99 protein-coding genes, 4 pseudogenes and 1 riboswitch (1 of these 104 running past the window's edge) are annotated in these 114,170 nt (G+C 71.2%); of the genes and pseudogenes, 37 read left to right on the forward strand and 66 right to left on the reverse strand.

Features of this window, described 5'->3' with window-relative positions; all coding sequences use genetic code 11:
• Together ADL01_RS20300 and ADL01_RS20305 are read right to left on the reverse strand one after the other, a co-directional pair.
• Positions 1-2,552, reverse strand: a 2,552-nt coding sequence (locus tag ADL01_RS20300) for a polynucleotide kinase-phosphatase (RefSeq protein ID WP_053743438.1), incomplete at its 3' end; no start/stop codon positions are given.
• Positions 2,549-4,057: a 3' terminal RNA ribose 2'-O-methyltransferase Hen1 gene (locus ADL01_RS20305; protein ID WP_053743439.1), complete on the reverse strand. Its 1,509-nt coding sequence runs from the start codon at positions 4,055-4,057 to the stop codon at positions 2,549-2,551. The genes ADL01_RS20305 and ADL01_RS20300, both read right to left, overlap by 4 nt.
• A gap of 192 nt (positions 4,058-4,249) precedes the next feature.
• Here ADL01_RS20305 and ADL01_RS20310 point away from each other — a divergent pair, with 192 nt between their 5' ends.
• A complete protein-coding gene (locus tag ADL01_RS20310) occupies positions 4,250-5,650 on the forward strand; it encodes a M1 family metallopeptidase (RefSeq protein WP_053743440.1) in 1,401 nt (466 codons plus the stop codon).
• 9 nt (positions 5,651-5,659) lie between these two features.
• Here the strand turns inward: ADL01_RS20310 and ADL01_RS20315 are convergent, their stop codons facing one another.
• Both ADL01_RS20315 and ADL01_RS20320 read right to left on the reverse strand, forming a co-directional pair.
• The gene (locus ADL01_RS20315) at positions 5,660-6,682 is read right to left on the reverse strand and encodes a Vps62-related protein (RefSeq protein ID WP_053743441.1); all 1,023 of its coding nucleotides are present in this window, start codon (positions 6,680-6,682) and stop codon (positions 5,660-5,662) included.
• A 390-nt stretch (positions 6,683-7,072) separates the two neighbouring features.
• Positions 7,073-7,996, reverse strand: a complete 924-nt coding sequence (locus tag ADL01_RS20320; protein ID WP_053743442.1) for an LLM class F420-dependent oxidoreductase — start codon at positions 7,994-7,996, stop codon at positions 7,073-7,075.
• A gap of 271 nt (positions 7,997-8,267) precedes the next feature.
• On the opposite strand from ADL01_RS20320, the gene ADL01_RS45435 reads away from it, so the two are divergent.
• Positions 8,268-8,438, forward strand: a complete 171-nt coding sequence (locus tag ADL01_RS45435) for a hypothetical protein (protein ID WP_199834877.1) — start codon at positions 8,268-8,270, stop codon at positions 8,436-8,438.
• Between the two features lie 194 nt (positions 8,439-8,632).
• On the opposite strand, the gene ADL01_RS20325 is transcribed toward ADL01_RS45435, so the two are convergent.
• The 4 genes from ADL01_RS20325 to ADL01_RS20340 form a co-directional block, all read right to left on the reverse strand.
• On the reverse strand, positions 8,633-9,106 hold the full coding sequence (locus tag ADL01_RS20325; protein ID WP_053743443.1) for a DUF6099 family protein: 474 nt from the start codon (positions 9,104-9,106) through the stop codon (positions 8,633-8,635).
• Positions 9,107-9,264: 158 nt separating this feature from the next.
• Positions 9,265-9,618 carry a nucleotide pyrophosphohydrolase gene (locus ADL01_RS20330; RefSeq protein ID WP_199834878.1) on the reverse strand — a complete coding sequence of 118 codons (354 nt, stop codon included), beginning with the start codon at positions 9,616-9,618 and terminating at the stop codon, positions 9,265-9,267.
• Entirely contained in the window at positions 9,615-10,787 is a 1,173-nt protein-coding gene (locus ADL01_RS20335) for an AAA family ATPase (RefSeq protein ID WP_053743444.1), read from the reverse strand. Before ADL01_RS20335 ends, ADL01_RS20330 begins: the two co-directional genes overlap by 4 nt.
• A 95-nt stretch (positions 10,788-10,882) precedes the next feature.
• Positions 10,883-11,272, reverse strand: a complete 390-nt coding sequence (locus ADL01_RS20340) for a cell division protein SepF (protein WP_053743445.1) — start codon at positions 11,270-11,272, stop codon at positions 10,883-10,885.
• A 286-nt stretch (positions 11,273-11,558) separates the two neighbouring features.
• On the opposite strand from ADL01_RS20340, the gene ADL01_RS20345 reads away from it, so the two are divergent.
• Together ADL01_RS20345 and ADL01_RS20350 are read left to right on the forward strand one after the other, a co-directional pair.
• Entirely contained in the window at positions 11,559-15,656 is a 4,098-nt protein-coding gene (locus tag ADL01_RS20345; protein ID WP_053743446.1) for a bifunctional nitrate reductase/sulfite reductase flavoprotein subunit alpha, read from the forward strand.
• 183 nt (positions 15,657-15,839) lie between these two features.
• The gene (locus tag ADL01_RS20350; RefSeq protein ID WP_199834881.1) at positions 15,840-17,573 is read left to right on the forward strand and encodes a hypothetical protein; all 1,734 of its coding nucleotides are present in this window, start codon (positions 15,840-15,842) and stop codon (positions 17,571-17,573) included.
• Positions 17,574-17,667: 94 nt separating this feature from the next.
• Here ADL01_RS20350 and ADL01_RS20355 read toward each other — a convergent pair whose 3' ends face one another.
• Positions 17,668-18,342, reverse strand: coding sequence for a sigma-70 family RNA polymerase sigma factor (locus tag ADL01_RS20355; RefSeq protein ID WP_078960646.1), 675 nt, complete (start codon positions 18,340-18,342; stop codon positions 17,668-17,670).
• Between the two features lie 213 nt (positions 18,343-18,555).
• Positions 18,556-19,221, reverse strand: a complete 666-nt coding sequence (locus ADL01_RS20360) for a hypothetical protein (protein WP_053743449.1) — start codon at positions 19,219-19,221, stop codon at positions 18,556-18,558.
• A gap of 42 nt (positions 19,222-19,263) precedes the next feature.
• On the opposite strand from ADL01_RS20360, the gene ADL01_RS20365 reads away from it, so the two are divergent.
• The 7 genes and pseudogenes from ADL01_RS20365 to ADL01_RS20390 all read left to right on the forward strand — a co-directional run bounded on the left by ADL01_RS20365 (position 19,264) and on the right by ADL01_RS20390 (position 25,994).
• Complete coding sequence (locus ADL01_RS20365) at positions 19,264-19,629, forward strand: hypothetical protein (protein WP_053743450.1); 366 nt, start codon at positions 19,264-19,266, stop codon at positions 19,627-19,629.
• A complete protein-coding gene (locus tag ADL01_RS46375; protein ID WP_053743451.1) occupies positions 19,620-19,823 on the forward strand; it encodes a hypothetical protein in 204 nt (67 codons plus the stop codon). The genes ADL01_RS20365 and ADL01_RS46375 overlap by 10 nt, the downstream gene beginning before the upstream one ends.
• Positions 19,824-19,910: 87 nt before the next feature.
• Entirely contained in the window at positions 19,911-20,903 is a 993-nt protein-coding gene (locus tag ADL01_RS20375; RefSeq protein ID WP_053743452.1) for a TIGR01777 family oxidoreductase, read from the forward strand.
• Positions 20,904-20,966: 63 nt separating this feature from the next.
• Positions 20,967-21,077, forward strand: a pseudogene (locus ADL01_RS42310) (four-helix bundle copper-binding protein); the annotation flags it as partial.
• Between the two features lie 146 nt (positions 21,078-21,223).
• Complete coding sequence (locus tag ADL01_RS20380) at positions 21,224-23,068, forward strand: thiamine pyrophosphate-requiring protein (RefSeq protein WP_053743453.1); 1,845 nt, start codon at positions 21,224-21,226, stop codon at positions 23,066-23,068.
• The gene (locus tag ADL01_RS20385; RefSeq protein ID WP_053743454.1) at positions 23,065-24,201 is read left to right on the forward strand and encodes an enolase C-terminal domain-like protein; all 1,137 of its coding nucleotides are present in this window, start codon (positions 23,065-23,067) and stop codon (positions 24,199-24,201) included. The genes ADL01_RS20380 and ADL01_RS20385 overlap by 4 nt, the downstream gene beginning before the upstream one ends.
• Positions 24,198-25,994 (forward strand): glycoside hydrolase family 15 protein, encoded by a 1,797-nt coding sequence (locus ADL01_RS20390; protein ID WP_053743455.1) that lies wholly within the window; start codon positions 24,198-24,200, stop codon positions 25,992-25,994. Before ADL01_RS20385 ends, ADL01_RS20390 begins: the two co-directional genes overlap by 4 nt.
• Positions 25,995-26,262: 268 nt before the next feature.
• On the opposite strand, the gene ADL01_RS20395 is transcribed toward ADL01_RS20390, so the two are convergent.
• Positions 26,263-29,313, reverse strand: a complete 3,051-nt coding sequence (locus ADL01_RS20395; RefSeq protein WP_053743456.1) for an FAD-binding and (Fe-S)-binding domain-containing protein — start codon at positions 29,311-29,313, stop codon at positions 26,263-26,265.
• A gap of 64 nt (positions 29,314-29,377) precedes the next feature.
• The gene (locus tag ADL01_RS20400; RefSeq protein WP_053743457.1) at positions 29,378-29,938 is read right to left on the reverse strand and encodes a hemerythrin domain-containing protein; all 561 of its coding nucleotides are present in this window, start codon (positions 29,936-29,938) and stop codon (positions 29,378-29,380) included.
• Between the two features lie 190 nt (positions 29,939-30,128).
• On the opposite strand from ADL01_RS20400, the gene ADL01_RS20405 reads away from it, so the two are divergent.
• A complete protein-coding gene (locus ADL01_RS20405) occupies positions 30,129-31,775 on the forward strand; it encodes a cytochrome b (RefSeq protein ID WP_053743458.1) in 1,647 nt (548 codons plus the stop codon).
• Between the two features lie 12 nt (positions 31,776-31,787).
• On the opposite strand, the gene ADL01_RS20410 is transcribed toward ADL01_RS20405, so the two are convergent.
• The 4 genes from ADL01_RS20410 to ADL01_RS20425 form a co-directional block, all read right to left on the reverse strand.
• Positions 31,788-32,801 (reverse strand): SDR family oxidoreductase, encoded by a 1,014-nt coding sequence (locus tag ADL01_RS20410; RefSeq protein ID WP_078960647.1) that lies wholly within the window; start codon positions 32,799-32,801, stop codon positions 31,788-31,790.
• Complete coding sequence (locus ADL01_RS20415) at positions 32,801-33,226, reverse strand: cytochrome c oxidase subunit 4 (RefSeq protein ID WP_053743459.1); 426 nt, start codon at positions 33,224-33,226, stop codon at positions 32,801-32,803. The genes ADL01_RS20410 and ADL01_RS20415 overlap by 1 nt, the downstream gene beginning before the upstream one ends.
• Positions 33,223-34,962 (reverse strand): cytochrome c oxidase subunit I, encoded by a 1,740-nt coding sequence (ctaD, locus tag ADL01_RS20420; RefSeq protein WP_053743460.1) that lies wholly within the window; start codon positions 34,960-34,962, stop codon positions 33,223-33,225. Before ctaD ends, ADL01_RS20415 begins: the two co-directional genes overlap by 4 nt.
• Before the next feature lie 363 nt (positions 34,963-35,325).
• Positions 35,326-35,520, reverse strand: coding sequence for a hypothetical protein (locus ADL01_RS20425; RefSeq protein WP_053743461.1), 195 nt, complete (start codon positions 35,518-35,520; stop codon positions 35,326-35,328).
• A gap of 675 nt (positions 35,521-36,195) precedes the next feature.
• Here ADL01_RS20425 and ADL01_RS20430 point away from each other — a divergent pair.
• From ADL01_RS20430 to ADL01_RS20445, 4 genes are all read left to right on the forward strand, one after another.
• A complete protein-coding gene (locus ADL01_RS20430) occupies positions 36,196-36,540 on the forward strand; it encodes an ANTAR domain-containing protein (protein WP_053743575.1) in 345 nt (114 codons plus the stop codon).
• Between the two features lie 372 nt (positions 36,541-36,912).
• Positions 36,913-37,677 (forward strand): GAF and ANTAR domain-containing protein, encoded by a 765-nt coding sequence (locus ADL01_RS20435; RefSeq protein WP_053743462.1) that lies wholly within the window; start codon positions 36,913-36,915, stop codon positions 37,675-37,677.
• 51 nt (positions 37,678-37,728) lie between these two features.
• On the forward strand, positions 37,729-38,466 hold the full coding sequence (locus ADL01_RS20440) for a GAF domain-containing protein (RefSeq protein WP_053743463.1): 738 nt from the start codon (positions 37,729-37,731) through the stop codon (positions 38,464-38,466).
• Between the two features lie 209 nt (positions 38,467-38,675).
• Complete coding sequence (locus ADL01_RS20445; RefSeq protein ID WP_053743464.1) at positions 38,676-39,947, forward strand: cytochrome P450; 1,272 nt, start codon at positions 38,676-38,678, stop codon at positions 39,945-39,947.
• Positions 39,948-40,040: 93 nt separating this feature from the next.
• On the opposite strand, the gene ADL01_RS20450 is transcribed toward ADL01_RS20445, so the two are convergent.
• The 11 genes and pseudogenes from ADL01_RS20450 to ADL01_RS20485 all read right to left on the reverse strand — a co-directional run bounded on the left by ADL01_RS20450 (position 40,041) and on the right by ADL01_RS20485 (position 50,323).
• Complete coding sequence (locus ADL01_RS20450; protein WP_053743465.1) at positions 40,041-41,111, reverse strand: DNA topoisomerase IB; 1,071 nt, start codon at positions 41,109-41,111, stop codon at positions 40,041-40,043.
• 71 nt (positions 41,112-41,182) lie between these two features.
• Positions 41,183-41,326 (reverse strand): annotated as a pseudogene (locus ADL01_RS44805) (DUF6766 family protein); the annotation flags it as partial.
• Positions 41,327-41,832: 506 nt separating this feature from the next.
• The gene (locus tag ADL01_RS20455) at positions 41,833-42,711 is read right to left on the reverse strand and encodes a glycosyltransferase family 2 protein (RefSeq protein ID WP_053743466.1); all 879 of its coding nucleotides are present in this window, start codon (positions 42,709-42,711) and stop codon (positions 41,833-41,835) included.
• Positions 42,708-43,661 carry a glycosyltransferase family 9 protein gene (locus tag ADL01_RS20460; protein ID WP_053743467.1) on the reverse strand — a complete coding sequence of 318 codons (954 nt, stop codon included), beginning with the start codon at positions 43,659-43,661 and terminating at the stop codon, positions 42,708-42,710. The genes ADL01_RS20455 and ADL01_RS20460 overlap by 4 nt, the downstream gene beginning before the upstream one ends.
• Positions 43,658-44,341, reverse strand: coding sequence for an adenylyltransferase/cytidyltransferase family protein (locus tag ADL01_RS46380; protein WP_420719732.1), 684 nt, complete (start codon positions 44,339-44,341; stop codon positions 43,658-43,660). Before ADL01_RS46380 ends, ADL01_RS20460 begins: the two co-directional genes overlap by 4 nt.
• A 1-nt stretch (position 44,342) precedes the next feature.
• Positions 44,343-44,507 carry a hypothetical protein gene (locus ADL01_RS46385; RefSeq protein WP_234354735.1) on the reverse strand — a complete coding sequence of 55 codons (165 nt, stop codon included), beginning with the start codon at positions 44,505-44,507 and terminating at the stop codon, positions 44,343-44,345.
• 2 nt (positions 44,508-44,509) lie between these two features.
• Positions 44,510-44,797, reverse strand: a pseudogene (locus tag ADL01_RS47830) (glycosyltransferase family 1 protein); the annotation flags it as partial.
• Positions 44,686-45,675 (reverse strand): glycosyltransferase family 9 protein, encoded by a 990-nt coding sequence (locus ADL01_RS20470; RefSeq protein ID WP_053743468.1) that lies wholly within the window; start codon positions 45,673-45,675, stop codon positions 44,686-44,688. The pseudogene ADL01_RS47830 and the gene ADL01_RS20470, both read right to left, overlap by 112 nt.
• Positions 45,672-46,142, reverse strand: coding sequence for an HAD-IIIA family hydrolase (locus tag ADL01_RS20475; protein WP_078960649.1), 471 nt, complete (start codon positions 46,140-46,142; stop codon positions 45,672-45,674). Before ADL01_RS20475 ends, ADL01_RS20470 begins: the two co-directional genes overlap by 4 nt.
• A gap of 685 nt (positions 46,143-46,827) precedes the next feature.
• Entirely contained in the window at positions 46,828-48,156 is a 1,329-nt protein-coding gene (locus ADL01_RS20480; RefSeq protein WP_053743469.1) for a class I SAM-dependent RNA methyltransferase, read from the reverse strand.
• A 118-nt stretch (positions 48,157-48,274) separates the two neighbouring features.
• Positions 48,275-50,323, reverse strand: a complete 2,049-nt coding sequence (locus tag ADL01_RS20485; RefSeq protein ID WP_053743470.1) for an APC family permease — start codon at positions 50,321-50,323, stop codon at positions 48,275-48,277.
• Between the two features lie 183 nt (positions 50,324-50,506).
• Between ADL01_RS20485 and ADL01_RS44810 the strand changes: the two genes are divergently transcribed.
• The 3 genes from ADL01_RS44810 to ADL01_RS20495 are packed head-to-tail and all read left to right on the forward strand — an operon-like array spanning position 50,507 to position 52,072.
• Positions 50,507-50,683 carry a hypothetical protein gene (locus ADL01_RS44810; RefSeq protein ID WP_159049587.1) on the forward strand — a complete coding sequence of 59 codons (177 nt, stop codon included), beginning with the start codon at positions 50,507-50,509 and terminating at the stop codon, positions 50,681-50,683.
• Between the two features lie 40 nt (positions 50,684-50,723).
• Positions 50,724-51,395, forward strand: a complete 672-nt coding sequence (locus ADL01_RS20490) for a potassium channel family protein (RefSeq protein WP_053743471.1) — start codon at positions 50,724-50,726, stop codon at positions 51,393-51,395.
• Positions 51,395-52,072 carry a potassium channel family protein gene (locus ADL01_RS20495; RefSeq protein WP_053743472.1) on the forward strand — a complete coding sequence of 226 codons (678 nt, stop codon included), beginning with the start codon at positions 51,395-51,397 and terminating at the stop codon, positions 52,070-52,072. The genes ADL01_RS20490 and ADL01_RS20495 overlap by 1 nt, the downstream gene beginning before the upstream one ends.
• Positions 52,073-52,222: 150 nt before the next feature.
• Here ADL01_RS20495 and ADL01_RS20500 read toward each other — a convergent pair whose 3' ends face one another.
• The 7 genes from ADL01_RS20500 to ADL01_RS20530 form a co-directional block, all read right to left on the reverse strand.
• Positions 52,223-52,939: a DUF3159 domain-containing protein gene (locus ADL01_RS20500; protein ID WP_053743473.1), complete on the reverse strand. Its 717-nt coding sequence runs from the start codon at positions 52,937-52,939 to the stop codon at positions 52,223-52,225.
• A 3-nt stretch (positions 52,940-52,942) separates the two neighbouring features.
• Positions 52,943-53,341 carry an OB-fold nucleic acid binding domain-containing protein gene (locus tag ADL01_RS20505; RefSeq protein WP_053743474.1) on the reverse strand — a complete coding sequence of 133 codons (399 nt, stop codon included), beginning with the start codon at positions 53,339-53,341 and terminating at the stop codon, positions 52,943-52,945.
• A gap of 69 nt (positions 53,342-53,410) precedes the next feature.
• Positions 53,411-54,094, reverse strand: coding sequence for a response regulator (locus tag ADL01_RS20510; RefSeq protein WP_053743475.1), 684 nt, complete (start codon positions 54,092-54,094; stop codon positions 53,411-53,413).
• Complete coding sequence (locus ADL01_RS20515; RefSeq protein ID WP_053743476.1) at positions 54,091-56,676, reverse strand: sensor histidine kinase; 2,586 nt, start codon at positions 56,674-56,676, stop codon at positions 54,091-54,093. Before ADL01_RS20515 ends, ADL01_RS20510 begins: the two co-directional genes overlap by 4 nt.
• Before the next feature lie 176 nt (positions 56,677-56,852).
• Complete coding sequence (locus ADL01_RS20520; RefSeq protein ID WP_053743477.1) at positions 56,853-57,617, reverse strand: DUF3710 domain-containing protein; 765 nt, start codon at positions 57,615-57,617, stop codon at positions 56,853-56,855.
• A 1-nt stretch (position 57,618) separates the two neighbouring features.
• Positions 57,619-58,170: a dUTP diphosphatase gene (gene dut / locus ADL01_RS20525; RefSeq protein ID WP_053743478.1), complete on the reverse strand. Its 552-nt coding sequence runs from the start codon at positions 58,168-58,170 to the stop codon at positions 57,619-57,621.
• Positions 58,171-58,181: 11 nt separating this feature from the next.
• Positions 58,182-58,766, reverse strand: coding sequence for a PaaI family thioesterase (locus tag ADL01_RS20530; RefSeq protein ID WP_053743479.1), 585 nt, complete (start codon positions 58,764-58,766; stop codon positions 58,182-58,184).
• A gap of 58 nt (positions 58,767-58,824) precedes the next feature.
• Here ADL01_RS20530 and ADL01_RS20535 point away from each other — a divergent pair, with 58 nt between their 5' ends.
• A complete protein-coding gene (locus ADL01_RS20535) occupies positions 58,825-59,301 on the forward strand; it encodes a DUF3093 domain-containing protein (protein ID WP_053743576.1) in 477 nt (158 codons plus the stop codon).
• 108 nt (positions 59,302-59,409) lie between these two features.
• On the opposite strand, the gene ADL01_RS20540 is transcribed toward ADL01_RS20535, so the two are convergent.
• The 4 genes from ADL01_RS20540 to ADL01_RS20555 all read right to left on the reverse strand — a co-directional run bounded on the left by ADL01_RS20540 (position 59,410) and on the right by ADL01_RS20555 (position 62,929).
• Positions 59,410-60,333: a hypothetical protein gene (locus ADL01_RS20540; protein ID WP_078960650.1), complete on the reverse strand. Its 924-nt coding sequence runs from the start codon at positions 60,331-60,333 to the stop codon at positions 59,410-59,412.
• A gap of 13 nt (positions 60,334-60,346) precedes the next feature.
• Positions 60,347-60,643 carry a DUF4193 domain-containing protein gene (locus ADL01_RS20545; protein WP_006380512.1) on the reverse strand — a complete coding sequence of 99 codons (297 nt, stop codon included), beginning with the start codon at positions 60,641-60,643 and terminating at the stop codon, positions 60,347-60,349.
• A gap of 393 nt (positions 60,644-61,036) precedes the next feature.
• A complete protein-coding gene (locus tag ADL01_RS20550) occupies positions 61,037-62,269 on the reverse strand; it encodes a sensor histidine kinase (RefSeq protein WP_053743480.1) in 1,233 nt (410 codons plus the stop codon).
• 6 nt (positions 62,270-62,275) lie between these two features.
• Positions 62,276-62,929, reverse strand: a complete 654-nt coding sequence (locus ADL01_RS20555) for a response regulator transcription factor (RefSeq protein ID WP_006380516.1) — start codon at positions 62,927-62,929, stop codon at positions 62,276-62,278.
• Positions 62,930-63,337: 408 nt separating this feature from the next.
• On the opposite strand from ADL01_RS20555, the gene ADL01_RS45440 reads away from it, so the two are divergent.
• Positions 63,338-63,511: a hypothetical protein gene (locus ADL01_RS45440; RefSeq protein ID WP_199834879.1), complete on the forward strand. Its 174-nt coding sequence runs from the start codon at positions 63,338-63,340 to the stop codon at positions 63,509-63,511.
• Positions 63,512-63,614: 103 nt separating this feature from the next.
• Here the strand turns inward: ADL01_RS45440 and ADL01_RS20560 are convergent, their stop codons facing one another.
• Positions 63,615-64,430, reverse strand: coding sequence for an inositol monophosphatase family protein (locus tag ADL01_RS20560; protein WP_053743481.1), 816 nt, complete (start codon positions 64,428-64,430; stop codon positions 63,615-63,617).
• An 8-nt stretch (positions 64,431-64,438) separates the two neighbouring features.
• On the reverse strand, positions 64,439-65,566 hold the full coding sequence (locus tag ADL01_RS20565; RefSeq protein WP_053743482.1) for a ferrochelatase: 1,128 nt from the start codon (positions 65,564-65,566) through the stop codon (positions 64,439-64,441).
• 149 nt (positions 65,567-65,715) lie between these two features.
• On the opposite strand from ADL01_RS20565, the gene ADL01_RS20570 reads away from it, so the two are divergent.
• The 3 genes from ADL01_RS20570 to sepH all read left to right on the forward strand — a co-directional run bounded on the left by ADL01_RS20570 (position 65,716) and on the right by sepH (position 69,659).
• Entirely contained in the window at positions 65,716-66,954 is a 1,239-nt protein-coding gene (locus ADL01_RS20570) for an MFS transporter (RefSeq protein WP_053743483.1), read from the forward strand.
• Positions 66,914-68,233: a D-arabinono-1,4-lactone oxidase gene (locus tag ADL01_RS20575; RefSeq protein WP_053743484.1), complete on the forward strand. Its 1,320-nt coding sequence runs from the start codon at positions 66,914-66,916 to the stop codon at positions 68,231-68,233. Before ADL01_RS20570 ends, ADL01_RS20575 begins: the two co-directional genes overlap by 41 nt.
• Positions 68,234-68,639: 406 nt before the next feature.
• The gene (gene sepH, locus ADL01_RS20580; protein WP_053743485.1) at positions 68,640-69,659 is read left to right on the forward strand and encodes a septation protein SepH; all 1,020 of its coding nucleotides are present in this window, start codon (positions 68,640-68,642) and stop codon (positions 69,657-69,659) included.
• 126 nt (positions 69,660-69,785) lie between these two features.
• Here sepH and ADL01_RS20585 read toward each other — a convergent pair whose 3' ends face one another.
• Complete coding sequence (locus ADL01_RS20585) at positions 69,786-70,637, reverse strand: sulfurtransferase (RefSeq protein WP_053743486.1); 852 nt, start codon at positions 70,635-70,637, stop codon at positions 69,786-69,788.
• A gap of 383 nt (positions 70,638-71,020) precedes the next feature.
• On the opposite strand from ADL01_RS20585, the gene ADL01_RS20590 reads away from it, so the two are divergent.
• Positions 71,021-71,824: a VOC family protein gene (locus ADL01_RS20590; RefSeq protein ID WP_053743487.1), complete on the forward strand. Its 804-nt coding sequence runs from the start codon at positions 71,021-71,023 to the stop codon at positions 71,822-71,824.
• Positions 71,825-71,843: 19 nt separating this feature from the next.
• Here the strand turns inward: ADL01_RS20590 and ADL01_RS46400 are convergent, their stop codons facing one another.
• The 3 genes from ADL01_RS46400 to ADL01_RS20605 form a co-directional block, all read right to left on the reverse strand.
• Positions 71,844-73,199 carry a C40 family peptidase gene (locus ADL01_RS46400; protein ID WP_053743488.1) on the reverse strand — a complete coding sequence of 452 codons (1,356 nt, stop codon included), beginning with the start codon at positions 73,197-73,199 and terminating at the stop codon, positions 71,844-71,846.
• A 237-nt stretch (positions 73,200-73,436) separates the two neighbouring features.
• Complete coding sequence (locus ADL01_RS20600) at positions 73,437-73,664, reverse strand: DUF6480 family protein (protein ID WP_053743489.1); 228 nt, start codon at positions 73,662-73,664, stop codon at positions 73,437-73,439.
• 142 nt (positions 73,665-73,806) lie between these two features.
• Positions 73,807-74,229 (reverse strand): CBS domain-containing protein, encoded by a 423-nt coding sequence (locus ADL01_RS20605; RefSeq protein ID WP_053743490.1) that lies wholly within the window; start codon positions 74,227-74,229, stop codon positions 73,807-73,809.
• Between the two features lie 367 nt (positions 74,230-74,596).
• Here ADL01_RS20605 and ADL01_RS44815 point away from each other — a divergent pair, with 367 nt between their 5' ends.
• Positions 74,597-75,046, forward strand: a complete 450-nt coding sequence (locus ADL01_RS44815; protein ID WP_053743491.1) for a hypothetical protein — start codon at positions 74,597-74,599, stop codon at positions 75,044-75,046.
• Positions 75,047-75,425: 379 nt separating this feature from the next.
• On the opposite strand, the gene ADL01_RS20615 is transcribed toward ADL01_RS44815, so the two are convergent.
• Positions 75,426-76,172, reverse strand: a complete 747-nt coding sequence (locus tag ADL01_RS20615; RefSeq protein WP_053743492.1) for an SDR family oxidoreductase — start codon at positions 76,170-76,172, stop codon at positions 75,426-75,428.
• 493 nt (positions 76,173-76,665) lie between these two features.
• Between ADL01_RS20615 and ADL01_RS20620 the strand changes: the two genes are divergently transcribed.
• A complete protein-coding gene (locus ADL01_RS20620) occupies positions 76,666-77,928 on the forward strand; it encodes an MFS transporter (protein WP_053743493.1) in 1,263 nt (420 codons plus the stop codon).
• Positions 77,929-77,952: 24 nt separating this feature from the next.
• Here ADL01_RS20620 and rfaE2 read toward each other — a convergent pair whose 3' ends face one another.
• The 9 genes and pseudogenes from rfaE2 to ADL01_RS20665 form a co-directional block, all read right to left on the reverse strand.
• Positions 77,953-79,350, reverse strand: a complete 1,398-nt coding sequence (gene rfaE2 / locus ADL01_RS20625) for a D-glycero-beta-D-manno-heptose 1-phosphate adenylyltransferase (RefSeq protein ID WP_053743494.1) — start codon at positions 79,348-79,350, stop codon at positions 77,953-77,955.
• The gene (locus tag ADL01_RS20630; RefSeq protein WP_053743495.1) at positions 79,347-80,021 is read right to left on the reverse strand and encodes a D-sedoheptulose-7-phosphate isomerase; all 675 of its coding nucleotides are present in this window, start codon (positions 80,019-80,021) and stop codon (positions 79,347-79,349) included. Before ADL01_RS20630 ends, rfaE2 begins: the two co-directional genes overlap by 4 nt.
• Positions 80,022-80,163: 142 nt before the next feature.
• A complete protein-coding gene (locus ADL01_RS20635; RefSeq protein ID WP_053743496.1) occupies positions 80,164-81,435 on the reverse strand; it encodes a glycosyltransferase in 1,272 nt (423 codons plus the stop codon).
• Positions 81,432-82,394: a glycosyltransferase gene (locus ADL01_RS20640; protein ID WP_053743497.1), complete on the reverse strand. Its 963-nt coding sequence runs from the start codon at positions 82,392-82,394 to the stop codon at positions 81,432-81,434. The genes ADL01_RS20635 and ADL01_RS20640 overlap by 4 nt, the downstream gene beginning before the upstream one ends.
• On the reverse strand, positions 82,391-82,933 hold the full coding sequence (locus tag ADL01_RS20645; protein ID WP_053743498.1) for a glycosyltransferase family 9 protein: 543 nt from the start codon (positions 82,931-82,933) through the stop codon (positions 82,391-82,393). Before ADL01_RS20645 ends, ADL01_RS20640 begins: the two co-directional genes overlap by 4 nt.
• A complete protein-coding gene (locus tag ADL01_RS20650; RefSeq protein WP_053743499.1) occupies positions 82,930-83,589 on the reverse strand; it encodes a D-glycero-alpha-D-manno-heptose-1,7-bisphosphate 7-phosphatase in 660 nt (219 codons plus the stop codon). Before ADL01_RS20650 ends, ADL01_RS20645 begins: the two co-directional genes overlap by 4 nt.
• A complete protein-coding gene (locus ADL01_RS46410; protein WP_053743500.1) occupies positions 83,586-84,668 on the reverse strand; it encodes a glycosyltransferase family 2 protein in 1,083 nt (360 codons plus the stop codon). The genes ADL01_RS20650 and ADL01_RS46410 overlap by 4 nt, the downstream gene beginning before the upstream one ends.
• A pseudogene (locus ADL01_RS43880) lies at positions 84,665-86,295 on the reverse strand (carbamoyltransferase). Before ADL01_RS43880 ends, ADL01_RS46410 begins: the two are co-directional and overlap by 4 nt.
• An 81-nt stretch (positions 86,296-86,376) precedes the next feature.
• Complete coding sequence (locus tag ADL01_RS20665) at positions 86,377-87,339, reverse strand: NAD-dependent epimerase/dehydratase family protein (RefSeq protein WP_053743501.1); 963 nt, start codon at positions 87,337-87,339, stop codon at positions 86,377-86,379.
• A 333-nt stretch (positions 87,340-87,672) separates the two neighbouring features.
• On the opposite strand from ADL01_RS20665, the gene ADL01_RS20670 reads away from it, so the two are divergent.
• From ADL01_RS20670 to ADL01_RS20680, 3 genes are all read left to right on the forward strand, one after another.
• Positions 87,673-88,479: a GAF and ANTAR domain-containing protein gene (locus ADL01_RS20670; RefSeq protein ID WP_063783559.1), complete on the forward strand. Its 807-nt coding sequence runs from the start codon at positions 87,673-87,675 to the stop codon at positions 88,477-88,479.
• A 67-nt stretch (positions 88,480-88,546) separates the two neighbouring features.
• On the forward strand, positions 88,547-89,371 hold the full coding sequence (locus tag ADL01_RS20675) for a GAF domain-containing protein (RefSeq protein WP_053743503.1): 825 nt from the start codon (positions 88,547-88,549) through the stop codon (positions 89,369-89,371).
• Positions 89,372-89,458: 87 nt separating this feature from the next.
• Positions 89,459-90,274, forward strand: a complete 816-nt coding sequence (locus ADL01_RS20680; protein ID WP_053743504.1) for an SDR family oxidoreductase — start codon at positions 89,459-89,461, stop codon at positions 90,272-90,274.
• Positions 90,275-90,327: 53 nt separating this feature from the next.
• On the opposite strand, the gene ADL01_RS20685 is transcribed toward ADL01_RS20680, so the two are convergent.
• From ADL01_RS20685 to ADL01_RS20700, 4 genes are all read right to left on the reverse strand, one after another.
• The gene (locus ADL01_RS20685; RefSeq protein ID WP_053743505.1) at positions 90,328-90,978 is read right to left on the reverse strand and encodes a thymidine kinase; all 651 of its coding nucleotides are present in this window, start codon (positions 90,976-90,978) and stop codon (positions 90,328-90,330) included.
• A gap of 94 nt (positions 90,979-91,072) precedes the next feature.
• Positions 91,073-92,263 (reverse strand): alkaline phosphatase family protein, encoded by a 1,191-nt coding sequence (locus ADL01_RS20690; RefSeq protein ID WP_053743506.1) that lies wholly within the window; start codon positions 92,261-92,263, stop codon positions 91,073-91,075.
• Positions 92,263-92,850: a DUF5998 family protein gene (locus ADL01_RS20695; RefSeq protein ID WP_053743507.1), complete on the reverse strand. Its 588-nt coding sequence runs from the start codon at positions 92,848-92,850 to the stop codon at positions 92,263-92,265. The genes ADL01_RS20690 and ADL01_RS20695 overlap by 1 nt, the downstream gene beginning before the upstream one ends.
• 40 nt (positions 92,851-92,890) lie before the next feature.
• A complete protein-coding gene (locus ADL01_RS20700; RefSeq protein ID WP_053743508.1) occupies positions 92,891-95,773 on the reverse strand; it encodes a bifunctional GNAT family N-acetyltransferase/acetate--CoA ligase family protein in 2,883 nt (960 codons plus the stop codon).
• A gap of 177 nt (positions 95,774-95,950) precedes the next feature.
• On the opposite strand from ADL01_RS20700, the gene ADL01_RS20705 reads away from it, so the two are divergent.
• Positions 95,951-96,232 carry an HPr family phosphocarrier protein gene (locus tag ADL01_RS20705; RefSeq protein WP_006379745.1) on the forward strand — a complete coding sequence of 94 codons (282 nt, stop codon included), beginning with the start codon at positions 95,951-95,953 and terminating at the stop codon, positions 96,230-96,232.
• Positions 96,233-96,404: 172 nt separating this feature from the next.
• On the opposite strand, the gene ADL01_RS20710 is transcribed toward ADL01_RS20705, so the two are convergent.
• The 4 genes from ADL01_RS20710 to ADL01_RS20725 form a co-directional block, all read right to left on the reverse strand.
• Entirely contained in the window at positions 96,405-97,100 is a 696-nt protein-coding gene (locus ADL01_RS20710; protein WP_053743509.1) for a GntR family transcriptional regulator, read from the reverse strand.
• Positions 97,101-97,289: 189 nt separating this feature from the next.
• Positions 97,290-98,063 carry a M23 family metallopeptidase gene (locus tag ADL01_RS20715; RefSeq protein WP_053743510.1) on the reverse strand — a complete coding sequence of 258 codons (774 nt, stop codon included), beginning with the start codon at positions 98,061-98,063 and terminating at the stop codon, positions 97,290-97,292.
• A gap of 13 nt (positions 98,064-98,076) precedes the next feature.
• Positions 98,077-98,244: riboswitch (cyclic di-AMP (ydaO/yuaA leader) on the reverse strand.
• 215 nt (positions 98,245-98,459) lie between these two features.
• Positions 98,460-99,848 carry a M16 family metallopeptidase gene (locus ADL01_RS20720; protein ID WP_053743511.1) on the reverse strand — a complete coding sequence of 463 codons (1,389 nt, stop codon included), beginning with the start codon at positions 99,846-99,848 and terminating at the stop codon, positions 98,460-98,462.
• Positions 99,845-101,239: a M16 family metallopeptidase gene (locus tag ADL01_RS20725; RefSeq protein ID WP_053743512.1), complete on the reverse strand. Its 1,395-nt coding sequence runs from the start codon at positions 101,237-101,239 to the stop codon at positions 99,845-99,847. The genes ADL01_RS20720 and ADL01_RS20725 overlap by 4 nt, the downstream gene beginning before the upstream one ends.
• A 304-nt stretch (positions 101,240-101,543) precedes the next feature.
• On the opposite strand from ADL01_RS20725, the gene ADL01_RS20730 reads away from it, so the two are divergent.
• Positions 101,544-104,000, forward strand: a complete 2,457-nt coding sequence (locus ADL01_RS20730) for a DNA gyrase/topoisomerase IV subunit A (RefSeq protein ID WP_053743513.1) — start codon at positions 101,544-101,546, stop codon at positions 103,998-104,000.
• 1 nt (position 104,001) lies between these two features.
• On the opposite strand, the gene ADL01_RS20735 is transcribed toward ADL01_RS20730, so the two are convergent.
• A complete protein-coding gene (locus ADL01_RS20735; protein ID WP_053743514.1) occupies positions 104,002-105,114 on the reverse strand; it encodes a CobW family GTP-binding protein in 1,113 nt (370 codons plus the stop codon).
• 256 nt (positions 105,115-105,370) lie between these two features.
• Positions 105,371-106,546, reverse strand: coding sequence for a citrate synthase/methylcitrate synthase (locus ADL01_RS20740; protein ID WP_053743515.1), 1,176 nt, complete (start codon positions 106,544-106,546; stop codon positions 105,371-105,373).
• A gap of 99 nt (positions 106,547-106,645) precedes the next feature.
• Here ADL01_RS20740 and ADL01_RS20745 point away from each other — a divergent pair, with 99 nt between their 5' ends.
• The 5 genes from ADL01_RS20745 to ADL01_RS20765 all read left to right on the forward strand — a co-directional run bounded on the left by ADL01_RS20745 (position 106,646) and on the right by ADL01_RS20765 (position 112,350).
• Complete coding sequence (locus ADL01_RS20745) at positions 106,646-107,902, forward strand: citrate/2-methylcitrate synthase (RefSeq protein WP_053743516.1); 1,257 nt, start codon at positions 106,646-106,648, stop codon at positions 107,900-107,902.
• A gap of 74 nt (positions 107,903-107,976) precedes the next feature.
• Positions 107,977-108,915: a sucrase ferredoxin gene (locus tag ADL01_RS20750; RefSeq protein ID WP_053743517.1), complete on the forward strand. Its 939-nt coding sequence runs from the start codon at positions 107,977-107,979 to the stop codon at positions 108,913-108,915.
• A 154-nt stretch (positions 108,916-109,069) separates the two neighbouring features.
• The gene (locus tag ADL01_RS20755; protein ID WP_234354732.1) at positions 109,070-110,821 is read left to right on the forward strand and encodes an ATP-binding protein; all 1,752 of its coding nucleotides are present in this window, start codon (positions 109,070-109,072) and stop codon (positions 110,819-110,821) included.
• On the forward strand, positions 110,818-111,498 hold the full coding sequence (locus tag ADL01_RS20760; RefSeq protein WP_053743519.1) for a response regulator: 681 nt from the start codon (positions 110,818-110,820) through the stop codon (positions 111,496-111,498). The genes ADL01_RS20755 and ADL01_RS20760 overlap by 4 nt, the downstream gene beginning before the upstream one ends.
• Before the next feature lie 159 nt (positions 111,499-111,657).
• On the forward strand, positions 111,658-112,350 hold the full coding sequence (locus ADL01_RS20765; RefSeq protein WP_053743520.1) for a response regulator: 693 nt from the start codon (positions 111,658-111,660) through the stop codon (positions 112,348-112,350).
• 49 nt (positions 112,351-112,399) lie between these two features.
• Here ADL01_RS20765 and ADL01_RS20770 read toward each other — a convergent pair whose 3' ends face one another.
• Positions 112,400-113,992: a cation acetate symporter gene (locus tag ADL01_RS20770; RefSeq protein ID WP_053743521.1), complete on the reverse strand. Its 1,593-nt coding sequence runs from the start codon at positions 113,990-113,992 to the stop codon at positions 112,400-112,402.
• Positions 113,989-114,170, reverse strand: partial view of a DUF485 domain-containing protein gene (locus ADL01_RS20775; protein ID WP_053743522.1) — the end only. 385 nt of this gene lie beyond the right edge of the window; only the last 182 of its 567 coding nucleotides appear in the window; the start codon falls outside the window, past its right edge; the stop codon is at positions 113,989-113,991. Before ADL01_RS20775 ends, ADL01_RS20770 begins: the two co-directional genes overlap by 4 nt.

Consider the following 114,170-nt stretch of genomic DNA (forward strand, 5'->3'; position numbering starts at 1 on the left):
GCAGCCACCGCCCCCAACACCAGCGAAAGCCCCCCGAACTCGGCCCCATGCCCACGCCACAACGGCTCCCCCTCCGCCACCCGATCCAACGCCTCCAACCCCAGCGCGTACTCCCTGATCGCAAGCGACCGCTTGTGGTTCAGGAACCGCGCCCGCAGCCGCGCGAGATTCTCCGGCCGCGTGTACTCCGGCCCGTAGATGATCCGCAGGTACTCACGCCCCCGGCACTTGATACCGGGCTGCACCAGCCGCCCCTTCGCATCGCGGACAACTCCACCCAGCGGCTTGACGACCATGCCCTCACCGCCCCGCCCGGTCATCTCCAGCCACCAGTCCACCCCCGCCCGCACCGACTCCGCGTCCCCGGTGTCGACGTACAGCCGACGCGTCGTCTGCAGCAGACCCGTACCGTCGTGCTCCACCAGCCGGTCCAGCAGCGCCAGTTGCTCGTCGTGCGGCAGAGCGGCCAGACTGCGTCCTTGCGTCGCGAGGATCTGGAAGGGCGCCAGTCGCACCCCGTCCAGCCCCTCCGTCGGCCAGCAGTAACGCCGGTAGGCCGCCGTGAACGCCGAGGCGTCCGACGCCCGTCCACGCTGGCGCGTCAGCAGGTCCCCCACGTCGATGCCCCGCGCCGCCGCACCCTCCAGCGCGGCGAGCACCCCCGGGAACACCGCCCGGGAGGCGGCGCCGACCGCCGCGTACTGCGACCGCAGCAGCCCGGACGCCTTGAGCGACCACGGCATCAACTCGGCGTCCAGCAGCAGCCAGTCGGTGTTGAGCTCGTCCCACAGGCCGGCCGTGTCCGCCGCCACCCGGACCCGGCCGAGGATCTCCTCGGTCACCGTCGGGTCGTCGACGAAGGGCCGCCCGGTACGGGTGTACAGCGCCCCTGTCGGACCGTCCCCGACACCACCACCGGCCACACCGAACCGCTTTAGGGCCACCTCCGCGTCGCGGCACACCAACGCCACCGCGCGCGAACCCATGTGCTTCTCCTCGCACACGACCCGCTCGACCCCGTCCGCCCGGTACTGCTCGAACGCCTCCGCCGGGTGCTCCAGATAGCCTTCCACGTGGGACGTCGCCGTCGGAGCCATCGTCGGCGGCAGGTACGGCAGCAGCCGCGGGTCGACCGCGAAACGGCTGATGACCTCAAGCGCCGCCGCCGCGTTCTCCTCCCGGACAGTGATCCGGCCCGCGTGACGTGTCTCCACCACCCGGCGGCCGTGCACGTCCGCCAGGTCCAGCGGCCGGCCGTCGTGCCCGCCCGGTGCCTCGGACCGCAGCGGCCTGACCGGCTCGTACCAGACCTGCTGGGCCGGTACGTCGACCAGTTCCCGTTCCGGCCAGCGCAGCGCGGTCAGCTTGCCGCCGAAGACGGCACCCGTGTCGAGGCAGATGGTGTTGTTCAGCCAACTGGCCTCCGGGACGGGCGTGTGGCCGTACACCACGGCCGCCCGACCCCGGTAGTCCTCCGCCCACGGGTAGCGCACCGGCAGGCCGAACTCGTCGGTCTCACCGGTCGTTTCGCCGTACAGCGCGTGCGAGCGGACCCGGCCCGAGTTACGGCCGTGGTACTTCTCGGGCAGACCCGCGTGGCAGACCACCAGCCGTCCGCCGTCCAGAACGTAGTGACTGACGAGGCCGTCTATGAACTCCCGTACCTGGGCCCGGAATTCGTCGGACTCGTTCGTCATCTGCTCGATGGTCTCGGCGAGCCCGTGGGTGTGCTGGACCTTGCGGCCCTTGAGGTGGCGGCCGTACTTGTTCTCGTGGTTGCCGGGCACGCACAGCGCGTTGCCCGAGCCGACCATGGACATCACCCGGCGCAGCACGCCCGGACTGTCCGGGCCGCGGTCGACGAGGTCGCCCACGAAGACGGCGGTACGGCCGGCCGGGTGCACCCCGTCCTCGTAGCCCAACGTGCCGAGCAAGGACTCCAGTTCGGCCGCGCAGCCGTGGATGTCGCCGATGATGTCGAAGGGGCCGGTGAGGTGGGTCAGGTCGTTGAAGCGCTTCTCGGTGCGGACCTCGGCGCCGTCGATCTCCTCGACGCCGCGCAGGACGTGCACCTTCCGGAACCCCTCGCGCTCCAAGTGGCGCAGTGAGCGGCGGAGTTCGCGGATGTGTCGGTGGATGACCCGGCGCGGCATGTCGGCCCGGTCGGTGCGGGAGGCGTTGCGCTCGGCGCACACGTCGTCGGGCACGTCGAGGACGATGGCGATGGGCAGCACGTCGTACTGCCGCGCCAGCTGGATCAGTTGCGTGCGGCCGCTCTCCTGGACGTTGGTCGCGTCGACGACCGTACGGCGGCCCGCGGCGAGTCGCTTGCCTGCGATGTAGTGCAGGACGTCGAAGGCGTCCCCGGAGGCGCTCTGGTCGTTCTCGTCGTCGGCGACCAGGCCACGGCAGAAGTCCGAGGAGATGACCTCGGTCGGCTTGAAGTGCCGACGGGCGAAAGTGGACTTGCCCGATCCGGACGCCCCGATCAGAACGACGAGGGAGAGGTCGGTGACGGGCAGCACGCGGCCCTTGTTCTCGACACTGCTCATGCTGCCTTCGCCTCCTTCTTCTCGTTCGCGGTCTTGTTCGCGGTCTCGTCGGCGGTCTCGGTCTTCATCGTGAACACGGCCATCTGCGTGGGCGGTCCCACCTCCGGGTCGTCCGGGCCGACGGCGACGAACTCCGCCTCGTACCCGTGCCGTTCGGCCACCGTGCCCGCCCAGGTGCGGAACTCCTCCCGCGTCCACTCGAAGCGGTGGTCGCTGTGGCGGCTGTGGCCGGCCGGGAGGGCCTCCCAGCGGACGTTGTACTCGACGTTCGGCGTCGTCACGAGGACCGTGCGCGGGCGGGCCGCACCGAACACCGCGTACTCCAGCGCCGGCAGCCGAGGCAGGTCGAGGTGTTCGACGACCTCGCACAGCACGGCGGCGTCGTACCCCTTGAGCCGCTTGTCGGTGTAGGCGAGCGACCCCTGGAGCAGCGTGACGCGCGACGCCTGCCGCTCCCCCAGCCGGTCCAGCTTCAGCCGCCGTGAGGCGATGGTGAGCGCGCGCATCGACACGTCCACACCGACGATCTCGGTGAACGCCGGGTCCTTGAGCAGCGCCTGCACCAACTGGCCCTGCCCGCACCCGAGATCGAGCACCCGGGCGGCCCCGGACGACTTCAGCGCGGCGGTGATCGCGTCGCGGCGCCGCACAGCGAGCGAAGTCGGCTTCTCCTCCGGCTCCGCCTCCGTGTCGGCCTCGACGGCGTTGTCGATCTCCTCGACGTCACTGTCGTCGGCCTCGGCAAGCCGGACCAGTTCCAGCCGTTCCATCGCCTCGCGGGTCAGCGACCAGCGGCGGGACAGATAGCGGCTGGTGATCAGTTTCTGCTCCGGGTGGGCGGGCAGCCAGCCCTCACCGGCCCGGAGCAGTTTGTCGACCTCGTCGGGTGCGACCCAGTAGTGCTTGGCGTCGTCCAGGACCGGCAGCAGGACGTACAGATGGCGCAGCGCCTCGGCGAGGGTCAGCGTGTCCGACGCGAGGTGGAGACGCACGTACCGGGAGTCGCCCCAGTCGGGGAACTCCGGGTCCAGCGCGACCGGTTCGGCCGTCACCGTCCAGCCGAGCGGCTCGAAGAGGTTCCGTACGAGGTCGGCGCCGCCCCGGGCGGGCAGTGCGGGCACCTCGATGCTCAACGGGCGTACCTGGCCCGGGAGTTCGGGCTTCGCCCGGCACTGGCCCTTCATCGCGCTGCTGAACACGGCGCTGAGCGCGACCGCGAGCAGCGAAGAGGCCGCGTACGGGCGGTCGTTGACGTACTGCGCGAGTGCCGCGTCGGGTGCGCCGCCGCGCCCCTTGCCCTTGCCTCGCCGGACCAGTGCCACCGCGTCGACCTCCAGCAGCAGCGCGGCCGTGCAGCGCTCGGCGGACGCCTCTGGGTAGAGGACGTGTGCGGTGCCGTAGGAGGTGGAGAACGTCTGCGCGTTGTCGGGATGCTTGTGCAGCAGGTAGCCGAGGTCGGTCGCGGGACGTTCGGGGGTGCCGGTGGTGCTGATCGTCAGGAACACGGTGGCCAGGCCTCAGAGAAGGGTGTGGAACGCGGATGCTTTCCGTGCGTCAACGTACAGCGAACAGACCCGGCACACTCAGGCATTTTCCCTCCGCGGCGGCGGGCCTCCGCACCGCCCAAACGGAGTCGCTCCCCTCTCTTCTCGCAGGCGGGCGCCAGGTGCAGCGACGGTGTGACAAGATCCGCTGCCATGTCAAAGTTGCCCGCGTGGTCGTCAAGCACCGTTCGCCGTCTGCTGGTTGTCCCGCTCGCGCTGCTCGCGGCAGCGGGCAGCACCGTGGCCGAGGCCGGCACGGCGACCAGCGCCAGGGCGCGGCCCGCCGCCCAGGCTCCGACGCCCGACCGCCTCCGCTACGACGTGAATCTGCGCGGCGACGCCGACGGCTCCCACTGGACGGGCCGGCAACGGGTGTCGTTCCGCAACGCCTCCGACGGCCCGCTGCGTGAGGTGTACATACGGCTGTGGGGCAACGGCGAGGACGGGTGCGGCCCGCCCGGCAGGCCGGCCCCCGTCAGGGTGTCGAAGATGCGCGGTGGCACTCCGGGCCGGCTCACCGTCAAGTGCACGGCGCTGCGTATCGGCCTGCCGAGGCCGCTCGCGCACGGCGCGCGAACGACCGTCTCCTTCGACGTGTCCATCGCCGTGCCCGGACGCAACAACCGCTTCGGCCGCGAGGGCGCGTTCCGTTTCCTGGGCAACGCGCTGCCGGTCATGGCCGTGCACGACGCGTCGGGCCGGCACCTCGATCCGTATGTGTCGACCGGCGAGAGCTTCTACACGCTGGCAAGCGACTTCCGGGTACGCCTCGACCATCCCTCGGCCCTCAAGGTCCCGGCGACCGGCCGCACTTGGACCAGCGCCGGCAAGCCCGGGCGTACGGTCACCCACAGTGTCGCCCTGCGGGTGAGGGACTTCGCGTGGGCGGCGGGCCCGTTCCGCACCGCCACCGACACTTCGCCCGGAGGCGTGCGCGTCACGTCGTACTGGGCGCCGAACACACCCGCCGCGGGTGTCCGCCTCACCCGCAAGGACGGCCTGGCCGCCGTCGACCGGTTCGGCAAGGAGTTCGGCCGCTATCCGTACGGCGAGATCGACTTCGTGATGACACCCGGGTTCGGCGGCGGCATGGAGTACCCCGGTCTGCTCCTCCTCGGCACCACCGAGGAAGGCGGCGCCGTCGTACATGAGGTGGCCCACCAGTGGTGGTACGGCATCGTGGGCAACGACGAGTACAACTCGCCCTGGCTGGACGAGAGTTTCGCCCAGTACGCCAACGCGCGCTTCTACGGCTGGGACACCGTCGGCTGCTGGTCACAGGACGACTGGCCGGACGACCGGGCCGCCCTCACCAACTCGATGGCCTACTGGTCCACGCACCGCGGTTGGTACCACCTCGTGTACACGGCCGGTTCCTGCGCGCTCGCGGATCTGGAGCGCACGCTCGGTTCCGGCACCATGGCCCGGCTCCTCGAGCGGTACGCCCACGACCACTGGTACGGCGTCTCCACCACCGCCGCGTTCAAGAAGGCCGCCCAGTCGATGACACACAAGGACCTGACCCTCTTCTGGAAGCAGCACCGCATCCGGTGAGGGGACCGCTCAGCCGACGAGACCGGGCTCCCCGTCCAAAGGCTGGATGCGCGGGTCGAACAGGGACTTCCTGGGCGGGCCCTCGGGACCGTTGTCCAGCACGCATTCCCCACTGATGGCCTCGGAGAAGAAGCACCCTGACTTCGGGTTGCCCCACCGGCCGGTGTAGTTCAGCCAGGCCCATTCGCCGGTGAAGCTGCCCACCGGCTGCCAGGCGAACACCTTGAGCGCCTGCCGGGTGTCCCAGAGCGTGCCGGCGCTGGTGTCGTCGTTGAGGCTGTCGCCGTTGGGCAGATTCCGGTAGGTGTGGCGTCGCGCGTCGGGGTACACGGCGTGGGATCCCTGCGCCGCGTAGACCACCGGTTGGTCACCGGCCAGGGCGACCCCACCACTGCCGTAGCGGAAGGTCTGTCCACCGTCGTGCTGGCCCATGGAGATCTGGTTCGGCATGTCGTCCACGAAGCGGACGGTGACGTGCTCCCAGTCGCCGACGTGGTTGCCGAACGTGGAGTAGCCCCCGACGCATCCCCAGCGGGAGAACCATCCGACGCAGACCCGTTTGCCGTTGTTGTAGGGGAAGAACGTCCAGTAGTTGATGTCGGTGATGTTGGTCGGGAGTCCGTTGTCGGTGCGGTGGACGACTTCGGCGTAGGCCGGCACCGCGCTCGGATCGGGTCGCTGTCCGGCCAGGAACGGCGGATTGGTGCAGGAGTCGCAGCCAAGCGACTGGTTGGTCACGAGGAACTGCTGGTTGGGGTTGCCGTTGTCCGGATGGGCCTCGACGTGGGTGTTGGCCAGGAACGGCTCGACGGCGGCCGGGAAATAGAACTCGTCCTGCTGGAGCCAGATCCGGGGGGCGTAGCGGCGCGCCAGCGCGTCATCCGTCGACGAGACCGAGTCGGCGGAGGCGGAGGCGGTGGAGGCGGAGGCTGAGCGGGTGCCCTCTGCCGCCAGAGCGGGCTGAGGAGACAGCACCGACAACAAGGCAACGGTGGAGACCGTCGCGAACAGACCGGCCCCCCAACGCCGCAAGGTCGAACGGTCTCTCGGTGAAGCAGCCATCAGTGTCCCCTCATAAGAAGCGCGGGCGAACAGATAGACATGCCCATGCCAATCCAGGCAGGCTCAAGTTCGTACGTGCCCACGTGGGCCCCTCCCTCTGCCGCTGTCCGTCACGTCCGGTCGCGACGCGTCCGAACAGAATGACCGCAGCAGCCCGGGTGCGGAAAGAAGCGTTAGGGCAGCAACCAGGGCAGTCTCCCTCGCGGCCTGTTCCCGCACCCCTCCTCGACGGCGGCGGAACCCGCCGGTCGGCAGCCCGCACAAGGGCGCACCCCGCCGCACCGCGACCGCGACCGCGACCGCGAGAGAGACGCTACGACGGGGTACGCACCGTTCACACACCACCCACGCGCAACAGGGTTACGACAGCTGCGACTGCACCTGCGAGGAGATCAGCTCCAGGTGATCCAGGTCGTCGAGGTCGAGAATCTGGAGGTAGAGCCGCTGGCAGCCGATCTCCACGTACTGGCCGATCCTCTCCACGACCTCAGCCGGGGAACCCGCCAGTCCGTTGGCCTTCAGTTCGTCGACCTCGCGGCCGATCGCGGCGGCCCGCCGGGCCACTTCCTGGTCGTCCTTGCCGACGCAGACCACCATCGCGTTCGAGTACGTCAGCTCATCGGCCCGGCGACCCGCCTGCTCGACCGCCGCGCGCACCCGGCCGAACTGGCGCTCGGTGTCCTCGATCGACCCGAACGGCATGTTGAACTCGTCGGCGTACCGCGCGGTCAGCATCGGGGTACGGACCGCGCCGTGGCCGCCGATGAGTACGGGGATCTTCGCCTGCGCCGGCTTGGGGAGGGCCGGCGAGTCGGTGAGGTCGTAGTGCGTGCCATGGTGACTGAACGTTTCGCCGGTCTTCGTCTCCCAGAGGCCGGTGACGATGGCCAGCTGCTCTTCGAGACGGGCGAACTTCTCCTGCGGGAACGGGATGCCGTAGGCCTTGTGCTCCTCCTCGAACCAGCCCGCACCCAGACCGAGTTCGACCCTGCCGCCGGACATCTGGTCGACCTGCGCGACCTGGATCGCGAGGACGCCGGGGAGACGGAAGGTGGCGGCGGTCATCAGCGTGCCGAGGCGGATGCGCTTGGTCTCGCGGGCGAGTCCGGCGAGGGTGATCCAGGCGTCCGTGGGGCCGGGCAGGCCGTCCCCGTCGCCCATGCGGAGATAGTGATCGGAGCGGAAAAAGGCATCGAACCCAAGGTCCTCGGTGGCCTTCGCCACGGCGAGCAGGGTGTCGTAGGTCGCGCCTTGCTGGGGTTCGGTGAAGATACGAAGATCCATGCCCCCATCCTGCATGGTCGAACAGCGGTCAACCCCACCGGCGCCCCCTGCCCCACACTTCCCCGGGCGAGTGAAAAACCGTCAACCGCGCACGAGGTGCGGCTCCGCACCAGTGACCCCCCACGGCGTTGATCGTTGGCTCGGTCGGTGCCGGCCCGACCGGCGCCCGCGCCGGCACCGACCGGCCGGCCAGTTCGATTGCCGGCCCGCTCGTTTCCGGCGCGCACCCGTGTCGGCTCCGCTGGGAGCCAGGGGCCGAGGAGGCCGTCCGTTGTCCGAAGAAGTCGTGCCGCAGCAGGCGGGGCCCGTACAGCCGAAGGGGCTGCTGCAGCAGATGGAGGAGCTGATGGCCGCGCTGAACGCGGATCTGTCCGCGCTCGACGCGGATTTTCAGTCGGCGGGGGTGTCGTCGACGTCCATGGAGGAGACCGAGGCGGGTTGAGACCGGCCCCTGCCGGGGGCTCCACCTCCAGGCCCGGTTCGACCTGAACGGCCTCGTCGTCAGACTCCTCCAGAGGGGGAAGCCCCAGACGGACTGGCAGTCCCCGGGCCGGGCTGAATAGCTCGGCCCTCTGCCTCGGCCTGTGCCTCTACTCTCTGCCCGCAGCCCGGAGGCCGGAGGCCGCAGCCGACCTCCTACCCCGCCACCCGCTCCGCTCCCCCCGCCGCCTCCCTGGCCGCCAGTTTGCGGAGCATCTCCAGGACTCGGTCGCGGGACTCGTCCGCCGCGTCGATCGATTCCATGCACTGCCAGTACGTCGTCTCGTCCTCCGCCGCGCTGGCGATGCCGACCAGCGCTATGCCGGCCTCGCCGAGGAGGTTGCCGAGGCAGAGGAGGGCCTGGCGGGCGTCGCCCAACTCGGTGAGCCGGGCCGCGCGTAAGTCGCCGTCGGCGAGGCGCGGTTGGTCCAGGACGCCACAGCCCCGGCCCGCCAACTCTGTCAACCCCAGTGCCTCGCCCCGCAGTTCGGGTGGTCCCGTGACTGCGAGGCGGCTGCCTATCGCCTGTGCGAGGGCCTGCGCCTGCCACACCTCCGCCAGGGTCTGGGACACACCTTCGCTGATCGCTAGGGCATGTCTGCTCGCCAGGATGAGCCGCACCGCGTCCATGCGCTGCCCCCGTCTGTCCCGACGCGCTTTTCGCACGTCCGCCCGAAGTCCACCGTCCACTACCCAGAGTGAAGGGCAATGGGACGAAAAGCCAGAGGAAGACGGAAATCTGCGGACACGAAATGGCTAACAGTTCGCATCTTGACTCCGGAGAGTAACTATTCCGGTGTGGGGAACCTCCGTTCGTTGCGGTCGATCTTCGCGTCGAGGGCGGTCAGCGCGTCGATCCCGAGTACCTCGCAGAGCTGGAGCAGATACGCGAGCACGTCAGCGACCTCGTCCGTCACCCGGTGGGCGGTGTCCGGGTCGTCCATCACCCGCGTCGACTCCTCGGGCGTCAACCACTGGAAGATCTCGACCAGTTCGGACGCCTCCACACTGAGCGCGGTGGCGAGGTTCTTCGGCGTGTGGAACGGCTGCCAGTTCCGTGCCGCCGCGAAGTCGGCCAGCCTGCGCTGGAGTTTCGCCACATCCAACTGGTGGGGGTCTTCGGCGTGTTCCTGGTCTGTCACGGCTCCAGGTGTACCACCGTCACACCCGCCACCCCCTCCGCCCAGGACGCGTCGCTCACCGTCCCGAGGAGCCGGATGTGCCCGCGGTCGCACATCCGGGCCGCCAGGCGCAGGAGTTCCGCGCGCTGCCGCGGGTCGAGGGTCCGGTCGAAACCGTCGGCCAGGACCGTGAGCGCCTGGAAGGCCTCGGGCACCTCGCCTGACTGGTCGACCGTCAGGACGCCGGGGCCGGTCAGCAGGACCAGCGCCAGGCCCGCGTACCTCAACTCGCCGTCGCCCAGCCTGCCGAAGTCGGTGAGGGGACCGTCGCCCCGGTCGAGTACGGCCCGCACGCGACCGTCTCCAGTCCGGTCGGCCCGTACGTCCGTGACGGGGCCCGCGCAGCCCTCGCGGACGGCGGCGACCAACAGCCCGTGCCGGATGGAGCATTCGGACCGGGTGCGCCAGAGGACCTCGGCGAGGTTGTCGCAGCCCGGCAGCAGGCGTCCGCTGCTCACCCGGACCGCCGCGCGCATCCGGTCGGGCCGTGGGTCGCAGGCGAAGACGGACCGCAGGGCGAGGACCATCTGCTCGGCGGCGGCGATGACCTGTCGCTGTCCGTCCGTCTTCCCGGCGACCCGCAGCGGCAACAGGGCCGTGCCGAGCCGGTCGTCGGGCATCGGGGCGCGCGTGACCGACGCCGAACCGGCGGTGTGCCAGGCGGCCTGGACGGTGCGCCTGCCGGGATCGCGCAGCGCCGTCTCCAGCAGGACCACCCCGCCGGCGCTCAACCGCTCGCCCACGATGCGCAGTTCGGGCTCGGCCTGTACGGCGACATCGAGCCGTACGGGACCCTCGGGACCGTCCGCCGTACAGCCGATGCGGAAGCCGCGCCGGCGTTGGGCGTCGGGGCGGGCGCGTTCCGGTACGCAGGCGGCGGGGTCCGGGAACGCCTCCCCGACGGTGGCGCCGGAGCCGAGGCGGGCCAGCGACTCGTACGCCCTCAGGGCCGTCGACTTGCCGCTGCCGCTCGGCCCGGCGAAGAGGGTGAGCCGGCCGAGCGGGAACGCGGCCCGACGGTGCCCCGCGTACGCGGACAGTCTCAGCTCGGTGAGGCTCGGCCGGTCGGGACGCGCCGCCCGCTGCGCTGCGGCGGCCGGGGAGGGCGGTAAGTCCAGTGACAGGGTCATAACCGGACCGTAGGTCTCCGCCGCGAGGCGAACCGTTCCGCCCGCCGCACCTTCCTACGAACGGGGGATCACCGGATCTTGCGGTGATCCCGCTCTCAGCTCCCGGGCATCCCGGCTCCGCCCATGAGTCCCCCGACCTCCGTACCGGGCGGGGTGAGAAGGAACACGTTCCGGTCGACCCGGTGCATACCGCTCGCGAGGCCGAAGACGACACCCGTACTGAAATCGAGGACCCGTTTGGCGGTGTCCGTCTCGGCGCCGGTGAGGTCGAGCAGTACCGGGATGCCCGCCATCAGCGTCTCGGCGACTTCGCGGGCGTCCGCGAACACGTTGACGCGCAGGACGACGAACCGTCGCCTCGCCTCGGTTTCCGCCTCGGGTATCGACCGGTGGCCCACCGCGGAGGGCCAGGCATCCCGGCCTCTCAGCGGTACGACCTGGGCGAGCCCCTCCCATTGTTCGTCGGTGACATCGTGCCTGTTCATCGGCGCACTCCGCCCTGGCTCGCACTGACAGTCTGCATCAGCCAATTCTTACTCATGGTCACCCGATCGGCCCAATACGACACGCTCAGCGACCCCCTGTGTGAGAAATACCCGAACACCTATCCGAACATCTATACGTACCTCACAGCACTGACACTCTGGCTGTGCAGCAGGTGTAACCGCTCATCATCGGATCACGTGACATCGGCGTAACGGGCAATTCATACGCTCGGCGGGAGCAGGCCCGGTGTGGAGCAGGGACAGCGGAAGACGAGAAGGGCAGCACGTGACCACGACCCCCACGACAACGCAGGTACGGACCGTGTGCTCGTACTGCGGGGTGGGCTGCGGAATCGTGCTGGACGTCGGGCTCGGACCCGACGGACGGCGTACGGTCTTCAAGGCGTCCGGGGACAAGGCGCACCCGGCGAACGCCGGGCGACTGTGCACCAAGGGCGCGACCACCGCGGACATGCTCAGCGCGCCCGGCCGGCTGACCACCGCGCTGGTCCGGGACGGTCTGGACGACCGGGGTGAGGAACTCGTCCCCGCGCCCGTCGCCGACGCGATCGCCGAGACCGCGCGGCGGCTGCGCGGAGTCGTCGACGAGCACGGGCCGGACGCCGTCGCCTTCTATGTCTCCGGGCAGATGGGCCTGGAGGCCCAGTATCTGGCGAACAAGCTGGCGAAGGGGTTCGTGGGCACGAACCAGATCGAGTCGAACTCCCGGCTGTGCATGGCGAGCGCGGGCACCGGATACAAGCTCTCGCTGGGCGCCGACGGGCCGCCCGGCTCGTACGACGACTTCGACCACGCCGACGCCTTCCTCGTCATCGGTTCGAACATGGCCGACTGCCATCCGATCCTGTATCTGCGGATGATGGAGCGGGTCAAGGCGGGGGCCAGGCTCATCGTCGTCGACCCACGGCGTACCGCCACCGCCGCGAAGGCCGATCTGTTCCTGCAGATCCGGCCCGGGACGGACCTTGCGCTCCTCAACGGACTCCTCCATCTCCTGCACGTCGGCGGGTACACGGACCAGGAGTTCGTCGCCGCCCACACCGAGGGCTGGGAGGAGATGCCGGCCTTCCTCGCCGACTATCCGCCGGACGCCGTCTCCGCGATCACCGGCATCCCCGAGGACGACATCCGGGAAGCGGCCCGGATCATCGGCGAGGCCAGCGCTTCCGGTGAGTGGATGAGCTGCTGGACGATGGGGCTCAACCAGTCCACGCACGGCACCTGGAACACGAACGCCCTGGTCAACCTGCATCTCGCCACCGGCGCGATCTGTCGCCCCGGCAGCGGCCCGTTCTCCCTCACCGGGCAGCCCAACGCCATGGGCGGCCGGGAGATGGGGTACATGGGGCCGGGGCTTCCCGGGCAGCGGTCCGTGCTCGTCGACGAGGAGCGGGCGTTCGTCGAGGACCTGTGGGAGCTGCCCGCGGGCACTCTGCGCAAGGACGGCGCCGGGCTCGGCACGATCGAGATGTTCCGACGGATGGCCGAGGGGCACATCAAGGCCTGCTGGATCATCTGCACCAACCCGGTCGCCTCGGTCGCCAACCGCCGTACGGTCATCGAGGGCCTGGAGGCCGCCGAGTTCGTCGTCACCCAGGACGTCTTCGCCGAGACCGAGACCAACGCGTACGCCGATGTCGTGCTGCCCGGTGCGATGTGGACCGAGGCCGAGGGCGTCCTCGTCAACAGCGAGCGCGGCCTCACCCTCGCCCGGGCCGCCGTCGACCCGCCCGGCGACGCCATGGCCGACTGGCGGATCATCGCCGCTGTCGCCCGCGCGATGGGGTTCGAGGGATTCGCGTACGAGAGTGCCGAGGACGTCTTCGAGGAGCTCAAGCGGGCGTGGAACCCGAAGACCGGGTGGGATCTGCGGGGCGTCACCTACGAGCGGCTGCGGGAGACTCCCGTGCAGTGGCCGGCCTCCTCGGTGGAGGGGCCCGCGCGCAATCCCATTCGCTACCGGGAGGAAGGGGCGGGGCTGCGGTTTCCCACGGCCAGTGGGCGTGGCGTTTTCCACCCCCGGCCGTATCTGCCCGCCGCCGAACTGCCCGACGACGACTTCCCGTTCGTCCTCAACACCGGGCGCGTACAGCACCAGTGGCACACCCTGACGAAGACGGGGAAGGTCGCCAAGCTCAACAAGCTGAACTCCGGGCCGTTCGTGGAGGTGCATCCCGAGGACGCGCGGGAGTTGGGAGTCGTGGACGGCGACTCGGTCGAGGTGGCGTCGCGGCGCGGGCGGGCCGTGCTGCCAGCGGTCGTCACCGACCGGGTGCGGCCGGGGTGCGTCTTCGCGCCCTTCCACTGGAACGACCTTTTCGGGGAGTACCTCAGCATCAACGCGGTGACGAGCGACGCGGTCGATCCGCTGTCCCTGCAACCGGAGTTCAAGGTGTGCGCGGTGTCCCTGGCGAGGGTGCACCGCCCCGAACCGCAGGCGCGGCCCCCGCTGACTCCTCCGTCCACTCTCCCACAAGTGCCGGTCACGGTAACGGAGTTGGCGTTCACGCCGGTTCCCCCACCCGTTCTCAGCGCGCAGGAACGCCAGTACCTCTCGGGATTCCTCGCCGGGCTGCCCACCGGCGCCGCGGGGATTCCCGTGCTGCCCGCCGCCGCTCCCTTCAGCGCCGAGCACGCCGACTGGGTGAACGGGATGCTCGCCGGCATGTACTCCAGGGCTGTGGACGCCCCGCCGCAGGAACGGGTCGGTGTCGGGGTCGAGGTCGACGGGCGTGAGGTCGTCGTGCTGTGGGCCTCGCAGACCGGCAACGCAGAGGAACTCGCCGGTGCGGCCGCCGAGCGGCTGACCGCCGGGGGTCACCGGGCGAGGCTCGTCGGCATGGACGAGGCCGATGTGACCGCCCTCGCGCGCAGCGCCGATCTCCTCTTCATCACCAGTACGTTCGGCGACGGCGACGCCCCCGACAACGGCTCCGGCTTCTGGGACACGCTCTCCGGGGAGCAGGCGCCGCGGCTGGACGGCGTGCGGTACGCCGTACTCGCGCTGGGCGACTCCTCGTACGACGACTTCTGTGGGCACGGGCGCCGACTGGACGCGCGGCTGGACGAGTTGGGGGCGGTGCGGATCGCGCCGCGCACCGACTGCGAGCCCGACTTCGAACCGTCGGCGGGCGCGTGGCTCGACCAGGTGCTCGACGTACTGGACACGAAGGACGACGAGAAGGACCGAGCCTCCGCTCCCGCCCCCTTTCCAACTCCCCCTCCTCCTCCCACCGTCCGGTCCGCGAAGGCCGCCCCCTCCCCCGCACGGCTCGTCGGCAACCGGCTGCTCAGCCTGTCCGGCGCGACGAAGGAGGTGCGCCGGTTCACCTTCGACGTCAGCGGTACGGAGCTGACGTACGAAGCGGGTGACGCGCTCGGGGTGCGGCCCCTCAACTCCACGTCCCTGGTGGAGGAATGGCTGGCAGTGGCCGGACTGGACGCGTCAACCGGCGTGGAAGTGGACGGAGTTGGCGAGTTCCCGTTCTCCGAGGCGCTGCACCGGCAGCTCGACATCACCCGGATCACACCCGACCTGCTGCGCTTCGTCTCCGAACGGGCGCGGGACAACCGTGAGTTGAAGAAGCTGATGCGGTCCGACAACAAGGACGGGCTGGCCCGCTGGTCGTGGGGTCGGCAGGCCGTCGACGTGGTCGCCGAGTACGGGGTGCGGGCGTCCGCGCAGGAGTGGGCGAAGGTGCTGCGGCGGCTTCAGCCCCGTCTGTACTCCATATCGTCGAGCCCGCTCGTCGACCCGTCGCGGGTGTCGCTGACGGTGTCCGTGGTGCGGTACGAGAACCTGCGCGGCCGGCCGCGCGGCGGTGTCTGCTCGCCCTTCCTCGCCGACGCCGGGCCGGACACGGCGGTGCCCGTCTTCGTCCAGCGTTCGCCGCACTTCAGGCCTCCCTCGGACGCCTCGACACCGATGGTGATGGTCGGGCCGGGGACCGGGGTGGCGCCGTTCGTGGGGTTCCTGGAGGAACGGCGGGCGCTCGGGCACGCGGCGCCGAACTGGCTGTTCTTCGGCGAGCAGCACCGCGCCACCGACTTCTACTACGAGGACGAGCTGGCCGCGCTGGTGGCCGAGGGCACGCTGACCCGCCTGGACACCGCGTTCTCCCGCGACCAGCGCAACAAGGTCTACGTCCAGGACCGGATGCGCGAGCACGGGCCGGAGCTGTGGCACTGGCTGCAGGAGGGCGCCCACTTCTACGTGTGCGGTGACGCCTCGCGCATGGCCAAGGACGTGGACCGGGCGCTGCGGGACATCGCGGTGGCGCACGGCGGTCTGAGCGAGGACGAGGCGGGTGTGTACGTGAAGCAGCTCACGGCGGCGAAGCGCTACGTACGCGATGTCTACTGAAATCCCATAAATACCAGAAATGCCATAAAATCCGATAAATACTACTGACGGATATTCTTACCGGCCTCACACCGGCCGTTTCACCTCCTATGGCACGCGGCATACCGGGCCCGATTACCGTCCGATGTCGTGCACTTGGCAGAAATAGCGCCGGACGCCACGGCGAAGACGAACCCCCTCCGGATCCGGCCCCAGTCCCGGACCCGGACCCCGGTGGGGACGCCGGAGGCCGACGCCCCCGTGCAGTGGCATCGCGTGCTGACCCTGCTCGCGACCGTCAGCCTGTTCATCGGTACGCGCTCGCTGTGGACGCAGGCCGCCAGTCACCAGCTCGTCATCGCCGCCGTCGTCTCGCTCTGCTATCTGTCGATCATGGTCACCGGAGCGCTGGCGCTGACCGTACGCCGGCCCCGGACGCTCGCCCGCCTTGACCTGTGCGTCCTGATCACGGCCGTGACGCTGACCGTGTGCACGCTCGCCCTGAACCACGCCGGCGGCGACGAGGGCGTCCTCACCACGCAGGCCGCCCGCGAACTGGCCGCCGGACACCCCGTGTACGGGCAGCCCTGGCCGTGGCTGTTCCAGCACAACTCCGGCGTCACCCTGACTCCGACGATGAACGGCGGCTACGACTTCACCTACGGCTACCCGCCCCTCGTCCCGCTCCTGACCGCGCCACTGCTGTGGCTCGGGCACGGCGCGCTCGCCGCGACCGTGGTGACGACCGGGGCGCTCCTCGTCGCCGCGGTGACGCTGTGGCTGCTGCTGCCGGTGCCGTGGCGGTCGGCGGCGACCATGGTGTGCCTGGGCTTCGGCTTCCTGCCGAGCTACGCGCGGCTCGGATACCCGGCGATCGTCGGGCTCGCGCTGCTCGTCCCTGTAGTGGTGCGCTGGCCGCGGATCGGGGCGGGCGGACGGCTGGGCCGGGGCGGCCTCGCGCGCGCCGCCTGTCTGGGCGCGGCCTGCGCGGCGCAGCAACTGCCGTGGTTCCTCGTGCCGTTCCTGCTGGCCGGGATCTACGCCGTGCGCCGGGGCGAGCTGGGCGCCCGTCCCGCCGCCTGGGTGGTGCTGCGGATCACCGGTGCGGCGGCCACCGTATGGCTGCTGATCAACACGTACTTCATCGTCAGCGAGCCGCGCACCTGGGCGACCGGTGTCGCGCTGCCGCTGACGCAGGACGCGACGATCCACGGGCAGGGCCTGGTGGGCGTCGCGCTCTACTTCACCGACGGCAGCGACCGGCTGGCCTGGTACTCGCACGCGAGCATGCTGCTGACGGGGGCGCTGCTGGCGCTGCTCGTCGTGTTCGTGCGGCGGCTGGGTCCGGCGACGGTGGTGCTGCCGTGGTGCGCCTTCTTCCTGGCGACGCGTTCGCAGGACGGCTACTACCTGATGATGACCCCGCTGTGGCTGGCGGCCGCGGTGACCACACCGGCCGCGTCCTTCGCCAGGGCGTGGCAGCCCCGGCCGCGTTTCCTGGCGGGCCCGCGCCGACGCCCCGCGCTGGTCGCGACCGGCGCGCTGCTCCTCGTACCGGCGCTGGTGTGTACCGCCGTGGCGGCGACGGGTTCACCGCCGCTGCGGCTGCGGGTGACGAGGACGCTCACGAGCGGTCCGGCCGGCGTGTCGGAACTGTCCGTCCGGGTGACGAACGGGGACGACAGCGCCCTCACCCCCCACTTCACGCTCACCACCGGCCAGGGCATGACCCGCTGGTGGACGGTGGTCCAGGGACCGGCCACGCTGCCCGCGCACACGAGCGCCCTCTACCGGATCCAGCCGCCCGAACGGGTGTTCCCGGTACCCGAGCGCCCAGATACGCGTATCCGGCTGCGTGTCTTCACGGCGTCACCGGACACCTTGTCGAGCGTGGACCTCCGGCTGCCGGGCGGGTCGGCCGTGAAGCGGGTGCCGTAGAGCTGCGCGGGCTGCTGCCGGAGGAGGGCGGGCGGGGAGAAACGGTGCCCCTTCTGTCGCGCCCGCCGGTTCCGCCCGCCGACCCGTCTGGTGCTCAGGCGACCAGAACGGCCGACCGCGACTCCGCCTCCGTCTCGGCCTCTGCTGCCGCCAGCAGGTCGACGAGGGTCGCGCGGGCCCGGGCCACCCGTGACCGCACCGTCCCCACGGGGCAGTCGCTGACCTCGGCCGCCTCCGCGTAGGGCAGCCCCATCAGTTGCGTGAGGACGAACGCCTCGCGCCGTTCGTCGGGCAGCGCGGCCAGCAGGTCGAGCAGCGCCACCCCGTCGTCGAAGCCGGGCAGCCCGCGCGGCTGGGCCAGTTCGACGGTCAGCCGCCAGTCCTCGGTGTCGTACAGCCGGGGCCGGGCGGCGGTGTGCCGGAAGCTGTCGATCACCGCGCGCCGTGCGATGGCCATCAGCCAGGAGCGCGCCGAGGACCGCCCCTCGAACCGGTGCAGGCTGCCGAGCGCCCGCAGGAACGTGTCCTGGGCGAGGTCGTCGGCGGCCTGCGGATCCGCACAGAGATGGGCGACGTACCGCACCACATCGCGGTGCAGCGCGCCGACGAAACGTTCGACGGCAGCCGGGTCGCCGGCCCGGGCGGCGAGCGCCCAGGCGGTTATGGACTCGTCCACCGGCTGCGCCGAGGAGATCGGCGAGGTCGCGGAGGCCGGGAGGGTCGGCACGGGCAGGAAAGGAGTGATCACCTGGTGTCCTTCTCGGATCATCCGGAATCCGGCAGGGCGGCGACCCACGAGGCTGTCGCGACGCGCGGGACGTGTCTACGCCCGGGCGAGACGTGGGTGCGCGCCGCTGCCGGCAGAGGGAGGAACGGCCGTACGCACGTGCGACGGGTACGACCGGGGCCCGAGACACCTGCGGAGGCCGGCCGACATGGATGTGCGTCGGCGTGACCTGGAGGGCCCGGGGAACCAGCTGTCTCAGACGACAGCGATCCCCGTCGGCGGGCCCCGAGAAGTGATCGTGTGGACGAGCTCGAGCCGCCGCGGCGCCCGGTCCGAGCGCCCGCGTCGCGGGCGGAGCCGGGGCCGGTCAGGCAGCGCGGGCAGCGCGAGTGCGAGCCGCAGCGGAGCGGCCAGCCGGCCGGCCACCGCCCGCAGGATGCGGAACGCGGCCCGCTCGCCGTACGCCAGCCACAGCCCGCACAGCAGCGCGGCGAGCGTGTGGGCGGCGAGCATGCCGTACGAGGACGACAGGACGTCCGGACCGAGGTGGCCGTGGGCCGCATGACCCGCACCCGTCCCCATGCCCATGCCCATGCCCATGTCGGCGCCGACGCCGGCGTGGGCCATGTCCATGGAGTCCATCGCCATGCCGGCGGACCCCGTCTCCATGCCCCGTGCGAACGAGAAGGCAGAGTGCAGCGCGCCCTGGGCGACCACCACCACGCCCACGACCAGCGGGAGTCCGCGCTCACGGCCGGTGAGGCACCAGCCCGCGCCGCCCGTGACCAGAGCCCCCGCGGCCAACGTCCACCAGGCGACGGCCGAGCCGGACATGAGCACGTGACCGAGGGCGGCGAGCACGACGCAGACGGCCGCGAACACCGCGGCCCGCAGCGCGCGTGAACCCCACCCGGCAGTCATGACGGCCCTCATCCTTCCATCCGTAACCCGAACGTCGTTGGTATGTACGCAAATTACCGATCAGCCGTTCGGCGGGACGCCCCCGGCCGGTCGGCGGGGGTCCGCCGGAGCGCCTGCACCCTGGCCGCCCTCGCCGCCGGTACGGCGCTCGTCCTGCCCCAAGTCCTGTACGTCATCCAGCAGTCCACGTACAACAGCACCTGGGCGGAGACCTTCACACGCGACGACCCGCTCGCCCGGGTCAGCGGCACCGGCGGCTTCGTCGAGCTGCTGTTCACCGGTAGCCACCCGGCCCTGACCTGGATCCCGTTCGTCTTCGCGGGCATGGCGGTGGCCCGTCTCGACCTCGCGTCCACCGCCGTACGCGTCCGCCTCGCCGTCTCGTCGCGGTCGGCACGATGTCCCTGACCGCGTACGTCTTCCACGTGGCCGGCATCCGGATCCTCGGCATCGAGGAGCTCCCCGGCTCCCCGCTGTACGTGCTGGTCGGCTTCGTCGTGGCCGTGACCGTCTTCGCCACCGTCTGGTCCCGCTTCTTCGGCCGCGGGCCGCTGGAACGCCTCTTGGGGAACGCCACGAAGATCGCCCGGTTCGTGAAATAGGCACCCTCTTTTGAACGTGCTTTTGAACGTGTTCAATTTTCTGCGCTACGCTGCTCGCAGGACACGTTCCAAGCCCCAGGGGGAGTCATGAAGGTAGTCATACCCGGAGGTACCGGTCAGGTGGGCGCGATCCTCCACCGCGCGCTCACCGCCGCCGGACACGACGTCACCGTCCTGACCCGCCGGCCCACGCGCGAGCACGAGATCGGCTGGGACGGCGAGACCCTGGGCGCCTGGGCCGGGGCGGTCGACGGCAGCGACGTCGTGATCAACCTGGCGGGCCGCAGCGTCAGTTGCCGCTACACCCCGGCCAACCTGCGGGCCATGATGGACTCACGTGTGCACTCCGCCCAGGTCGTCGGCGAGGCGATCGCGGGCGCCGCCCGGCCACCTCGCCTCTGGCTCCAGATGAGCACGGCCACCGTCTACGCCCACCGCTTCGACGCCCCCAACGACGAGGCGACCGGCCTCATCGGCGGCACCGAACCCGGCGTACCGGACTACTGGGCCTACAGCGTCGACATCGCCAGGGCCTGGGAGGCGGCCCAGGAGCAGGCGGCGACCCCGGACACCCGAAAGGTCGCCCTGCGGACGGCCATGGTGATGAGCCCGGATCGCGGCGGTGTCCTCGACGTCCTGCTGCGGCTGGCCCGGCTCGGCCTCGGCGGCCCGGTCGCGGGCGGCGCGCAGTACGTGTCCTGGATCCACGACCACGACTTCGTACGCGCCGTCGAGTTCCTGGCCGAGCGGGACGACCTCACCGGACCGGTGAACCTCGCCGCTCCCCATCCCGTCCCGCAACGCGCGTTCATGCACGCGCTGCGCACCGCGTGGGGCGTCCCGGTGGGCCTGCCCGCGACGCGGTGGATGGCGGAACTGGGCGCGTTCGCGCTCCGCTCGGACACCGAACTCCTGCTGAAGAGCCGCCGTGTCGTCCCGGGCCGCCTGCTCGACGCGGGCTTCACCTTCGAACACCCCGAGTGGCCGGGGGCGGCGACCGACCTCGTACGAAGGGTGCGCGACCGGGCCGGGACGCGCACCGGCGCCCGGGCACGACGGGCGGCCACAGCGCATCGGTAACCGGCCGAGAAAGGTGCGCGAGTGCCCTCCGGTGCGCGAGTTCCGGGACCCCGCAGGCGGCACGGTGACGAGTGCGCGAGCCACGCCGAACAGCACGATCACTGCCGCGTCTGCGCCGAAGCCTGCCGCCGCTGTGAGCAGGCATGCAACGACCTGCTCGCCGCCCTGGGCTGACGTCCGGGCGACGGGGCGGGCTCCGCCGGGGCGACGTTTCGCCCGTGGTCGCAGGGTTACCCGTGAAGCGTCTCACCCGCGGCCCCCTTCACACAGCCGGAACGCGGGGTCGGTCGTTCGTCGACGGGATCGGAAACGGAGTTTGCATGGCCAGCACCAAGGTGTCCGACTACATCCTCCAGCGGCTGAGCGAGTGGGATGTCGACCATGTGTTCGCCTATGCGGGCGACGGCATCAACGGTCTGCTGGCGGCCTGGGGACGGGCGGACAACCAGCCGAAGTTCGTCCAGGCCCGCCACGAGGAGATGGCCGCGTTCCAGGCCGTCGGTTACGCGAAGTTCTCCGGCAAGGTCGGGGTCTGCGCGGCCACCTCGGGACCCGGCGCCATCCACCTGCTGAACGGGCTCTACGACGCCAAGCTGGACCATGTTCCCGTGGTGGCGCTGGTGGGGCAGACCAACCGCAGCGCCATGGGCGGCTCCTACCAGCAGGAAGTGGATCTCGCCAGCCTCTACAAGGACGTCGCCTCCGACTTCTGCGAGACGGCGATGGTGCCCGAGCAGCTGCCCAACCTGATCGACCGGGCGTTCCGCACCGCCTACGCCAAGCGCACCGTCACCGCGATCATCCTGCCCGCCGATGTGCAGGAACTCGACTACAGCCCGCCCACGCACGCCTTCAAGATGGTGCCCTCCAGCCTGGGCCTCGGACGCTACGCGCCGGTCCCGGCCGACGAGGACGTCCAGCGGGCCGCCGACGTGCTGAACGCCGGCGAGAAGGTCGCCGTGCTGATCGGGCAGGGTGCCCGCGGCGCGCGCGAGGAGGTCGAGCGGCTGGCGGACGTGTTGGGCGCCGGGGTGGCCAAGGCGCTGCTGGGCAAGGACGTCCTGCCGGACGATCTGCCCTACGTGACCGGCTCCATCGGGCTGCTGGGCACCCGCCCCTCGTACGAGCTGATGCAGGAGTGCGACACCTTGCTGATGATCGGCTCCAGCTTCCCGTACACGCAGTTCATGCCGGAACTGGACCAGGCGCGGGCCGTGCAGATCGACATCGACCCGCACATGATCGGTCTGCGCTACCCGAACGAAGTGAACCTCGTCGGCGACGCCCGTGAGACGTTGCAGCGATTGCTGCCCCGCCTGCACCGCAAGCAGGACCGGGCCTGGCGGGAGAAGGTCGAGAAGAACGTCGCCCGCTGGTGGGAGGTCATGCAGCGCCGCGCCGCCGTCAGCGCGGACCCCATCAACCCGGAGTACGTCGTCCACGCCCTGGACGGCAAGCTGCCCGACGACGCGATCCTGAGTGCCGACTCCGGCTCGGCCGCCAACTGGTACGCCCGTCACCTGCGGCTGCGCGGCCGTATGCGCGGGTCGTTGTCCGGCACCCTGGCCACCATGGGCCCCGGTGTGCCCTACGCCATCGGGGCGAAGTTCGCCCACCCCGACCGGCCCGCCATCGCCCTGGTCGGGGACGGCGCCATGCAGATGAACGGCATGATGGAGATGGTCACCGCCGCGAAGTACTACCGCGAGTGGTCCGACCCGCGGCTGATCGTGGCCGTGCTGAACAACGGCGACCTCAACCAGGTCACGTGGGAGATGCGCGCCATGTCCGGCGCCCCCCAGTTCGAGGAGTCGCAGGCCATCCCCGACCTGCCCTACGCCGACATCGCCCAGCGCATGGGCTTGGACGGGGTTCGGGTGGAGAAGCCCAGGCAGGTTGAGGCCGCCTGGGACCGGGCCCTCGCCGCCGACCGCCCGTTCGTCATCGACTTCCGCACCGATCCGGCCGTGCCGCCGATCCCGCCGCACGCCTCGCTGGACCAGATCGAGGCCGCGGCCACCGCCGTCCTCAAGGGCGACAGCGACCGCGGCTCCATGGTGAAGCAGGGGTTCAAGGCCAAGGTGCAGGAAATGCTCCCCGGCAGCCGCCACCGCGACGACCGCCCCGGCGCCGGCCAGCACGACAGCACCGAAGAGAACAAGTGACCCGGAAGGCGCCGCAGGACCGGACACTCCATGACGGGCCCGTCGTGGAGCGTCTGGCCGTCTCCGTGTACCGGATCCCCACCGATCTGCCCGGCGGCGACGCGACCCTCACCTGGGACGCGACGACGTCGGTACTGGTCGAGGTCACCGCGGCGGACCGGACGGGCCTCGGCTTCACCTACGGCTCGCCCGCCACCGCCCCTGTCGTCGAGCACGAACTGGCGGACCTCGTCGTCGGGCACGACGCCTTCGACGTGCCCGCCGCCAACGACCGGATGAGCCGGGCTCTGCGCAACGCGGGCAGGCCCGGCATCGCCGCCGGGGCCCTCTCCGCCGTCGACACCGCCCTGTGGGACCTCAAGGCACGACTGCTGGACCTGCCCCTGGTACGGCTGCTCGGCGCGGCCCGCAACGAGGTCGCGGTGTACGGCAGCGGCGGCCTCACCACCTACGACGACACCCAGCTCGAGCAGCAGCTGCGGGGCTGGACCGATCAGGGCATCGACCGCGTGAAGATCAAGATCGCCGAGTCCTGGGGGCGCCGCGAGGCCCGTGACCTGCACCGCACAGGGCTGGCCCGCCGTACCGTCGGTGACGGTGCCGAGCTGTACGTGGACGCCAACGGCGGCTACACCCGAAAACAGGCCGTACGCATGGCAGCCGCCATGGCCGACCTCGGCATCACCTGGCTGGAGGAGCCGGTGTCCTCCGACGACCTGAGCGGGCTGCGCGAAGTACGCGACGCCGTCACCGCCGACGTCGCAGCCGGCGAGTACGGCTACGACCTGCCGTACTTCACCCGGATGGCGGCCTCGGGAGCCGTCGACTGCCTCCAGGCCGACGTCACCCGCTGCGGCGGCATCACCGTGTGGCTCCGCGCCGCAGCCGTGGCCGAGGGACTTGGGCTGCACATCTCGGGCCACTGCGCTCCGCACCTGCACGCCCATGTCGCCGCAGCCGTACCCAACACCCGCCATCTGGAGTGGTTCCACGACCACGTACGCGTCGAGAACATGCTCTTCCACGGCACGCTCGACCCGCAGGGCGGCACTGTCACCCCCGGCGCTTCCGGCGAGCCGGGCCACGGCCTCACTCTGGACCGGGCGGCCGCCGACCGCTACCGCACCGCATGACCCGGCCCGGCACGACCGACGGTGCGACCGCAGCCACCGGGGCGGACAGCCCCTGGACACTGCGCGACTACGCCCTGATCGCCGACGGAGAGCGCGGGGCCCTCATCGATCCACGCGGGGAGATCGCCTGGCTGTGCGCGCCCGCCTGGCACGACGGCGCCGTCTTCAACGGCCTGCTCGGCGGCCCCGGCCGGTACCGCATCCGTCCTACCGACCGGTGGAACGTGTGGGGCGGCTACTACGAGGACGGCACGCTCATCCGCGTCAGCCGGTGGGTCACCGCCGACGGGATCATCTCCTGCCGGGAGGCCCTGGCGGTCCCGGCCGACACCCGACGCGTCGTGCTGCTCCGCCGGATCCGTGCCGTTCGCGGCAGCGCGGTCGTCGACGTCGACCTCGACGTGCGCGCCGACTACGGGCAGCACCCCATGACACGGACGCGGCAGGAGGGCGCCACCTGGCGGGCACGCTCCGGTGCCCTGTGTGTGAGGCTCACCGGAGCCGAGGAAGCCCGTCCGGGGCCGGACGGTGGGTTGCACGCCCGATTGCGCCTGCCGGAGGGCGGCACCCACGACCTGGTCCTGGAAATCGCCACGGAGCCGCAGAACGCTCCCCTCGACCCGCACTCCCTGTGGAGCGCCACCGAACGGTGGTGGAAGCGGGCCGTGCCGGACTGCTCGGACACCGCCGCGCCCCGCGACACCCGCATGGCGTACGCGGTGCTGAACGGGCTGACCAGTGCCACCGGGGGCATGGTCGCCGCGGCCACCACGTCGCTGCCCGAACGTTCCGACACCGGACGCGACTACGACTACCGGTACGCCTGGGTCCGCGACCAGTGCTATGCGGGCATCGCGGTCGCCGCACACGGCCCGCACCCGCTGCTGGACCGCGCGGTGCGCTTCGTCGCCGACCGCATCCTCGAAGACGGCGCCGCGCTGCGGCCCGCCTACACGGTGAACGGGACGCCGTTGCCACCCGAACGCGACCTGCCCTTCGTCGGCTACCCCGGCGGCAGCGACCGGACGGGCAACCGCGCGGGCCGGCAGTTCCAGCTCGATGTCTTCGGGGAGGCACTCCAACTGTTCGCCGCAGCCGCCCGCCACGGCGTCCTGGACACCCGGGCAGCCGAGGCCGCCACCCTGGCCGCCGAAGCCGTCGAAGACCGCTGGACGCAGCCGGACGCCGGGCTGTGGGAACTGGAGGACCGCTGGTGGACCCACTCCCGTCTCTGCTGTGTCGTGGGCCTGCGCGACCTGTCCCGCCAGCTGCGCACTCCCGCGTCGGCGGACTGGTCACGCCTGGCCGACCGCATCCTGGACGCCACCCGGACGCGCTGCCTCCACCCCGACGGCCACTGGCAGCGCGCCGACGACGACACCGGGCCGGAGGCGGCCCTTCTGCTGCCGTTGGCCCGTGGAGCGGTGCCGCGGACGGATCCCAGCTTCTCCCTCACCCGCTCACAGGTCGTGCGCCGACTGGCGGACGACGGCTACGTCTACCGTTTCCGGCACGGGGACGAGCCGCTGGGCGACGCGGAGGGCGCCTTCCTGCTGTGCGGCTTCACGATGGCGCTCGCCGCCCACGCACAGGGCCTGCACACCGAGGCGGCGAGGTGGTTCGAACGCACCCGCTCGGCGTGCGGGCCCACCGGACTGTTCGCCGAGGAATACGACGTGGCGCAGCGCCAACTGCGGGGCAACGTTCCTCAGGGGTTCGTCCATGCCCTGCTGCTGGAGTGCTCGGCCCTGTTCGGCAGGGCTGCGGACACGGTGTCGTCCGCCGGCTGGTGAACGCCCCGGCGCAACTGCCGACGCCGGGTGCTACGGCGTGTTTCGAAAGTCCCGTCTGCCCGGCGACGCCTGGCACGCACTCCCCCGGAGGGGGACCCCCAGCCCCGTTGTCGGGATCGCCCCGATACAACCAATATCTGGGCGATACAACCAGTATCGGGGCGACCCTCCGCCTTGCGATCGCACGCACCAGACGCCGCCGGGCCTGCCCTTCGGGCAGACGACGCTACTTTCGAAACACGCCCTGGCGCCGGGAAGTGAGGCGCGCTCATCGCCGGGCGCGGCGTATGCGACGCAAGCACCACCCCGTCATGGCTGCCCCGGCCGCTCCGGCGACGCCCAGTGGCAGCAGGGCACGGGACCCGGGAGCCGCCGGCCGATCGGGCACGGCCTGCTGCCCCGTCAGCCCGGCTGCCAGAACTTCCGCCAGGTGCAGTGGAGTGCGTCCGGTGCCGGCCTGGTCGACCTGGGTGCGGCAGCTGAAGCCGTCCGCGAGAATCAGCGTCGTGTCGTCCGCGTCGCGCACGGCGGGCAGCAGTCCTGCCTCGGCGCAGGCCATGGAGACGTCGTAGTGGCCCTTCTCGAAGCCGAAGTTGCCGGCCAGGCCGCAGCAGCCGGCGTCCAGGACGTCGGCGTCGACCCCGGCGCGTTCGAGGATCTCGCGGTCGGCTTCGAAGCCCATGACGGCGTACTGATGGCAGTGGCGCTGGACCACAGCGCGTGCGTCGACGCGGGGCGGCTGCCAGTCCCCGGCGCGTTCGACGAGGAGTTCGGCCAGCGTGCGGGTCTGCCGGCGCAGCCGGTCCACATCGGGGTCCCTGGGCAGGAGTTCGGCCGCGTCCGCGCGGAAGACGGCGGTGCAGCTCGGCTCCAGGCCGACCACCAGCGTTCCGCGACGCAGGTCCTCGCGCAGCACGTCGATCGTGTGTCCGAGCACGCGCCTGGCCACGTCGAGCTGTCCGGTGGAGATCCAGGTCAGGCCGCAGCACACGGCGACCTCGGGCACCTTGACCCGGAAGCCGGCCGCTTCCAGGACCTCCACCGCGGCCCTGCCGATCGCCGGATGGAAGTGGTCGGTGAAGGTGTCGGGCCACACCACGACCTCACCCCGGTGACCGTCACCGCGCGGCCCGCCCCGCTCGCGCCACCAGTCGGTGAAGCGCTGCTCCGCGAAGACGGGCACGTCGCGCTCCGGGGCGATGCCGCCGAGCGCCTTGGCCACCCGGGACATCCACGGCACCGCCGTCAACGCGTTGACCGTACGGGGAGCGAGGGAGACCACCCGGGCGACGGCAGGCAGCCACCCCATGGAGTAGTGCGCGAGGGGGCGCAACCGCCCCTGGTAATGGTGGTGCAGGAACTCCGCCTTGTAGGTGGCCATGTCCACGTTGACCGGGCAGTCCGTCTTGCAGCCCTTGCAGGCCAGGCACAGGTCCAGCGCGTCGTGCACCGCCTCGGACCGCCAGCCGTCCGTCAGCGGCGAGTCGCCGTCGTTGTTGACCATCTCGAACAGCAGCCGGGCCCGGCCTCGGGTGGAGTGCTCCTCCTCGCGGGTGGCCCGGTAGCTGGGGCACATCACCCCGCCCTGGGAGGAGCGGCACTTGCCGACGCCGACGCAGCGGGCGGCGGCACGGCTGAACCTGCCGTCGTCGTGCGGGAAGGAGAAGACGGTCTCCGGCTCCCAGGGCAGGTGGTCCGCGCCCAGGCGCAGGTTCTCGTCGAGGCGGTACGGCAGGACGATCTTCCCGGGGTTCATGCGGTTCTCCGGGTCGAAGAGGCCCTTCAGCCGCTCGAAGCCCTCGATCAGCTCCGGCCCGAACATCTTGTCCAGGAGCTCGCCCCGGGACTGGCCGTCGCCGTGCTCGCCGGACAGCGATCCGCCGTAGGACACGACGAGGTCGGCGGCCTTCTCCACGAAGGCGCGCATCCGGGCGATGCCCTGTTCGGACTCCAGGTCGAAGGGGATGCGGGTGTGGACGCAGCCGTGGCCGAAGTGGCCGTAGACGGAAGGGTGCCCGTAGTCGAACTCCTCGTACAGCCGCTTGAGGTCGCGCAGATAGTCGCCCAGGCGGTCGACGGGGACGGCGGAGTCCTCCCAGCCCTCCCAGGTGTCGGGTTTGCCGGGTACGTGCGCGGTGGCACCGAGGCCGGACTCGCGGACCCGCCAGAGCTCGTGCACATGCCGCTCGTCCTCGTACCAGGTGTGGCCGACGTCGTCGGGCTTGGCGTCGATCAGCGCCCGGGCTTTGGCGTCGGCCTCTTCACGCGTGGCGCCGACGAGTTGCACCATCAGGTATGCCCGGCCCTCGGGCAGCTCCTCCAGTGCGTCCGGGTTGAGGTGCTTGACCTGCTGGAAGTGGATCAGCTGGTGGTCCACGCCCTCCAGGGCGGCCGGCTCGTGTTCCAGAACGGCCGGCACGTGGTCGGCCGCCTGGCAGATGTCCTCGTAGCCGAGCACGACCAGGGCGGTGTGCTTGGGCACGGGTACGAGCTCGAGTTCCGCGTGCAGGACGGTCACCAGGGTGGATTCGGAGCCGGTCAGCAGGCCGGCGACGTCGAAGCCGTGCTCGGGCAGCAGCGAGTCGAGGTTGTAGCCGGACACCCGGCGCGGGATGTCGGGATAGCGATCGCGTACCAGTCCCGCGTACCGGTCCCGCAAGGCCACCAGGCCCCGGTACAGCTCCGCCTGGCGTCCTTCGGCGGCGGTCAGCCGCTGGAGTTCGCCGTCGTCGGTCCGCCCCACCCACATGCGCACACCGTCGTAGGTGAGGATCTCCAGGCGGTGCAGGTTGTCGACGACCTTGCCGTACGCCTGGGCCGTCGATCCGCACGAGTTGTTGCCGATCATCCCGCCGATGGTGCAGTTGGGATGGGTGGCCGGCTTGGGCCCGTACATGAGCCCGTGCTCGGCGAGCTGCCGGTTGAGGTCGTCCAGGACGATCCCCGGCTCGACCACGCAGCGGCGGTTCTCCGGGTCCACCGACACCAGCCGGTCGCAGTACTTGCTCCAGTCGAGCACCACCGCGGTGTTGCAGCACTCGCCCGCCAGGCTGGTGCCGCCGCCACGGGACAGCAGCGGTGCCGCGTGCTCACGGCAGGCCGCCACCGCCTCGACGGCCGCCTCCACCGTTCGCGGGAGGACCACCGCGATGGGCACCTGCCGGTAGTTCGAACCGTCCGTCGAGTACGCCGCCTTCGTACCCGCGTCGAACCGGACCTCGCCGTCGACCCGCTCGCGCAGGTCGCGCTCCAGAGCGCCCACGTCGGTCGGTGCCTGAGGGCGCCTGACGACGGGAAGGGGCAGATCGACCGGATTCACGAGCGACACTCCACTCTGGTGGACGACATCGGGCGGATTCGGCGCGGGCGGACGTTCTGCGCCGTCAGTCCTTGCCGCGCCCCGTCAGGGCGTCCCTGATCCGGTCGACCATGCCCGCGCCGGGGGCCAGCAGCTTGTTGGCCGGCGGCGTGTCCGGAGCCGACGGATGCGGCCGGGTGGGAGCGGTCTTCTTCGCCTGGCGGACCTTGTCCCCCAGTTTCATCAGCTGGTCCCCGGAAGCCGCCGAGCGCAGCCGCGGGAAGAGGTTGTCCTCCTCGTCCCGGACGTGCGTGCGGATCTCCGTCATCAGCTCGCCGACGATCCGGTCGAACTCCGCGTCTTTGGCGTCGACGCCTTCGAGTGCCTTCATCGTCCGCTCGGCCTCGGCGTGGTCCTGGAGCTCCTGGTCGGCGACGGCGTCACCGTCCGGCAGGAACTCGCGCACGGCCGGGTAGAGGTACTCCTCCTCGGCGACCGAGTGCCGCACCAGCTCGATCACGGCTTGGTCGGCGTACTTCTTGCGCTGCTCGTCCCCCGGAGGCAGGGCCTCGATCTTCCCGAACAGTTCTTCGACCTCACGGTGATCGGTCGTCAGTTCCGCGATGACATCTCCGCCGTGTCCCATGAGTGCTTCCTCTCTGCGTGCTGACGGGAACGCCTCGACCGTGTATCCACGGCCCCGCGCGCGCAAACCGGGCAGGCATTCGGCGCATCGGACCCGTCTGCGGGTCGGATGCGGGCGGTGCCGCGATGGAACCCCGTCCTCGGGGTACGCCTGTTCCGACCAGTTCCGCGAATCGTCGAGGGTGTTGCCTGTGCTCCTGTCCCGAAGCAGAGCACGACTGAAGCAGAGGGCCGCGCGGGCGGCCGGGGACACCGTGCTCCGCCTCGACCGGCGCCTGCCCCTGGTGGACGCCGCACGCACGACGCTGCGCAAGGCGTTCCCCGACCACTGGTCCTTCCTGCTGGGCGAACTGGCTCTGTACAGCTTCGTCGTGCTGCTGGTGACCGGCGTGTGGCTGACACTGTTCTTCCGGCCGAGCATGTCCGAGGTCGTCTACCAGGGCTCGTACGTACCGCTGCGCGGCGTCCGGATGAGCGAGGCCTTCGCCTCCGCCCTGCGCATCAGCTTCGACGTACGCGGTGGTCTGCTGATCCGCCAGATCCACCACTGGGCAGCGCTGGTGATGACCGCCTCCGTCGGCGTGCACATGCTGCGCGTGTTCTTCACCGGAGCTTTCCGGCGGCCCCGTGAGGCCAACTGGCTGATCGGCATCACCCTTTTCCTGCTCACGATGCTGGAGGGCTTCGCCGGCTACTCGCTCCCCGACGATCTGCTGTCGGGCACGGGCCTGCGGACCGCGCAGGGCTTCGTGCTGTCCGTGCCCGTGATCGGCACCTACCTGAGCATGTTCCTGTTCGGCGGGGAGTTCCCGGGACACGACATCGTCTCCCGGCTGTACCCCGTGCACATCCTGCTCCTGCCGGGCGCGCTGCTGGCGGGCGTGGTCCTTCACCTCATCCTGGTGGTCCACCTCAAGCACACCCAGTGGCCCGGCCCCGGCCGCACCAACCGGAACGTGGTGGGCAAGCCGATGTTCCCGCAGTTCGCCGCGCAGTCGGCCGGCCTGCTGGCCATCGTCTCCGGGCTGCTCGCGGTCCTGGGTGCTCTCGCCCAGATCAACCCGGTGTGGAACTACGGCCCCTACCGGCCCGACCAGGTTTCCGGCGGCGCCCAGCCCGACTGGTACCTGGGCTTCATCGAAGGCGCGATGCGGCTCCTGCCGGGGTTCGAGACCCGGCTGTGGGGTCACACCGTCTCCTGGAACCCGTTCCTGCCCGCCGTCGTCTTCCCGCTGCTGTTCTTCCTCGCGCTGTACCTGTATCCGTTCATGGAGCGCTGGATCACCGGTGACCGGGGCGAGCGGCACCTGTGCGCCCGGCCGCGCGACGTACCCGTCCGCACCTCCCTGGGCGTCGCCGGGATCGTCTTCTACGGACTGCTGCTCCTGGCCGGCGGCCAGGACATCCTCGCGCACGTCTTCCACGTCCCGCTGAACGCGCTCACCTGGTGCCTCCGCGCCGCCGTCCTCGCCGGACCCCTGCTGGCCTTCTGGCTCACCCGCCGGGTATGCCTGGCCCTCCAGTGGCATGACCGCACCCGGCTCGAGGAGGGCAGTGAGACGGGAGACGTCGCACAGTCGGTGCACGGCGGCTACGCGGAGTCCCGCAGGCCCGTCGCGGTGCGGGAACGCCACACTCTCGTCCACCGGGACCTGCCGCGTCCGCTGCCGGCGCCGCCGGCCGGCACGCGGGCGGGTCGGCTGACCCGGCTCAGGCGGGCGCTGAGCGGCTGGTTCCACGGCGACCGGGTAGCGCTCCCCGGCGAGGACGCCGACGACGGCGAACCGCGCGACGACGCGACTCCGGCCGCCACGGGCGGGCACGGCCGGAGCGTGTGACGTGCCGGTGGCTCAGTGCCCACCGCGGCGGCGCAGCAGCGCGTACCCCGCGCCCGCGAGTCCCGCCACGGCCGCCGCCTTGCCCAGGTGATGGCGGCTCGCCCACACCTGGGGGTCGAAGGAGTGGGCCTGGTCGTCGAAGACACCGTGGGCTCCGTAGTCCTGCTCCTCGTCCGCCGGTGCGAAGAGATTGCCATGCCCTTCGGGCCGGGGGTGGGCGTCGGTCTGCTGGGAGTCGAACCCCGTGCGGGCCAGATAGCGGTCGAGCAAGCCGGGTACGACGGCGTTGGCCAGCAACGTCAGCGCCGTGGACGTCCCGACCCAGTACTCGCGGCGCTGGGGGTGGTCGGCGGCGCGCAGCACGGCGCGGGCGGCGACCTCGGGCCGGTAGATCGGGGGCACCGGCTGGGCGTGGCGCGGCAGGTGACTGCGCAGCCAGGTGAACTGCGGGGTGTTGACGGCCGGCATCTGGACCATGGTGACGCGCACCCGGGACCTGTCGTGGAGCAACTCGCACCGCACGGACTCGGTGAAGCCCTGGACGGCGTGCTTCGCGCCGCAGTACGCGCTCTGCAACGGGATGCCACGGTAGGCGAGCGCGGAGCCCACTTGCACCACCGCGCCGCTGTCCCGCGGCACCATACGGTCCAGCGCGGCGCGGGTGCCGTACACATAGCCGAGGTACGTCGACCTGGTGGCCTGCAGGAACTCGTCCGGCGTGAGGTCGGTGAACTTGCCGAAGGCCGCCGTGAAGGCGTTGTTCACCCAGACGTCGACCGGCCCGAACTCCTCCTCGACGCGGCGGGCGGCCTCCTCCACCTGGTCCCACTCCGCCATGTCGGTGACGATCGGCAGCGCCTGTCCGCCGGCCGCCCGCACATCGGCGACGGCCGCGTCCAGGCCCGCACCTCCCCGCGCCAGCAACGCGACCCTGGCGCCGCGGGCGGCGAACATCGTGGCGGTCGCTCGCCCGATCCCGGCGCTCGCCCCCGTCACCACGACCGTCTGCCGGGTCATGTCGCTCATCAGTCCTCCACCTCCACACCGGTCATGCGTACGCTCTGCGTCTCGCGTGCGCCGTACTGGAAAACGAAGCCCAGGACACCCGGGACGAGTACCCCGATGCCGATCAGGAACAGCCACAGTCCGTATACCGCGCCCAGACCGAGCAGTGCCGTACCAGCCGCCGCCAGCACCGGGAAGGCGCTGCGCGGCGGGAAGAAGGCCACGGGCCCCGCGGCCTCGTGCACGGGGGCATCCTTGCGGTCCTTCGGCAGAAGCCCGTCCTTGCGGTGCCGGTGCCGGAGGAAGAAGGCGATCAGAGCCGACATGAGGCAGGAGACCACCAGGGCGGCGGTGCCCGCCGGCTCGGCCGAGAACCATCCGTAGACAAAGGCGCTGACGGCGAAGAAGAGGCTGACACCCGCGAACAGGGCGGTCTCGGCCTTCATGGACGCTCTCCCTTCCCGGTTCCCTCTTGGGTCACGCCGCCCGTCTGTCCCTGCCCGGCAGTGCCGCCGGACGCCGAATGGGAATGCGCGTGCTTCGCGTGCTGAGGGTGGCGCAGGTCGAACGCCGGCGACTCGGACCGGATCCGGGGCAGGGCGACGAAGTTGTGCTGCGGAGGCGGACAAGAGGTCGCCCATTCGAGGGAGCGCCCGAATCCCCAGGGATCGTCCACAGTGACTTTCTCGCCGTGCCGCGTTGTCTTCCAGACGTTGTAGAGGAAGGGCAGTGTGGAGGCGCCGAGCAGGAAGGCGCCGATGGACGAGATCGTGTTGAGGGCGGTGAAGCCGTCGGCGGCGAGATAGTCGGCGTAACGCCGCGGCATTCCCTCGGCACCCAGCCAGTGCTGCACGAGGAACGTCAGGTGGAAGCCGACGAACAGTGTCCAGAAATGCGTCTTTCCGAGCCGCTCATCGAGCATGCGGCCGGTGAACTTCGGCCACCAGAAGTAAAAACCGGCGAACATGGCGAAGACGACGGTGCCGAAGAGCACGTAGTGCAGGTGCGCCACGACGAAGTAGGTGTCGGTGGTGTGGAAGTCCAGCGGCGGCGACGCCAGGAGCACTCCCGTCAGCCCGCCGAAGAGAAAGGTCGCAAGGAAGCCCAGCGCCCACAGCATGGGCGTCTCGAACGAGAGCGAACCGCGCCACATCGTCCCGATCCAGTTGAAGAACTTCACCCCGGTCGGCACCGCGATCAGGAACGACGCCAGCGAGAAGAACGGCAGCAGCACCGCGCCCGTGGCGAACATGTGGTGGGCCCAGACGATCGCGGACAGCCCCGTGATGGCGACAGTCGCCCCGATCAAACCGAAATACCCGAAAACCGGCTTGCGGCTGAAGACCGGAATCACCTCGGTGATGATGCCGAAGAACGGAAGGGCCACGATGTAGACCTCCGGATGCCCGAAGAACCAGAACAGGTGCTGCCAGAGCAGCGCGCCCCCGCTGGCCGGGTCGAACACGTGCGCGCCGAAACGGCGGTCGGCGAACAACGCCAGGAGAGCGGCGGTGAGCACCGGGAACGCCAGGAGCACCAGGATCGATGTGAACAGCACGTTCCACGTGAAGATCGGCATCCGGAAGAGCGTCATACCGGGGGCCCGCAGGCAGATGACGGTGGCGATGAAGTTGACGGCGCCCAAAATGGTGCTCAGCCCGGACACCACCAGCCCCATCACCCACAGATCGCCACCGGCTCCGGGCGTGTGCGCGGGTCCGTTGAGCGGCGCGTAGGCGAACCACCCGAAGTCGGCCGCTCCCCTGTCGGTGAGGAAACCCGACACCACCATCAGGCCGCCGAACAGATACACCCAGTAGGTGTAGGCGTTCAGCCGGGGAAACGCCACGTCAGGAGCGCCGATCTGCAACGGCATCACCGCGTTGGCGAACCCCACGAACGTGGGGGTGGCGAACAACAGCATCATCACCGTGCCGTGGACGGTGAGGAGCTGGTTGTACTGCTCCGCGGAGACGATCTGCATCCCGGGCCGCGCCAGCTCGGCCCGCATCAGCATCGCGAGCAACCCTGCGAACAGGAAGAAGCCGAAGGCAGTCACCAGGTACATGTGGGCGATGACCTTGTGATCGGTGGTCGTCAGCCACCGCACCACGGCCCTCCCCTGGGCGAGCCGCCTCGCCGTCCCGTCCGACCTCCGCGGACCCTCGTCCACCGCCACCATGCGTGCCCCTTCTTCGCGTCACTCGCTGACCTGCGGGGTCCCTCCGGCGGGGCGCCCGGAGAGCCGGCGCCGGCCGAACATCCGACAACGGCGTCTAACCGATGCCGACGTTGCGGAAACCTCCTTCTCCACCGCGTCCAGGGCGTCGAAGACACGCTTGTGGACATTCATCGGCTCGGGTGCGCACCAGCTGCGCGCAGGAGTGGCTGAAGGAGCGCTTACCGGGCAGCAGCAGGTGACTCAGCCGCCGCAGCGGGAAACAGAAGCCGAGGCACGGCCCGTGGGCCGTGCCTCGCGTGCTCGGACGGCACATACGCCCGCGTAGGTGTCCGCCGGGGCGGGCGGCGTGCCGACGGCGTCAGCTCAGGCCGGGTGGTCCGGCTGCTGCTCGGGAGGCACACCGCCGCCCTTGCCGCCGCCCTTGTTCCCGCGGTCCGTGCCATGGGCGTGGCCGCCGCCCTCCTGGCCCGGCTCCGCCGCCTTGCGAGACTGGCTGTCCTGCGGAGTACCCGCCCCCTTGTCACTGCGCCGCAGCTCAGGCTGTTGCGGATTCGACATCAGCTCTCCTCCTTGCTCCACCTGTTCGACCAAACACTTGCCGATCAGACGGGTAACCCACCGGGGCCGTCTGGAACGTGCGGCGCCACCTCTCATACCGTGGGTCGCGGCCGAGCGCCTTCACCACCTCGGTCGCGTGGGCGTACTCGCCGCTCTTTGGCGGTTCGCGCGCCGCCTCCGACACGGGGACCGGCGCGTCGTGCGCTTCGAGAACGTCCGGCAGCCGCCGGCCGGCCGGGAAGGCGAAGCGCTCCGGACGGCGCGCCCACCCGAGCCGCAGGGAGTCCCCTTCGGCGACTGCCGGGATACTCGATCCCGCCTCACCGGGTGGTGGGGGACGGGCTCGCCCACGGCTCACCACCATCTGGTCCGGGGCGGTTCCCCGCCCAGGTCCCGGTGGCCGGCTCGGGGCCGTCGCAACGGATCAGGAAGGTGTCGACGGCACCGCTTCACCGTCGTGATCACTGTCCGCCCACACCTTCCGCACTGCCTTGGGCGAGGGGCAGCAGACCCCCGGACCCGCCGCTGGGCGGGCGGCGGGTTCGTGGGATGCCAGGAAGCGGTCTCATGGGGTAACAAAGGAAGCGAATTCATGGGGTAATAGTCGAAGCGTCGTACTCACCATTCGGCTTCGGCGACTCGGGCGGGAGGCCCGGGATGTGGGATGTGATCGCGATGGATGACACGCTGAACGGCACGCGCGCAGGGACGGCTGTGCACTCGGTCCCCGCCCGGGGCCGCCTCCTCGACAGGATCGGCGAGTTGCAGACCGAGATCGGTCAGCTGGAGGAGGCGATCGTCTCCCACGCTGTGATCGACCAGGCGATCGATGTGATCATCTCCCTCGGCGGCCTGCGTCCCGACCAGGGATTCGGAGTACTGCGGGAGGTCTCCCAGCACACCAACACCAAACTGCGGCAGGTCTGCGAACAGATCGTCGGCTGGGTCCAGGGCGGGGAACTGTCCGACGAGGTCCGCTCGGCTCTGGGCAGAGCCCTGATCGCCCCACGGTCGTCGTGACGTCCGCTCTGCCGCCAGGCCGTCACATCGGGACGGGAGGCAGAGTGGCGGACGAACTGAATGCCGGCTCACTTCCGAACCCGCACACGACACGACCTCCGGCCATCCGTATCCCCTCACGTTCCCGGCCGAAACGGTTTCCCGCCGGGCCACGGGTGTACCGACCCGGTCCTCCCCGTCCTTCGCCCGGACGGCATTTCCACCCGGGTCGCGCGCGAACGACGCCAGGGAGGCCGAGCCCCGGGCGCCGTCGTCGTTCGCCCGCCGAGACCGCCGGCCACACCTCCCACAGGTGGTGCGCGACGACGCGTGTTCATGTGCCAGGATCGGACAAGACCGTGTATACGGAGCGACTGCGGGGAGGTGACGAGCATGTCCGGCGACGATCTGCTGGGCGGCGGAGACGCCGCGGGAGAGACGGACATCGAACGCGCCCGCATCGCTCACCGGCTCATCGCGGCTGTGCGCGGACTCCCTCCGCCGGAGGTGCCGGACGCACTGTGCCGTGCTTGTGTCGGGCTGCTTCCGACGGGCCTGGGGCTTTCGGTGTCGGTGCTCGGGGACGGCTCGGACACCGGAATCGTGTTGTGTGCCAGCGACGGCGTCGCCGCGCAGCTGGCCGAGCTTCAGTACACGCTCGGCGAGGGACCGTGCCGCGAGGCCGCCCGGCTGCGTGCGCCCGTGTTCGCGACGGATCTGGCCCGCGCTCCCGACACGCGTCGCTGGCCCCTGTTCTCCGTCCAGGCGGTCAGGGCGGGGGCACGAGCGGTTTTCTCGACTCCGCTGACGGGCGCCGGAAGCGCTCTCGGCACGCTCGACCTGTACCGGGAGAGTCCGGGCTCGCTGCCCAGCGATCATGTGCGGACCATGCTGCTGGTGGCGGATGCGGTCACCCTGGCCGTCATCGCCCTCGATCACGCTTCCCCCGTCTCCCAAGGAGTCGTAACGTGGCTGTCAGGAGTGGAAGCGGACCGGGAGGAGGTGCATCAGGCCACCGGGATGATCATGATGCAACTCGGCGTGAGCGCCGAGGAGGCGCTGCTGCGGCTGCGCGCGCGGGCCTTCGCCCAGGGCCGTACCGCCACGGAAGTGGCCCAGGCGATCATCGACCGCACCATGGACCTCCGCGATGACTGAGCGGCCGGCATTCGTGCCGGTATCCGTAACGACCGCGCCGGGGAGGCGACCATGAACCGCGAGCGCCTGCTGGCGCAGGCTTTCCTTGCTTTGTCGGACACCTACGCCGCGGAGTTCGACCCGCTGCATCTCTTCCATCGCCTGGTGCACGCCTGCCACGACCTGCTGGACGTGGACGCGGCGGCTGTGATGATCGCCGACGCACGCGGTGATCTGCGGACCATGGCGTCGACGGACGAGGACGCCACCTTCGCCGAACTGATGCAACTGCAGAACGGCCGCGGCCCGTGCATGGACTGCTATCGCACGGGCGAGCCGGTGAGCGTGCCCGACATCACCGTCGACCGCGAGCGCTGGCCTCAGCTCGTCGCCGCCATGGCGGGATCCGGATTCGGCTCCCTGCAGGCGATCCCGGTCCGGCTGCAGGATCGGCCCCTCGGCGCGCTCACTCTGCTGCGTCGGCCGTCGGGTCGACTCCCCTCCGACGACCTCCATGTCGCGCAGGCGCTCGCCGACTCGGCGGCGCTGGCACTGATGCACTGGTCCAGCGAGCCCGTACGGGCCGACGACGTCATCACCCGTGTGCAGAGCGCCATCGCCTCGAAGGCCACGCTGGAGATCGCCAAAGGGATGGTCGCTCAGTACGCGGACGTCACCGTGGGTGAGGCCGCCCGACTGCTCACCGCGTACGCGAGCGGGCGGCGGGTTCGTCTCACGGAGACCGTCCATGCCCTGGTCGACCGGCGGATGCCCCCCGCTGCGGTCGTCGAGGCACAGCGCATCCGGTAACACCTCGCCGGGGTTCGGGACGGGGACCGTTGTGGTCCGTTGACGGCCGAGCGGTCGGGAACCTGGCGCGCCATGCCGTGGCGGAGTTCGGCCGGATCGGCGTCTGGGTGAACAACGCATTTACGGTTGGACTCCACGCCACGCGACCCCTCGGAGACCGTCCGTACGTCCGTACGTGTCCGTGTCGCGGATGTGGGAACTCTGCGGCCATGGACGTATGGACATCGCCTGTGATCGACCGCTCCCTGACGGCTCTCGCCCAGGGCTACGCCTGGCTGCCCGGCCTGCTGCACGAGCGCCCCGACGGCGCGGCGCGCACCCGCGTGCTGGGCAAACCCGCGCTCGTCGTACGCGGGCCGGACGCCGTGCGGTTCTTCTACGACGAACACAACGTGCGCCGCGAGGGCGCCCTCCCGCCACCGGTGCTGAGCACCTTGTTCGGCCACGACGCCGTGCACACGCTCGACGGGGGCGCCCACCTCGCCCGCAAGGAGTTCTTCCTGCCGCTGCTGCGGGCCGACCGGATCGCCTGTCTGGTCGAGCACGTCGTTCCGGCCTGGGACGAGGCGGTACGCGAGTGGAGCGGGGCCGACCAGATCGTGCTCTTCGACGCGGCGAGCGTGGTCCTCACCCGCGGCGTGTGCCGCTGGGCGGGCGTCCCGCTGGACGAGGGCGCCGGAGACACGGAGCGTCTCGCCCGTGACCTGGTCGCCATGGTCGACGGCTTCGCCACCGCCGGGCCCCGGCACTGGCGTGCGCGGCGTGCCCGAAGCCGTCAGGAGGAGCGTTTCAGCCGACTGGTGGAGGATGTCCGCTCGGGCCGGGTCCTCGCACCCGAGGGGTCGGTGCTCGCCTCCGTGTGCCGGCACCACGAGGCCACCGGCGAGCTGCTGCGCCCGCATACGGCCGCCGTCGAGCTGCTGAACGTCGTCCGCCCCACCGTCGCGGTCTGCTGGTTCGTCGCCTACGCGGCGCACGCGCTGCACCTGCGGCCCCACCAGCGCGAGCGGCTGCGTGGCGGCGACACCGCCTACACCGCCGCCTTCGTCCACGAAGTGCGCCGCTTCTACCCGTTCGTGCCGTTCCTCGGCGGCCTCGCCGTCCGGGACCTGTCCTGGAAGGGCGTCCCGGTGCCTTCCGGCGCGATGGTTCTGCTCGACGTCTTCGGTCAGAACCACGACGAGGAACTGTGGGGCGACCCCTACGTCTTCCGGCCGCAGCGGTTTTTCGAGCACCCGGTCGGGCGTGACGAACTGATCCCGCAGGGCGGCGGCGAACCGCGCAGCGGACACCGCTGCCCCGGCGAGGGCCTGACCATCGGACTGCTCGAAGCCCTCGCGCTGCGCCTGGCCGGCCTCGAATACACCGTTCCCGACCAGGACCTGAGGATTTCGTTGCGGCGCATTCCGGCCCGTGTGCGCAGCGGCTTCGCCGTGCGGGACGTGCGCGCGCCGAGCGAGCGGAAGCTGACGGCCGTGTGACATCCACGGCCGGGACGGGCCCGGTCGCGCGTCGGTCGGGCCCGTCCTCCGCGCCGGCTCACGGGGTGCCGCCGTGAGCGGACGACAGGGGCGTCAGCCGTCGGCCGGGCGCACAGGGCCGCTCGGCCCGGCGCCGCGCCTGGACGACTGTCCGTTCCGGAGCATGTGCAGCACTGCCCGTTCGACGGGTCCATGAGTGGCGGGGACGCCGCAGGCGCCCTCGTCGCCGAGGTGAGGCAGGGCTGCGGCGACCGTCACGCCCTCCTCGTACAACTCGATCACCCGAGGGTTGATGTAGGAGGCGCGGCAGACTGCGGGCGTGTTGCCGAGATACCCGGCCACCTCGCGCGCCGCCCGGGCGATGGCCCGGCGCCGGGCGCTCTCGCTGCGCGCCGCGGGCTCGGAGACGGCCAGGGCGACGGCGGCCATGACGGTGGCGTGCCAGGTGCGGAAGTCCTTGGCCGTGATGTCCAGGCCGGCGATCTCCTTGAGGTACGCGTTGACGTCGTCACCGGTCACCGCATGCCAGGATCGCCGCTCCCAGTACGCGAAGACCCGCTCGTCGCCGCCCCGGCGGCGCAGCAGCGCGGTGAGGCAGCGGCAGGCGGCGGGGTCCGCGACGCTCCGCACGATCTCTTTGCCGTGCTTGCCGGTGTACGTGAACGAGACGGTGCTCGCTTGGCAGCGCGAGTGCTCGCGCAGCAGTGTGGTGAGGCCGTAGCTGTGGTTCAGTTCGGTGTAGCGGTCGCTGCCGATGCGGAAGAACCCGAGGTCGAGCAGGCGTACCGCAGTGGCCACGACCCGCTGCCGGGTCAGCCCGCGCTCGCGCAGATGTCTGTCGACGGCCTCCCGTAGCGCGGGCAGGACCTCGGCGACGTCGAGCACGTGCTCGTGTTTGGCCTGCTCCTGCTGGGCACGGAACTGCGGGTGGTAGAGGTACTGGCGGCGGCCGGCCGCGTCGGTGCCGACGGCCTGCAGATGCCCGTTGGCCCTGGTACAGATCCACACGTCCCGCCAGGCCGGCGGTATGACCAGATCCCGGATCCGGGCCAGTTGGACCGGATCACGCAGCGGCTCCCCCCGGGCATCGAGGTAGCGGAAGCCCCGTCCGTGGCGGACGCGGCGGAAGCCGGGGTCGACGGGGCGACTGTGGTGAAGACGCATCCGATCTCCTGCTCGATCTTCCCTCGTCGAGTGCCCCGAGCGGGCTTCCTCATGCCGTCGCGCCCCGGGAGTCAGCCCTCGATCCCGGTGGCGGAGTCGGAGGCCCCGACCGGCTTGGACCCCGGCGATCCGCGGCGCCTCAGATGGATGGCGACGACGGCCAGGGAGGCGACGGCGAGCAGTTCGGACTGCCAGTTCTGCGGGGTGCGGCTCCAGTGCACGCTCGCATCGCGTCAGTCGCAGCGTGACACTGTCGCGCCGCTCCGACGGCGTTCCGCACGCAGTGGAAGACGGGAGGACGACCACCGCCACGGCGCCCCGGCCGAACCACCGTCCTGACATGGGGCCTCCCGTGTGGCATCGGGCGGCATCGGGTCGCCCCGACCGTACGCTCACCGAGGAGGCAGGCGTCGTTCGGCGGCCGCAACCGATCGAGGTCCGTCCGGGCGTGCCGGATCAGTCGAAGGCGGTCACGACCCGCACGACGACGGGGCCGGGTGAGGCCGTCGGCGGCCGACGGCGGCTGTGCCGTCGGCCCGGCCGCTGCCGGCGACAGTCGGGCGGAGGGGTCCGGCGGTCCGGGCGGACCGCATCGGGTTCGGTCCTTCCTGGCGGCGGTGGTGGGTCGGCACAACGGCGGCCGTGGCTCGGCACAACGGCAGCCGTGGCTCGGCACAACGGCAGCCGTGGCTCGGCACAACGGCAGTCGTGCCGTGGCCGGTCATACCGTTTCTCCGGCGGATGCGGTGTCCAGGGCGCGGGCGGCGCGTTCGACGTGCGGGGGCAGCGGGCGACGCGCGCCCAGTGCGGCGGGCAGACGGGCGAGGGTCTCGCGCAGTGCCCGGCGCGCGTGGGGATCGCGGCGGGCGTCGGCGGCCAGGTCCCGGGTGCGGGCCAGCGCGTAGGGCAGCGGCCGGCGCAGCCACGCGGTGAGCAGGGCGTTGCGCAGGACGGCGACCGGGCGGCCGGTGCGCGGGGAGGGGTCTGGATGATGGTGGGCGACGACCTCGGGGCAGTGGGTGACTCCCCAGCCGCGGGCGGCGAGGTCGTAGGCCAGCAAGGTCTCCTCGCCACCGAAGAACAGCACCGGGTGGAAGCCGCCCGCGTCGAGGTAGGCGCTGCGGCGGACGACACAGGCGCAGGCCAGGAAGCCGAGAATTTGCACGCCGGGGAGATCGGTCGCCCGGCCGAGGGGGGAGGCGGCGAGCACGTCGTTGAGCGGGTCGGATGCGGCGGCGGGTCCGACGAGGGTGTGCGCGGAGAGCAGGCCCAGGCGCGGGTGGGCGTCGAACACGTCGGCCGACCGGCTCAGGGCGCCCGGCGCCCACCAGGAGTCGTCGTCGCTGAAGGCGACGTACGGGGTGTTGAGGGCACGCACCCCGACCGTGCGGGCGAGGGCGCCGCGATTGGCGGACAGGGCCACCACGTCGACACCGGGGAAGTCGCGGGTGAGCATGTCGCGGGTGTCGTCGTCGGAGGCGTTGTCGACGACGACGACCGGCGGCCGCTCGGGGAGGTCGAGGAGGTGGCGCAGGGTGCGCGCGAGCGAGGGCGCGCGGTTGCGGGTGGCGATGACGACGCCGACGGAGGCCCGGTTCATGACGGGCCGGGGAGTCGGTCGAGGGCTTCCAGGACGTCCCCGGGCCGGATGCGCAGAAGGGCCGGATCGGTGCGTCGCCCGTGGGGATCACCGTCCCCGCCCGGATGCCACAGGACTTGGTGGCGTCGATGGGCCGGCGGGCCCCAGAGACTGGGCGGCACTGGTCCGAAGAGGGTGACCGAGGGGGTGGCGTGGGCGACGGCGAGGTGGGCAATGCCGGTGTCGCCGCTGACCACCGTGCGGGCTCCGGCGACCAGCGCGGACAGCCGGCCGAAGGGGAGGCCGCCGCCGAACACGTCGGTGTCGGGCAGCCGTGCCGCCTTCGCCAGCCGGGCCACCAGATCGCCCTCGTCCGCTCCCCCGGTGACCACGACTCGGTGGCCGCGCTCGCGCAGGGCGGCGGCCACGGCGGCGTAGCGGTCGACGGGCCAGCACCGCGAGGGCGCTCCGGCGCCGGGGTGCAGGACTGTCGCGCCGGGGGCCGGTGAGGCGTCAGATGGACACGGCAGGCGCAGGTCGGTCGGGTCGGCGGGGATGCCGTACGCCCTGAGGAAGCGGCACCAACGGTCCCGTTCGTGTTCCTCGGCGTACCAGGGCGGCCCGTCGATCTCGGGCGTGTCGGGGTGGGCGAAGGCCAGGAGCCTGCCCGGTCGCAGGCACTGCACGAGCCGGTGGCTGGGTGGGCCGTTGCCGTGCAGGTCGACGCCGAGGTCGGGCGGTGGGCCGGTCCAGTCGAGGCGGCGCGGTACCGCACGGCCGGGGGCGGAGGCGGGAAGCAGCCGGTCGACGGCTCCCGTCGCGGCGGCCACCGGGGCGAGTTCCCCGGGGGCGGCCAGCACCAGCTCGTGGCCGGGGAAGGCCCGGCGCAGTGCGCGCAGCGCCGGGACGGCGGCCAGGAGGTCGCCGAGCCCCAGGGCGCGCAGGACGAGCAGCCGGGGGCGCGCGTTCATCGGGCCGCCTTCCCCGCCTGGGCCCGCTTCCCGGCCCCGGCGACGATCACCGTCGAGGAGCGGCCGTCGAGACAGGGCGGCGGGACCGCCTGCCCGTTCCACTCCTGGAGCAGCGCGGCCTCGGGCAGGTCGGCGCCGGAGTAGTCGCCGCCCTTGACCCAGATCTCGGGGCACAGGCCGGCCGGCAGCCGTTCGGGGGTGTCGTCGTCGGACACGGCGACGGCGTCGACGCAGGACAGCGCGTCGAGCACCCGGACACGGTCGGACAGTGGGTTAACGGGCCGGTCGCGGCCCTTTCGACGCCTGACCGACGATTCGGAGTCGACGCGGACGACGAGGCAGTCGCCGAGCCGTCGGGCGGCCTGGAGCAGCCCCACGTGCCCGGCGGGCAGCACGTCGAAGCAGCCGCCTTCGGCGACGACCGTGCCACCGTCGGCGCGTACGCGCCCGACGAGGTCGCGGGCGTCGACGGCGTCGGTGGGCAGGGTGATCAGGGTGGCCTCGCGGCCGTCGCGCGCCGCGAGATACGCGGTGAGGGCGGCGCCACCCGGCCGCGTCCGCTGTGCGCGGTCGGCGATGACGGGCACGGGAGCGTCGGGGGCGAGGCGCTCGACGGTGCCCGCCAGGTCGCGGTCCAGCGGCGCGTCGCCGGCGACCACGAGCGGAGCCTTACGGGGCACGTCAGCTCTCCTTCCGTTCGAAGGCGGCGTCGAAGGCCGCGCACAGCATGTGCACCGCGTCGAGATGGAGTTCCTGGACGGTCGCGGCCGAGCCGGCGTCGACACACAGGGCCTCGTCCCTGCCGGCCGGCAGCGGGTTGGGCGCCGCCCCGGTGAGCGCCCACACGTGTCCTGCTCCCGCAGGCGCTGCGGCGGGACCTCGACGACGGAGCCGGGCCGGTCGAAGGTGCGGGCCCGGCCGAGGCGGTCGGGTGCTCGGTCCGGCGTGACCGGGAAGACGTAGGTGTGCGGTCCCTGTACGAAGGCCGTGGTCCATGACGCGTGCACGTGCCAGAGCAGAGTCCTCATGTCTCCTCCCTCAGCTTCTCCACGGCGGCCACCACGTCGTGGCCGGTCACCGACTCCAGGCACGGGTGGCCGGGTACGGGGCAGGTGCGGGCCCTGCTGTCCGCGCAGGGCGCCAGCTGGTCGCCGAGCAGCACGTACGGCACGCCGTACGGCCGCCAGCGCTCGGCCGGCACGACCGGCGCGAAGAGCGAGACGACGGGGGTGCCGACGGCGGCGGCGAGGTGCGCCGGTCCGGTGTTGCCGGAGACGACCGCGTCGGCCCCGGCCAGCACACCGGCCAGTTCGTCGGGACCGGTACGGCCGCCGAGGTCGAGGCCGTGCTCGCCGGCGACGAAGGCGGTCAGGTCCCGTTCGTCCGGCCCCCCGGTCACCACCACCCGGTGCCCGGCGGCGGCCAGTTCGCGCACGGCGTCGGCGCTGCGCTCACAGCTCCAGGCGCGGGCGGGAACACTGGCACCCGGATGCACCACGACATACCGTCCCGGGCCGGTCACCGCGGTGGTGGCGGGCGGGGGCAGCACCCGCAGCCGCCCGTCGTCGACCCGGGGGAATCCCGCGGCCTCCGCGAGGTCGAGCGCGGCCTCCGCCTCGTGGGCGTGCGGCGCCCGGTGGTGGCGTACGTCGAGCAGTGATCCTGGATAGTCCTCGCTGTCGGCGGCGATGTGTCCGACACCGGCCAGGCGCAGCAACAGGGCGGTGGGCAGCGGTGACTGGTGGAAGGAGGTGAGGACGACGGCGGCGTCCGCGTCGATCGCGTCGACGAGCAGCTCCACCTCGCCGCGGCCGACGGGCGGAGGGTCGAGACCCACCCAGGGGGCGTCCCAGACGAGGATGTCGTCCACGTCCGGCAGCAGACGGGCGGCCGGCGCGCCGCGCGGCCCGACGAGCAGGGTCACGCTGTCCGCGCGGGCGGCGACGGCTCGGACGGCGGGTCCGGCCAGCAGCACGTCGCCGAAGCTGTCGAGCCGGACGACCAGTGCTTTCATCGGAGCCTCCCGCCGGTTTCGCAGGCGGTCTCGATGGGCCGTTCGTCGACGAGGACGCGGCTCTGGGGCGGTCCTGCCAGTACCGCGCGCACGGCGGTGAGGAGGTCGGGCGCCACGTGGTCCGCGCTCGCCGTCTCCTGCGTCCGCGTCTGCGGGGTGGGTACGAGGACGCCGTGCGCGCCCGCCCGGCGTGCGGCCTCGAGGCCGGCTCCGATGTCGCCGATGACGAGGCAGGCGGCGGGTTCGGTGCTCAGGCGGCCGGTCGCCGACAGCACGAGGCCCGGTTCGGGCTTGCGGCAGGTGCAGCCGCCGTCGGGTCCGTGCGGACACACCGCCCACACATCGAACGGACCCAGGAGCTCGTCTACGCACCGGTTGACGCGGCGGACGCCGGCGGTGTCGGGGGACGCGTCGGCGAGGGCGGCGACCGGGTCGTGGAACAGGGCTTTGGCGCCGAGGACGCGCATGGTGAGTGGCTCCGTCCCTAAGGAGAGGGTGCTGCCCTGGGCTGCGAGTGCCGGCCGAGGTTGTCTCACACACTTGGAGACAGCGCGCCTGCGGGCAACCGCTGGCACCAGCGCGGACCGCTCGGGCGCTGCCCCGGACGTCAGGGCGGCTCAGTCGTCGGAGGCGGGCTGCTTTGGGGGGAGCGGGCCTGTGACGTCCGTCCGCATGTCCGCGTCGGGCGCGACGCGTCGACTCAGGCTGCCGCCGAACGGGTGAACCAGTCGTCGTGCGTTCCAGCCCCTCGCTCCACCCGACCCGCCGTTGCCGGCCGAGCCGCTCGCGCACGAGCCGGGTGCCGGGCCGACGACGCGTGGGGTCGTCGGCGGGGCGCTCGACGAGACGGATGCGGGAGGGAGCCGGTGAGGTCGACGATCCGGCGGGCCAGGCCGAGCATCGTGATCTCCTCGCCGCCGCCGACGTTCACGAAGCCCCCGACACGCCGGCAGAACGAGCGTCAGATCAGCGTCGAGATTGCCTGTGCCGTCTGTACGAGCACCGGAGAACAGCACCTGGCCATTCCCTGCCCACTGCCGAAAGCCCAGGTCAGCCATGTGCGGCCTGGCAATCGGCGCGCTCCACGGCGTGCGCTTCGCGAAACAGGCGGGCACAGGCCGGCCACACATGATCACCAGGGCAGACCGCAGGTCAGAACGCCTTCGCAGCAGGCTCCAAAATCGCCACGCACTCCACATGATGAGTCATCGGGAACAAATCAAAAGCCCGCAAAGTCCGCACCCGATACCCCCCCTCCCGGAAGTACCCCAAGTCCCGCGCCAGCGCCGCCGGATCGCACGCCACGTATGCGATCTTGCGTGCCCCGAGCTTCACCAGCTGCTCGACCGTCTTGCGTCCCGCGCCCGCGCGTGGCGGGTCCAGGACGATCAGGTCGACCTCGGTGATACCCGTGCGCGGCAGAACCGCCTCGACCTTGCCCTGTTCGATGCGGACGCGGTCGAAGGCGGCGAGGTTGTGCCGGGCGTCCTCGACCGCGCGCTTGCCCGACTCGATGCCGAGGACCGCGCCCTTGTCGCCGATCCGGTCGGCGAGGGCGCCCGCGAACAGGCCGACGCCGCAGTAGAGGTCGAGGGCCATGTCGCCCTTGCGCGGCAGCAGGCCCTGCATGACCGCCTTCATCAGCGTGTCCGCCGCCATCGGGTGGACCTGCCAGAAGCCGCCGCTGCCGACCCGGTACGTACGCCCGTCGGCACGCTCGCGGACGAACGCGCGGCCGTGGACACGGTGGATGCCGCCGTCGTGCTCCTCGACGCGCATGACGGAGACGGGCTTGTCGAGCTCGACCAGGGGCAGGCGGGCGCCCGGCTTCGGCTCCAGGATGACCATGCGGTCCTGCGATCCGGTCGCGGCGATCGCGTCGACGGACTCCATCCCGGCCCAGTCACGCTGCTCGATGCCCAGCTCGCTGACACCGGCCGCCGCGATCATGCAGTGCTCGATGGGCTCGACCTCGTGCGAACGGTGGCGCCGCAGCCCGGCGTTGCCGTCCGCGTCCACCGCGTACTGCACCCGCGTACGCCACTGGGGAACCTCGCCCGGCGGCAGTTTGTCGCCCTCGGCCGGCATGACCGTGCCGTCCCAGCCGGCCTCCTCCGGGGTCAGCCCGGCGAGCCGCTGCAACTGTTCGGTGATGACCTCGCCCTTGAGGCGGCGCTGGGCGCCCGGCTTGGCGTGCTGCCAGTCGCAGCCGCCGCAGCGGCCGGGGCCGGCGTACGGGCAGGGCGCCTCGACCCGGTCCTTGGACGCCGTCAGCACCTCCACCGCGTCCGCGCGCAGGAACCGCGCGCCTTCCTCGCCCTCGGTCACCCGGGCCACGACGCGCTCACCGGGCAGCGTGTGCCGTACGAAGAGCACCTGCCCGTCGTCCGTACGGGCGACGCAGTGGCCGCCGTGGGCGACGGGCCCGACCTCGACCTCGTACTCCACTCCCGCCAGCGATTTCTTGGGTTCTGCCTGCATGGCGGGGTAACTCCAGGGGAGAGAGAAAACGGAACGGCCGGACAACAGCCCACCAGTCTACGTGGGCGCCGCCCGACCGCTCACCACAAGCCCGCGCCGGACCCGGATGCCGGGACCGTCAGTCCTTCGCGCCCGATTCCCGCGTCCGCTCCTCGGCGGGCCCGCGCCGGACGGATCCGGGGGCGTTCCATTCCTGCCGCTTGCGGGCCCGCTTCTTGGCCACCTCGGACGACTGGAGCTGGTAGGGCACCGACGTCACCATGACGCCCGGGGTGAACAGCAGGCGGCCCTTGAGGCGCAGCGCGCTCTGGTTGTGCAGCAACTGCTCGTACCAGTGGCCGACCACGTACTCCGGGATGATCACGGACACGGCGTCGCGCGGCGACTCCCGGCGCAGCCCCTTCACGTACTCGATGACCGGCCGGGTGATCTCCCGGTACGGCGAGTCGAGCACCTTGAGCGGCACGGTGATCCCCCGTCGCTCCCACTCCTCCTGCAGCGCCTTCGTCTCGACTGGATCAACATTGACGCTGAGCGCTTCCAACGTGTCGGAACGCATCAGCTTCGCGTACGCGAGCGCGCGCAGTGTGGGCCGGTGGATCTTCGAGATCAGGACGACCGAGTGCACCCTCGACGGCCGTACGCTGTCGTCGCTGGGGCCCTCCGGGGCCGCGATCTCCTCGGAGACGCGGTCGTAGTGCTTACGGATGGCGGTCATCACCGCGTAGAAGATCACCATGCCGAGCAGCGCCACCCAGGCACCGTGCGTGAACTTCGTACCGAGTACGACGACCAGCACGAGGCCGGTGAAGAAGGCGCCGAAGGTGTTGATGGCGCGGGAGCGCATCATCTGCCGACGCTTCGCCTGGTCCTTCTCGGCGGCCAGGTGGCGGTTCCAGTGCCGGACCATGCCGGTCTGGCTGAGCGTGAAGGACACGAACACGCCGACGATGTACAGCTGGATGAGGCGGGTCGAGTCCGCCCCGTAGATCCACACCAGCAGGATCGCCGCACCGGCGAGCAGCACGATGCCGTTGGAGAAGGCGAGCCGGTCGCCGCGCGTGTGCAGCTGGCGCGGCAGGTAGCGGTCCTGCGCGAGGATCGAGCCCAGCAGCGGGAAGCCGTTGTACGCGGTGTTGGCGGCCAGGAAGAGGACCAGCGCGGTGGCGGCGGCGAGCAGGATGAAGAAGAAGCTGCCGTCACCGAACACGGCCTCGGCGACCTGCGAGATCACCGGGTTCTGGACGTATCCGGAGCCGACCGCCACTCCCTTGTCCAGCAGGTCGGTGGCCGGGTTCTCGGCCATGCGCACGTTGGTGGCCATGGCCAGCACGATGATCCCGCAGAACATCGTGACGGCGAGGAGGCCCATCGCGGCCAGCGTGGTCGCCGCGTTCTTGGACTTGGGCTTGCGGAACGCCGGCACACCGTTGGAGATGGCCTCGACGCCGGTGAGCGCGGCGCACCCGGAGGAGAAGGCGCGCAACAGCAGGAACACGAGGGCGAACCCGGCGAGGCCCTGGTGTTCGGCCTTGATCGTGTAGCCGGCGGTGGGCGCGTGCATGGTGTCGCCCAGCACCAGGCCACGGAACGCGCCCCACGCGATCATGACGAAGACGCCCGCGACGAACACGTACGTCGGGATCGCGAACAGCTTCCCGGACTCCTTGACGCCCCGCAGGTTCATCAGCGTCAGCAGCACGATGACGGCGACCGCGCACAGCACCTTGTGCTCGACGACGAAGGGGACCGCGGAGCCGAGGTTCTCGATGCCGGAGGCGATCGAGACGGCGACGGTGAGCACGTAGTCGACGAGCAGCGCGCTGGCGACCGTGAGGCCGGCCTTGGGGCCGAGGTTGGTGGTCGCCACCTCGTAGTCGCCGCCGCCGCTCGGGTACGCGTGCACGTTCTGCCGGTAGGAGGCGACCACGGTGAACATCAGTACGACGACAGCGACCGCGATCCACGGGCTGAAGTGGTACGCCGACACGCCCGCGATCGACAGGACCAGCAGCACTTCCCCGGGAGCGTAGGCAACGGAGGAGAGCGGGTCGGAAGCGAAGACGGGGAGAGCGATGCGCTTCGGCAGCAGCGTTTCGCCGAGCCGATCACTGCGCAGTGCGCGCCCGATCAGGATCCGTTTGGGCACGTCGGTCAGTTTGGACACGGACAGGATCGTAAGCTCCCCGACTTGTTCTGGGCACATCCGGGTGACATACGGCCGGTCCGCGGAGTGAAATCCCGGCATGCGAGACAGGTGGATACACCCGGAACGGCGTCCTCATGGCTATATGACGAAATCACAGAGATCTTTATGCCCCCTTTACCCCCTCTCTTCCCAGGAGCCCACATGCCGCATCTCGCCGCGGAGCTGATCGGCGCCGGCGTCACCCTCGTCGCCGTTGCCCTCCTGACCCTGGCCAGCGTCCGCAGCATCAGCCGCAGGCAGGGGACCCGCGACCAGACACGGGCCGCACACGGGGTGCCCTCCGTCGACCGTGCGTGTGAAGCTTGGACAGGGGTCTGAGACCCTGTCCAAGCCAAGTCAACGGATCGGAAGGACGGTCGTGCACATCGTCATCATGGGCTGCGGCAGAGTGGGTTCCGCTCTCGCGCAGACCCTGGAGCAACAGGGGCACACGGTCGCCGTGATCGACCATGACCCCACCGCCTTCCGACGACTGGGCTCCGGGTTCGGCGGCCGTCGCGTCACCGGAGTCGGCTTCGACCAGGACACCCTGCGCGAGGCGGGCATCGAGGAGGCCGGCGCCTTCGCCGCTGTCTCCAGCGGTGACAACTCGAACATCATCGCCGCCCGGGTGGCCCGCGAGATGTTCGGCATCGAGAACGTCGCGGCCCGCATCTACGACCCCCGCCGCGCCGAGGTCTACCAGCGCCTGGGCATCCCGACCGTCGCCACGGTCCGCTGGACGGCCGACCAGATGCTGCGGCGGCTGCTGCCGTCCGGTGCGGAACCGCTGTGGCGGGATCCCACCGGGGGCGTCCAGCTCGCCGAGGTGCACGCGTCGTCGGCCTGGGTGGGCCACAAGATCAGCAAGATGCAGGACGAGACCGGCGTGCGCGTCGCGTTCCTCACCCGGCTGGGCGAGGCGGTACTGCCCAGCTCGCAGACGGTGCTGCAGGAAGGTGATCTGGTGCACGTGATGATGCGTACGGACGACGTCGAGAAGGTCGAGGCGTCCTTCGCCGAGGGCCCTGAAGAGGAGGCCGGTCACTGATGAGGGTCGCCATTGCCGGTGCCGGTGCCGTCGGCCGCTCGATCGCGGGCGAGCTGCTGGAGAACGGCCACGAGATCCTGCTGATCGACAAGGCCCCCACGGCCATCTCGGTCGAGCGAGTCCCCCAGGCGGAGTGGCTGCTGGCCGACGCCTGCGAGATCACGTCACTGGACGAGGCCGCGTTGCAGCGCTGCAACGTCGTGATCGCCGCGACGGGCGACGACAAGGTGAACCTGGTCGTCTCCCTGCTCGCGAAGACCGAGTACGGCGTTCCGCGCGTCGTCGCCCGCGTCAACAACCCCAAGAACGAGTGGCTGTTCAACGAGTCCTGGGGCGTGGACGTGGCGGTCTCCACGCCGCGTCTGATGTCGGCCCTGGTCGAGGAGGCGGTGAGCGTCGGCGACCTGGTACGCCTGCTCCGCTTCAGCCACGGCGACGCGAACCTCGTCGAACTGACCCTCCCCCCGGAGTCGGCGCTGGCCGGCACCCAGGTGGGCGACGTGGAGTGGCCGGAGGACACGTCCCTGGTGACGATCATCCGCGGCACCCGGGTCCTGACCCCGTCCCGGGAGGACTCCCTGGAAGCAGGCGACGAACTCCTGTTCGTAGCCGCCCAGGCGAGGGAGGAACAACTGGAGGACCTCCTGTCGGTACGCAGGGAAGAAGCCCCGAGCTGATCCTTTCAGCCCGCCTGGGGGTTCCCCTCTGGGGGAGTGAGGACGAGCGCCTTCGGCGCGAAGGGGCGGGCTGGGGGCACGACCCCCAGACAGGACGGGACGGGTAGGGGCGGCGGGGGCGAAACACCCCGACGCCCACCCCCACGCCCCCTACTCGGAAGAAGCCGCAGCCTTCCGCGCCTCCTCCGCCCGCTCCTCCGCCTCCATCTCCGCGAACACATCGATCGGCGCCGGCGCCTTCGCCAGGAACACCCACGTGAGCCACACGGCCAGCAGGAACGGCGGAATCTTCAACGCCACCAGCACCCACCCGAGCGACGCCGTGTCCGCCCACCAGTACAGCGGGAAGAGAATCGCGCACTTGGCGAGCAGGATCAGCCCCCACGCCCAACTGGCCTTCGTATAGGCCTTCTTGCGCCCCGGATTACGGGTGCGCCAGGAGAGGTTCTCCTTGAAGACCGGGCCGAGGATCAGCCCGAGCAGCGGCATACCGGCCAGCGTCGAGATGATGTACGCCAGCGACAGGCCCAGCGTGTAGAGCATCCCGGGCAGATAGAAGTTCTTGGCGTTGCCCGTCATCATCGCGAAGGCGACGCCGAAGGCCACGCCGAAGACCCCACTGAAGGCGTGCTTGACGGTGTCCTTCATGACGAGGCGCACCACGACCAGCAGCACGGAGACGCCGAGGGCCGCGATGGCCGATGCGCGCAGGTCCTTGTTGATCGTGTAGATCGTGACGAAGAGCAGCCCCGGCACGACCGTCTCGATCATGCCCCGCAGACCGCCGAACGCCTCGAAGAGCGCGGCCTCGGTCACCGCCCTGGAATCGTGCTGGGCGTCTTCGGTCGGCTTGTCGAGCGACGTCACCGGCTACTCCCGTCCGAGAGGTCTCAGTTCGTATTTCGGATTGAACAGCACACGGCGGCCCCGGCTCATCGAGATCCGGCCCGACGCGATCAGCTTGCGCCCTGGCTCTATCCCGACGATGGACCGTCTGCCGAGCCACACCACGTCCAGCGCGGCCGAGCCGTCGAAGAGTTCGGCCTCCAGGGCCGGAACCCCCGCCCTCGGCCGCAGCGTGACCGTGCGCAAGGTACCAGTAACCGTCACTATCTGTCGGTCGTGGCAGTCACCGATGCGCGTACAACCCGTGATCACGGTGTCCTCGCGCAACTCCTCGGACTCCAGATCCTCCTGTGACGAGGAGAGCCGGTCGAGCATGCGCCGGAACCGGCCCACCGGCTTCTCGGAACGAGGAACAGCACTCATACCTGAAGCGTACCGGCGCCCACCGACACCGACGTACGCCGGGAACACGTCCCCGGCCGGGGACGGCCCTCACCTCTCGAACCGGTATCCCATCCCGGGTTCGGTGATGAAGTGCTTCGGATGCGAGGGATCCGTCTCCAGCTTGCGCCGCAACTGCGCCATGTACACGCGTAGATAGTTGCTCTCCGTGCCGTAGGAAGGCCCCCAGACCTCCTGGAGCAGCTGTTTCTGGCTGACCAGCCGTCCCGCGTTGCGTACGAGCACCTCCAGCAGATGCCACTCCGTGGGAGTGAGCCGTACGTCGCGCTCCCCCCGGTGGACCTTTTTCGCGGCCAGGTCGACGGTGAACCCGTCGGTCTCCACCAGGACGTCGTCCTCGCCGCTCCCGATGGGCTCGGCCCGGCGGACGGCCGCCCGCAGCCGGGCCAGCAGTTCGTCCATGCCGAAGGGCTTGGTGACGTAGTCGTCGGCGCCCGCGTCGAGCGCTTCGACCTTCTCGTCGGACGAGTGACGGGCGGACAGCACCAGGATGGGCACCCGGGTCCAGCCCCGGAGGCCCTTGATCACCTCGACGCCGTCCATGTCGGGCAGGCCCAGGTCGAGCACGACCACGTCGGGATGCCGGGCGGCGGCGAGTTCGAGGGCGGTGGCACCGTCGGGGGCCGCGTCGACCTCGTACTTGCGTGCCCTGAGGTTGATCACGAGGGCGCGCACGATCTGCGGCTCGTCCTCGACCACCAGCACCCGGGTCATGACACCTGCCTCTCCGACTCCGCCAAGTCCGCCGACACCGCTGCGGCGGCCGGCCCTTCTCCCACTTCTGTTCCCGCTGCCGCTCCCGCCTCGGCCGCTCGCACCGTCAGCACCATGCTGAGCCCGCCGCCAGGCGTGTCCTCGGCCTGGAGGGTGCCGCCCATCGCCTCGGCGAACCCCCGGGCCACCGCGAGTCCCAGACCCACCCCGGCTCCGCGCGGAGCGTCACCGTACCGCTGGAAGGGCTCGAAAATGCGGTCCTTCGCCTCGTCCGGCACGCCCGGCCCACGGTCCACCACCCGCACCTCCACCCGCTCGGCGATGGCGCTGGCGGCCACCAGAACCGGCTGGCCGCCGGGGCTGTACTTGACGGCGTTCTCGACCAGGTTGGCCACCGACCGCTCCAGCAGTCCGGGGTCGACCGCGACCATCGGCAGGGTCTCCGGGATGTCCAGCTCGACACTGCCCTCGGGTACGCCCCCCAGCGCCATCGGCACCACCTCGTCGAGGTCGATCTCCCTGATCAGCGGGGTGACCGTACCGGTCTGGAGCCGGGACATGTCCAGCAGGTTGCCCACGAGGTGGTCGAGCCGGTCGGCGCCGTCCTCGATGCCGGCCAGCAGTTCGGCCTGGTCCTCCTCGGACCACGCCACGTCGTCCGACCGCAGCGACGAGACGGCCGCCTTGATCCCGGCCAGCGGCGTACGCAGGTCATGGCTGACGGCGGCGAGCAGCGCCGTGCGGATCCGGTTGCCCTCGGCGAGGGTACGAGCCTGGTCCGCCTGGGACTGGAGGCGCCGGCGGTCCAGCACCACGGCCGCCTGGGCGGCGAACGCGGCCAGCACCCGCCGGTCGGCGGCGGGCAGGACCCGGCCGGAGAGCGCGAGCGCCATGTGGTCGCCGACCGGCATGTCCACGTCCGCGTCCTCCGGGCGCTCCACGGCCTGCCGGGTGCCGACGCTGCCCGCGCAGGTCCACGGATCGACGTCGCTCTCCCGTTCGAGCAGCGCCACCGAGTCCATGCCGAAGGTCTCCCGAACCCGGTCCAGGAGGGCCTCCAGGCTGGTCTCACCGCGCAGGACGCTGCCCGCGAGGAAGGAGAGGATCTCCGACTCGGCTCGCAGCCGGGCCGCCTGATGCGTACGCCGGGCCGCCAGATCCACCACGGACGCCACCGACACGGCGACCCCGAAGAAGATCACCAGGGCGACGATGTTCTTCGGGTTGGCGATGGTCAGCCGGTGGTACGGCGGCGTGTAGTAGTAGTTCAGCAGCAGCGAGCCGAAGGCCGCCGAGGCGAGGGCCGGATAGAGGCCGCCGAGCAGGGCGGCGGCCACCGTGAGCGTCAGGAACAGCAGCATGTCGTTGGCGAGGCCGAGGTCGACGGCGTTCAGCAGCAGCGCGAGGCACACCGGGCCGGCCACTCCGACCAGCCAGCCCCAGATGATCCGCGCCCGCCCGAGCCGGGCTCCCCGGGCCACGGGCAGCCCTCGTCCCTTGCCGGCCTCGTCGTGGGTGATCAGGTGCGCGTCGAGATCGGGCCCCGAGTCCCGGGCCACGGTCGCGCCGACTCCGGGTCCGAAGACGTACTGCCAGGTCTTGCGCCGGGAGACGCCCAGCACTATCTGGGTGGCGTTCACGCCCCGCGCGAAGTCCAGCAGGGCCACCGGGACGTCGTCCCCGACCACATGGTGAAACGTTCCGCCGAGATCTTCGACGAGCGTGCGCTGGTCGACCAGCTCCTTCGGCGAGGCGTTGGTCAGGCCGTCGCTGCGGGCGACGTAGACGGCCATGACCTCGCCGCCGGCGCCCTTCTCCGCGAGCCGCGCGGCCCGCCGGATCAACGTACGGCCCTCGGGACCGCCGGTCAGCCCGACGACGATCCGCTCACGCGAGCCCCAGATCCTGGAGACCTGGTGCTCGCTGCGGTACTCGGTCAGGTACTCGTCGACCCGGTCCGCCACCCACAGCAGCGCCAGCTCCCGCAGAGCGGTCAGGTTCCCAGGCCGGAAGTAGTTGGCGAGAGCCGCGTCGACCTTGTCGGACTTGTAGATGTTGCCGTGGGCCATCCGCCGCCGAAGGGCCTGCGGGGACATGTCGACCAGCTCGATCTCATCCGCACGCCGGACCACTTCGTCGGGGACGGTCTCTTGTTGACGTACACCAGTGATCGACTCAACCACATCACCCAACGACTCAAGATGTTGAATGTTGACAGTCGATATCACGTCAATACCCGCGGCCAGCAGCTCCTCCACGTCCTGCCAGCGCTTGGTGTTGCGCGAGCCGGGAATGTTGGTGTGCGCCAGTTCGTCCACCAGGGCGATCTGCGGTCGGCGGGCGAGCACGACGTCCACGTCCATCTCGGTGAAGACGGCTCCGCGGTAGGGCAGCTCCTTGCGGGGGAGCTCGTCCAGCCCGTGCAGCATCACTTCCGTACGCGGCCGGTCGTGGTGCTCCACGAACGCGACCACGCAGTCCGTGCCCCGCTCGACACCGCGGTGCGCCTCGGACAGCATCGCGTACGTCTTGCCGACGCCAGGTGCCGCACCGAGGTATATCCGAAACTTGCCGCGACCCATGGCCTCATTGTCTTCCCGTGTCCACTGCTCACGCAGCGTCGACCCTACGTCCAACAATGTCGACAAAAGGGACGAGAGGCAGGCCGGGGTACGTCCTTGACGCAACCCTGACGCCCAGCAGACGAAGAACGGCCCGTACCCCTGTTCGAGGGGTACGGGCCGTTCCGCGGAAGTTCCTAGCGAACCTCGGTGATCTCCGGTCCGCGCTGCAGCTGGCCCATGCCGCCGGAGAAGCGGGAACCGGCCTCCTCCTGCTGGACGCCCTCGGGCACCATCTGCGCGTCGTTCGGCAGCTTCAGGACGATCGGGTCGCGAGGCGCCATCGGCCCCTCGCCACGGACGACGACCGTGTCCCGGAAGATCTGCTCCAGCAGACCTGCGGCCTGCGGCTGCACGGCGCCCTGCCCGGAGATGACACCCCGCAGGAACCACCGCGGACCGTCCACGCCGACGAACCGCACGACCTGGAAACCGCCCGTGCCGTCCGGCAACTGCACCGGCACCTGCGCGCGCAGCTCCCAGCCCAGCGGCCCCTCGACCTCGTCGACGATGCCACCCTGCTGGGTGATGCCGCCGGCGATCTCCTCGCGCACCTCGCCCCAGATGCCCTCGCGCTTGGGCGCGGCGAAGGCCTGGAGCTGCACGGCGCTGTCGCGCAGCACGACGGTCGCCGCGACGATCGCGTCACCCGCGACCTCGACCCGCAGCTCCATGCCGTCGACCCCGGGCACGAACAGCCCGCCCAGGTCCACCCGGCCCTCGCCGGGCTCGCGCACCTCGGTGTCGTCCCAGGGTCCGTCGGGACGCGGCTCCGGCTCCAGCCGGACGCGCGCACGCGAACCCGCTACTTCGTCCGCCTCAGTGTCGACGCTGTCGACGACCTGCTCGGCCTCGCCGGCCGCGTCCTCGGCGGCACCCTTCTTGTTGCGACGTCCGAACACGTCACTGTCCTTCCCGGTCGGATACGGCCGAAGCGTATCGATTCCCACCCGTTGTGCCGCCTGCTGCGGCCTGACCGCTGTGAACGCTCGCACCGCCCACCGCGGCGTGACCGCCGGTGGACCCGAAGCCCCCCTCGGCCCGCGCCGAGCCGGGAAGTTCCGCGACCTCCCGGAAGCGGACCTTCTCGACCTGCTGGACGACCAGTTGGGCAATCCTGTCGAAGCGTTCGAATCGCACACGTTCGTGCGGGTCGAGATTCACCACGATCACCTTGATTTCCCCACGGTACCCGGCATCAACCGTCCCCGGGGCATTCACCAGAGCCACACCGCAGCGGGCGGCGAGCCCCGAACGAGGGTGCACGAAGGCCGCGTACCCGTCCGGGAGCGCGACAGACACGCCGGTGGGGAGAACAGCCCTTTCCCCGGGCGCCAGTTCGCACCCCTGTGTGGTCCGCAGATCGGCTCCGGCGTCGCCCGGCTGCGCGTACACCGGAAGCGGTACGTCCGGATCGACGCGTCGGATGAGGACGTCCAGGGGCTCGCGGCCCATGGGTGCGGTGCTCATGGGTTCACCTCGAATGCGCGGGCGCGCCGGACCTGGTCCGGGTCGCTCATGGCCGCCTGGATCTCCTCCGGGCGGCCGTTGTCGATGAAGTGGTCGACCTTGACCTCGATGAAGAGGGCCTCGGCGCGCACCGCGACGGGCCCGTCGGGGCCGCCGATGCGTCCGGTGGCGGTCGAGTAGATCTTCCGCCGGGCCACCGCCGTGACCTCGGCCTCCAGGTACAGCAGGGTGCCGACGGGCACGGGCCGGACGAACTCGGTCTCCAGCCGTCCGGTCACCGCGATGGTGCGCAGCAGCCAGTTCAGCGAGCCGAGTGTCTCGTCCAGCGCGCTGGCGAGCACGCCGCCGTGGGCGAGTCCGGGGGCGCCCTGGTGGGCGGCCCGCACGGTGAACTCGGCGGTGACCGTGACCCCGTCTCCGGCCCGGGCGGCGAGGTGCAGACCGTGGGCCTGCTCGCCACCACATCCGAAACACTGTTCGTAGTGGGCGCCGAGGAGCTCTCCGGGCGCGGGCGCGTCCGGGTGCCGCACGGGCGCCACGGCGTCGGCGGGAGGCTTCAGAGCTGCGGAAGGACCACTCACAGCCGCAGACCTTACCCGCGAGTCGGCCGTGGGCCGACACCATGCCAAGCTTGGCTCCATGCAGCCTTCCGCCTCCCCCTACGAAGAACGCCTCACGGCCCCTCGCTCCTGGTGGCTGATCTCGTTCCTGGTCGGCGTCTCCTTCGCCCTGATCATGCTCCCGTTCGGCACACTCCCCCTGCTCGGCGGCCTGGTCGGCGGCACAGCGGTGGCCGCGGTGGCCGCGAGTTCGTACGGCTCGATCCGGATCCGGGTCGTGGGTGACGCGTTGATCGCGGGCGAGGCGAAGATCCCGGTGGCGGCCCTGGGCGAGACGGAGATCCTGAACGCGGAGGAGGCGCGGGCGTGGCGCACGTACAAGGCGGACACGCGCGCCTTCATGCTGCTGCGCTCCTACATCCCCACGGCGCTGCGCGTCCAGGTCACGGACCCCGAGGACCCGACCCCGTACCTGTACCTGTCGACGCGGGAGCCCGAACAACTGGTCGCGGCGCTGGAATCGGCGCGGGCGGCTGCCGCGCGCGACGCGGGCTGAACCGGCCTGATTGGCGGCCCGGGAGCGTCGGCAAATTCTTCTTCGGCGGCGGGCAAAGACTTGCCCGCCGCGTGTACGCGCCCGGGTCGCCCACGCTCCCGGGGACCCTTACATCCCGAGTTCCTTCGGCAGGTTCCCGACGTCCAGGGCGTCCGCGGGCGGCTTCAACGGGGGCAGCTCCGGGAGCTGGTCCCAGGGGACCTGGAAGGTGCGCAGGTCCTTGCGGATGCGGTCCGCGAGCTTTCTGGTGTCCCGCCGGTTCATGACCGCGCCGACGGCGGCGCCCACCATGAACGGGATCAGGTTGGGCAGGTCCCGGACCATCCGCTTCATGATCTGCTGGCGCAGTTCGCGCTTCATATGGCCCCCGAGGGCCGAGTTGATCGTCGACGGCTTCGTCACGTCGATCCCGCGCTCACCCGACCACGAGTTCAGGTAGGCGGCACTGCGCTGCTTCAAACCGCCTGGTGGCCTTGCGCCGTAGACCTCGTGCAGTTCGGCGATCATTTTCAGCTCGATCGCGGCGACGCCGGTGATCTCGGCGGCCAGCTCGGTCGGCATGGCCGGCGGTACCGGCAGCATCGCCGCCGCTCCGATGCCCGCCCCGACGCTCGCCGTCGCGCTCGCGGCGCCCGCGACGAGTTTGTCCGCGAGTTGCTCGGGCCCGAGGCCCGGGAACTGCCGACGGAGAGTGGCGAGGTCGCGTACGGGGATACGCGGGGCGATCTCGATGATCCGGTCGGTGAGGTAGGCGAGGCCCGCCCTGGCCCGGCTGCCGCCCTTACGGACGCCTTCCCTGGCCTTCTGTCGTATCGCCGCCGTCCGCCGCCCCATGACGGGGACGGAAGGCTCGGCCGGCACCGGGAGGTCATCCCCGTGGTCGGCCGGCCCGGCAGCCGGTTCGAGCGAGGCCGATCCGGTGTCGGATGAGCCCCGCTCGTCGTCACGCACACCATGAGGGCCGTCCGACGGCCCATGGTCCGCTCCCCGGGAGGGGAAACGGCGCTTCCAAGGAGGGGTCGAGCCAGTCACGGCCGACCCTGCCTCAGTCGCAGTCGCGGCAGATCGGCTGACCGTTCTTCTCGCGGGCCAGCTGGCTGCGGTGGTGCACCAGGAAGCAGGTCATACAGGTGAACTCGTCCTGCTGCTTGGGCAGTACCCGGACGGCCAACTCCTCGTTCGAGAGGTCCGCTCCGGGCAGTTCGAGGCCCTCGGCGGCCTCGAACTCGTCGACGTCCACGGAGGAAGTCGACTTGTCGTTCCTCCGTGCCTTGAGTTCTTCAAGACTGTCCGAGTCGACGTCGTCGTCGGTCTTGCGTGGGGTGTCGTAATCCGTTGCCATGTCGCGCTCTCCCCCTCTGGGTGTCTGCGGTGTCTCAGCGCAGGTAACGCGTGAGAGGCCGGACTTGTGCCCGACCTGAGGCGGAGATTTTGCCTCACATCAAGGTCTGTTACTCAATCGACACCCAACCGACCCCCTCAGGAGAGATCAGCTTGGATGGCGATCGGGACCGTACACGGTCCGAATGCCACACTTCAAAGGCCCCCACCGTGTACTTCCCGTGATCAAGACCCCCGAAAACCCGGATTTACCGGGCCTTGCGGCGACCTGCATGATCACGGAGAGTGGAAGGCCCTAAATTCGCCCTTGTGATCGATCACACACGAGGTCGCCGGGAGGGTACCCCGGAAATTCCGCGCAAAGCGAACATCCTCGCGTGTCGGCGACATGATCTCAGATAGGAAGGGCGAATCGCATCACGAGTCCACCTCCTTCGCGCGGCTGGGCCGAGATGTGACCCCCGTGAGCGCGCGCCACAGAGCGCGCGATCGACAGGCCGAGGCCCACACCCTTGTCACTGCCCGTTCGTTCCGTACGCAGCCGCCTGAAGGGCTCGAAGAGGTTGTCGACCTCGTACGCCGGGACCACGGGACCCGTGTTCGAGACGACCAGCACCGCCTGTCCGTGCTGGACCTCGGTGGTCACCTCGACCCAGCCGTCCTCCGGCACGTTGTACCGCACGGCGTTCTGTACGAGGTTCAGCGCGATCCGCTCCAGCAGCACGCCGTTGCCCTGGACGACCGCGGGATCGCGCTTCCCCCGGAACACGACCCCCTTGGCCTCCGCCTCGGCGTGCGTCTGATCGACGGCCTGGGTGGCCACCTCGGCCAGGTCGACCGGTTTGCGCTCGACGATCTGGTTGTCACTGCGGGCGAGCAGCAGCAGCCCCTCGACGAGCTGCTCGCTGCGCTCATTGGTCGCCAGCAGCGTCTTGCCCAGTTGCTGCAGCTCCGACGGCGCCCCCGGATCCGAGAGGTGCACCTCCAGGAGCGTGCGGTTGATCGCCAGCGGCGTTCTCAGCTCGTGCGAGGCGTTGCCGACGAACCTCTGCTGAGCGGTGAAGGCCCGCTGCAGCCGCTCCAGCATGTCGTCGAGAGTGTCCGCCAGTTCCTTCAGCTCATCGTCGGGGCCGTCCAGCTCGATCCGGCGGGACAGGTCCGAACCGGCCACCGCACGGGCGGTGCGGGTGATCCGGCCGAGCGGTGTCAGGACGCGACCGGCCATGGCGTAGCCGAAGGCGAAGGCGATCACGGCGAGGCCCAGCAGCGTGATCAGCGAACGGCTGAGCAGGTTGTCCAGGGCGTGCTGGCGCTGCACGTTGACGCATTTGTTCATGGCGCTGTTGAGCTCGGTCGCGGTGGGCGAGGGCGGGAAATTACACGTGTCGCTGCCGACCTGACCAGCGATGATCTTGAAGGGCAGGTTGCTGCCCACGTTCAGCGCGTTCGCCGCGAACAGGTAGATGATCGACAGCAGCAGGATGCCTGCGATCAGGAACATCCCCCCGTACAGCAGCGTGAGACGTATGCGGATGGTCGGGCGCAGCAACGGGAACTGCGCCTGTGGCCGACGGGGGTCCCAGGTGGGTTTCGGGGGTGCCTGGGGAGGCGCGGGTGTCGTTGCCACGGCTGATCAGATCCGGTAGCCGGAGCCGGGCACGGTGACGATCACCGGCGGCTCACCGAGCTTGCGGCGCAGGGTCATCACGGTCACCCGTACGACATTGGTGAACGGGTCGGTGTTCTCGTCCCAGGCCTTCTCCAGAAGCTGCTCGGCGGAGACGACCGCGCCCTCGCTGCGCAGCAGCACCTCCAGGACGGCGAACTCCTTGGGCGCGAGCTGGACTTCCTTGCCGTCGCGGAAGACCTCGCGGCGGTTCGGGTCGAGTTTGATGCCGGCGCGCTCCAGGACGGGCGGCAGCGGCAGACTCGTACGCCGGCCGAGGGCACGCACGCGTGCCGTCAGCTCGCTGAAGGCGAAGGGCTTGGGAAGGTAGTCGTCGGCGCCGATCTCCAGCCCCTCGACCCGGTCACTGACGTCCCCGGAAGCGGTGAGCATCAGCACGCGCGTGGGCATGCCGAGTTCGACGATCTTGCGGCAGACGTCGTCGCCGTGCACCAGCGGGAGGTCCCGGTCGAGAACGACCACGTCGTAGTCGTTGACGCCGATGCGCTCCAAAGCCGCCGCACCGTCGTACACGACGTCGACGGCCATGGCCTCCCGGCGCAGTCCGGTGGCCACCGCATCGGCGAGCAGTTGCTCGTCCTCGACGACGAGTACGCGCACGTCGTTTGTCCTTCCTCGGGGTCGCCCGCGGGCCGGCCGGCACGTTGGCGGAAAACTGTTCGTGTGGTCAGGCCACCATCCTGCCGCTTTCGCCCGTAAACCGGTTGTAAGAGGCCCCCCGGCGATCACCGCACCGACCCTGCCGACGGCGGTGGGAAGAATTCTCGGCGGGTTGAGGTTTCCCTCGAACGAAGCGGGGGGAGGACGGTTTTACACCCCGCGATCACGCTCTGCGTGTGCCATGACACCTAGTGGTACACCGAACCGCTTCCGCAGAGCGGGCGTGGGTGTCCGGCACCGTCGCCGCCCAGCAGGGCAGCGCTGGGCACCCAGTTGGAGACGTGATCGCCCCTCCGGACGGCACACCCCCGTGCCATCGACCCACGACCCAGGACGAGGGGGCGCAGCATGGACGCATTCACCGCAGGACTTCTGCAGCGCATAAGGGCGACCGAGACCGACCTGACGCGGGCTCGTGACGACGGCGACGACTTCCTCGTCGAGGTGGAACAGGCCGAGCTCGACGACCTGCGCCGCCTCGCCGCCGAACACGGTGTGGAGGTCGGCGCGGCAAGCGTCTGATCAGCCGGCAGAATGAAAAAAGGGGACCCCGGTATCGATCCAGTGCCGGGGCTCCCCCTTTTTTTGCCTCGTCCGCCTCCAGGCGCCTCCGGTGTGCCGTCGGTCAGTCGTGCCAGGCGCCGAAGTCCTCCAGGAGGCGCTGGAGGGGTTCGAAGACACCGGGGGCGCCCGCGACCGTCAGATCGCGTGACGGGCGCTCTCCGGGGCGTCCACCTGTCCGCGCGCCCGCCTCTCGCGCGATCAGGTCACCCGCGGCGACGTCCCAGGCGTTGAGACCCCGCTCGTAGTAACCGTCGAGGCGGCCCGCCGCCACATCGCACAGGTCGACCGCAGCCGAGCCGCCGCGCCGGATGTCACGCAGCAGCGGGATCAGCTGCCGGACCACCTCGGCCTGGTGGGCCTTGACCTCGGCGACGTAGTTGAAGCCCGTGGACACCAGGGCCTGGTCCAGGGGCGGCGCCGGGCGGACGGCGAGCCGGCGGTCGCCCTCCCAGGCCCCGGTGGCCCAGGCTCCCCCGCCGAGCACCGCGTGGTACGTCTCGCCGCGCATCGGCGCCGCGACCACCCCGACGATCCGCTCGCCGTCCCGCTCGGCCGCGATGGAGACGGACCAAGTAGGCAGCCCGTACAGGTAGTTGACCGTGCCGTCGAGCGGGTCGATGACCCAGCGGATACCGCTGCTGCCCTCGCTGGAGGCGCCTTCCTCGCCGAGGAATCCGTCGTCCGGGCGGCGGGCGGAGATCACGTCGGTGATCAGCTTCTCCGCCGCGATGTCCATCTCCGTGACGACGTCGATGGGGCTGGACTTGGTGGCGGCGACCGCGAGATCGGCCGGCCGGCCGTCCCGCAGCAGCTCTCCCGCTCGGCGTGCCGCCTCCTGGGCGAGCTCGAGCAGTTCGGGCAGCAGGGGGTCGCTCACAGGAGTCCTCACGCGTAGGGGCTGTCGGCGCCCGCGGCTGCGGGCTTGGGGGCACGGGACGGGCAGCAGCCCACAGGGCAGAGGTCGCGGGTCGCGCCGAGCGCGCCCAGGGCGCACGGTGTGATGTCCTGCCCGCTCTCGGCGGCGGCGCGCTCCAGGACGAGTTCACGGATCGCGGCGGCGAAGCGCGGATCGGCGCCCACGGTCGCGGAGCGGCGCATGGGCAGGCCCAGTTCCCGCGCCTTCGCCTTGGCCTCCGTGTCGAGGTCGTACAGGACCTCCATGTGGTCCGACACGAACCCGATCGGCGCGATCACGACGGCCGGGGCACCGGCGCCGTGCAGCTCCTCCAGGTGGTCGCAGATGTCGGGCTCCAGCCACGGGATGTGCGGGGCTCCGGACCGCGACTGGTAGACGAGCCGCCAGGGGTGGTCGACGCCGGTCCGCTCCCGCACCGCGTCCGCGATCAGCTGTGCGGTGTCCAGGTGCTGCTTCACGTACGCCCCGCCGTCCCCGTGGTCCTCGACCGGCCCGGAGGTGTCGGCGGACGCGGTCGGGATGGAGTGGGTCGAGAAGGCGAGGTGCGCGCCGTCCCTGACGTCGTCGGGGAGGTCGGCGAGGGAGGTGAGCACGCCCTCGATCATGGGCTCCAGGAAGCCCGGGTGGTTGAAGTAGTGCCGCAGCTTGTCGACCTGGGGCAGGTCGAGGCCCTCGCTCTCCAGGGCGGCCAGGGAGTCCGCGAGGTTCTCGCGGTACTGGCGGCAGCCCGAGTACGAGGCGTACGCGCTGGTGGCGAGGACGAGGACGCGGCGTCTGCCGTCCTGGACCATCTCGCGCAGGGTGTCGGTCAGATACGGGCCCCAGTTGCGGTTGCCCCAGTAGACCGGCAGGTCCAGACCGTGGTCCGCGAAGTCCTTGCGCAGGGCGTCCAGGAGGGCGCGGTTCTGGTCGTTGATCGGGCTGACCCCGCCGAACAGGAAGTAGTGCTGTCCGACTTCCTTGAGGCGTTCCTTGGGGATGCCCCGCCCTCGTGTCACGTTCTCCAGGAACGGAACCACGTCGTCCGGGCCCTCGGGACCGCCGAAGGAGAGCAGGAGCAGGGCGTCGTAGGGGGTGGCGTCGAGCGCATCTCGCATGGTTCCGATCCTGCCACCCCCCTCTGACAGCGGGAATCCCGGCCCGTCCCCGCAGGTGCGCCGGGTTCGCCGACCCGTAAGCTGTGTTGGCTTCCTTCACGCCTTACTCGCGTGTCCGTCACGCCTTACCGGATCGACCGGAGACCGCCGTGCCCAGCCCCTACCGCGCCCTGTTCGCCGCCCCCGGCTCCGGGCGCTTCACCGCCGCGGGGTTCCTCGGCCGGATGCCCATGTCGATGATGGGCATCGGCGTGGTCACGATGGTCTCCCAGCTCACCGGCCGCTACGGGCTCGCCGGCGCCCTCTCCGCGACCATCGCCCTCGCCGCCGCGGTGGCGGGCCCGCAGGTCTCGCGCCTGGTCGACCGGTACGGGCAGCGCCGCGCCCTGCGTCCCGCGACGCTCTGCGCGCTGCTGGCCTCGGCCGGGCTGTTGCTCGCCGCGCACTTCGAGTGGCCGGACTGGGTGCTGTTCGTGTGCAGCGCCGGCATCGGCTGCGTCCCGAGCGTCGGCGCGATGACCCGGGCACGCTGGGCGGCCCTCTACCGGGACACCCCTCAGCTGCACGCCGCGTACTCCTTCGAGTCCGTGATGGACGAGGTGTGCTTCATCGTCGGGCCGATCGTCTCGATCGGACTGTCGACGGTGTGGTTCCCGGAGGCGGGGCCGTTGCTCGCCGCCTGCTTCCTGGCGGTCGGCGTCTTCTGGCTGACGTCCCAGCGCGGGACCGAGCCGAAGCCGCATCCGCGCGCGCAGGGCAGGAGCGGCTCGGCGCTGCGCGCCCCCGGTCTCCAGGTCCTCGTGGTCACCTTCACGGCCACCGGTGCGATCTTCGGGGCCGTCGACGTGGTCACCGTCGCCTTCGCCGAGGAACAGGGGCACAAGGGCGCCGCGAGTGTTGTGCTGGCTCTCTACGCGGCGGGCTCCTGCATGGCGGGAGCCGTGTTCGGGCTGCTGCGCCTCCCGGGAGCCCCGGAACGCCGGTGGCTACTGGGCATATGTGCGATGGCCGTGAGTATGATCCCGTTCCTACTGGTCGGAAACTTGCCGTTTCTGGCCGTGGCGCTGTTCGTTGCGGGTCTGTCCATCGCTCCCACGATGATCACGACCATGTCCCTCATCGAACGGCACGTACCACGCGCGCAACTGACCGAGGGCATGACCTGGGTGACCACCGGGCTCGCGGTCGGCGTCGCGCTCGGCTCCTCCGTGTCCGGCTGGGTGATCGACGCCGCCGGCGCGAGCGCCGGGTACGGGGTTCCGGTGGCGTCCGGGGCCGTCGCGGTCGCGGTCGGTTTCCTCGGGTTCCGCCGGCTGAAGAGACCGGCTCCGCGTCGGGGAGGCACCGTTGAGCAGCACAGCGAGCGGCAAGAGCGGCACGTGGCGTAACTGGGCGGGCAACGTCACCGCCCGGCCCGTCCGAGAGGTCACGCCCGCTTCCGTGGAGGAGCTGGCGGAGGCCGTGCGGACGGCAGCCGCGGACGGCCTGAAGGTGAAGGCCGTCGGTACCGGGCACTCCTTCACGGCGACGGCCGCCACCGACGGGGTGTTGATACGCCCTCAACTGTTGACCGGAATCCGCAATATTGACCGCGCGAACATGATGGTCACGGTAGAGGCGGGGACTCCGCTCAAGAGACTCAACATGGCTCTCGCGCGCGAGGGCCTGTCGCTCACGAACATGGGCGACATCATGGAGCAGACGGTCTCGGGTGCCACCAGCACGGGCACGCACGGCACCGGCCGCGAGTCGGGTTCGATAGCCGCTCAGATCAGAGGGCTCGAGCTGGTGACGGCGGACGGTTCGGTGCTCGTCTGTTCCGAGAAGGAGAACAGCGACGTCTTCGCGGCGGCCCGGGTGGGCATCGGCGCCCTGGGGATCATCACCGCGATCACGTTCGCCGTGGAGCCCCTCTTCCTGCTCACCGCCCGCGAGGAGCCGATGACCTTCGACAAGGTCACCAGCACGTTCGACGAACTCTGGGCCGAGAACGAGCACTTCGAGTTCTACTGGTTCCCGCACACCGGCAACACCAACACCAAGCGCAACAACCGCAGCGCGGGCCCCGAGAAGCCGGTCAGCCCGATCAGCGGCTGGATCGAGGACGAGTTCCTCTCCAACGGCGTCTTCCAGGTGGCGCAGTTGGTCGGCCGCACGGTGCCCGCCACGATCCCGACGATCGCCCGGATCTCCAGCAAGGCCCTGTCCGCGCGGACGTACACCGACATCCCGTACAAGGTCTACACATCCCCGCGCCGGGTGCGCTTCGTGGAGATGGAGTACGCCGTTTCGCGCGAGGCCCTGGTGCCGACGCTGCGCGAACTCAAGGCGATGGTCGACCGGTCGGACATGCGGATCAGTTTCCCCGTGGAGGTGCGGACGGCCCCCGCGGACGACATCGCGCTCTCCACGGCCTCGGGCCGTGACAGTGCCTACATCGCCGTCCACATGTTCCGCGGGACGCCCTACCAGGGGTACTTCACCGCCGCCGAGCGCATCTTCACGGCGCACGAGGGACGGCCGCACTGGGGCAAGGTGCACACACGGGACGCGGAGTACTTCGCCGGCGTCTACCCGCGCTTCGGTGAGTTCACCGCCCTGCGGGACCGGCTCGACCCGGAACGCCTGTTCCAGAATGACTACTTGCGGCGGATTCTCGGCGCGTAGCGAAGCAATTGGTTCCGTTTCCGACGTTTACGCGAACCTCGCTGCGTCCGAGGTCACGGAACCGGCGGGAGAACGGCCAACTCGCACTCCCCGGCAGGAATTGGGTGGCGTGCCAATCCACGCACGTGGCCCAAATGGAGTACTGTTGCGAGCCCTGGGTCCGGTCTCCCGCCTGGGCGTCCGGGGCCTTCCAGGATCGCCAAGAGGGAGCTCGTTGCACAGGGTGACGGAGTTTGTCACTTAGCGTTGCGAATAGATAACCGTGGCATAACGGCGTTCTCGGGCCCCTGCCCGACACGCCGGGCAACTCGGCAAGGTTGTGGCAGGCTGCACCCGGGCAGGCCACACTCGACTAGCGGAAGCAGCGACGCACGTGACGTCGGCAGGCACCACCCGGGAGGTCCCCATGCCCGAACTGCGTGTCGTGGCCGTCTCTAACGACGGCACACGGCTGGTGTTGAAGGCTGCGGACAGCACGGAGTACACGCTTCCGATCGATGAGCGTCTGCGCGCCGCCGTCCGCGGCGACCGTCCCCGCCTCGGCCAGATCGAGATCGAGGTGGAGAGCCATCTCCGCCCCCGCGACATTCAGGCACGCATACGTGCAGGTGCGTCCGCGGAGGAAGTGGCGCAGCTCGCCGGGATCCCCGTCGATCGCGTACGCCGCTTCGAGGGCCCCGTGCTGGCCGAGCGAGCCTTCATGGCCGAGCGGGCCCGGAAGACTCCGGTCCGTCGGCCCGGCGAGAACGCCGGCCCACAGCTCGGCGAAGCCGTGCAGGAGCGGCTGTTGATCCGTGGCGCCGACAAGGACACCGTCCAGTGGGACTCCTGGCGCCGCGACGACGGCACCTGGGAAGTCCTGCTGGTCTACCTGGTGGCCGGCGAACCCCACTCGGCGAGCTGGACGTACGACCCGCCCCGGCGGCTCGTCCAGGCCGTCGACGAGGAGGCCCGCTCGCTGATCGGCGAGTCGGACGACCTCGCGGCGCCCGAGCCCAGTTTCCCGTTCGTACCGCGTATCGCCCGGCTGCCGCGCGACCGCCCGCTGGACCGTCCGGCCCTGCCCGCGCCGTCGTCCGAGCTCACCGAGGAGAGCGCCGGCGAGCGTGACTCGCTGACCAGCCTCCTGGAAGCGGTACCGAGTTTCCGCGGCGACATGGTCGTGCCGGAACGACCCTCCTCCACCGAAGCCCCGGAGGACCCGGCACCCGAACCCGAGGTGGAGGAGCCTCCGGCTCCCGCCGCGTCGGCCGGCTCCGCGTACGCGGACGTGCTCATGCCCCGCTCGGTCGGCGCCCACCGCGACCGTCTGGTCGGCGCCACCGACCGCCAGGCCGAGGCGGACGGTGTCCGTCCCGGCCGTAGAGCGGCGGTACCGAGCTGGGACGAGATCGTGTTCGGCACACGCCGGAAGAGCAAGGAGTAGTCACTCGTACGGCCTGCTCGTACGAGTGGCTGGGGGCCGCATCCGACGGATGCGGCCCCCACCCCTGCCCACGCCCCTCATTCGGCCGAACGCCCTGACTGTCGACCGAACTGTTGAGCTACCGGGTTACTGCGGATCGGGTCCCACGGCCACCGGCCGCGTCGGATCCCCCGACCACTCCGACCACGAGCCGACGTACAGCGCGGCCGGGATCCCCGCGACCGCCAGGGCCAGGACCTCGTGGGCGCCCGAGACGCCCGATCCGCAGTACACGCCCACCGCGGTGGCGTCCGTGGCGCCCACGGTCTTGAAACGGGCCGTCAGGTCGTCCGCCGGCAGGAAGCGTCCGTCCGCCCCCACGTTCTCGTTCGTGGGCGCCGAGACGGCGCCCGGGATGTGTCCGCCGACCCGGTCGATGGGCTCGACCTCGCCCCGGTAGCGCTCCCCCGCGCGCGCGTCGAGCAGCAGCCCGGAGCGGGCCAGCGCGGCGGCACCGTCCGCGTCGAGCAGTTCCACCGCTCCCGGCACCGGCGTGAAGTCGCCCTCGGCGGGCGCGGGTACGTCCGTGTCGAGCGCCCCCTCCCAGGACGGCAACCCGCCGTCGAGGACCCGCACGTCCGGGTGACCCGTCCAGCGCAGCAACCACCAGGCGCGGGCCGCCGCCCAGCCCTGTCCGCCGTCGTACACGACGACCGGGACGCCGGACGAGACGCCCGCGCGGCGCATGGCGGCGCCGAACACTTCGAGGTCGGGCAGCGGATGCCGGCCGGCCGGTCCCGCCGCCGAGGCGAGTTCCCGGTCCAGGTCGACGAAGACGGCGCCCGGGAGGTGCCCGGCCGCGTACTCGGCACGCCCGTCGAAAGGCGCCGCGCCGTCCGCTGTGACGACGCTGAGCTGCCAGCGGATGTCGAGCAGGACCGGCAGGCGGGAACCGGCCAACTCGTTCACTAGTTCGGGTGCGGAGATGATGGCGTTCATGGCTCCATCCTTGCGCACGGGGTGGCCGCGGCGGCCCGCTCGGGCTACTCTCCCGCCCGACAGGTTCGATCACGTGGCGTACGGGATCGGACACATGCTGTACGACTGATGGGCACTGTGCGGCAATCGCGCGGAGACATCCGGGAAGCGGCGGTTCGGGCACCCTCGGGACGAGGACGCCCGGAGGCGGCTCGGCCCGGACGCGCGGTACCGCGCGTGGTGCGAGCATCGGTACGGAGCGTTCGTGCACGCCAGACCGGCAGCACGGGCACGTTCTGACGTACGCAACGGAGCACGCCCCACGACGGCGTGCGTCAAATCCGCCGACGGGGCGGACAGCGGAAGTGACACGGCCACCGCGAGGGGTCGAGGAGAGAGTGACGATGACCGAGGCACGGGAGTCGGCCGGCCGGAGCAGCGAGACACACGCCCGGCACGCGCCCGGTACACCCTGCTGGGTGAGTCTGATGGTGCACGGAGTGACGGCGACCCAGGATTTCTACGGGGAGTTGTTCGGCTGGGAGTTCGAGCTGGGGCCCCAGCAACTCGGCTGGTACGTACGGGCCCTGCTGGACGGCCAGGAGGTGGCCGGCATCGGTCAGCTGCCACCGGACCGCCACCTCCCGGTGGCCTGGACGCCGTACCTCGCCTCGGACGACGTGGACCTCACCGCGGAGATGATCCGGCACTCCGGCGGCACCGTGGGGGTGGGCCCCCTGGACGCGGCGGACGCCGGCCGGCTGGCGATCGCCTCCGACCCGATGGGGGCGGTGTTCGGCATCTGGCAGACCGTCGCCCACCTGGGCACGGGCATCACCGGTGTCCCCGGCACCCCCGCCTGGAACGAGCTGGTGACCCGCGACTCGTCGAGCGTCGCCAAGTTCTACAAGACCCTCTTCGGCTACGAGGAGGAGCCCGTGGTGTCGGCGAACTTCGACTACGTGACACTGCACCTCGAGGGCCGCCCCGTCGCCGGAATCCACGGTGTGGGCAACTTCCTGCCCCGCGGCCGAGGACCGCACTGGATGACGTACTTCGAGGTCTCCGACACGGACGCGGCGACCGTGCGGCTGGTGGACCTGGGCGGCCATGTCGTCAAGCCCCCGCACGACACCCCACACGGCCGCGTGGCGACGGTGGCGGACCTGGAAGGGGCGGTGTTCTCGCTGATCCAGGGGGGCCGCTGACGGCCCCCCTGGAGGGCCTCTACGCGGGTCGCAGGACGCTGTGGATCGCCGCCTCGCCGGCAGCGAAGATCGAGTCCTCGCGCACCCGCGCCCCCGGGCTCGGCGCGTGCATCATCATTCCGTCGCCGACGAAGATGCCCACGTGACCGACATGGCCCAGCTCGCCGTGGAAGAACACCAGGTCACCGGGGAGGATGTCGGCGACGTTGATCGCCATGCCGGCGCTCGCCTGCTCGTGCACGGCACGCGGGAGTGCGACTCCGGCGGCCTTCCAAGCGGCCTGGATGAGACCGGAGTTGTCGTACGACCCCGGGCCGGCCGCGCCCCAGACACACGGTCTGCCGATCTGCGCGCGGGCGAAGGCGACCGCCTTCGCGGCCTTCGCACCGGACTCCACGACGAACGCGATGCCGTTGCCGATGCTCCCGCCGGTCACCACGGCCGGGTACGCATCGGTGCCGAAGTAGTGGGTACCCGTGCCGTAGGACGTCTGCGTGCCGTGCGGCGGCGTGTGCGTTCCGTACGAGGTGTCTGTGACGTAGGGCGCGGGCGTCTCCGTCACGGGGAACGGGTCGGCGACGGGGAACGGTTCGGTGACGAGGGGGAGTTCGGTGACGAGGGCGTAGTCCCCGTCGCGGAGCGTGCCCGCGTAGAGGGGCGTGCCCGCGTCCAGGGACGGGTCCGCGCTCCGGCCCACCGACTGGGGCAGCTGCCACTGCTCGGCGGGCTGGGGGCGATTCTGGGCCACCGGGTCGGGGAGGCGCCAGTTGTCCTCGGCGGGCAGGGGGCCCGCCGCCGGGAAGGCAGCGGTGCCCTGGGAAGGCGACGGGAACCAACTGGGCTCAGTCGAAAGGGCGTTCAGTTCCCGCGGAGCTGCCTGCCGTGGCGCGGGCACGGCCGGCAGAACGGCCATGGGCGCGGCGGTCGGTTCGGCGACCGGTGCGGCCGACAGCGCGGCCATGGGCACGGGCCGCAGCGTGGCCGTCGGCCCCGCGGGCAGTGCGGCCACAGGTCCGCCGGTCAACTCCGGCACGGGACGGGCGGCCGGCTCGGCGGGAGGAGCGGCGGGCCGCGCGGGGCGGGCCTCCGGCGCGCGGGCCGGTCTGCGGTCCGCGGGCAGTACCGCCGGCATGGTCGGGCCCAGCTGGGCGCGCCCCACGTCGAACCACGGACGGGCGACCTCGTCGAGGGCGGGATCGGAGCGCCTGCGCGCGGTGTCGGGCGCCGGGTTGATCCGCTTGCGTATCCCGAGCCTCATCGCACGGGTGGCGTTGAAGGTCCCGGTGAAGCTCTCAGCCTGGTCGTAGAGGCTGTTGATCCGCTGCTGGACCTCTTCACGGCTCGGCCCATCATCTCGGGTTCGTTCCGGCGCCATGCGGGACGAGCTCCTTCCGTGGTACGTCCTCTCAGCCAACTGTCAGGTGCGACAGCAGGTTTGAGAATGTGTCGGAGGTCAACTTAGCCAACTTGTGCGCTTCAGGTGAAGGTTGAAGCACGAAATGCCCGATACGTTATTGTGACCTTCATCGTATCGACCGTACGAGGGAGCCGCGCCGGATGTCCGGCGCGGCTCCCGTGGGTGTGCGCCCGATGTGGTGGCTGCCCGGTGACGCTAGGCGATCAAAGCGACCACCATGGCGATCAGCCCGATCGCCACCAGCGCCACCACCACCGTGATGAGGACGAGCGGCATCGCACCCCAGCCCTTGCGCAGCTCGGTCTGCGGATGGGAGATGCCGGACGTGCCACCTGCCTCGGCGGGTGGGGTCTCACCGGGTGGCACCCCGCCGCCGGGTTCGAGTCCTGGCGTCTGTGACGGCTCGGGATCAGGGCTGGTCATGACGCATCCTCCTCTCAGTTCTGGGCCGGCTATGGCCGCTTGGCCTTGGGCCGACCGTGCTGGTGGTCATGCCGTGAGGCGACAGGTGACTCCGCTCCGCCCTCGCTCGTGCCCGGCGGCAGCTCTGCCAGAGGGAGTCCCTTCACTGGTTGGAACGCGCGGCGCTGATGTCGCCGAGGGCCGAGTCGGGATCGCGTTCCATGGCCAGGTCGCCGATGGAGACGATGCCCACGGGGTGACTCTCCTGATCGACTACCGGCACGCGGCGGACGGAATGCTCGCGCATCACGTGCACCGCGGCGGCAAGGTCGTCGTCGGGGCCGACCGTGACCAGGTCCTCGCTGCACGCCTGGGCCACCGTCGTACGGTCCGGGTCGCCGCCTTCGGCCAGCGCGCGCACCACCAGGTCACGGTCGCTGACCAGCCCGCGCAGCCGGTCACCCTCGGTGACCAGCACGGCACCGATGCCCTCGTCACGCATCATCCGGGCCACCGCCTGCACTGACGTCTGCGGTTCGACGGTCGTCAGGTCGGCCGTCATGACGTCGCGGACATGCTGAGTCATGGAAAACATCCCTCCGTGGAGTGGGGCGGTGCTGTTCACCGCCGTGCAGCCGCCGAGTACCCGCACGCGGCCGGCGCTCCCATTTCGTTTCCGACGGCTCCCGCCTGGGACGGTCCGCCATCCCGGACCGTCTCCGGCCGCCCGCTCCGTCGGCACGGGGCTCGCACGGCGAGCTGTGGGAGCCTGGTAAGCAAGGAACCAGCCGTGGTTCTGCTCCTGGAGCCACGCCGCCCGCGCCGGCGGCGGCGGAGGGCACGCACATGGTGCCGGGCTTCGGAGGCCGGATCTTTGCGCGGCACCTGCCACGCGCCCGGCAGTGAGCTTGTGACTGCCGAGGGCTGCCACCCCCTGTGAAACGGGTCGGCACATGCGAAAGCCCTACAGCATCCATCTGGCCGTGTGGGGCTCCTCGGCCGTCCTCACCATCTGCCACGCGCGCCGTACGTGGGCCGCCGACCGCTCCGAGCTGTCCTTGCGGTACGTCCTCGGCACTCTTCCGGCCACCACGACAATGATCTTCTTCGACTACGAACACGGGCCCCGTCGACCGCACGACCGCAACCGGGCCTTCCGCGTCGTCCACGCGTACGCGGCCAGCCACTCCGTGTACCTGGTGGCCATCGGCGCTCCCGTCCTGCCCGGGGCGGTCCCCTCCGGCCACACACCGCCGCCGCCTTCGGCAGAGGCGTCGGCAGCGGCGGTCGGCGCGCTGCGCCGGGACGTCGCGTCCCGGGTACTGCGCCAGCAGGCGGCCGGCATCCGCCTCGCCCGCCACGGCTGCCACCCCTGCGGCCTTCACCGACGCCGGGAGCGGTGACCGCGCGCGGCGGCAGTTCGACAGCGGCGCGACGGGGGCGTCCGGTTGCCGACGTTTCAGCCTGGCGCGGGAGCGGTGTCCGGGGCGGGACCGAGCAGCACGTCGGCCGCACCGCGACGGCGGCGGCAAGGCGGCCGGGAGCGGCCGGCACGATGTCGTGGGCCGGCATGTTCCGCCGCAGCGCCCGCGGGCACGGCACCACCGTCAGCAGGTCACCGAGTCCCCGGGCGCGCAGGTCCAGTACCTGGGGACGGGTGCCGGACTCAGGAGGGCCCTGGGTGCGCGAGGGGGTGGCGGGGCCGTCTTCGCTCACGGAACCTCCTGGGACGAAACTCGCGCGGTTCTCGCCCGGACGGGCCTCGTCGGCCCCGGGCACCGGTCAGGGCCAGGACGGTTCCCTGCGTGGTACGACGACCAGCTCCGCGAGGGCGCTGCCGACCGGAACGGACAACGCGTACAGCACCGTGTCGGCGACGACCTCCGGGCTCTGCAGCATCGAGGTGTCGGCGTCGGGGAACCGTTCCATGATGAAGGCGGTCTCCATTCCGCCGGCGATGATCCCCGTCACGCCGATGCCCTCGCAGTCGCGCTGGGCCTCCTTGAAGAGGGTGTGCGTGAACGCCCGCAGGCCCGATTTGCTCGCCGCGTAGGGTCCGGCCTCGGTCCAGGTCCGGTTGGCCGCGGTCGAGAGAATGTTGACGATGTGGCCGCCGCCCTGGCCCACCATGCGGCGGTACGCCTCCAGGCATAGGTACATCGGTCCGAGCAGGTTGGTCGTCACCACCCGGGAGACCTCGTCCGCGGTGAGGTGTTCGGCCGACTTCGAGACGTCCACCGCGGCGTTGTTGACGAGGATGTCCACCCGCTGGCCGGCCTCGTCGACGTCCTCGAAGACATCGGCGACCGCCCCCGGGTCGCACACGTCCAGGCTCACGGAGCGGGCCCGCCCGCCCTGGGCCGTGAGGTCCTCGCACAGTTCCTTGGCCAGGTCGTGGCGTACGTCCGCCACGACGACGGAGGCCCCAGCGGCGGCCAGCCGGCGGGAGATGGCGGCTCCCAGGCCGCGGGCCCCGCCGGTGACCAACGCCTGCTTCCCGCTCAGATCCGTGTACGACGCGCCACTCATCCGCATGCCTTCCGTCTACCGTCTCCGGCCCGCCCGGGCGTTGTGCCCCGTGCGGGCATTCCGTCTCCACTGTCACCAACGGGAGCGTCTGAGGCACGCCGGGTTAGGCCGCAGGGCGGCACCCGGGCGTCCCAGCCCGTCCGGGGAGCGGCACGACGTCCCGCGCGGAGGTTCGGGCGTCCGGCTGTGAGCAAAGCCACCGCCGGGCCCCGAGGCCGGGCGGGACAAGGGCCGTGGGCTGCGGCGGAGCCGGCGGGAGAGACCGGTCACGCAGGCGGCTCGGGAAGGTCTGTCAGCATGGTCCGGGACCGATTCCCCCTTTCGTCGGGCGCCGTCGCGCCGACGTGTGGAACGCCCTTTCCCCGCCTGTCCGCCGTCCTCGCGTCCCCCGGGTATGTCTTCTGTGTCTGCGTCCGTCTCCTCTTCCGTCCTGCCTCCGGCCGTCGCCGCCGCGCCTTCCCGCTCGCCGTGGCGTTCACTGCGTCACCGCAGCATGCGGTGGTGGGCCGTCGCCAACTTCATGTCCAACATCGGTACGTGGATGCAGCTCACGGTGCAGAACCTGCTCGTGCTCCAGATCACCGGATCGGCCGCCGCGACCGGACTGTCGGTCTCCGTACAGGCGGCCCCCGGCCTGCTGTTCGGCCTGCTGGGCGGTGCGGTCGTCGACCGCTGGCCGCGCAGGCTCACCGCCGCCGTGGGGCAGGCGCTCCTGGGCGTGGTGGCCCTCGTGACGGCGGTCCTGGTCGTCCTCGGCCGGCTCGACCTGCCGGTGCTGCTGGTCCTCGCGGCCGTCACCGGCCTGATCGCCACCGTCGACGGGCCCGCCTGCGCCCTGCTGGGCAACGAACTCGTGCCGGCCGACGACCTGCCCTCGGCGATCGGAATCGGCTCGCTCGTCCACAGTGCCGGGCGGCTCGTCGGCGCCGCGCTCGCCGGGGTGGCCGTCGGCCTCCTCGGTACGTCGGTGGCCTATGTGGCGAACGGGGTCTCCTTCCTCTTCGTCGCCTGCGTGATCCCGTTCCTGAGGCCCGCGGACCCCGGGGCAGCGGTTCGTGCCCCGGCCCCCGCCGGGAAGGCGCCGTCAGGGCCGGCCGGCGAGGGCGGCTGCGGTGCTCGCGAGGGTCTGGCCTTCTTCATGCGCCGTCCCCGGCTCGTCGCGCTGGCCGCGCTCAACGGGATCGGCGCGCTGTTCGGCCGCAACTACTCGCTCACGCTGGTCGTCCTGGTCACCGGGCCACTGGCGGGGGACGCGGCGGCCTTCAGCCAGGTGTCCCTGGTCCTCGCCGTGGGCGGCATCATCGGCGCCGTCCTGGGCGCGCGGCTGCGCAGGCCCGGCGTACGGCTGGTGGGAGTCCTCACAGTCGCCGGGGCGCTGCTCCAGGTCCTGGCCGGCCTGTCGCCCTCCCTGGCCGTGCTCCTCGTCCTCGTCCTTCCGATGGCCATGGCGGAGTCCGTCGGGGACACCGCGCAGTCCACGGTGCTGCAGACCGACCCGCCGCCCCCTATGCGCGGCCGCGTCCTGGGGGCGTGGTCCAGCATCCGCACCGTGTGGGGGCTCGCGGCGCCGCCCTTGCTGGGACTGATGATGGAGCTGGCCGGCGTGCGCGCCGCTCTGGTGGCGGGCGGACTGGTCGTGACCGCGGCCGTGGCGGCGGGCTACCTGCTCCGCGGCCACGGTGTTCGCCGGGTCGCGCGCGGCCGGGTACCGGAGGTCGCCGTGCCGCTCCGCGCCGGCCTGGGGACGGCGGCCTGACCGCAGCCGGACGTGCACTGCGGCTCAGGGGGCGGTACGGGCGCCGGCGGCGGCGCGCGCCGCACGGTCGGCGAGGCCGGTGGTGGACCGGCCGTCGAGGTACGGCAGGACGACGGTCTGGCCTCCCCAGCCGCGCAGTACCCCTGCCTCCGGCAGCGCTTCGGCCGAGTAGTCGCCGCCCTTGACCCACACGTCGGGCCGCAGCGCGCGCAGCAGGTTCTGCGGGGTGTCCTCCTCGAAGGCCACCACGGCGTCGACACTGCCGAGTGCCGCCAGCACTCTCATACGGTCCTCCAGGGGGTTGAGCGGGCGGCCCGGCCCCTTCAGACGCCGCAGCGAGGCGTCCGAGTTCACACAGACGATCAGGCAGTCGCCGATACGTCGTGCGCTGTCGAGGAGGCCCACGTGGCCGGCGTGCAGCAGGTCGAAGCAGCCTCCGGTGGCGACGACGGTGCCGCCGCCGACCCTCACGCGCGCGGCGAGTTCGAACGCGTCGCCCGCGGCGGAGCCCGCGCGCCCGTCCGGTCCGCCGGTCCGCCAGATGCCGGGGTCGGCCGCGCCGCCGGCCGCGACGAAGGCGGCGGCGCCCGCCACCGCCCGTTGCACCGCTTCCTCGGGCAGGGCACCCTCCGCGAACGCGACGGCGGCGAGGGCGGCGAAGCAGTCCCCGGCGCCGCACGGATCTCCCGTGGCGGGGTAGGGCACCGGCACGAGCATCGGCGCCGCGGAGCCGGGGCGGGTGAGCAGAGCGCCACGGTCTCCCAGGGTCACGGCGACCGACACCGCGTGCCAGCGTTCCGCCAGCTCGGCGCCGCGACGGGCCTGTTCGGCGAGTGAGTGCCCGTCGCCCGGGGCCAGCGCGGCGGCCTCGGCCTCGTTCGGGGTCACCAGGCGGGCTCCGGGGACGGGAGGGCCGCCGCGCGGGTGCGGATCCCACACCAGCGGCGTCCGTCGGGCCGCGTCGGCCAGCAGCGGCCGTACGGCGTCGGCGGTGCCCCTGCCGTAGTCGGCGACGAGGACGGCGTGCGCCCCGGCGAGGGCTTCGCGGACGGCCGAGGGGGCCGGGCCGACCTCGCCGCCGCCACGGTCCACCCTGACGAGGGGCCGGCCACCGGCCAGTACCCGGACCTTGACCGGGAGCGTTCCGCGCAGCGGGAGTTCCACCAGCCGGACCCGCCCGCGCAGCGCCTCGCGCACCGTGTGGCTGGCCTCGTCCTCGCCGAGCGCCGTGACCAGGACGACGTCTCGGCCGGTCCGGGCGGCCAGGCCGGCGGCAAGTCCGGCGCCGCCGGGGCGGGAGACGTCGGCGGTGACGTCGACGACGGGCACCGGGGCGTCGGGCGCCAGCCGGTCCACGACTCCCCGTACGTCACGGTCGAGCAGGGCGTCGCCGACCACGACCAGCGGTCCGGTGGCGTTCACGGCGTCCTCCCGAGGACGGAGACCCCCGGCCGGGGCGCCTTGCTCCCGGCGGTCCGGACGGTGGCGGGGCCGGTCGCGGCGGAAGTGGTCGCGGCGAGCGCGGCGTCGAAGTACTCGCACACCAGGTGCACGGCCACCAGGTGGGTCTCCTGGACGGTCGCGGTGGTCTCGGCGTCGACGCACAGTGCCTGGTCGGCCGCCTCCGCGAGCGGATTCGGGGAGGCGCCGGTCAGGGCCCAGACCTCCACACCGGCCGCGCGGGCCGTCATCGCGGCGGAGAGCAGGTTGGTGCTGCGTCCGGAGGTGGAGAGCAGGAGCAGGACGTCGCCGTGGCGGCCGTGCGCCGCCACTTGGCGGGCGAAGACGTGCTCGAATCCGTAGTCGTTGCCGATGGCCGTCAGGCTGGACGTCTCGGCGTGCAGGGATATGGCCGAGTAGGCGGCGCGTTCCTCGCGGTAGCGCCCGACCAGTTCAGCGGTCAGGTGTTGCGCCTGGGCGGCGCTGCCGCCGTTTCCGGCGGCCAGCAGCCGGCCCCCGGCGGGCAGTACCACGGCGAGCCGCTCGCCCCAGTGGGCGAGTTGGCCGAGGCCATGGACGCGCAGGCGTTGGAGGGCGTGCTGGAGCGACTGGCAGTGCTGGTGCGCTGCCTCGTGCAGGGGGTTCTGGCTCATGGCGTCGGGCCGGCCGCTCGCGGGAGCGGTCCACGCCCCACCTCCTTCGGGTCTCGGGGCTGCGCGGAACGGGCCGCCGGTCCGGCGGGGCCGGAGGGGCGGCGGAGGTCGGTGGCGGCGCGCCGGGCGTGCGCCGACGGGCTCACGTCGCCCCGGCGGCGGTCAGGCGCCGGGCCAGCGCCGAACGGTAGGAACGCTCGGTGGCGGCGGCTACGTGGGGCCAGCCGTACCTTCTCGTCACGCGCCGCCGGCCTGCCGCGCCGTAGGCCTCGCGCAGACCGGGGTCGGCCAGCAGCCCGGCCACGGCGTCCGCCAGGGCGCGGGGATCTCCGGGCGCCACCAGCCGCCCGGTCTCCCGGTCGACGACGGTGTCCAGCTGACCTCCGACGGCGCTCGCGACGACGGGCCGACCGCAGGCCATGGCCTCCAGCGGCACGATGCCGAACGGCTCGTAGTCCGCGGGGCACAGGACGACGTCGGCGCCGCGCATCAGGGCGGGCACGTCCACGCAGGGGACCGCGCCGAGGAAGCGCACCCGGTCGCCGACCCCGGCCGCGCGGGCGAGCTCCCGCAGGCGGCGTACCTCGGGATCACCGTTCAGGAGGCCGGGCCCGGGGCCGCCCGCGATCACGAGCTCCGCCTCGGGCAGGCGCGCGAGCGCGGCCACGGAGACGGCGGCGCCCTTGCGCGGCACCAGGCGGCCGACCTGGAGCAGCCGGTAGCGGTGGTTGGTCGCGCGTGCGGTGACCGCGCCGTCCGGCCGGAACCTCTCGGTGTCCACTCCGCACGGGACGATGTCGGCCCTGCCACCGGGGACGCCCATCCGTTCGAGCTCGGCGACCTCGTCCCGGCAGGTGGCCACCACCCGGTCGCAGCCGAGGCCGATCTCCCGTTCCAGGCCGATGCGTGTCGGCGGGCTCGTGTCGGCACCTCCCTGGTGCCTCTTCTTGACCGTTCCGAGCGCGTGGTAGGTGTGCAGCATCGGCAGCCGCAGCTCGCGTGCGGCCGCGAGGGAGGCGAGGCCCGACATCCAGAAGTGCGAATGGATCAGGTCGGGGCGCTGGCCGTACAGCCAGAGGTGGGTGAGGTATTGGCCGAACTCCCGCATGTAGGGCAGTAGTTCGTCCTTGGGGAGGTACTCGGCCGGCCCGGCCGGGACGTGGTGCACCGTGACGCCGGGGCGCATGACGACGCGTTCGGGGAGATCCCGGGCATCGCGCCGGGTGTAGACCGTCACGCGGTGGCCCCGGTCGGCGAGGGCACCGGCCAGACAGGCCACGTGCACGTTCTGTCCCCCGGCGTCCACTCCGCCCAGGGCGGCGAGCGGGCTCGCGTGCTCGGACACCAGGGCGAGTGACAACGGCCGCCGGCGTCGGCCGGCCAGGACGGTCGACCGCAGGGGGGACGATGTCATGACCGTACCTCCGATATCAGGCGCTCCCAGTCGTCCAGGAAGCGTTTGAGGCCGTAGCGTTCGAGAGCGGCCTGCCGCGCGCGTGCGCCGTCCTCGGCGGCGGCCTGTGGTTCGTCGAGGTAGTGGCGGGCCGCGCGGGCCAGCACCTCGGGCCGGGTGGACAGGACACCGGTGCCGGGCGCCACCGCCTCCGCGGCTTCCGTGGTGGCCAGCGCCACGACCGGCATGCCCAGGTGCATGGCCTCCAGGAGGGACAGCCCCAGGGAGGTCCAGCGCACGGGGTGCAGGTAGAGGCGGCGCCGCGCCATCGCCGCGTGCAGGTCCCGCTGCGGCAGTTCGTACGAGCGGCATCGGTCGGGGGGCAGGCCCAGGTGTTCGGCGAGTCCTTCGGTGCGCATGCCGAAGACGTCCAGGGGCGCGGCGCGCGCCAGCGCCGGCAGCAGGTCCGTGCCGGTGTGACGGCCCCGGCGGACCGGTTCGTTGACGACGACCGCGGCGCGGGGCAGCGTACCCGTGTAGAGGTGCCCCGGGTCGACGATGCCGTGCTCGACGACCTCGGTGCGGGTGGTGCCGTTGTCCCAGAACAGCCGGTTGAAGTGCGTGACGTGCACCAGCGTCAGATCGGTGCGGTCGGCGCAGGGGTGGCGGGTGGTGGGCACGTTGCCGTCCGGTGCGTTGTGTTCCAGATACACGGCCGGTACGTCCCGGCCGGGACGGCGCCGGAGCCAGCGTTCGGCGAGTTCCGCTTCGTGGGGCCGCTGCAGTACGACGAGGTCCACGGCGGTGTCCGCCAGTTCGGCGGGGCCGACCTCGCGGACGGACACCGGCCAGGCGAAGGTCCGGGCCCGCCCCAGTCCGTCGGGCCCGCGGTCCGGCGTGACGGGGACCAGGTAGGTGTGGGGCCCTTGGACGAACGCGGTGGTCCACGAACCGTGGACGTGCCACAGCAGGATGTTCATACGGTTGCTCCTCTGTCTCTCTCGCGGTCGGCCGCCGTCCCGGCCGGACTGCCGTTCACGGGCGCGGGAGCCAGGAGCGCGGCCACGGCGGTCAGCACTTCACCGTCGCCGATGCCGTCCAGACAGGGGTGTCCGGCCACCGGGCAGTCGCGGGCCCTGCTGTCGGCGCAGGTGGCCGCCTGGTCGCCGAGCAGGACGTGGGGAACCCGGTACGGGCGCCAGCGTTCGGCCGGCACCACGGGAGCGAAGGCGCAGACCACCGGTATGCCCACGGAGCAGGCCAGGTGCATCGGGCCGGTGTTGCCGGTCACGACGACGCCGGCGCCCGCGAGGACGCCCGCCAGCTCGTGCAGGTCGGCTGTGGCGCCGCCGAGGTCGAGTCCGTGCCGGCCCGCCAGCCGGGCCGCCGGGACGCCCTGCGGGCCGCAGAGCAGGGTGGTGTGGGACGAGCCGGCCGCCACCGCGCGTACGGCGGGCCCGGCCAGCAGGACGTCGCCGGCGCTGTCGAGGCGTACGACCAGGCTGCGCGGGGCGCTCATCGCAGGGATCCGCTCGCCCGTACCGGCCCGTCGGACGACAGGATGAGGCGGACGGCCGCGAGGAGGTCGGTCGCCGTCTCCCGGGCGGCGGCGACCTCGTCGGGACGCGTCACGGGGGTCGGCACGAGGACACCCCGGGCGCCGGCCGCCTCGGCGGCCCGTACGTCGGCGCCGATGTCGCCGACGACGACGGTGCGTCCGGGGGCCGCGCCGAGCCGGTCGCAGGCGGCGAGGACCAGGCCCGGAGCCGGCTTGCGGCAGCCGCAGCCGCCGTCGGGGCCGTGCGGGCACACCGCCCACACCGCGAACGGGCCGAGCATCGCGTCGACGCGCAGGCGTACGGAGTGCACCTGGTCCCGCGTCAGCAGGCCGCGGGCGACGCCCGACTGGTTGCTGACGACGCCGACCGGGATTCCCCGGTCGCGCAGTGCCGCGATCGCCGCGCGGGCGGACGGCATGGGAGCCACCCGGTCCGGGTCGCCGTTGTAGGGGACGTCGACGACGAGGGTTCCGTCACGGTCGAAGAGGACCGCCTCCGGCAGCGGCTCGGCCGCTTCCGGCGGGCCGGGAAGCCCCGGAGCCGGGCGGGGAGCGCCCCACACCCAGGGCCCTTCGGCGGGCCGGGCGCGGCGGCGTCCGGTGGACGGGGTCCTCATGTCCGCGCCTGCTCGCGCGGTGTCCGCCCGGAATCCGCCGCGTCCGTCAGCGGCGGGCGCGCGGGCCCGAGGGGGCGGGCGGCCCGGTGCGCGGCGTGGCCCCGCAGCCAGTACCAGGTGGCGACGGGCGGGATGAGGACGCTGGTCATGACCATGGTGGCGATCTCGGTACGGGTCCTGGGCCCGGGCGTGATCCGCGCCGCCGCGAACTCGGCGGTGCCGGCCAGCCATGCGGCCGCGCAGACCCCGGCGGCGCCGGTCCTGCCCGACAGCGCGCAGCCGACGGCGGTGACGGCCGCCGCGGTGACGGCGAGGTGGCGCCGCAGCCGCCCGCGCGGGGCCGCGGCCCGCTGCCACCAACCGGATCCGTGCAGGCGCCTCATCAGTACGTCGTCGGCGTTGCCCGCCTGGACGCGCACGGACACCCAGCGGTCGGCGGGCCGCACCGGATGCGTGGTGCGGCGTGTGCCGGCGGCCAGGGTCCAACCGCCGTCGAGGAGGCGCAGGGCCAGGTCGGCGTCCTCCCGGAAGGCCCGGGGGAAGCGTTCGTCGAATCCGTCGGCGGCCTCCAGCGCCTCGCGCCGGAAGGCCATGTCGGCGGTGATCCAGCGGGCGGTGGCCAGGCCCGCGGTGTTGCGCTCCCAGTCCGTGGGGCGGCGCCCGGAGGGCAGGGGCACGTCGATGCGCGCAGTGAGGGCTGCCGTGGCGCGGGGCGCCGTGGCGAGGTCGTGGAGCAGGTCACGGCCCCAGGTGGGCCCGGGCACCACATCGTCGTCCAGGAAGACGATCCACGGCACCTGGCCCACCGACCGGGCCCCGGCGTTGCGGGCGGCGGCGGGGCCCCGGCCGGCGCCGGACACGATGGTGGTCACCGGGAGCAGGGTCGGCGGCACGTCCAGGGCGGGGGTCACGGCGCCGGGGCCCGGGCGGTCGTGGACGAGGACGACCGCCGCCGGTCCGGTGCCGTCGGCCGTGGCGGCGGCGAGGGCCTCCAGGCAGCCCCGGAGGCTGGGTCTGCCCAGGGTGGGAACGACCACGGCGTAGGTTTCGGGATCCGGTGGCCGCGTCGTCGCGCTCACGCTTCCTCCCCGGTGCGGAACAGCCGACCCCGGCGAACGGCGTACGGTCCGATGGCGAGCAGGTCCACGGGGGACGAGCCGAAGCACTCCAGCGCGTCCCGGGGGTCGTCCACCATGGGCCTGCCCGCTGTGTTCAGGCTGGTGTTGACCACCACCGGCAGTCCCGTGCGGCGCTCGAACTCGGTGAGCACGCGTGCCACCAGCGGTTCCCGCCGCGCGTCCACGGTCTGGATACGGGCCGTCCCGTCGACGTGCACGACGGCTGGGATCCGCTCCAGCCACTCGGGGGCCACGTGATGGACGAAGAGCATGTACGGGCTGGGCATCGGGCCGTCGAAGATCTCGGACGCCCGCTCGGCGAGCACCATGGGGGCCACGGGCCGGAACTGTTCGCGCCCCTTGACGTCGTTGAGCCGCTCCAGGTTTCCCGCGTGCCCGGGATGCGCCAGCAGGGACCGGTGTCCCAGGGCGCGCGGCCCGTACTCGGAACGGCCCTGGAACCAGGCGACGATGGCGTTGTCGGCGAGGGCGTCGGCCACGGTCGCCGCGATGTCCGGCGGCCGGTCGAAGGGCACGCCGGCCGTCTTCAGCCAGGCGCCGAGCTCCGCGTCGGACCAGTCACGGCCCACTCGTCCCCCGCTCCGGCGGCGAGGAGCAGCGCGGAGCCGAGGGCCGTTCCGGCGTCGCCGGCCGCGGGTTGCACCCAGACACGCGCGAAGGGACCGTCCCGGGCGATTCGGGAATTGGCCACGCAGTTGAGGGCGACGCCTCCGGCCAGGGTGAGGACATCGTCATGGGTGCGCCCGTGCAGCCAGCGCGTGAGGTCGAGGAGCGTTTCCTCCAGTACGGCCTGGGCGCTCGCCGCGACGTCCGCGTGGGCGGCGGTCCACGGCTCGTCGGCGCCGCGCGGCGGGCAGAACTCGTGCCAGGGGACGCCGGTGGCGTGGAAACCGCCGTCGCCGGTCGGGTACACGTACCGCCTCAGTTCGGCGAGCACGCGCGGGGTGCCGTGGGAGGCGAGGGCCATCACCTTGAACTCGTCGGAGGATCTCAGGAAGCCCAGGTGAGCGGTGAGTTCCTCGTACACGAGCCCGAGGGAGTGCGGGAGGTCCTGCGCGTACAGCGGTTCCAGCCGACTGCCGGTCCGGCGCGCAGCCAGGTGGGAGGCGCGCTCACCGCGCCCGTCGAGGACCAATACGGAGCTGGTGTCCGCACCGTCGGCGGCGAAAGCGCCCGAGGCGGCGTGCGCCATGTGGTGGGGTACGAAGCGGACGAGGGCCGGGTCGAGCCCGGGAAGCGCCGTGGCCAGGAAGCCCGGTGCCTCGCGGGCGTACGTCTGGCGCAGGTGGTCCCACGGGTCGTGCAGGCCCAGGCTCTTGGCGGGGAGGGCCAGGGCCGGATCGTAGGAGTAGGCGACGGCGTCCAGGTCCTGCGGGCGCAGCCCGGCGCGGCCCAGGCACCACGCCGCGGCCTGCACGGGGAGCTCCCAGGCGGAGAACGGGAGGGGCCGTTTGCCGTGCTTGCGGCGTGAGAACCGTTCCTCCTCGGCGGCGGCGACGGTACGGCCGTCGATGACGAGGGCGGCGGCGGGATCGTGGAAGAGCGCGTTGATGCCGAGAATGCGCATGGCGGACCGCCCTTTCGGCTGTGGGACGTAAGGGGTGTCGGCACCCGGGCGGGCGCCGGACGGCGAGGCTCGCGGCGGAGGTCAGTCGTCCGGGTGGCCGCGGAACCAGGCGATGGTGCGAAGCAGCCCTTCGTCGGCCGTCACGAGCGGTTCCCACTGCAGCTTGTCGCGGGCCAGCGTGATGTCGGGGCAGCGCACGGTGGGGTCGTCCGTGGGACGCTCCACGAAGGTGATCTCCGAGGTGGAACCGGTCAGTCCGATGATCCGCCGGGCCAGTTCCAGCATGGTGAGCTCGTCGGGGTTGCCGAGGTTCACGGGCCCCGGCATGCCGTGCGCGGCAGCCTTGAGGATCCCCGAGACGGTGTCGTCGACGTAGCAGAGCGACCGGGTCTGCGCGCCGTCGCCCGTGACCGTCAGCGGTGTGCCGGCCAGGGCCTGGCGGATGAAGGTCGGCACGGCGCGGCCGTCGTAACCCCGCATGCGCGGACCGTAGGTGTTGAACAGCCGCACGACACAGGTGTCGGTGCCGAGCGTCGTGCCGTGAGCCGTGGTGAATGCCTCGCCGAAACGCTTCGCCTCGTCGTAGACGCTTCTCGGACCGACGGGATTGACATGGCCCCAGTAGCGCTCGCTCTGCGGGTGCTCCTGCGGATCGCCGTAGACCTCGGAGGTGGAGGCGAGGAGGAAGCGGGCTCCGCTGCGGTGGGCGAGCTCCAGCGCGTTGCGGGTACCGAGGCTGCCCGCTTCCAGTGTGTGCAGGGGCAGCCGGAGGTAGTCGGCGGGTGAGGCCGGAGAGGCGAGGTGGAGGACCAGGTCGGGGGGCCGCGGCACGCTGAAGGGCTGTGAGACGTTCGCCTCGTGGAGCGTGAAGCCGGACCGGCCCGCCAGGTGGGCCACGTTCTCGGGCCGTCCCGTGCTGAAGTCGTCGACGCAGGTGACGGCGGTGCCCGCCTCGATCAGGGCCGAACACAGGTGGGAGCCGACGAAGCCCGCGCCTCCGGTGACGACTGCGTGCTCCCAAGTCCGCGTCGTGGTAGGGCCCATCGTGATCTCCTCATGAGCAGGGGGAGAGCGGGACGCAGGTATCGAGGACGGCGGTGACTGCGCCGTCCCGCGCCTGGGAACAACCCGCAGGGTGACCTCAGCCTGCCGGAGAGCCCGACGCGGCGCTCGGGGACAGGGCCATTCGGGTGATAACCCACTGTCGCCGGGCGCCGCCTCCGGCCACCGCCCGTCCGGTGGCCGGTCGAGCAGGATGAAGGGGTCAGCGGCGGGGAGTGCCGGCTCGAACATGTTCCGGCCGGGCCGGCGACAGCGCCGCCCTGAGCGCCCGGTGCGAGACTGTATGTGTAAGGAGCACCTGCGGAGGTGACGCTGATGGGCGGCTTGCCTGACGAGGGTGGTGACCCGGGCGACGTACCGCCGACCCCGCCTCCCGGACCGGATGCCGACCAGGCCGACGACCGCCCGGACGAGGTTCACGAACTGCTGCGGAGGTTGGCCACGGCAGCGGACGACGCCCGCCCCGGCGGCGGCGGGAACGCCGCGGCGAAGCTGTGCCGGGCATGCGTGGACCTCATGGACATCAGCGGAGCCTCCGTGTCACTGTCCGGCGACGAGGACACCCGGGCGCTGTGGTGGTCGAGCGACGAGACGGCGGGCCGGCTGGCCGAGGCGCAGTACTCGCTGGGCGACGGCCCGTGCCGCTCCGCCCTGGAGCTCGTGTCCCCGGTGCTGGCCGCCGACCTCGCCGTCCGCCCGGACGCCGCGCGCTGGCCGGTGTTCGCCGAGCAGGCCGTGGCGCTCGATGTCCGCGCCGTGTTCTCCCTGCCCTTGAGTCCCGGCGGGATCATGGCCCTGGGCACCCTCGACCTCTACCGGCGTACGCCGGGCGCGCTCAGCGACCGCGACCGGTCGCTGGCCCTTCCCGCGGCGGACGCCATCACGGACGCCTTCCTCCTGCTCGACCGGCTACCGGACGGCGGCGAACCGGGCCGGTGGATGGCCGCCGCCGAGAACGACCGGGAGGAGGTCCACCAGGCGACCGGGATGCTCATGGTGTTCCTCGAGCTGGACCCGCGGCAGGCACTGGCCCGGTTGCGCGCCCACGCTTTCACGCGGGGACAGACGGTGACCGAGGCCGCCCGCGACGTCATCGCGGGAAGGGAGACCCTACGTGACTGACACGCCCGGCAAGGCCACGGCGAGCGGCGCCATTCTCCGAGCAGGACGACGGGAAGACGGTGACGGCATGACACGCGAACTCGAGATCACGGAGGCGTTCGTGCATCTCACCGACACCTTCTCCCCTTCAACGGACCCGACCGTGCTGCTCCACCACCTCGTGGACCACAGCCTGCGGCTGTCCTCGGCGGACTCCGCGGGCGTCATGCTCTCCACCGCCCGGGGAGGCCTGAGGCCCATGGCCGTGTCCGACCGGAGGGCCGAACTCACCGAGGTCTTCCAGGCGCAGAGCGAGCAAGGCCCTTGTGTGGACGCGTTCAGGAGCGGAACGCCGGTGTACGCGCCGCGCCTGGAGGCGTGCTCGGAGCGCTGGCCGCTGTTCGTCGAACTGGCGGCGCGGGCCGGTTTCGCGGGCGCGCACGCACTGCCGATCCGGGTGGGCCACCACACGATCGGCGCCCTCAACCTGCTCACGGAACCCCCGCTCGCCCTGTCGGACGGCGAACTGCGGATGATCCAGGCGTTCGCCCGGGTCACCGCGGTGTCCCTGATGCACTGGACGTCCACCCCGCTGGAACCCCACGAGATCGTCACCCGTACCCAGGCCGCTCTCTCCCGCAAGGCCGCCCTGGACACCGCGGCCGGCATGCTCGCCGCCGCCGGTTCGATGTCCCTGGCCGAAGCCGCCGACGCCCTGCTCTCCTACAGTGCCGGTATCGCCACCCGTCCGACCGACACGGCCCGAGCACTGGTCGAGCGCACCCTCACGCCCGACGCCGTCCTCGGGCGCGCCGCCGAGGACGGCGTCCTGGCCGGCGGTCCGGGAACCGACTCCCACCGGCCCGTCCATCTGCCGGACCGTCCCGGAGCGCGGGAGGTCGAAAACGACTGATCCCGCCGACATGCCCGGGAGGACGGCAGAGCAGCCGCAGAGCGCGGCGCCGCAGCACGGCCCACCGACGCCGAGGAGGCCATCGCCATGACCGACACACATCTTCCGGGGCACCCGCGCCGAGCCGCCGTGGTCACCGGAGCCGACTCCGGGATCGGCAGAGCCGTCGCGGTGGCCCTCGCCGCACGGGGGACGGACGTCGGGATCACCTGGCACACCGACAAGGCGGGGGCCGAGGAGACCGCCGAGGAGGTACGCGGGCACGGACGGCGAGCCGTCGTCGCCCGGCTCGATCTGACCGAGCTGCCGGAGGCGGCCGGTGTGATCGATGGCCTCGCCGGGGAACTGGGGCGCCTCGACGTCCTGGTCAACAACGCCGGAACCGGCACCGCCACACCGTTCCTGGACATCACCCTCGACACCTTCCGTCAGGTGATCGACGTTGATCTCGCCGGACCGTTCCTGTGCTCGCAGCTCGCGGCGCGGCGCATGATCGCCCAGGGCACCGGTGGCCGGATCGTCAACATCACCTCCGTGCACGAGCACCAGCCGCGGGTGGGAGCCGCCCCCTACTGCGCGGCCAAGGGAGGGCTTGGCCTGCTCACCCAGGTGATGGCCCTGGAACTCGCCGAACACGGCATCACGGTGAACGCGGTCGCCCCCGGGGAGATCGCCACACCGATGACCGGCCAGGAGGACGAGGACGTCCGTCGGATCTCACGGCCGGGAGTCCCCCTCGGCCGTCCCGGGGACGCCCGGGAGGTCGCCGCCGTCGTCGCCTTCCTCACCGGTGACGAGGCCTCGTATGTGACAGGCGCTTCCTGGGCCGTGGACGGGGGCATGCTTCGTATGGGTCCGATGGCCGGCTCTCACCTGCCGGACGACCAGTGGCGTCGTCCCTGATCCCGCGCCCCCTCACAGCGCAGGGTCGACGTCCGCCCCGCGGAACGTCCGATTCAAGCCGAGGTGACCGGCAGGACGTCGGGGGACAGCGCGCCGGCGTGGGCTGAGGCACTGGTCATGCGGCGGAGGTGGTGGCGGCGGCAAAGGACCTCGTAACCGATCTCCTCCGCCGGCCGGTTGACGTCGCCGACGACCACCTGAGCGCCCTCGACCACCATCTTCCCGCCCACCGTACGGGCGTTGTGCGTGGCCCGAGCGCCGCACCAGCACAGGGCCTCCACCTGGAGCGCCTCGATCCGGTCGGCCAGTTCGATCAGCCGCTGCGAGCCGGGAAAAAGCTTGGTGCGGAAGTCCGTGGTGATGCCGAAGGCAAAGACGTCGAGCCCGAGGTCGTCCACGACCCGGGCCAACTGGTCGATCTGCTCCGGCGAGAGGAACTGCGCCTCGTCGACGATCACATAGTCGACCTTGCCGCCTTGGGACAACTGAGCGACCAGATACCCGCACAGGTCCATCCCCTCGGCGACCTCGACAGCCTCCGTGACCAGGCCCAGCCGCGAGGACAGCTTCCCTTCGCCCGCCCGGTCATCCCGTGTGAAGATCACACCTTGAAGCCCCCTGGCTGACCGGTTATGTCCGATCTGGAGCGCCAAAGTACTTTTCCCGCAATCCATAGTGCCGGAGAAAAACACCAACTCGGGCATGGGCAGTTGAGCACCTTTCGGCGAGGTAGACGCGACACGCGGGAACACGGAGGACTGGAGGAGGGCCGGAGGTACCGCTGGGCGCGGACGGGCCTCAGGAGCGTACTTGCAGGAGCGGGACGAGCTGTTCCGCAGGGGTCATCGAACCGTGGTTGCCGACCATCGCCGACTCCCTCGGCTCCCGCTCGGAGGCGACGATCAGGACGTCGTCCCGGGCCGCCGCGACCACGTCGCCGATCCGCCCGTACACCCGCTCGTCGACCGTCGGCCCGAACCAGCCCGCCGTGATCGCCTCGTCCCGTGAGGCCACCCAGAACTGCTCGCCGAGCACCTCGCGCCAGCAGGTCAGTACGTCGGCCTCGGCACCCGGCACCGCGTACACATGCCGCGCCCGGCCCTCGCCGCCCAACAGGGCGACGCCGGCGCGCAGTTCCCAGTCCTCGTCGAAGTCGATGCGGTGCTGTTCGTCGAACGGGATGTCGATCATGCCGTGGTCGGCGGTGACGTACAGCGCGGCGCGTGGCGGGAGTTGTTCCGCCAGCCGCTGGACGAGCCGGTCGACGTACATGAGCTGACCGCGCCAGGCGTCCGAGTCGACGCCGAAGCGGTGGCCCTTGCCGTCCACCTCCGCGTAGTACGTGTAGACCAACGAGCGGTCACCGGCGGCCAGTTGTTCGGCCGCGAGGTCCATGCGGTCCTCGCCGGTGAGCTTCCCCCGGAACGTGCCGCCGCTGAGTGCGATCTTCGTCAGCGGGGTGTTCTCGAAGGTCGGCGAGGAGACCTGGGCCGTGTGCACACCCGCCTTGTGGGCCAGTTGGAAGACCGTGGGGTACGGCTGCCACGCGCGCGGGTCCGTCCACGGCTGCCAGCGCAGCTGGTTCATCAGCTCGCCGGTGGCCGGATCGCGCACCGTATAGCCGGGCAGGCCGTGCGCGCCCGGCGGCAGCCCGGTGCCGACGGAGGCGAGTGAGGTGGCGGTGGTCGCCGGGTAGCCGGTGGTGATCGGCCGGCCCGTGTCACCGCGCGAGCTGCTCATGAGCGAGCTCATGAAAGGGGCTTCGTCGGGGTGGGCCCGCAACTGCTCCCAGCCCAGCCCGTCGATCAGGAACACACAGTTCCGGTCGGCGGGCGTCAGCTCGGGGATCGCCGGGGACATGCCCGGTACGTCCATGCCGGCGGCCAGCGTGGGCAGCAGGTCGGCGAGCGAGCCCGTGCCGTAGTGCGGGACGGGTGCGGAAGATACGGCCAGCGGCTCCGGGTGGTCCCAGGTGATCGGGTGGGACATCAGCGGGTGACGTCCGCGGTCGCTTCCGAGAGTGCCTGGGCGAAGACGAGGGCCTGGCGGACCGTCTCCGGGCCGTCACCCGCCTCGCTGACGCGCAGGCTCAGGTCGTCCGCCGTCGAGCTGCCCGTGTAGCCGTGGTCCGCCTCGCAGTTGGGGTCCCCGCAGGCGGCCGGCTCCAGGTCGATGCGGGCGACGGCGCCCCAGCCGATGGTCAGGACGACCTCGCGGGGCAGCGTGCCCGGCGTGTACGACTCCGGGTTGGCGACGACCCGGCTGACGACCACGGACGAGATCCGGCCGAGCTTCACGGACTCCGTGGACGTGGTGGCGTACGGCGTCGGGGACGTGGTGTCCTCGGCCTGCTCGTCGGTGTGGCTGACGATGAAACGGTTGCCCGTGAGGACGAGCACGGTCACGTGCCGACGCACCTCGTTCGCGTCGAATGTCGTCTCCTGGTGGACCAGGTACGACCGGATGGAGTCGCCGCCGATCGCGGCCTCCACCGCCTCGGCCACGAGGGCCGGGTAGTAGCCGCTGCGCTCGATCGCCGCTCGCAGCCCCTGGGTCGACGTACTGGTCTTGGCCATGTGCCCATCCTACGGGGGCCCACTGACTGCGAGGCACCGCTCAGTACACAGGAAGTGTCCTGGGACCCAGGTCGTCACGGACGGGCGGCGGCGCCAGCCGCACCGACGCCCCGAGGACGCTCAGGCCCTGCTGCGCGACGACCACCGGTTCCAGGGACACCGCGATGACCTCGGGGTGGTCGTCGACGAGCCGCGACACCCTGAGCAGCAGCTCTTCCAGCGCACCGCTGTCGACCGGTGCGGAGCCGCGCCAGCCGAAGAGGATCGGTGCCGTCCGGATCGACCGGATCAGTGCGGCCGCGTCACGGTCGGTGACCGGTATCAGCCGGTGCGCGATGTCCCCGAGCAGCTGCGAGGCGGGCCCGGCGAGCCCGAAGGAGAGCACCGCGCCGGCCGCCGGGTCGATCACCGCCCGTACGACGGTGTCGACGCCCCGCGGTGCCATCCCCTGGACGACGGGCCGCACCTGGTCCGGGTTCCCGAAGAGGCCGGTCAGTTCGGCGTACGCCCGCCGCAGTTGCTCCTCGTCCGCGAGGTCCAGGCGTACGCCGCCCAGGTCGGCGCGGTGTCGCAGGTGCGGGGCGGTGGCCTTGAGGGCGACGGGGTAACCGATGGTCCGCGCGGCGGCCACGGCGTCGTCGGGGCTCGGGGCGGCCAGGGCGCCACGCACCGGGATGCCGTACGTCCCGAGGAGCTCGCGCGTCTCCTCCGTACCGAGGGTGAGTCCCTGTCCACGCGCGAGGAGCCCGCCGATCAGGTCGGCGGCACGCTTCTCGTCGATGTCCGCGTCGATGGACTCGGGCACCTTTCCGGGCTCGGCGGCCTCCCGCCGCCACTGCGCGTACTTCACGGCTTCCCCGAGGGCCCGCACGGCCCGCTCTGCGGCGGGGTAGGCGGGGATGAGACGTGAGCAGGAGTCGGGGGCGGGCGAGGACGAGGGCTGGGGCGGGCCTGCGGGTGGCTGTTTCGCCACTGCCGTGGGCGGGCGTTCCGCGGGGCGGAACGGGTGCGCACCGCCCGTGGTGCCGGATGCGGGTGAACCCGCCTGTGGTGCCGTGCTGGTCGCGGCCGACAGCGCCTCCGCCAGCCCGCCCAGCTCCACGTGGACCACCAGCACCGGTTTCCCCGGTACCTCCGCCGCGGCCGACCGGAGCGCCTCGGCCAACGCGGCGTCCCGGGCGGAGGCCTCCCCGACGGTGGGGATCGCGGTGACGACGACCGCGTCGCACGTATCGCCCGCCAGCGCCTGGGCCAACGCCCGGTGGAAGTCCTCGGGCGACGCCCCCGTCGTCAGATCCAGCGGGGGCAGCGGCATCAGCCCCTCGGACAGACACGCGTCGTACGTCAGCAGTCCCAGCGACTCCGAGTTCCCGAGGATCGCCACCCGCGGCCCGGCGGGCAGTGGCTGCCGGGCCAGCAGCAGCCCCGCGTCGACCAGTTCGGTGATCGTGTCCACCCGGATCACCCCGGCCTGCCGCAGCAGCTCCGACACCGTCGCGTGGGACAGCCGCGTCGCCTGTACGGCATGCCCCTGGGGAGCGGCGCCACTGTGCCGCGCCCCCTGCACGACCACCAGCGGCTTCGCCGCCGCCGTGCGCCGCGCGAGGCGCGTGAACTTGCGCGGGTTGCCGATGGATTCGAGGTACATGAGGACGACGTCGGTGTCCGGGTCGTCGTACCAGTACTGGAGTACGTCGTTGCCGGACACGTCGGCCCGGTTGCCGGACGAGACGAAGGTCGACACGCCGGTGACCCCGGTGACGCCTCCCCCGCGCCGGTGCAGCCGGGACAACAGCGCGATCCCGACGGCCCCGGACTGTGCGAACAGGCCGATCCGCCCGGGCCTCGGCATCTCGGGCGCGAGTGACGCGTTCAGCCGGACGTCCGGAGCCGTGTTGATGACGCCGAAGGCGTTGGGGCCGATGATGCGCATCCCGTACGTGCGCGCGTGCCGTACGAGTTCACGCTGCCGCTCCCGTCCCTCGGGGCCGCTCTCCGCGTACCCGGCGGAGAGCACGACGAGGCCCTGCACGCCGTGCTCACCGCACTCGGTGACGACATCGGGGACGTACGCGGCCGGGACGGCGACGACCACGAGGTCGACGGGGCCCTCGATGTCGCGCACCGATCGGCGGGCCGGGCATCCGTCGATGTCCTTCTGGTCCTCCGGGAACGCGCTGTTGACGGCGTACAGGTCACCGGTGAAACCGGCGTCCCTGATGTGGTCGAGGACGCTGCGGCCGACGCCGCCGGGGGCGCGGCCGACGCCGACGACAGCCACTGCGCCCGGGGCGAGCAGTCGCCGTACGGAGCGCGCCTCGGCCCGCTGCTCACGCGCGCGTTGGACGGCGAGCGAGCGGTCGGTGGGCTCCAGGTCGAACTCCAGGCGTACGACACCGTCCTCGAAGCTGCGCTTCTGGGTGTACCCGGCGTCCGTGAACACCTTGATCATCTTGGTGTTGGCCGGCAGCACCTCGGCGGCGAAGCGGCGGATGCCGCGCTCGCGGGCGACGGCCCCGATGTGTTCGAGGAGGGCGGACGCGACACCTCGGCCCTGGTGCGCGTCCTGCACCAGGAAAGCGACCTCGGCCTCGTTGGCGGGAGCGGAGGCGGGCAGTCCGTCGGCATCAATCCGGTCATAGCGTACGGTGGCGATGAACTCGCCGCCGACCGTGGCCGCGAGCCCCACCCGGTCCACGAAGTCGTGGTGGGTGAAGCGGTGGACGTCCTTTGCGGACAGGCGTGGATACGGCGCGAAGAAGCGGTAGTACTTCGACTCGTCCGAAACCTGCTCGTAGAAGCTGACCAGCCGGTCGGCGTCGTCCGCCGTGATGGGCCGGATGCGGGCGGTTCCGCCGTCACGCAGCACGACGTCCGCCTCCCAGTGGGCGGGGTACTCGTGCCGGTCCGACGAGTTCTGCATGCGCCCCAGAGTACGGCTCGCGTCCGACAACGTCGCAGGGCAGGCTGTGGGGACCGAAGTCGGGCCCAGGCCGGGGTTCGAACGCGGTTCCGGGACGGGTTTCGGCCCGCCTTCCGGCACGCTTCACGCTATGGAACAATGGTCTAGACAACCTGAGACAGTGAAGGGCAGCATCACATGGCTGAGCGCCGCGTCAACGTCGGCTGGGCGGAGGGCCTCCACGCCCGCCCCGCCTCCATCTTCGTCCGTGCGGCCACGGCCGCCGGCGTCCCCATGACGATCGCCAAGGCCGACGGCAACCCCGTCAACGCGGCCTCCATGCTGGCGGTCCTCGGCCTGGGCGCCCAGGGCGGCGAGGAGATCGTCCTCGCGTCCGAAGCGGAGGGCGCCGACGCGGCGCTCGACCGCCTGGCGAAGCTGGTGGCCGAGGGACTCGAGGAACTTCCCGAAACGGTCTGAGGAACCCCGCGGGGTCCTCGATTGACGGTGGCGGCGGACGCCACTTCAAAAGCACCATCCGCACACGGCGAAGGGCCCGCCCGAATATCGGGTGGGCCCTTCGCAATTCCCGGCCAAGGGCAGCGGAAATAGTCCCCCGCGAATTCAACCCTCTTTGTATACGGCGCCCGTGTTAATGACGTAGGCCCGTCATGTTTACGGCGTGTTGCGAAGTCCTCACACGATCCTGGCGGTCTCCGCCGCCGGGAAAGCGCAGCCGGTGCACGACGGTCGCCCGCTCGGTGTGCAGCGCCGTGATCGCCCGCGCCCGCTCACTGTCACCGCGCGCCACCGCGTCCACGATCGCCCCGTGCTCCGCCCAGGACTCGACGGGGTCGGCGGGCGACTCCACCGCGTACATCCAGGCGATCTTGTGCCGCAGCTGGGTGAGCGTGGAGGCCAGGGCATGGCTTCCGGAGGACTGGGTGAGCGTCTCGTGGAACCAGCCCCCCAGGGAGCGCAGATCCTCGCTGTTGCCCCTCCTGGCCCGCTCCTGGCCCAGCCTGACCAGGCCGCGCAGCACCTTGAGGTGGGCCTCGGTGCGCCGTTGGGCGGCCCGGGAGGCGCCCAGCGGCTCCAGGAGCATGCGCATCTCCAGCAGGTCGGAGGCCTCCTGCTCGGTGGGTTCCGCGACGCACGCGCCCGCGTGCCGCCGGGTCACCACGAAGCCCTCGGCCTCCAGGGTGCGCAGGGCCTCGCGGACGGGGACGCGCGAGACGCCGTACCGGCGGGCGAGCAGTTCCTCGGTGAGCCGGCTGCCGCGCTCGTAGACACCGGCGACGATGTCGTCCCGGATCGCCGTGCATACCGAGTGCGCCGGAATACGCATGTCCGACCTCCGCTTTAATCCCCGTGAAACGTCGACGATTGACGTGTGTTCAGTGACTCTATTGCAGAGAAGCGGAATTTCCGACGGCAGGCCGGAATCCATGGATATTTTTTGGACACACAACCCACCGAAACGCCGAAAACCCCGGCTGGGACAGCCGGGGCCACGACAAAGTGGTGCGCGAGGACGTCAGACGTTCACGCCGTGCGAGCGGAGGTAGGCGACGGGGTCGATGTCCGAGCCGTACTCCGCGGTCGTGCGGGCCTCGAAGTGGAGATGCGCACCGGTGACGTTGCCAGTGGCCCCGGAGAGGCCGAGCTCCTGGCCCGGAGTGACCGTCTGGCCGACGGAGACGTTGATCGACGACAGATGACCGTACTGAGTGTACGTGCCATCAATCATCTTGATCACGACGTTGTTGCCGTAGGAACCGCCCCAGCCGGCCTCGACGACAGTGCCGGAGCCCACCGCGTGAACGGGGGTGCCGGACGCGGCGTGGAAGTCGATGCCGGTATGGCTGCCGGAGGACCAGATACCGCCCCCCGCCTGGTATCCCGTGGAGATGTACGAGCCGGAGATCGGGGCGACATAGCTGTTGAGACGCTTGCGCTCGGCCTCACGGGCGGCACGGGCCTGAGCCTCGCGTGCCTCCTTGACCCGCTCCTCCGCCTCCTTCTTCGCGGCGGCCACGGCCCTCTCCTCGGCGGCGGCCTTCTCTGCGGCCTGCTCCTGGGCGGCAGCCTGGGCGTCTATCTGCGCGGCGAGCGACTCGCCGATGGAGATCACCGGGGTGAGGCCGGTCTGCTCGGCGGCGGACTCCGCGGCGAGCGCCGGGGCGGCGAGGGCACCCACGACGCCGGTGGTCGCGAGGGCCGCGACGCCTGCGGCGCGAGCGGTCGTACGGGTGACAAGACTGGGACGGCTGGGACGACGGTGCTTCCCGGTGGCGCGAGTGAACGCCATGTAGTGGCTGGTCCTTTCCTTCCTTCTCGCCTACCGGGTTAGCTGACGGGTTCGGAGCAGGAAGGTCTCCTACGGGCCCCCTCGCGGCACGCGCGGGCGTCCGATTCACCCCAGGGACTGCACAATGTGGGTCCCCGGCTCCCCTGGCTCGCGCCGTACGGGGACTCGGCGATGACTGCCCGGTGCCGCGGCTGCGGCGCACTGCGTGACGAACAGCCGGACAGACGCTAAGCGGGACCCCTCGCAATCAACAAACCAATCAAGGGTTTTGTCGCACATGCCACAGTGCAGACCGTCAACCTCTCCATCAATACGGGCAACTTACCTATCAACATGGACAAACAGGGGCCCGGCGACACTTCTGTCACCGGGCCCCTGCCCATCACGCCGGTGCCCCTACTCGGCGGGTACGACGCTCACTTCGCCGATACCGAGGGCCCGGACGGGCTCCTCGATCGTCGCCGCGTCGCCGACGAGGACCGTCACCAGCCGGTCCACGGGGAAGGCGTTGACGGCCGCCGCGGTGGCTTCCACCGTGCCGGTCGCCGCGAGCTGGCGGTACAGCGTCGCCTGGTAGTCGTCGGGCAGGTGCTGCTCGACCTGGTCGGCCAGCGTGCTCGCCACGGCCGCCGCGGTCTCGTACTTGAGCGGCGCGACGCCGACCAGGTTCTGCACCGCGACATCACGCTCGGCGTCGGTGAGCCCCTCGGCCGCGAGGGTGCGCAGCACCTTCCAGAGGTCCTCCAGAGCGGGACCGGTGTTCGGGGTGTCGAAGGAGCCGCTGATGGCGAGCAGCGCGGCACCGGTGCCGTCCGGCGCCGAGCGCAGGACCTGGCCGAACGCCCGCACACCGTAGGTGTAGCCCTTCTCCTCGCGCAGGACACGGTCCAGACGGGAGGTGAGGGTGCCGCCGAGGCAGTACGTGCCGAGGACCTGGGCGGCCCAGACACGGTCGTGCCGGTCGGCGCCGATACGGCCGATGAGCAGCTGGGTCTGCACGGCGCCCGGTCGGTCCACGATGACGACCCGGCCGGTGTCGTCGGCGGTCACCGGCGGCACCGGCCGCGGCTCGGCCGCTGTGCCCGTCCAGGCTCCCAGGGTTTCGCCCAGGAGCGCGTCCAGGTCGACGTCGGTGAGGTCGCCGACGACCACGGCGGTGGCCGTGGCGGGGCGGACGTGCCTGTCGTAGAAGGCCCGTACGGCGGCCGAGTCGATCTTCTCGACCGTGTCCTCGGTGCCCTGGCGCGGCCGTGACATGCGCGAGGCAGCCGGGAACAGCTCCTTGTACAGCTGCTTGGCGGAGCGGCGGGCAGGGTTGGCCGTCTCGTGCGGGATCTCGTCGAGGCGGTTGCGCACCAGCCGCTCGATCTCGCTGTCCGTGAAGGCGGGCGCCCTGAGGGCGTCGGCCAGCAGACCGAGCGCCTTGGGGAGCCGCGACACGGGGACTTCGAGACTGAGGCGGACACCGGGGTGGTCGGCGTGCGCGTCGAGGGTGGCGCCGCAGCGCTCCAGTTCGGCGGCGAACTCCTCGGCGGAGTGCTTGTCGGTGCCTTCGGAGAAGGCCCGGGCCATGATCGTGGCCACTCCGTCGAGTCCGGCCGGCTCGGCCTCCAGGGGGGCGTCGACGAGCACCTCGACGGCGACGACCTGCTGGCCGGGGCGGTGGCACCGCAGGATGGTCAGACCGTTGCCGAGCGTGTCCCGGCCGGGGGCCGGGAAGGCCCAGGGCTTGGCCTCGCCCGCCTGGGGCTGGGGGTGGAACTCCATCGTGGCGAGCTCGGTCACTTGGCCGCCTCCTCGTTCTCGTCGCCGGCTTCGACCGTGGCCTCGGCCTCGGGGTCCTCGGGGGGATCCGCGTCCTCGGCGATCTCTCCGGGGATCGGCTCGTAGACGAGCACCGCGCGGTTGTCGGGGCGCAGCCGCTCCTGGGCGGCCTGCTGGACCTCCTTGGCGGTCACCTCGAGCACGCGCTGCACGGCGGTCAACGCGAGCTGCGGGTCGCCGAACAGCACCGCGAAGCGGCACAGTTCGTCGGCGCGGCCCGCGACCGTACCGAGCCGGTCCAGCCATTCGCGCTCCAACTGGGCCTGGGCGCGCTCCATTTCCTCGGCCGTGGGGCCCTCTGCGGCGAACCGGGCGAGCTCCTCGTCGACGGCGGCCTCGATGACCGGCACCTCGACGTCCGCGGACGTCTTCACGTCCAGCCACCCCAGGGAGGGCGCTCCGGCCAGCCGCAGCAGGCCGAACCCGGCCGCCACCGCGGTGCGGTCCCGTCGTACGAGCCTGTTGTAGAGGCGGGAGGACTCGCCGCCGCCGAGGACGGTGAGCGCCAGGTCGGCCGCGTCGCACGCACGCGTGCCGTCCTCCGGGAGGCGGTAGGCGGCCATCAACGCGCGCGAGGGGACCTCCTCCACGACGACCTCGCGCAGTTCCTCGCCGATGACGTCGGGAAGTGCCCCGGAGCGCGGCGCGGGCTTGCCGTCATGCCCGGCGATGGACCCGAAGTACTTCTCGACCCAAGCGAGCGTCTCCTCGGGGTCGATGTCCCCGACGACCGACAGAACGGCGTTGTTGGGCGCGTAGTACGTGCGGAAGAACGCGCGCGCGTCCTCCAGCGTCGCCGCGTCCAGGTCCGCCATAGAGCCGATCGGCGTGTGGTGGTAGGGGTGGCCCTCCGGGTAGGCGAGGGCGGTCAGCTTCTCGAACGCCGTGCCGTAGGGGACGTTGTCGTAGCGCTGCCGGCGCTCGTTCTTGACGACGTCCCGCTGGTTCTCCATGGACTCGTCGTCGAGGGCCGCGAGCAGCGAGCCCATGCGGTCCGCCTCCAGCCAGAGGGCGAGCTCCAGCTGATGGGTGGGCATGGTCTCGAAGTAGTTGGTGCGCTCGAAGCTGGTGGTGCCGTTGAGCGAGCCGCCCGCGCCCTGGACCAGTTCGAAGTGGCCGTTGCCCTTCACCTGGCCCGAGCCCTGGAACATCAGGTGCTCGAAGAGGTGAGCCAGACCTGTACGCCCCTTGACCTCATGGCGTGATCCGACGTCGTACCAGAGGCACACCGCGGCGACCGGGGTCAGGTGGTCCTCGGAGAGCACCACGCGCAGCCCGTTCGCGAGGCGGTGCTCAGTCGCTTTCAGGCCGCCGGAGCCTGCCTCGGCTGTGGCCGTGTGACCCATGGGCATGTACGTCCCTTCGATCGCGGATGCGGTTGATGCAACCGCTGTTTTCCTGCCGGTCCTGCCACTGTATGCAAGCGTGTGGAGTGCTGGCGAAGTTCCCGGCGGACGTACGCCGACAGCGAGATTCACGGGGTGGCAGGCGGTACGTTTCAGCATCGTCCTCCACCGCCCAACACCGCCCCAGGGACGGCCCTTGGTCCGCGTTGTCAGTGCGGCAGTCCACAATGGTCCGCATCAGAAGCCGTTCACGTCACCGATCTAAGCGCCGTGTAAGCGAACGACCAGGAAACAGAAGGAGCCGGCAGCGATGGCCCGCCGCAGCACGAAGACCCCGCCGCCCGATGACTTCGAGGAGCGGATCCTCGACATCGACGTCGTCGACGAGATGCAGGGCTCCTTCCTCGAGTACGCGTACTCGGTCATCTACTCCCGAGCCCTGCCCGACGCCCGCGACGGCCTCAAGCCCGTACACCGCCGCATCGTCTACCAGATGAACGAGATGGGCCTGCGCCCCGACCGCGGCTACGTGAAGTGCGCCCGCGTCGTCGGCGAGGTCATGGGTAAGCTCCACCCGCACGGCGACTCGTCGATCTACGACGCCCTGGTGCGCCTGGCCCAGCCGTTCTCCATGCGCGTGCCGCTGGTCGACGGCCACGGCAACTTCGGTTCGCTGGGCAACGACGACCCGCCGGCCGCCATGCGGTACACCGAGGCCCGGATGGCCGACGCGACGTCCCTGATGACGGAGTCGATCGAAGAGGACACGGTCGACTTCGCGCCAAACTACGACGGTCAGGAACAGGAACCGGTGGCGCTGCCCGCCGCCTTCCCGAACCTGCTGGTGAACGGCGCGTCGGGCATCGCCGTCGGTATGGCCACCAACATGCCTCCGCACAACCTCGGCGAGGTCATCTCGGCCGCCCGTCACCTGATCCGCTACCCGGCCGCCGACCTGGACACCCTGATGCGGCACGTCCCGGGCCCCGACCTGCCCACGGGCGGCCGGATCGTCGGCCTCGCCGGGATCAGGGACGCGTACGAGACGGGCCGCGGCACGTTCAAGATCCGTGCCACGGTGTCGGTGGAGAACGTGACGGCGCGCCGCATGGGCCTGGTCGTCACCGAACTGCCCTTCACGGTCGGCCCGGAGAAGGTGATCGCCAAGATCAAGGACCTGGTCGGCTCGAAGAAGCTCCAGGGCATCGCCGACGTCAAGGACCTCACTGACCGCAGCCACGGTCTGCGCCTGGTCATCGAGATCAAGAACGGCTTCGTGCCGGAAGCCGTCCTGGAGCAGCTCTACAAGCTGACGCCGATGGAGGAGTCCTTCGGCATCAACAACGTGGCTCTGGTGGACGGCCAGCCCCTCACCCTGGGCCTCAAGGAGCTCCTGGAGGTCTATCTCGACCACCGCTTCGAGGTCGTACGGCGTCGCTCGGAGTTCCGCCGCGGCAAGCGCCGTGACCGGCTGCATCTGGTCGAGGGCCTACTCACCGCGCTCGTCGACATCGACGAGGTCATCCGGCTGATCCGCTCCAGCGACAACTCCGCGCAGGCGAAGGAACGCCTGATGGAGCGGTTCGCCCTCTCGGAGATCCAGACGCAGTACATCCTGGACACCCCGCTGCGCCGGCTGACCCGGTTCGACCGTATCGAGCTGGAGTCCGAGAAGGACCGGTTGGCCGCCGAGATCGCGGAGCTGACCCGGATCCTGGAGTCGGACGCGGAGCTGCGCAAGCTGGTCTCGACCGAACTCGCCGCGGTGGCCAAGAAGTTCGGCACCGAGCGGCGTACGGTCCTGCTGGAGTCGGCCGGCGCCGCCCCCGCGGCCGGCGTCCCGCTCCAGGTGGCCGACGATCCGTGCCGGGTCCTGCTGTCCTCGACGGACCTGCTGGCGCGTACGGCGAACGGCGAGCCGTTCCCGGCGGACGAGGACGGTCGGCGCGCCAAGCACGACCTGATCGTCTCCGCGGTCCCGGCGACGGCTCGGGGCGAGGTGGGCGCGGTGACCTCGGCAGGCCGGCTGCTGCGTATCAACGTCATCGACCTTCCCCGGCTTCCCGACACGATGGCGGCGCCCAACCTCTCGGGCGGCGCCCCGCTTTCCGAGTTCCTCTCCCTGGAGGACGGGGAGACGGTGGTCTGTCTGACGACGCTCGACGAGTCGTCCCCGGGTCTCGCGATCGGCACGGAGCAGGGCGTCGTGAAGCGGGTGGTCCCCGACTACCCTGCCAACAAGGAGGAGCTGGAGGTCATCACGCTGAGGGACGGCGACCGGATCGTGGGCGCCGCCGAGCTGCGCACCGGCGAGGAGGACCTCGTCTTCATCACGGATGACGCCCAGTTGCTGCGCTTCCAGGCCTCCCATGTGCGCCCCCAGGGCCGCCCGGCAGGCGGTATGGCCGGCATCAAGCTCACGGACGGTGCCAAGGTCATCTCGTTCACGGCGGTGGACCCGGCTGTGGACGCGGTCGTCTTCACGGTCGCGGGCTCGCGGGGCACGCTGGACGACTCCGTGCAGACGACGGCGAAGCTGACCCCGTTCGACCAGTACCCGCGCAAGGGTCGCGCCACCGGCGGTGTGCGCTGCCAGCGGTTCCTGAAGGGCGAGGACTGTCTGTCCCTGGGCTGGGCGGGCCCCGCACCGGCACGCGCGTCCCAGAAGAACGGCATCCCTGCGGAGCTTCCCGAGATGGATCCGCGCCGCGACGGCTCGGGCGTGTCCCTGCCGAAGACGGTGAGCGTGGTGGCGGGCCCGGTGTAGATCAGTCCGCTTCGAGCTCGGCGGCTTCTTCGGAATCCGCCGGGCTCCGCTCCTGTACGTACCTGAGGACGCCCCACATGCTGTGCTCGTCGGCGTGTGGGGCGTCGTCCATGCAGGCCTCCAGGTCCTTGTCGAGGTCGGGCAGTCGGATGCCCGACCCGATGAGGACGAGCCGGCTGAGACGCTCCTCGCCCTCGGCCCAGGGCTCCGGGTAGAACCGCAGGAACCGCCCGACGGCATGCACGGCGTACCGGTTGCGCGGGTCGTACGGCCCGAAGTCGACGTACCCCTTGATGCGGTAGAGCCCTTCGGGCCGACTGTCGAGGAAGTCCATCAGCAGGCGCGGATGGAGGGGGGTCGATGAGGTGAAGGAGAGGCTGTCGTAGGCGGCGTGCAGATGCCCGGAATGGTCTCCCTCGCCGTCCTCGTGATCGTCTTCGTCCTGATCGTGATCGTTCAGGTCGTCGAAGGTCAACTGCCCGATGCGCTCCTCGCTCGGCCGGCAGTCGAAGAGGAACTCGGGGTCGACGCGCCCGTAGTCGGCAGGCACGACAGCCGCGCGGTCGACCAGCCCGCGAACCGTCTCCAGGACGTGCTCACCGCCGTCGGCGACCCGGCCCACCTTGTTGACCACGACGAGATCGGCGAGGGCCAGATGCCGGTCGATCTCGGGGTGCTTCACGCGCGTGTCGTCGAACTCGACGGCGTCCACGACCTCGACGAGACCCCCGTACACGACCCGGGAATTCTCGCTGGCGAGAATCATCCGTACGAGTTCCTGCGGTTCGGCGAGCCCACTGGCCTCGATGACGATGACGTCGATCCGGGCCGAGGGTTGAGTGAGTCGATCAAGATAGACATCAAGTTCGCTCGCATCAACAGCACAGCACAGACAGCCGTTGCCCAGTGACACCGTGGAGTCACCCAGCGCCCCCGCCACGGCCATCGCGTCGATCTCGATGGCCCCGAAGTCATTGACGATGGCCCCGATACGGCTGCCACCACTGCGGTGGAGGAGGTGGTTGAGGAGGGTTGTCTTGCCGGAACCGAGGAAGCCGGCGAGGACGATGACGGGGATCTGCCGAGGGCTCTGGCTCGGACTCGGCTGATTCACTCTGCGACCTCTCTCACGCCGACGCGCACACCGGCTCACGGCCTCGCGCATGTACGAGGAACGAATGCCGCCCCAGGATACGAGCCGGGGGAATCGTCGCTGAGTAAGCGGTTGTTGGCGGCCGGGGCAGGGCACGCGACGGGTGTGGCGCCTGAAGGCGTGGCGACGGAGTGTGCGACTCTCGATTCCTTGTGCACGCGCCCACCCGGGACGCCAACGGACAGCGGACCGCCTCGGGGCCGCCGTCAGACCGCCGTCAGACCGCCAACGGGACCGGCACCGGCGGCACAGGCCCCACATACCGCGCCGCCGGTCGAATGATCTTCGAATCCTCCGCCTGCTCCAGGATGTTGGCGCTCCAGCCCACCACCCGCGCCGCCGCGAACGTCGGCGTGAACATCTCGCGCGGCAGACCGCACAGTTCCATGACCACACCCGCGTAGAACTCGACGTTCGTGTGCAGTTCGCGGCCCGGCTTCAGTTCGGCCAGGATCGCCTCCACCCGGCGTTCGACCTCGACCGCAAGCTCGACCAGGGGGCCGCCGAACCGCTCGGCGATACCCCGGAGCATGCGGGAACGGGGATCCTCCGTGCGGTAGACCGGGTGACCGAAGCCCATGATGCGGTCACCGGCGAGCACGCGTTCGCGGATCCAGGGGTCGATGCGGTCCGTCGTCCCGATCGCGTCCAGGGTGTCCAGCGCGCGGCTCGGGGCGCCGCCGTGCAACGGGCCGGACAGTGCTCCCACGGCTCCCACCAGACACGCCGCCACATCCGCACCCGTCGACGCGATGACGCGTGCCGTGAACGTTGATGCGTTGAATCCGTGATCAATGGTCGAGATCAAGTATTGCTCGATCGCCCTGGCGTGCGGGGGGTCCGACTCCAACCCGGTCAACATGTACAGGTAGTTGGCCGCGTACGGGAGGTCCTCCCTCGGCTCCACCGGGTCAAGACCCCTGTCCAGCCGGTACAGCGCCGTCAATACGGTCGGTACGGCCGCCGAGGCGGCCAGCGCGTCCGCGCACCGTTGATCGGCGTCAATGTCGTACACGGGACGGAAACCCTTGGCCGCACCGAGCAGCGACAGGGCTGTGCGCATTCCGGCAAGCGGTCCGGACCGGCCGCTCGCCGCCGCGATCGTCGGCAGCGCGGCCCGCACCTCGTCGGGCAGCCGTCGCAGCGCCGCAGTCTGCTCAGTGAAGGCGGCGAGACGGTCCGCGTCCGGCAGGTCCCCGTGAACGAGGAGATGCCAGACATCCTCGAAGCTCCGGGTCTGCGCGAGCTCGACGGCGGAGTACTGGCGGTAGTGGTAAAAACCCTCGCGCCCTCTGACGTCACCAATTCGGGTGTCGGTGACGACGACGCCCGCGAGACCACGCGGTACGTCGACAGCGGTGGTTGCGGCTGTAGCCGCCCGGTTGATCGGCATGTTTTCCTCCCTGAACTTGATTCGACTGTCCATGATTGACTGAATCGATGTCAATATTGATTGGATCAATATGCAGTCCATGTGGATACGGTGACTTTCATGCGCGATCAAGAGCCCGCCCCCGACCACACGAGCCGTCGACTGAGCACCAGGGAGACCGCCGAGCTGCTCGGCGTGAAGCCCGAGACCGTGTACGCGTACGTGAGTCGCGGTCAGCTCAGCAGTCGACGCGATCCCGGGGGCCGCGGCAGCACCTTCGACGCCCCCGAGGTGGAGGCGCTCGCCCGCCGCAACAAGCGAGAGAGCAGCGGGAGTTCGAGCTCCGACAGGGACCTGTCCGTGCGGACCCGGCTCACCCTCATCGACAAGGACCGGTACTACTTCCGAGGTGTCGACGCCACCGAGCTGGCCGCGCGCCACTCCTACGAAGAAGTCGCCGAATGGCTGTGGACCGGCACCCTGCGGCCCGGAGTCACGTTCACCGCGCCCAAGGCCTCCGTCGCCGCCGCCCGCCGCTCGGTGAACGCGCTGCCGGAGCACAGCGACCCGGTGGACCGGCTCCGCGTCGCCGCCATCGCCGCGGCCACCGCCGATCCGCTCCGCTTCGACCTCTCCGAGGACACCGTCCTGGGCACCGCCCGCACCCTCATCCCCACCCTCGTCGCCGCCCTGCCGACGCACTCGCCCCACCACCGCGACGAGGGCCCACTGGCCCAGCGCCTCTGGGCGCGGCTCACCGTCCGGATCCCCGACGAGGCCTCACTGCGCGCCCTGGACACGGCACTCGGTCTCCTCGTCGACCACGACCTGGCCGCCTCGACCCTCGCCGTACGCGTCGCCGCGTCCGCCCGCGCACACCCCTACGCGGCCGTCTCGGCCGGGCTCGGCGTCCTCGAGGGCCCGCTCCACGGCGCCGCCAGCGGCCTGGCGCACAGGATGCTCCTCGACGTACTCGACGAGGGCGACGCTGCTCCGGTGGTCGCGGACGAGCTGCGCGCGGGCCGCCGCGTCCCAGGTCTCGGCCACCGGCTCTACCCCGGCGAGGATCCACGCGCGCGTGCCCTCTTCGCCCTCCTGAAGGAGATGCCACAGGCCGCTCCCGCCCTCGCCGCGGCCCACGACGTCGTGACCACCACCGCCCGCCACACGCCACTGCACGCCAACGTGGACCTCGCCCTGGCCGTGTTCACTGTCGCCAGCGGCATGGGAGCGTCGGCCGGCGAGACGATCTTCGCCGTCGCCCGCACGGCGGGTTGGATCGCGCACGCCCTGGAGGAGTACAGCGAACGTCCCCTGCGGATGCGCCCGTCCGGAACTTATGTGGGTGAGCGCCCTCCGCAATCGCTGCCGGAGTAGCCGGACGCTGCCAAAGCCACCTGTTCCGCACAGCTGGAAGTCGCTTCGCCGTAAGTCAGGTTAGGCTTACCTCTGTGAGTAGGTGCGCAAGCGTCTCCCGGGACCTCGACGAGCCCATCGCGGGAACCGCGGCGACCGCGAGGACGTGGCTGCTGATCGAGCAGCCTGGCCCGTGGGGTGCCCAGGCACTCATCATGAGCCATTTGGATCCCGCTCTCGGCCGCGCGCTGGAGAAAGCCGCGGAGGGCACCGGCGTACGGATCGCCCTGATCCGCCGCCCCGGCCGCCACGCCGACGTCGGGCCACCTGCCGCACGGCAGGTGTACGCGGCCCACACCACGCCCGGAAACGTCTGGCTGCACAGCGCAACGACCCGCGACCCTGCTCAGTTGCTCGACCTCGACTTCGCCGCGCTCGGCAAGGGCGCCCCACACACCTTCGACACCGGGCTCCGGGGGCGGCCCCACACCGGGCACCCTCTCGCTCTCGTCTGCACCAACGGCAAGCGCGACCGCTGCTGTGCGCTGCTCGGCCGCCCCCTCGCCGCCGAGCTGACCGCCTCCGGGGTCGAGGGCGCCTGGGAGGTCACGCACCTCGGGGGACACCGCTTCTCCCCCACGCTGCTCGTCCTGCCGTACGGATACGCGTACGGCCGCGCCCAGGCCCCGCACGTCAAGGAGATCCTCCAGGGTGTGCGCGTAGGGCGTCTCGTGGTGGAGGGCTGCCGCGGCAGCTCCGCCTGGGAGCGGCCCGGACAGGCCGCGGAACTGGCCGTCCGCAACATGGCGCGCGAATACTCGACGGACGTGCTGAGCGTCGTTCGGACGGACGGCTCGGCGCCGCGCTGGGAGGTGACCGTCGCTCACACGGACGGGCGCCTGTGGAGTGTCGCGGTGGCCCAAGGCGCCTCGCTTCCACCTCGCCCGGAGAGCTGCGGATCAACATTGGGTTCACCGGCGCGGATGGACGTGGTGGCGGTACGGGAACTGGAATCGACGGCTCCGACACGCTGACCGCACAGTGTCGTCCCGTACGGCCCGCAGTCCGCACGCAGTCCACTGCGTCAAGCATCCGTACACGCGGGTCCACGGCTCGTGCATATTGATCAAGGGATCCACGTCACACCCCACTACGGCACGGGCCGCTCTCCCCCGTACCGTCATGGGTATGAGCCCCACTCCCCGCGTACGCCGCCTGCGCCTCGGTCTGCCGCGGCGGATGTTCTCGCAGGTGCTGCTGATGCAGGTGGGCATCGCCGCAGGAGTGGCCGTGCTCGCGACCGGATTGTTCCTCGCACCGCTCAGCGATCAGCTGGACGACGAGGCGATGCGCCGGGCGCTCGCCATCGCGCAGACCACCGCGGCCCAGCCGCAGATCGCCGAGGACCTGCAGGGCAGCAAGCCGTCGGTCGACGGCCCGGTACAGGCCGAGACGGAGCGGATCCGGAAGGCCAGCGGGGCCGAGTACGTCGTGGTGATGGATACGCGGGGCGTGCGCTGGTCGCACACGGATCCGAAGGAGATCGGCCGGGTCGTCTCCACCGACCCGCGCCAGGCCCTGGCGGGCAAGGAGGTCATGGAGATCGACAGCGGCACCCTGGGGCGCTCTGCCCGAGGCAAGGTGCCGCTGCGTGACACCGACGGCAGGGTCGTCGGGGCGGTCTCGGTCGGCATCGAGTACGACAGCGTCCGAGCCCGGCTGTTCCACGCGATTCCGGGCCTGCTCGCCTACGCGGGCGGCGCCATGGCCGTGGGCGCCCTGGCCGCGTGGCTGATCTCCCGGCGGGTTCAACGGCAGACCCGCGACCTCGCCTTCTCGGACATCGCGGCGCTCCTCGCGGAGCGCGAAGCCGTACTGCACGGCATCCGCGAGGGCGTCGTCGCTCTGGACCGCGCGGGCCGCGTCCGGCTCCTCAACGACGAGGCACAGCGCCTCCTGGGCATCGGCGAGGAGGCTGTCGGCCGCTCGCTGGACGAGGCACTCGGTGCCGGCCGGACGACCGACGTCCTGGCAGGCCGCGTGACCGGAACCGACCTGCTCACCGTGCGCGGACAGCGTGTGCTGGTCGCCAACCGCATGCCCACCGACGACGGGGGCGCCGTCGCCACCCTGCGCGACCGGACCGAACTGGAGCAACTCGGCCGCGAACTCGACTCCACACACGGTCTGCTGGACGCCCTGCGGGCCCAGGACCACGAGCACGCCAACCGCATGCACACTCTTCTGGGGCTGCTCGAACTGGAGATGTTCGACGACGCCGTGGAGTTCGTCGGCGAGGTGGTCGGCGACCACAGAGCCACCGCGGAGCAGGTCGCCGAGAAGATCCGCGATCCGCTGCTCGCCGCTCTGCTGGTCGGCAAGGCCACCGTGGCGGCGGAGCGCGGCGTCGCCCTGCTGGTCTCGGACCGGACGCTGCTCCCGGACCGGCTGGTCGATCCCAGGGGCCTGGTCACCGTCGTCGGCAACCTGGTCGACAACGCGCTGGACGCCGTCGCCGGCACCGCGCACGCGCGCGTGGAGGTCGAACTGCGCGCGGAGGGCCGTACCGCGATCCTCAGAGTGCGCGACACGGGGCCCGGAATCCCGGCGGAACAGCACGAGTTGATCTTCACCGAGGGGTGGTCCACGAAGAAGCCCCCGGCGCACGGCAAGCGCGGAATCGGTCTCCCTCTGGTACGCCGGCTCGCGGAGCGGCAGGGTGGCAGCGCGCGCGTGGCCGATGCCGAGGGCGGGGGCGCCGAGTTCACGGTCGTACTGCCGGAGGCACTCGCAGAGCCGGGCCCGGTGCCGGAACCACACCCCGGGCACGTCCCGGAGGCGGAGCACACGCGTGTCCCGGACACACAACCGCCACTGGAGCGGGCCGCCACCGCGGACACCGGCGCCACCGCTGTCGCCACCGAGGAGGAGTCGAGATGATCGAGGTACTGGTCGTGGACGACGACATCCGCGTGGCGCGCGTCAACGCCGCCTACGTGGAGAAGGTGCCCGGTTTCCATGTCGCGGGAGAGGCTCACAGCGCGGCCGAGGCGCTGCGGCAGTTGGAGGCGCTGCCCCAGCTGGACCTCGTGCTCATGGACCACTACCTGCCCGACGACACGGGCCTCTCGGTCGTCCAGGAGATGCGTCGGCGCGGCCGCGAGACCGACGTGATCATGGTGACGGCGGCCCGGGACGTGTCGACCGTGCAGGCGGCGATGCGGCAGGGGGCGCTGCAGTATCTGGTCAAGCCGTTCGCCTTCGCGGGGCTGCGCTCCAAGCTGGAGGCGTACGCGGAGCTGCGCCGCACCCTCGACGGCGGTGGCGAGGCCGAACAGGCCGAGGTGGACCGGATCTTCGGCGCCCTGTCCTCCGGACCCGAGCCCGAACTGCCCAAGGGGCACTCCCCCACCACCGCGGAGCTCGTGCGCCGCGCGCTGGTGAACGCCGAAGGGCCCCTGTCGGCCCAGGAGATCGCCGAGCGGACGGGGGTGAGCCGCCAGACCGCCCAGCGCTACCTGAAGCTCCTGGAGCGTACGGGACGGGCCAGACTGACCCTCAAATACGGCGACGCGGGCCGCCCGGAGCACCGTTATGTCTGGGCGACCCGGACCTGAGGGACGGGCGGACCTCACGGAGTTGTGAAGATCTTGCTCGCGCGCCGTAGTTCGATGGCGGAAGACTTGGCGTATGCCACAACATCAGTCCTCTGGACGCAAGTCATTCTTCTGCTTGCAAGAGTCTGTTGTGCTCGTCGGCCCTGAGGGAGAGGCCCGATGATTGACGTCCTGGTGGTGGACGACGACCTCCGTGTCGCGGAGATCAATGCCAAATACGTGGAACGGGTTCCCGGATTCAGAGTCGCCGCCCGTGCGCACAGTGCCGCCCACGCCCTGGCCGTCGTGCAGCAGGGCACCATCGACCTTGTCCTGCTCGACCACTACATGCCCGACCAGACGGGGCTCGAGCTCGTCCACCACATGCGGGATCAGGGCCACTGCACCGATGTCATCATGATCACGGCGGCGAGCGACGTGGTGACCGTGCAGGCCGCGATGCGTTTGGGCGCGCTGCACTACCTGGTCAAGCCGTTCACCTTCGCCGCGCTGCGCACCCGCCTGGACTCCTACGCCGCCCTGCGCCGCACCGTCGACCACGTAGGCGACCGGGACCACACCGGCCAGGAGCAGGTCGACCGAATCTTCGGCGCCTTGCGCACCCCGCCGGCACCGTCGCCCGCCGGCCTCCCGAGCGGCCACTCCGAACCGACCACGGACCTCATCTGCGGGGTGCTCCACCGTGCCGGACACGCGCTCTCGGCTCACGAGGTGGCCGCCGAGACAGGGTTGAGCCGCTCCACGGCCCAGCGCTATCTCCGCCACCTGGAACAGGCAGGCCGGCTCCGCCTCTCCCTCAAGTACGGCGACACCGGGCGTCCCGAACACCGGTACGTGTGGGTGGCCCCCTGAGCGCCTTCCCTGGCTCTCAGGGTCGTACGACTGCGCAGTCACCGCCTGACTAGACGGCTCCCGCTCCGGTGAGCGACCGCACCTCGGTCTCCGCGTGCTTGGCCTCGTCCGGGTCCTCCGCCGAGGTGACCGTGCCGAGCCAGCCGGCGAGGAATCCCAGCGGGATCGAGACGAGACCCGGGTTCTGCAGGGGGAAATACTGGAAGTCCACTGCCGGGAACAGCGATTCGGGGCTGCCGGACACCACGGGCGACAGCAGCACGAGGACCAGCGACGGAACCAGCCCCCCGTACACCGACCACACCGCGCCCCGGGTGGTGAAACCGCCCCAGAACAGCGAGTAGAGCAGCACCGGCAGATTCGCGGACGCCGCGACAGCGAAGGCGAGGCCCACCAGGAAGGCGACGTTGAGGTCTCGGGCCAGCAGGCCGAGGCAGATCGCGACCACACCGATGCCGACCGCCGCGGTGCGCGCCACGGCCACCTCGCTGCGCTGCTTGGCACGCGGGCGACGCAGCGACGCGTACAGGTCGTGGGCGACGGACGCCGAGGACGCGAGCGTGATGCCTGCGACCACGGCAAGGATCGTTGCGAAGGCGATGGCGGCGACGATCGCGAACAGAACCGTTCCGCCTGTGGAGTCCGCGCCGCCGCCCAGGTCGAGGGCCAGCAGCGGGACCGCCGTGTTCCCGGCCGCGTTCGAGCCACGGACCGCCTGCGGACCGACGATCGCTGCCGCGCCGAAGCCGAGGACGATCGTCATCAGATAGAAGCCGCCGATGAGCCCGATCGACCAGACGACCGACCGGCGCGCGGCCCGAGCGGTCGGCACGGTGTAGAAGCGGGAGAGGATGTGCGGCAGCCCGGCCGTGCCCAGTACGAGGGCGAGTCCCAGGCTGATGAAGTCGAAACGTGAGGTCCAGTCGCCGCCGTACCTCAGCCCGGGGGCGAGAAACGCGGCCCCGTGACCACTGCGCTCGGCCGCCGTGCGCAGCAACTGGTTGAAGTCGCCGTGGAACCGCACCAGCACCAGCACGGTGAGTGCGATCGTCCCGCCCATCAGCAGGACCGCCTTGACGATCTGGATCCAGGTAGTGGCTCGCATCCCTCCCAACGACACATAGATCACCATGAGCGCACCGACCGCGATCACCGTCCAGGACTGCGCCGCCTCGCTCGTCCCGCCCAGCAGCAGCGCGACCAGGCTGCCCGCGCCCACCATTTGCGCCACCAAATACAGAACGGACACGGTGACCGAGGAAGTTCCCGCCGCGATGCGCACCGGCCGCTCCCGCATCCGCGCCGCGATGACGTCGGCCAGCGTGAACCGTCCGCAGTTGCGCACCAGTTCGGCGACCAGGAACAGCACGACGAGCCAGGCCACCAGGAAGCCCACCGAGTACAGCAGTCCGTCATAGCCGAAGAGCGCGATGAGGCCGGAGATACCGAGGAAGGACGCGGCCGACATGTAGTCGCCCGCGATGGCAAAACCATTCTCCATGGGGGAGAAGAGGCGACCGCCCGCATAGAACTCCTCGGCGGAACCCTGGCGGTGCCGGCTCACCCAGGTGGTGATGCCCAGGGTGACGGCGACGAAAGCGCTGAACAGCACCAGCGCCAGCATCTGATGGTTGCCGGTCACGATCCACCGCCTCGGAGGCCACGCGTCAGTTCCTGGGTGTCCCAGCGCAGATCAAGCGCCGCCCGGTCCCTGCGCAACCGCGCGTGCCGCGCGTACGCCCAGGTGAACAGGAACGTCGTGAGGAACTGTCCAAGTCCCGCCACCATCGCCACGTTCACCGCGCCCACCACGGGCCGCG

The organism is Streptomyces sp. NRRL WC-3618 (assembly GCF_001280005.1).
GTDB lineage: Bacteria > Actinomycetota > Actinomycetes > Streptomycetales > Streptomycetaceae > Streptomyces.

Excerpts from the sequence above, each read along its gene's own strand:
- ADL01_RS20755 (WP_234354732.1), top strand. The coding sequence starts at position 109,070 with ATGAGCCCCACTCCCCGCGTACGCCGCCTGCGCCTCGGTCTGCCGCGG.
- ADL01_RS20635 (WP_053743496.1), bottom strand. The coding sequence starts at position 81,435 with ATGACATCGTCCCCCCTGCGGTCGACCGTCCTGGCCGGCCGACGCCGG.
- ADL01_RS20535 (WP_053743576.1), top strand. The coding sequence starts at position 58,825 with ATGCAGCCTTCCGCCTCCCCCTACGAAGAACGCCTCACGGCCCCTCGC.
- ADL01_RS20425 (WP_053743461.1), bottom strand. The coding sequence starts at position 35,520 with ATGTCGAATCCGCAACAGCCTGAGCTGCGGCGCAGTGACAAGGGGGCG.
- ADL01_RS20435 (WP_053743462.1), top strand. The coding sequence starts at position 36,913 with ATGTCCGGCGACGATCTGCTGGGCGGCGGAGACGCCGCGGGAGAGACG.
- ADL01_RS20605 (WP_053743490.1), bottom strand. The coding sequence starts at position 74,229 with ATGACTCAGCATGTCCGCGACGTCATGACGGCCGACCTGACGACCGTC.
- ADL01_RS20700 (WP_053743508.1), bottom strand. The coding sequence starts at position 95,773 with ATGCAGAACTCGTCGGACCGGCACGAGTACCCCGCCCACTGGGAGGCG.
- ctaD (WP_053743460.1), bottom strand. The coding sequence starts at position 34,962 with ATGGTGGCGGTGGACGAGGGTCCGCGGAGGTCGGACGGGACGGCGAGG.
- ADL01_RS20630 (WP_053743495.1), bottom strand. The coding sequence starts at position 80,021 with ATGAGCCAGAACCCCCTGCACGAGGCAGCGCACCAGCACTGCCAGTCG.
- ADL01_RS20365 (WP_053743450.1), top strand. The coding sequence starts at position 19,264 with ATGTACGCAAATTACCGATCAGCCGTTCGGCGGGACGCCCCCGGCCGG.
- ADL01_RS20665 (WP_053743501.1), bottom strand. The coding sequence starts at position 87,339 with ATGGGCCCTACCACGACGCGGACTTGGGAGCACGCAGTCGTCACCGGA.
- ADL01_RS20690 (WP_053743506.1), bottom strand. The coding sequence starts at position 92,263 with ATGTCCCACCCGATCACCTGGGACCACCCGGAGCCGCTGGCCGTATCT.
- ADL01_RS20730 (WP_053743513.1), top strand. The coding sequence starts at position 101,544 with ATGGCCCGCCGCAGCACGAAGACCCCGCCGCCCGATGACTTCGAGGAG.
- ADL01_RS20715 (WP_053743510.1), bottom strand. The coding sequence starts at position 98,063 with ATGGCGTTCACTCGCGCCACCGGGAAGCACCGTCGTCCCAGCCGTCCC.
- ADL01_RS20450 (WP_053743465.1), bottom strand. The coding sequence starts at position 41,111 with ATGCGTCTTCACCACAGTCGCCCCGTCGACCCCGGCTTCCGCCGCGTC.
- ADL01_RS46400 (WP_053743488.1), bottom strand. The coding sequence starts at position 73,199 with ATGGCGCCGGAACGAACCCGAGATGATGGGCCGAGCCGTGAAGAGGTC.
- ADL01_RS20390 (WP_053743455.1), top strand. The coding sequence starts at position 24,198 with ATGACCCGGCCCGGCACGACCGACGGTGCGACCGCAGCCACCGGGGCG.
- ADL01_RS20375 (WP_053743452.1), top strand. The coding sequence starts at position 19,911 with ATGAAGGTAGTCATACCCGGAGGTACCGGTCAGGTGGGCGCGATCCTC.
- ADL01_RS45440 (WP_199834879.1), top strand. The coding sequence starts at position 63,338 with ATGGACGCATTCACCGCAGGACTTCTGCAGCGCATAAGGGCGACCGAG.
- ADL01_RS20480 (WP_053743469.1), bottom strand. The coding sequence starts at position 48,156 with ATGCAGGCAGAACCCAAGAAATCGCTGGCGGGAGTGGAGTACGAGGTC.
- ADL01_RS20415 (WP_053743459.1), bottom strand. The coding sequence starts at position 33,226 with ATGAAGGCCGAGACCGCCCTGTTCGCGGGTGTCAGCCTCTTCTTCGCC.
- ADL01_RS20455 (WP_053743466.1), bottom strand. The coding sequence starts at position 42,711 with ATGAACCGGGCCTCCGTCGGCGTCGTCATCGCCACCCGCAACCGCGCG.
- ADL01_RS20680 (WP_053743504.1), top strand. The coding sequence starts at position 89,459 with ATGACCGACACACATCTTCCGGGGCACCCGCGCCGAGCCGCCGTGGTC.
- ADL01_RS20645 (WP_053743498.1), bottom strand. The coding sequence starts at position 82,933 with ATGAGCGCCCCGCGCAGCCTGGTCGTACGCCTCGACAGCGCCGGCGAC.
- ADL01_RS20510 (WP_053743475.1), bottom strand. The coding sequence starts at position 54,094 with ATGACCCGGGTGCTGGTGGTCGAGGACGAGCCGCAGATCGTGCGCGCC.
- ADL01_RS20410 (WP_078960647.1), bottom strand. The coding sequence starts at position 32,801 with ATGAGCGACATGACCCGGCAGACGGTCGTGGTGACGGGGGCGAGCGCC.
- ADL01_RS20765 (WP_053743520.1), top strand. The coding sequence starts at position 111,658 with ATGATTGACGTCCTGGTGGTGGACGACGACCTCCGTGTCGCGGAGATC.
- ADL01_RS20445 (WP_053743464.1), top strand. The coding sequence starts at position 38,676 with ATGGACGTATGGACATCGCCTGTGATCGACCGCTCCCTGACGGCTCTC.
- ADL01_RS20745 (WP_053743516.1), top strand. The coding sequence starts at position 106,646 with ATGCGCGATCAAGAGCCCGCCCCCGACCACACGAGCCGTCGACTGAGC.
- ADL01_RS20380 (WP_053743453.1), top strand. The coding sequence starts at position 21,224 with ATGGCCAGCACCAAGGTGTCCGACTACATCCTCCAGCGGCTGAGCGAG.
- ADL01_RS20640 (WP_053743497.1), bottom strand. The coding sequence starts at position 82,394 with ATGAACATCCTGCTGTGGCACGTCCACGGTTCGTGGACCACCGCGTTC.
- ADL01_RS20495 (WP_053743472.1), top strand. The coding sequence starts at position 51,395 with ATGAGGGTCGCCATTGCCGGTGCCGGTGCCGTCGGCCGCTCGATCGCG.
- ADL01_RS20320 (WP_053743442.1), bottom strand. The coding sequence starts at position 7,996 with ATGGATCTTCGTATCTTCACCGAACCCCAGCAAGGCGCGACCTACGAC.
- ADL01_RS20360 (WP_053743449.1), bottom strand. The coding sequence starts at position 19,221 with ATGACTGCCGGGTGGGGTTCACGCGCGCTGCGGGCCGCGGTGTTCGCG.
- ADL01_RS20615 (WP_053743492.1), bottom strand. The coding sequence starts at position 76,172 with ATGAGTGGCGCGTCGTACACGGATCTGAGCGGGAAGCAGGCGTTGGTC.
- sepH (WP_053743485.1), top strand. The coding sequence starts at position 68,640 with ATGCCCGAACTGCGTGTCGTGGCCGTCTCTAACGACGGCACACGGCTG.
- ADL01_RS20685 (WP_053743505.1), bottom strand. The coding sequence starts at position 90,978 with ATGCCCGAGTTGGTGTTTTTCTCCGGCACTATGGATTGCGGGAAAAGT.
- ADL01_RS20400 (WP_053743457.1), bottom strand. The coding sequence starts at position 29,938 with ATGGGACACGGCGGAGATGTCATCGCGGAACTGACGACCGATCACCGT.
- ADL01_RS20670 (WP_063783559.1), top strand. The coding sequence starts at position 87,673 with ATGGGCGGCTTGCCTGACGAGGGTGGTGACCCGGGCGACGTACCGCCG.
- ADL01_RS20440 (WP_053743463.1), top strand. The coding sequence starts at position 37,729 with ATGAACCGCGAGCGCCTGCTGGCGCAGGCTTTCCTTGCTTTGTCGGAC.
- ADL01_RS20725 (WP_053743512.1), bottom strand. The coding sequence starts at position 101,239 with ATGCCCATGGGTCACACGGCCACAGCCGAGGCAGGCTCCGGCGGCCTG.
- ADL01_RS20760 (WP_053743519.1), top strand. The coding sequence starts at position 110,818 with ATGATCGAGGTACTGGTCGTGGACGACGACATCCGCGTGGCGCGCGTC.
- ADL01_RS20585 (WP_053743486.1), bottom strand. The coding sequence starts at position 70,637 with ATGAACGCCATCATCTCCGCACCCGAACTAGTGAACGAGTTGGCCGGT.
- ADL01_RS20355 (WP_078960646.1), bottom strand. The coding sequence starts at position 18,342 with ATGATCCGAGAAGGACACCAGGTGATCACTCCTTTCCTGCCCGTGCCG.
- ADL01_RS20740 (WP_053743515.1), bottom strand. The coding sequence starts at position 106,546 with ATGCCGATCAACCGGGCGGCTACAGCCGCAACCACCGCTGTCGACGTA.
- ADL01_RS20325 (WP_053743443.1), bottom strand. The coding sequence starts at position 9,106 with ATGGACGCGGTGCGGCTCATCCTGGCGAGCAGACATGCCCTAGCGATC.
- ADL01_RS44815 (WP_053743491.1), top strand. The coding sequence starts at position 74,597 with ATGCGAAAGCCCTACAGCATCCATCTGGCCGTGTGGGGCTCCTCGGCC.
- ADL01_RS20565 (WP_053743482.1), bottom strand. The coding sequence starts at position 65,566 with ATGCGAGATGCGCTCGACGCCACCCCCTACGACGCCCTGCTCCTGCTC.
- ADL01_RS20590 (WP_053743487.1), top strand. The coding sequence starts at position 71,021 with ATGACCGAGGCACGGGAGTCGGCCGGCCGGAGCAGCGAGACACACGCC.
- ADL01_RS20310 (WP_053743440.1), top strand. The coding sequence starts at position 4,250 with ATGTCAAAGTTGCCCGCGTGGTCGTCAAGCACCGTTCGCCGTCTGCTG.
- ADL01_RS20515 (WP_053743476.1), bottom strand. The coding sequence starts at position 56,676 with ATGGGTCGCGGCAAGTTTCGGATATACCTCGGTGCGGCACCTGGCGTC.
- ADL01_RS20705 (WP_006379745.1), top strand. The coding sequence starts at position 95,951 with ATGGCTGAGCGCCGCGTCAACGTCGGCTGGGCGGAGGGCCTCCACGCC.
- ADL01_RS20335 (WP_053743444.1), bottom strand. The coding sequence starts at position 10,787 with ATGACCCTGTCACTGGACTTACCGCCCTCCCCGGCCGCCGCAGCGCAG.
- ADL01_RS20545 (WP_006380512.1), bottom strand. The coding sequence starts at position 60,643 with ATGGCAACGGATTACGACACCCCACGCAAGACCGACGACGACGTCGAC.
- ADL01_RS20430 (WP_053743575.1), top strand. The coding sequence starts at position 36,196 with ATGGATGACACGCTGAACGGCACGCGCGCAGGGACGGCTGTGCACTCG.
- ADL01_RS20675 (WP_053743503.1), top strand. The coding sequence starts at position 88,547 with ATGACACGCGAACTCGAGATCACGGAGGCGTTCGTGCATCTCACCGAC.
- ADL01_RS20650 (WP_053743499.1), bottom strand. The coding sequence starts at position 83,589 with ATGAGGACCCCGTCCACCGGACGCCGCCGCGCCCGGCCCGCCGAAGGG.
- ADL01_RS20460 (WP_053743467.1), bottom strand. The coding sequence starts at position 43,661 with ATGAACGCGCGCCCCCGGCTGCTCGTCCTGCGCGCCCTGGGGCTCGGC.
- ADL01_RS20710 (WP_053743509.1), bottom strand. The coding sequence starts at position 97,100 with ATGCGTATTCCGGCGCACTCGGTATGCACGGCGATCCGGGACGACATC.
- ADL01_RS20600 (WP_053743489.1), bottom strand. The coding sequence starts at position 73,664 with ATGACCAGCCCTGATCCCGAGCCGTCACAGACGCCAGGACTCGAACCC.
- ADL01_RS20620 (WP_053743493.1), top strand. The coding sequence starts at position 76,666 with ATGCGGTGGTGGGCCGTCGCCAACTTCATGTCCAACATCGGTACGTGG.
- ADL01_RS20505 (WP_053743474.1), bottom strand. The coding sequence starts at position 53,341 with ATGAGTGCTGTTCCTCGTTCCGAGAAGCCGGTGGGCCGGTTCCGGCGC.
- dut (WP_053743478.1), bottom strand. The coding sequence starts at position 58,170 with ATGGGCCGCGAGCCCCTGGACGTCCTCATCCGACGCGTCGATCCGGAC.
- ADL01_RS20470 (WP_053743468.1), bottom strand. The coding sequence starts at position 45,675 with ATGAAAGCACTGGTCGTCCGGCTCGACAGCTTCGGCGACGTGCTGCTG.
- ADL01_RS44810 (WP_159049587.1), top strand. The coding sequence starts at position 50,507 with ATGCCGCATCTCGCCGCGGAGCTGATCGGCGCCGGCGTCACCCTCGTC.
- ADL01_RS20340 (WP_053743445.1), bottom strand. The coding sequence starts at position 11,272 with ATGAACAGGCACGATGTCACCGACGAACAATGGGAGGGGCTCGCCCAG.
- ADL01_RS20475 (WP_078960649.1), bottom strand. The coding sequence starts at position 46,142 with ATGCGCGTCCTCGGCGCCAAAGCCCTGTTCCACGACCCGGTCGCCGCC.
- ADL01_RS46375 (WP_053743451.1), top strand. The coding sequence starts at position 19,620 with ATGTCCCTGACCGCGTACGTCTTCCACGTGGCCGGCATCCGGATCCTC.
- ADL01_RS20695 (WP_053743507.1), bottom strand. The coding sequence starts at position 92,850 with ATGGCCAAGACCAGTACGTCGACCCAGGGGCTGCGAGCGGCGATCGAG.